Consider the following 115,343-nt stretch of genomic DNA (forward strand, 5'->3'; position numbering starts at 1 on the left):
CCCGTTTACAACCTGGTGTCACCCCGACCACCACTCAGGCACAACCAAACCATAACTAGTTGAAGATTAATGAAATTATAATTTTCCCTTTGACTAACCAACGGACAACTGCGGACAATTGCAGACAGCTGCGGACAATTATGGACATTTTTTACGCATCAGGATAATCTTTAAAGCGAATAGCCTACATTGGTGGAAAGGCATTGATTTATTATGGGAGGTTTAACGGGTAAATTTTCAAAGGGAATCCTGGGCGGTTTCATTTTTAAAGCAGCAGTTTGGAGTACAGGTTGTTTCAAAAGTTCTGTACTGGGCATAATGAAACAAGCAATGGAAACCGAAAAAGGCATCAGAGAACTTTCGTAAAAGTAGCAAGCCCGGAAAAATCAGGGAGTAATTAGCTTATTAAAGAATCGTAACCAGCTGCTTTGAACTAAGAAAATATCAAACCCAAAATTTGAAATTTAATCCCTAATCCACAAGTTTATGAATTGATCCTGCATCTGATTGAATAAGAAAATAAACATTTTTGCTTATATTTGAATATGGAATCAATGCTTGAAAAATATAAAGGCATCCACCCGGGAATGATTCTGGAGCGGGAGCTCAAGAAAAAAAACCTAAAGAAAGTGGCATTTGCCCATGCTTTAAATGAATATCCTCAGACTCTTAACCAAATAACAAAGGGAAAACGGGGACTTACACCTGCGCTTTCTCTTAAAATAGACAAGGCCCTTGGATTTGAAGAAGGGACAATGCTTGTTTTACAGGCTTATTTTGAAATTAAAAAAGAAAAGAAAAAGAGCAATAATCAGCTACGTCCTAACATTTCTAATTTTAGGAAAATACTTTTCTGGGATACAGACATAACCAAAATTGACTGGGAAAAGCAATATAGAAGTATTATCAGGCGGATATTCGAACGTGGAAATAGTCAGGAAAAAGAAGAGATTATAAATTTCTACGGCAAGGATAAAATAAAATCAGTAACTGGAAATATCTCAGTTACAAGTGGCGTTATCACGCTATTACACAATAGAAAAACACACTGATATGCTAAAATGGAATACCGTAAGCGATATATTAAGAGATAGTTTACTCACATTAATGCAGGCAAAAGAACTTCAGGACTTCAGATTGGTTGGAGGAACAGCATTAAGCCTGTATTTAGGACATAGAATGTCAGTTGATATTGATCTCTTTACAGATGCACCCTATGGCTCAGTAGATTTTGATATTATAGAAATATACTTAAGAAATACTTTTAAATACGTTGAAGGAGACTTTGGTATGATCCCTGGTATGGGAAAATCTTACTTGATCGGAACCGATAAAGAAAGTGTAATTAAACTAGATGTTTATTATTCTATGGATCCATTCTTCCAACCATTCATTGAAGCAGAGAACATACGAATGGCCTCAATAGAAGAAATCATAGTAATGAAAGTCGATGTTATTCAAAGAGGTGGTAGAAAAAAGGACTTTTGGGATTTACATGAATTACTTGGAAAATTTAGTGTTGAAAGTATGATTGATTTGCATAAACAGCGTTTTGAATGGACACACGAACCTGATCTCATACTTGCAAATTTCACAAACTTTGAATCGGCGGATAATGATTTTGATCCCGTATGTCGTAAAAATAAAGAATGGATATTTATAAAAGAAGACCTGATAGAAGCCATAGGATAGAGAATACTGCTCTTAAAAAACAACATGTCAATTGCTAAAAATTAACCGGTGTAGCCTGTCTTGCTACTAGTTTCCAATCGTTATCTTTTTTTACCCAGATGTTAGTAAATCGTCTTTTAAGCTGCTTGGCTGATTTTTCGCCATCTGCCTTTTGAGACTCAGTTTCAGCCCCCATCACAACAGCAATATCACCATTAAATGTAATCCGTTCAATATTTCTGCCCACCTTCGAAAATACATGCCCACCTTTGAGAATATTGAGAATTTGCTTTCTGGTCGATATTTTTCCATTCGCATTATTTACAACATATTCTTCCGTCCAGATATTTTTGAGTGCAGCAGTATCATTTTTATCTAAAAATGCTGTCCAGGTTTTTCCAGCTCACGAATTCTTAGATCATCATCTGATGCATGTTGCTGAGCCTGCGCGAAATTTATGGTACTGATAAACAATATGGTTAGTAAAAACGGAAGGACGTTTTTTTTCATAATTACTCAAATCTAAAAATATAATTATCCGATTTTTATGATCTGGATCATATTAACTTCCAGAGCCGATTAATCCGGGCAGTATTTCATTTTTCAAACTAACTTTCCATTCAGGACAGGTAATCAATCTTAATATTAACCTGTGTCTTATACTGAAAAATCTTTAAGTTATTCCACCACCCATTCATGAATTCCAGAAGAGTTATCTTTAGGAAGACGGGCTTCCAGTCTCAATGCTTTAGTTTTTACAGGTTTAAACCGAAGCACATTAAACTTATCCTTTTCAATAAGGTATTCAGTAACGGCTTCAACAGGAATCCACTTTCCTTCACTTAAATAAAGAAGCTGATAACGCTCAGGAACCCGGCATCCGCCCCATGGGCTATCATCAAACCAATAAACCTTTGAGACAGAAACTTCATATTCCCGGTCAAAATCGTATTGCAGAAACTCATTTGATCCCTTTTTGGGCCACCAATGCAAATAAGGGTAGTTGGTATCTTTAGCATCTGCCGGTTCATATTGATCTTTTACAGCAGCCAGCAATTGTTTATTAGTTAATGAGCCTGACACTATACTCCTGGAGGCAATAGTTGCAGCAGGTCTGGGTCTTGAAACAGACTCTTCATAGGGTACCCAAACGGTCATCTCACTAGCTCCCCTGTTTGCCCAGGCATAGTAAGGTATTGCAGTAACTTTCTGATCAACTTTAATCAGCTCGTTACTATTGAGCTTTCTGTGCGTACCTGAGCCTTGTACAGTTAATACTTCTATTCCATTCAGCAAATCGGGATTAAAGTGTGAAGCTGCAACTGCATTTTTAGCTATAATAATATCCTGAACTACACTGTCTTTATTATCCGGACCTTCCAGACAATAAACAACCGGGCCCCGCTGAAAAGCAAAGCGGCCTTTATCATCCTTTACTTTTTCATTTGCAAAAACTTTTCTGGTTTCCATAGGAACAGAAAACACCAACTGATCACCTTTCTTCCAGGTACGGTTAATAACTGCATAACCTTTAACTACCGTATATTTAAATGGCTTACCATTTAAAGTAAGTATAACCTTTGAAGGCTTTGTCTCCATAAAACTGTACAATGTACCTGGAACAGGCTCATTATGCGCCCATCCGGGAATACGGATATGCAAAGTGAACGCTGCGTTTTTTTCCGGATCTACTTTTATCCCGACTTTTCCATCCCATGGATAAGCGGTAACCTGTGCAATTTTCACTTGAGCAACAGGAAGTTTAATCTCACTCGTATTCCCCATAAAGAGGTTTACATATAAGTTATTTTCATTTTGGGCGTACACATAACCTGGTACGGAAGGCAGAAACCTGGTCATATTAGAAATGCAGCAAGCACATCTGAACCACCCACTACGCTCATGCTGATGCATAGAGGATAAAGGGTTAGGATAAAAGAAACGATCTCCTGAAAGAGAAACTCCCGATAGTAAACCATTATATAAGGTGCGTTCCAAAACATCTATATATTTCGAATCTCCGTGTAATTGAAACATACGGCTGTTCCAGTAAATATTGGCAATTGCTGCACAGGTCTCTGCATAAGCTGACATATTGGGTAAATGATAAGCCTCACCAAATGCCTCGCCCTCACCCACTGCGCCAATTCCTCCGGTGATGTAAAGTTTTTTATTCACTACATCTTCCCAGATATCATCAATGGCTTTCAAGTACCTTTTATCCCCTGTAATTGCGGCGACGTCAGCCATACCAGTATACATATAGGCGGCCCTTACGGCATGTCCAACTGCTTCGTGCTGGTCAATGACCTTTGCCTGAGCCTGGTTATAAGCATTGCCTTTAGGCCCACGTACATCCAGAAAAAATTTGGCCAGGTTAAGGTACTGCTCATTCCCAGTGATCCTGTATAATTTAACCAGCCCGATTTCTACGACCTGATGCCCCGGATACCGTTCTGTTTTACCGTAACCAAAATCTCTGACCAGCAGGTCTGCATTCTTCAAGGCTATATTTAATAAAGTTTTCTTTCCTGTAGCCTGATAATGGGCAGCAGCAGATTCAAATAAATGCCCGGAGTTATATAATTCATGACTAAGTTCTTCTTCTTTCTCCCAGCGTTTGCTGCCAATCCATTTATTAGGTTCAGCTGCATTGACCGTACGAAAAGTATAGAGATAACCATCTTTTTCCTGAGCAGCACCGATAATACTGATCAGTGTATCCACATATTTCTCCATAACCGGATCGGCCTTCATTTGTATCGCATAAGATGCACCTTCTATCACTTTATAGATATCCGTATCATCAAATGGAAAGACAGTTAATTTGTCTCCGGGAATAGTTTTGGAGGCTCTTAAAAAATTAGCTATTCTTCCATCCATTTTACATTGCTGCAAGGTATGTGGAATAGTAACTTTGGCATTAATTTCCATTTTTGGGGCCCAGAACTGATCATTTACATGAACGTGAGTGAATGCCACGGGCTGAATCGGATAATCTTTTTTCTGCGCATAAACAGCGCCAGAGAAAAGGCATAATAGCGTTAGGATATTGTTTAATTTCATCATTTTACAACTACAAGCGGCCATTCATTCAGCCAGTTCAATTTTTCAATTCTGAGTTTTGGCACTCCTTTATCTTTCGCATCATAGCCATGAAAGATGAGATAATCTATCCCATCAAAAGTGCAGACTGCGTTATGGCCAACCCCATACCAGCCAGCGTCTCCTTCCAGTACCAATGTCCCTCCCCCTTTAGTCATTGCGATACCATTCTGATCCAGATAAGGGCCTTTAATTGACCTGGAACGTCCAACAATCATTTTATAAGTGCTTTTTTCACCTTTGCAGCAATAGTCTATGGAAGCAAATAAATAATAATACCCGCTTTTTTTGAAAAGGAAAGGTGCCTCAATAGCATTGCCGCCAGCATCAACAGGGTTTCCTTCTACAGTAGGAGGATTCGGTGCTCCAGGAACTTTTTTTCTGCTGGCAATGGTAGGCAGCTCATCAGTTTGCGCTGAAATATGCAGCAGGTCTTTACTGAGCTGGGCTAGTTTAATCCCGTCCCAAAATGAGCCAAATACCATCCATGGAATTCCCTTCTCATCACTGATTACATTAGGGTCAATTGCATTCCAATTTGTTTTCCCCGGAAAAGACTGAATTACTTTCCCATGGTCTGTCCACTTAAAATCAGGAGAATCCGGGTCAAGTGTCGCATTAGTTGCCACTCCTATAGCCGACGTGTTTTTACCAAAAGCAGATACAGAGTAATACAGATAATACTTTCCTTTGTCAAAGTAAATATCCGGTGCCCAGATATGGCCTTTAAAGTCCGGTATAGCTTTAACTGCCCACTCAGGTGCTTTACTAAAAACAGGTTGTTCTTTTTTCCAGCTTTTCATATCAGCTGAACTCCAGACATGAATGCCCCAGCCAGTACTGAACAGATAATAGCGGTTATTCTGCCTGATCATTACAGGGTCGTGAACGGATATAGCTGTTTGATATTCCTGAGCATTTAAGCGGAATACCACTGAAAAAAATAAGATTAAAATCAAATACTTTTTCATTCCGGCTTATTGAAAAGGAACCCTTAAAATATTAAACGAGTAAGGTTGCAGATCCAATTTGGCCTGGTTATTCTTAATCGTTATTTCTTTTTCTTTTGGGCTCACATTTACAGCATTGGCGAAAGTATTTACAGCGCTTAAGTTTTCATTCTGCAACTGGATAAGTTTCCCGCCGGAAGCCGTTTTTTTACTTCCATTGATTACAATATTTCTCGATTTTGCCGATGAAGAAGCATTAATTACCTTAATAACTACCTCATTTGTTTTTTGATCTAATACGGCAGAAGCATAAATCCCATCCTCACCTGCTATTACTTTCTGGTCACTCAGAATATCGATGACATCCGTTCCCTTGTTTAAGGAATATAACTTTTGTACATAGTAATTTGGGGTACCATATATAGCCAGATTATCCACCCAAATCATATCAGGAGTCCATTGCCAGCCATCGGCATGGGCAAATAAAGGCGCGTAAGAAGCCATGTGTACCACTGCTGCGTTTCTTTCCAAACCGGTCATAAAAGCGGCTTCGGCAATAGCACATTCCCAGTTGTTTTTGTTGGTTGGTTTAGCAATTCCATCACTTTGCGCAGCATACTCACCGGCAAATACTTTTGATCCATTTCTATCGTAATTGTCATACCGCTTTGCATTCGCTAAAAACCATTGTGGGGAGCGGTAATAATGTTCATCAATGATGTCTGCTTTCATTTTTCTTAAGGAAGTATTGAGCAGATCGAAACGTGCTCCGTCGGGATCAGTTCCAGAACTATTGATCAGCTTAATTTCCGGGTATTTACTTTTAACGGCTTTAGTGAACAAGTCTAAGCGCTCTAAATACTGTGGGCCCCAGTTTTCATTACCAATGCCGAGCATTTTTAAGTGAAAAGGTGCTGGATGCCCCATTTCTGCCCTCACTTTGCCCCATGGAGTATTCACATCTCCGTTAGCAAATTCAATCAGGTCTAATGCATCCTGAATATAAGGGTCAAGTTCATCTAATGGTACCAGTTCGGCTGTATTAAACTGGCACGACATTCCACAGTTCAGAATAGGAAGGGGCTCTGCACCAATATCTTCAGAAAGCTGGAAATATTCATAAAACCCAAGTCCGAAGGTCTGGTAATAATCAGGCGCAGGCCGATGTGAAAATTCCGAATTCCAGCGGTTGACAATCAGCTTCCTGTTTTCAACAGGGCCTATTGTTTTTTTCCACTGATAGCGGGTGGACAGATCATGTCCTTCGACTATGCATCCGCCGGGAAAACGGATAAAACCAGGTTTCATATCTGCCAGGATTTGCACCATATCTCCACGCAAACCACCTTTTCTGTTCTTCCAGGTATCACCAGGAAATAAGGAGATCTGATCCAGGTCTATCTGGCCAGCCCCTTCAAACCAAAGGTTGAATTTTGCTTTATTGACGGTCTGGTTTGCAGTAAAGGTCACGGATTGTTTTTTCCATTGACTATCACTTGTTTCTGGAACAAGAACAGCGCTTCCCAGTACTTTCCCTGTACTGTCAATCAGTTCAGCATGTAGTTTTACTGCTGGAGAAGATTGCCTGTAAAAGACCGAAAAATCATAAGAAAGCCCTTTTTTAACCCCTATTCCTTTGAATCCTTCATTCGTAATATTTAGATCAGCCTTAGCTGTTCCTCTGGAAATAACCCTGAGATAACGTGGATTATCAGCCTCTTTTTCACCTTTATTCAACACCAGCAGGTCACCTTCCTGAATTTTACTTCCCTGAATAGTCCAGCCCATTAATGGTTTGTAAAATTCAAAAGAACGGTTTTTGATTAACTCTGCATAAATACCCCCGTCTGCGCCCATATTGATATCTTCAAAAAACACACCCCACATTTCGGGATGTACTTTAGCAGTGATCTTATCTGGGTTAACAGCAATCGTTGTATTTTTCTGTGCCATCACATTCAGTAAGCTGAACATGGCAATTGCGGTAAAAAAGTATTTTTTCAGCATCTTATTTTTCTCCTTTTAATCCTTCTGTAGTCATTTGTATCCGTTTTATTGTACCATCACCATTGTAATAAAGACGGTCTATACAAACCGACCTTCTATAGCTTCCTCCTGCTGAAGGGATAGTCCCATTGTGATAAATAAAATAGGATTTCCCTTTAAAATCAATGATGGACTGGTGATTGGTGTTAGAATTTCCCGCCACTTCATTTAAAATCCCCTTGAAAACCCACGGGCCGGTTATTTTCCTGCTCATGGCATAAGCAATCTTTTCGGGAAACTGATAAGCGTAAGATAAGTAATACCAGCCTTTATGTTTGTGAATCCATGGTGCCTCAGTAAAATTGGGGAGGTCTACTTTATGGATAGGTCCCTCCTGCTCAGTCATATTTGCCTTCAGTTTGATATAATAACATTTTGTATTTCCCCAAAACAAATAGGCTTGTCCGTCTTCATCAATAAATACAGTTGGATCAATATCATCCCAGCTTATCTTTGTATCAGTAGTCATATCATTTGTAATCAAGGCTGATCCGCGGGCATCTTTAAATGGACCAAGCGGATTATCGGCTACAGCTACACCAATTGCTTTTCCTTTAACAGTACCATGTTCCACAGCTGCATACCAGTAGAATTTGCCATTTCTCTCTACCACCTGTGATGCCCAGGCATCCCCACTGGCCCAGGCAAAATCTCTGGCCTTCAGCGGAACAGGATGTGAAGTCCAATCTTTCATGTTTGTTGAAGAATAAACCAGCCATTCATTCATTACATAACGTTCCTGCCCGGCCGGGGCTTCATCATGACCAGCGTAGAGATAAACTTTTTGCTGATAAACCATAGCAGCAGGATCAGCGGTATACCGATCAGTGATAATCGGATTCCCCTGAACTACTGACTTTGTTTGTGCAGGGCTTACCAAAGTATTTGTCAGGGTCAGCGTCATCGCGATACCAACACAGTAAAATATTTGTCTTATTTTTTTCATCAGCTTGTTATTCTAATTCCAGTACGACAATGGAGAATGGTGGAACTTTTACTATTAATTTACCAGCTTTCAGATTTGCACCTTTAAATTCAGCTGGTTTTACAAAATCTGGTCTTTCAAAAGTATTATGATCGTCTGCTTTGGCTGAAGTTAAAATTCTGCCGCGGACAGATTTATACTGTGCACCACTCAAAATAATCGCTATGGTTTCACTTTTATTTTTGTCGATGTTGACTGCCGAGATATGTGTCAAGCCCTTCGCATCTTTAGAAGCAGATACCGATACAGCTGGTAGCTTTTCATTGCCGACTATATAATCATCGCTTTTCACTACGACAGGAAGTAAAGTCGCATCCTGATGAACTTTATACATTTCCATCACGTGGTAAGTTGGAGAGAGGAGCATTTTTTCTTTATTGGTCAAAATAACAGCCTGAAGTACATTGACGCATTGTGCAAGATTCGCAATCTTAACCCGGTCATTGTGGTTGTTAAAAATATTAAGGGTAGTCCCTGCAATCATCGCATCGCGCATCGTATTCTGCTGATATAAAAATCCGGGATTTGTGCCGGTTTCTACGTCAAACCATCCACCCCATTCATCTACTACCAAAGCTATTTTTTTCTTCGGATCATACTTATCCATAATAGCAGCATGTTTGGTAATAAGTTCGTCCATACGCAATGCTGTTTTCATTGTTTCGAAATATTGCTGTTCCGTAAAACCAACAGCAGGACCTTTTTTATCCCAGCTTGGAAAAGAGTAATGGTGTAAAGCAATACCATCCATCATGTGCAGCGGAATCCCTTTCATTAAAGTTTCTGTCCAGTGGTAGTCGTCCACGTTAGCTCCGGATGCAATTTTAAAAAGGTTTCTACCCTCCATAAATGTAGCATATCTGCGGTATTCACCAACATAATATTCTGGGGTCATATTTCCTCCGCATCCCCATGCTTCATTTCCTACGCCCCAGAATTTCACATTCCATGGTTTTTCCTGGCCGTTTTTCACCCTGAGGTCGGACATTGGACTTTTGCCTTCAAAATTAACATACTGTACCCAATCTGAAAGCTCTTGTACTGAACCACTACCAGTATTTCCGGCCAGGTAAGGTTCTGTACCCAGTAGTTTACACATGTTCAGGAAGTCATGGGTACCAAAACTATTGTCTTCGGTCACCCCACCCCACATCGTATTTACAATGGACGGCCGCTGATCTTTCGGCCCTACTCCATCCTTCCAATGGTACCGGTCTGCAAAGCAACCGCCCGGCCATCTTAAGTTTGGAATATTCAGGTTTTTTAAGGCTGCAATAATATCATTTCTTACGCCTTCAGTATTGGGTATAGCAGAGTTTTCCCCTACATAAAATCCATCGTAAATACAGCGTCCCAAATGTTCTGCAAAGTGCCCGTAAATATGCTTACTAATCTGTCCTGAGGGTTTATCTGCGCTTAAAGTTACCGTAGTTTGTTGTGCGGTCAGCAACTGGCTATTGCCCAGTATAAACAGGGATAAGCCTAGTGCTTTAATTATATTTTTTTTGAATATCATAAGATTTATGGTTGGAATTTAATTTGCGGGATTACGTTTCAAATTAGGATTAACATTTAATTCTGAAAGTGGAATTGGCAAATATTCTTTGCCTGGAGTCCAGGTATTAAAATCTGCATCATGCGCTTTCAACTCTGCCAGTTTAGCGGGATCATACAACCAGCCCCACCTGATAATATCATTGATCCTGATCGATTCAATCGAAAATTCCAGCGCACGCTCATGTGCCAGCTGCGTTCTCATCTGCACTTGGTTCATACCAGGGCTGGTGGTACCCAGATCCGGCAGATTTGCTCTGTTTCTTACCTGCTGGATATAAGTATAAGCATCTGCGGTATTTCCCATCTCATTTAAGGCCTCCGCATACATGAGCAGTATGTCTGCATATCTGAGTATCCTGTTATTGATTCCTGAGTTTTCCTGATCGTCATTTCCTGGCCAGTTTAAGCCATCATGTGTATATTTTCTCGGATAGATTGCGGTTAAAGCAAAAGGCCATTTATTTCCATAAACTGTAATGGAATTATCAGCGGGTTCATAAGAAGCAATAGTGGCCAGTAACCTTGGATCATTTTTACCATCTTTAGTTTTTTCTATTTTGAATTCATTGTACATCCATCTGGTTGGCAGGAAATCTGAATAGCCATAACCATCCATTGCATAAGTTCTTCCTACAGAGCTCACCTGTTTCCAGTTGGCGTTGGGTTCACCTCCATAGTTCATCACCGTACCACCTACGGCATCTGGCTGACCAAATTGTACTTCAAACAATGATTCCACATTGTTTTCATTCACCTCTTTAAAATTATCTCTGTAATTAGCCATCAAAGCGTATTTTCCCTTCTGGACCCCATTGATCAGCTCATTAAATTCGGCAGCAGCTTCAACCCATTTCTTTTTATACAAATAGGCTTTACCGAGCATTCCTGTAGCCGCCCCTTTAGTCGCACGGCCAGTTTGCCCCGCATCAGGTCCGTTTAAGCCAGCATAAGTAACAGGAAGCACTTCTTTAGCAGCTTTGAAATCAGCAAAAATCTGTGCCCATAAAACTTCATCTGTTGCGGTAGGTGTGCGGTACTTTGATTTATCAACCGGTAATTCCAATGGAACAGGAATATCCCGATAGGTATTCGCCAGATTAAATAAAGCCAGGCCCCGCAGAAAATGCGCCTGCCCGATAATCCGCTTTTTCAATTCTTCATCCATAGCAATTGCCGGCACATTGATAATCACCTGGTTTGCCCGCCAGATCAATTGGTAATGTGTTGCCCAGATCCATTGAACAGGTCCCGAATTTGAAGGAATACTAAAATTCCCGACCTGTACCAGATCGCCCCAGGGGCTGTCTCCTGTAAAATCATCCCCTCTTACATCGGTAAGGGCTGGAAACATCCGCATATAAGTACCGTCCTGGATCAGGCTATTATAGATCGCATTCACACCTGTTTGTGCGTCATCTGCTGTTTTCCAGTAAAGATCTATGGTCTTGGCATTGGGATTTTGCAGATCGAGCTGTTTTTTACAACCTGTGGTTAACAGGCCTAAAAGTATATAGCATAATATTTTTTTCATCAGTATCTATTTGCTTGTTAATGGTAATGAAGCTATCCTATCTCTATTTTCTTAAATCTAAAACCTGGCTTGTAAACCCATCATCAGTGTTCTGGGTGTTGGAAAAGATCCTGGATCGTAGCCAGGCTCAAAGGGACGGGTCTGCGCAAAATCAGGATTGTATCCTTTATAATACTGGAAGGTGTATACGTTTTGCGCAGTTGCATAAACTCTGATAGATTGCAACCACTTCACTTTAAGCTTAGGGATCGTATAGCCAAGGGAAATCGTATTGATTCTCAGGTAATCCCCTTTTTGCAGCCAATCTTTCCGATCAGAATCTATTCCGTTCTGATTCGGATCATTTGCGGCCAGTCTTGGATATTCATTATTTGGATTTGCTGGTGTCCATCGGTTTAAAGCATCTTCATGATAATTGAGATAGTCAGTAGTATGCATCAGTGAACGATACAAAGATCCATTGATCAGGTTACCCGCAGCACCAGACAGGAATAATGTAAAATCAAAACCTTTATAGCCGGCAGTAAAATTCAATCCATAATATACTTTAGGTAAAGAGCTGCCCAGATCAGCACGGTCAAGGTCATTGATTACCCCATCAGGTTTACCATCAGGGCCACTGATATCCTTAAATTTCAAATCGCCAGGCGCAGTAAAGGCATTTTGAAATGCATGATTTTTAATCTCATCTGTGTTTTGGAAAACTCCTTCAACTACACGCCCGTAATGGCGGCCAATTTCATGCCCGACAGTATTGACAAATCCACCAATAATTCTGGAGGTTTCCCCGCTGCTTAATGCCAGTAAAGTGTTTTTAACCGTACTCAGATTACCTGAAACATTATAAGTGAAAGCTCCTTTATTGTTATGATAGCCAATATTAATTTCAATACCCGTATTTCTGATACTCGCTGCATTGGTTAACGGGGCGGTATCATTAGAACCCACAGATGCCGGAATGGGTTCACCAATCAGCGCATCGGTAGCTTTATTATTATAGTATTCAGCAGTCAGATCAATTGCCCCATCAAAAAAAGTGGCGTCAATTCCAATATTAGATGTCGTCTTTGTTTCCCAATGGATATTTGGATCAATCACATTTGTTTGCGCTCCACCAGTCACTTTGGTCCCATTGAAGTTGTAGACAATATTAGGGTTAAGCAGTGCCAGATATCTGAAATCACCAATATTAGCATTTCCCAACTGCCCGTACCCACCTCTTAATTTCAATTCTGTAATCCATTTTGGCAGGTGGATAAATGCTTCTTTACTGATTCTCCAGCCTGCTGATATACCAGGGAAATTTCCATACTTATACCCATAACCAAATCTGGATGAACCATCACGCCTGAAGTTCGCTGTCAGTAAATATTTGTCATCATAACTATAGTTTAGTCTTCCAAAGAGCCCAAAAAAAGAATAAGGAGTAAGACTTCCATCTACCGTTTTATTTGTTCCGTTTCCTAAAACAAGATAGTTGGGATCTAGTTGTTCGGCATGTCCGGACCTGACCAGAGCTGTATTTTTATTGTAACTCACTCCCAGAACAGCATTCAAAGTATGTTTATCAAATTTCTTATCATAAGTAAGTGTATTATCAACCAGGGCATTTGTATATATTCTTGAATTATCGTCCAGACGGTTTACGGTTTGCTTGAAGAAAAATCCAAGATCGAATGTTGGCTGAAATGCAAAATCACGTGCTACAGTTTTATCATAACCTGCGTTGACTTTATATTTCAGGCTGTGACCGTTTAGATTCAATAACTGCGCTTCTGCCCATGCCACACCAAAAATCCGATCAACTTCTGTAAAGTTTGTGAACATTGAATTCACAGCTGGCACGTTTAAAGAAATCGCTCTTTCCCTGTCAGATTGTGTACCTCCATAACCATTAGGCATTGTTGGATCATAAACCAATTGTGTTGGAATGGCAATGACCAGATCGTTGATCAGCGGAGGCCTGCCGCCCGTAAGTACATCTCCCCGAAAGGTCAATGAGTTTTCTTTGGAATGTGTGTAGCTTAGTGATTGCCCGAATTTGAAAATCCCTTTGGACTGGGTGGTATTGATCCGTCCGGTATAACGGTTATAATCCGGTCCATTCCCCACAAAAGTACCTCCTTGTTTAAAATAATCCAGAGATACATTAAATGTAGAGTTTTCACCACCGCCAGAGAAATTCAGGTTATGGTTCATCCGGTATCCGGTCTTTAATCCTTCCTTTTGCCAGTCGGTGTCAATATTCCCTATATACTTTGGATTGGTCGGATCGTTTGCGGGTGCACCGGTCTGCCCTCCATTTAACTGAGATTCATTATTCAATAACTGATATCCGGCACGATTGGCTACGGGTATTTTCTGCCAGATTTTATCTGCTCCAAAATAGGTATTGTATTCAATACTCAGCGGGCTGTTTTTCTTTCCTTGCCTGGTCGTAATAATTATCACCCCATTCGCCGCTGCTGCACCATAAATTGCTGCCGCAGTTCCGTCTTTTAAAACTTGCATGGATTCAATATCATTCGGGCTAAAATCACGAGGAGTATTGGCCAGCATAATTCCATCCACTACATAAAGTGGCTGCTGATTATTGAAGGAAGCCAGTCCTCTGATACGGATCGTAGGTGAAGCGCCCGGTTGTCCATCGTTTGTCACTGCAATTCCGGCGGTTCTTCCTTGTAATAATTGTCCTATATCACTTGCAGAGGTCTTTTTCAGTTCTTTAGTATTGACAATGGAAACAGAACCTGTCAAGTCTTTTTTTAGCTGGGTTCCATAACCCACTACCACCACCTCGCCTAATTCTTTTATGCTTGGCTTCAGTTGAATTGCAAGCTGGGGCCGCCCGTTTACAGGCACCTCCTGCGCAGTAAAACCGATAAGATTAACAACGAGCACGTCATTTGAAACTGCCTGTATCGCAAAATTACCATTGGCATCTGAAGCTGTTGCACCAGCTTTTCCTTTAATTCTGATCGTAGCGCCTGGTAAACCTGCACCGCTTTCATCAGCAATTTTCCCTTTAACAGGCGAAGTTTGTGCCATCACCACTGTAGATAAAAACAGTCCGATGAGCAGCAGGCCAAGCCGGCCATAGCGAAGACTATTACTAGGTATATAAATATTCATGAAATCATTATTTAATTGGTGATTGATTAGCTGTTGAAGGCGTTTTTTTTAACCAGATGGCCGTTCCACTTCCATTAAATCCAGTCATTACAATCGTAGATTCAACTTTATTCTCCCAGTCCCTTTCCCGCGATACATGCAGTTTATCGATAAAAGTACCGCCGCCCCATCTTAATTCAAGCCACGGTGCTGTGTAAGACCAGGTATTATTTGCATCGCCATTAATTCTTCCATCAGCAGATAAAATAGTCATTGCTGCCTCTGCATATTGTGGATCAGCTTGTTCAGCTTCATAACCCGGTACCTTTACATAGCCCAAAACAAGCTGTTCATAATTACCGGCGATCTGTGCTTTAGTGACTTCATTTTGAGGTACATTAGCATAACGCTCAGGAGAGACCAGAGGCCATCCTTCAGGTGTCCAGAACAGTTTTCGCACATGCAGAACCATGAATGCCCGGTCTACCCCCGGCCTGCCCTGAGTAGCGATATAGAATTGCCCGTTATCCTGAAATACTGAAGGATGTGAAACTCCCGCCCAGCCGCCATGCTTCATAAAGCGATAAGGAGCGAGTAACATGGGGCCGCGATCTTCCTGCAAATCGGCACTACGACCATTCCAGTCCAAAAAAGGTCCGGCTGGATTTGCTGAACGAAATACTCTCACATTATATTTTGTTGAAAGCCAGTCATAGGCTACAAAAAGATAGTACATTTTTGTACTCGGATTATAAACGACTTCAGGACCTTCCAGATTACCGTTATAAGTATTTCCTGTTTTACCTCTTCTTACGATACGCACGCCAGGATCATTTGCAGTATTTGACAGCCCTGTAGCGGGATTTAGTTTTAACTCAAATAACCCGTCCCAGGCAGAGCCATAAATCATATACTGCTCACCTGCGGGTGTCACTGCTACTGTTGGGTCAATTGCATTGGTACCAGGCCCGGCAGTCACTGAACTCACAGCAATCCCCTTTTCTGTCCACGGCCCTTCCGGAGATGAAGCAGTGGCCAAACCAATACAGCTTACCCTGAATCCCGTTGATGCCAGTGAATAATACAATCTGTATTCCTGACCAGCTTTTAAAATATAAGGTGCCCAAAGACCACTGTTGGATTTAGCTCCATTTTTTTTAATGTAAGCATCTCCCATAGCAGGTATTCCATTAAATACCCAACCCACAAACTTCCAGTTGACGAGGTCTTTTGATTTTCTGATTTGTATACCCGGCCGGACAGCAATTCCATAGCCCACATCTGTACTGTAACAGTAAAACCAATCTCCATCTTTAAAAATAGACGGATCATGCACATTGTATGGCCCCCACATCGAACTGTACTGGGCAGAAAAAAGCTCAGGATAAGTATCTTTAAGCTGATTAATATCAAAATCTGCTGCCTGATTTGCGGTCACTTCCTGCCCCAGCTGATCAAAGGGATTTCCTTTTTTACAGGATGCGCATAAAACAATCAACATTGCAAACCAGCAATACCTCCTGCAATTATTGAGTCCGTGATTTTTCATAATTATTTATTAATATTTGGTTGCAGAATATTGAATGACCGGCCGGTGAGTTGCTGTTTTTGGATAAGCGCATCATGAAGACAAAAAGTCTTGTAAAATCCAAAAACGGAAGGGTTGCTAAAACAGGTTTAGTCCTTTTAGAATTGCTCATAACAGATTAATTATTTGCATACATCGAGATTAATCACACTCCTTTCCAGATCTGGTGATTTCATCTATTCTTGCAAAATTTATATTTGGCCTAATCAATTTGATTGATTAATAATCGAATGTATAAAATAATTATTAATCGTCAAATAGACGTTTATAAAATAAATGTTAATACTACGTTTATAATTATTTAAAAAGGCATATAAACCCACAAAAAAGATATGTAAATACCTTTTTTGTGGTTATGAAAAAAAAATAAAAATTAGCAGTATAAATTAAATAAGATTTGTAAAGACTAAAATTAAAATCAATTATAGCCTGAAAAATCAGGAGCAGGTGCTCATTTTCCCATATTAAAATACTTGGGAGAGAGGTTATTTCAGTGCCAAAAATTTATATACTGTAATGGTTTGATATACTTTTCCAGGTCTCAATACGGTAGCAGGAAAGGAAGGCTGGTTGGGTGCGTCAGGATAATGCTGCGTCTCCAGACAAAAAGCAGAACGGTGACCATAGCTCACTTTACCTTTACCATCCTGATCTTTACCTGTCAGAAAATTACCACTATAAAACTGAATCCCTGGTTCCGTTGTAAGAACTTCCATTTCAATGCCAGTTTTCGGACTCATCACTGTTGCAACTTTACGTAAACCAGCTCCTGGTCTTAATACAAAATTATGATCATATCCTTTTCCGTATTCCAGCTGTTCATTTTTATCATTAATTCGTTCGCCAATAAGGGTAGGTTTTGTAAAATCAAATGGTGTACCGCTTACTTTCTCAATTTTGCCGGTTGGAATTAAAGTTTTGTCAACCGGGGTATAGGCATCGGCTTCAATCGTTAATAAATGGTCAGTGATCGTCTTATTTCCAGCTCCATTCAAATTAAAATAAGCATGATTGGTTAGATTAACTATAGTCGACTTATCTGTTACTGCGCTATAGCTGATCATAAGCGCATTGTCATCGGTTAACTTATAACTCACTTTCACCTTTAAATTGCCTGGATACCCGCCCTCGTTATCTTTAGAAAAATAACTAAGCTCTAAAGTTTGTCCATCTGATTTTTTAGCCGTCCAAACCTTTGAATAAAATCCGTCAGCGCCACCGTGCAATGTATTAACTCCATCATTTAATTGTAATTGATAAGATTTTCCGTCAAGAATAAATTTACCTTTTGCAATACGGTTACCGTATCTGCCAATGATTGCACCAAAATAAGGTTCTCCTTTTTTCTGGTAGGATTTCAAACTATCATAGCCTAATATCACATCAGTCAATTTCTGATTTCTGTCCGGGACCACTAATGAAACCAGCCGGCCACCATAATTTGTGATTGCTGCTTCTGCTCCGTTCTTATTCTTCAGCGTATACAATGTGATAGCTTTGCCAGCTATATTTCCTTCGAAACCACCTGCCGCTGGAATTGTATAGTTTGAGCTGGAAGCCGAGTCTGTATTTACAGATTTGGAGTTTGGGCTGGAATTGTTTTCACAACTGGTTAGGATGAGTAATAAAATAATGCTCAGATAAATTAAATTACAGTTCTTGTTCATATTAAATTTTTAAGATTCAGGAATACTAATGTATAAAAAGAATATTAAACGTCAAACTAACGATTAATATCAGTATTATAATAACTTTGCATTCAAATCAAGACATCATTTTTTTTATTAATTTAACACAATGACAAAGTATACAAACCAGGACCGGTTCTTAATAGCTGTTGATTGCATTATATTTGGATTTGATGGAGAACACCTAAAATTACTCCTGATTAAAAGAGGTTTTGAACCTGAAAAAGATAAATGGAGTTTAATGGGTGGTTTTGTCGGTCCGCAGGAAAGTCTGGATAACGCCGCCAATAGAGTACTTACCCAGTTAACTGGTTTGGAAGGGGTTTATTTGGAACAGATTCAAGCTTATGGCGATCCTTTGAGGGACCCTATTGAACGTACATTTTCTGTTACCTACTTTGCACTAATAGATATCAATAAGTATAAAATGCAGATTACGGATCAATATCATGCCGAATGGTTTTTGTTAAAGGATGCACCAAAACTAATCTTTGACCATGGCGCAATGGTAGAAAATGCGAAGAAAAAGATCAGGTACAAAGCAGCGCTTCATCCTATACTTTTTGAACTCCTGCCAAAAAAATTCACCATACCCCAATTGCAGAATTTATATGAGGATGTATACAATACCAGTATTGATAATAGAAATTTCATTAGAAAATTAACCTCTACAGGTTTACTGATTAAACTTCCTGAAAAAGATAAATCAGCGTCAAAAAAAGGTGCCTTTTATTTTAAACTTGACAAGAAAAAATACGTCGCAAACTTCCAGGCATTTTTAAACTTCATCCCTAATCCGGATAAATTAATCTCCGGATAAAGTGCTCAGCATTTTAACAAAAGAAGAATTTAATATTCATTTACAGAAAGCCTCCAGGCAAAAAACTAAGGGGTGCCTTCCAGATTGGCATCCTCCCCTTGTACTGCAATTACCTCAGGTTACCTGACACCCCATTTTTTTATCGATACTTTTCGCTTCTTGCCTCGTGCTTGTTCTTGGTTAGGTTTGGTAAGAAAGCAGCGAGGCTTTCAACTCAGCCCATGCTCATGTTTAAACCCCAAATTAAACGTCAAATGAACGATTATTATTTATTTTGAAATCTCATAATCAATCCAAAAGCATCTGATAAGCCTGTAAAGAATGAAATATGAAAGAAATTTCATATTAATTTTCATTTCTCAAAAAAATAAACGTTAATTAGACGTTTATTATAATTACCATGAATCTAACCAAATATGTCATCGGTATAGATTACGGATCGGATTCTGTTCGCTCTGTAATTGTAAATACCGAAAATGGAGCAGAGCTCTCTTCCTCAGTTTATTATTATAAAAGGTGGCAAAAAAAACTTTACTGTGATCCTGCATTAAATCAGTTCAGACAGCATCCTCTTGACTACATTGAGGGGCTAGAGTATACCATTAAAGATTGTATCGCAAAAGCCGGCGGTGCGGCAGTAGCTGCTGCGATCAAGGGGATAGCTGTAGATACCACTGGTTCTACTCCTGTGGCAGTTGACATCACCGGAACCCCACTTGCCCTCACCCCTGGTTTCGAAGAAAATCCAAATGCCATGTTTGTATTATGGAAAGATCATACAGGAATCAAAGAGGCAGCACAAATCAACGATCACGCCACTAAATTCAACACAAACTATCTTAAATATGTAGGTGGAATTTACTCTTCGGAGTGGTTCTGGGCCAAACTTCTTCATGTACTGAAGCAAGATCCCGCAATTCGTAATGCCATTTTTTCATGGGTAGAGCATTGCGATTGGATTCCTTTTCTGTTAACGGGAGGAAATGATGTTAGAAAAATGAAAAGAAGCCGCTGTGCAGCAGGACATAAAGCGCTTTGGGCAGAAGAGTTTGACGGGCTTCCTCCAGAGGAATTTTTCAGCAAATTAGACCCGCTATTGTCAGGGTTCAGAGAAAAACTCTTTCAGGATACTTATACTTCGGATGAGCCTGCCGGCAGGTTAAGTGAAGAATGGGCAAGCCGGCTTGGACTATCAGCAGCTGTGGTAGTTGGCGTAGGCGCATTTGATGCACATATGGGGGCTGTTGGCGGGCAGATATCTCCTTACTACCTTTGTAAAATCATGGGCACCAGTACCTGCGACATCCTTGTAGCACCACTAGCTGAACTGGATGGGAAACTGGTCAAAGGCATTTGCGGACAGGTCAATGGCTCTGTTATTCCTGGAACAATGGGTCTGGAAGCCGGCCAGTCTGCCTTTGGTGATGTTTATGCCTGGTTTAAAAATCTAATTAGCTGGCCATTAGATCATCTCCTCACTCAATCAGCTTTAATTGATCAGGCAACTGCGTCTGCCTTAAAAGATGAACTGGAAGCTAAGATTATTTCCAGTCTAAGTGAACAGGCCGAACTATTAGGTGATAACGATTATGCTGAGCTGGCCATTGACTGGTTAAATGGAAGGCGGACTCCTGACGCAAACCAGGAATTAAAAGGTGCGATCTCCGGTTTAAGCCTGGGTACTGATGCACCAAGGTTTTTCCGTGCTTTAGCTGCTGCAACCTGTTTTGGCGCAAAAAGTATTGTTGACAGGTTCAAAGAACAAGGGGTTCCGGTAAAAGGAATAATCGGCATTGGAGGAGTGGCAAAAAAATCACCTTATGTCATGCAGATGATGGCTGACGTATTAGAAATGCCAATCAAAATTCATCGTTTTGAGCATACCTGTGCACTTGGAGCGGCCATGTTTGCTGCTGTAGCTGCTGGAATACATCCAGATATTGAAACTGCAATGGAAACTATGGGGACAGGTTTCGAAGCAGAATATCAGCCAGATCAGAAAAAGAAAAAGCTGTATAACCAGCATTATCAGGAATATCTGGCATTAGGCAGATATGTAGAGAAATACAGCAAAAAGGAAATCAAACCTTATGTATCATGACCGACTATAAAATAATACGCGAAACAGCCTATGAGGCTAATATGGAACTGCCAAGATTAGGCCTTGTGCTCTTTACTTTTGGAAACGTAAGCGCAGCAGACAGGGATAAAGGTGTATTTGCTATCAAACCAAGCGGAGTGCCATACAAAGACCTGACACCAGAAAAAATGGTCATTGTTGATTTTGACGGCAATGTTGTAGAAGGAACACTCAGGCCATCTTCTGATACTAAAACCCATGCTGTACTTTACAAACATTGGGACGGAATCAATGGTATAGTACATACCCATTCTACCTATGCTACTTCCTGGGCACAGGCACAAGCAGATATTCCGATTTTTGGTACTACGCATGCCGACCACCTTACGGTAGATATACCCTGTGCTCCTGCAATGAGTGACGAGATGATCAATGGAGATTACGAGTACGAAACTGGCTTTCAGATCATCAATCATTTTAATAAACTCGGTTATGATCATCATGAAGTTGAAATGATCCTGGTTGGAAATCATGCACCGTTTACCTGGGCTAAGACAGCTGAAAAAGCAGTTTTTAACAGTGCTGTACTGGAAACAGTGGCCCATATGGCCCTGCTAACGCAACAAATTAACAGGCAGTCCCCAAAATTAAAAGCCGCATTAATAAAAAAGCATTTTGAACGCAAACATGGTCCGGACAGCTATTACGGACAGTAAATAATAAAGACCACATAAAAAATATGATAAACTTAAAAGAATTAGAAGTCTGGTTCATCACAGGCAGCCAGCATTTGTATGGAGAAGAAACATTGAAGCAAGTGGCTGATCATGCACAGCAAGTAGCCGCATCACTGAATTCAGATCCGCAGATTCCCGTTAGCGTAGTTTACAAACCTATAGTAAAAACACCTGACGAAATATTTGAAACCCTGCAACAGGCTAACATCACAGCAAATTGTATCGGCGTGATTACCTGGATGCATACTTTTTCTCCCGCCAAAATGTGGATAAGAGGATTGAATATCCTTCAAAAACCATTACTACATCTGCACACCCAATTTAACCGTGATATTCCATGGAGCACTATTGATATGGATTTCATGAACCTTAACCAGAGTGCACATGGCGATCGTGAGTTTGGGTTTATGGTCACACGAATGCGTAAAGACAGAAAAGTAGTAGTAGGGCACTGGCAGGACCTGGAAGTATTGAAAGAAATCGATACCTGGACACGCGCTGCGGCTGGCTGGCATGATTGGCAAGGTGCTAAATTTGCGCGCTTTGGCGATAATATGCGTTATGTAGCGGTTACCGATGGCGATAAAGTAGAAGCAGAACTTAAATTTGGTTTTCAAGTCAATACTTATGGTATAGGCGACCTGGTCGCAGTGATTAACAATATTCCTGAGGAATCCATTCAGGAACTGCTGACGCTTTATGAAGCAACTTACCAGATGACCACTGACCTGCTCCGTGGCGGAGACAGGCATACTTCTGTTTATGAAGCCGCAAAAATAGAGCTTGGTCTTAAAAAGTTCCTTGAAGATGGTAATTTTAAAGGCTTCAGTGATACCTTCGAAGATTTACATGGCATGATTCAACTGCCAGGCATTGCTGCACAGCGATTAATGGCGGCAGGATACGGATTTGCCGGAGAAGGTGACTGGAAAACAGCAGCTTTGGTACGCGCCTGCAAAGTAATGGGAGCAGGATTACCTGGAGCCAATGCCTTTATGGAGGATTATACCTACCACTTCGATCCTGCAAACGCTATGGTACTGGGCTCACACATGCTGGAAGTCGATGCATCTCTGGCCAATGAAAAACCAAGACTGGAAGTCCATCCACTTGGTATTGGCGGTAAAGCTGATCCTGCCCGGCTGATCTTTAGCGTAGCAGGCGGAAACGCACTCAACGCTTCTATTATAGATATGGGCAATCGCTTCCGCTTACTTGTAAATGAAGTGGAGGCCGTGGAACCAAAGCACGAATTGCCAAAGTTACCTGTAGCAAAAGTTTTGTGGAAACCTCTTCCTGATATGAAAACAGCTTGTGCATCCTGGATCTATGCAGGAGGTGCACACCATACTGCTTACAGCCAGAATCTGACTACTGCGCACTTACTGGACTTTGCCAACATTGCGGGCATAGAATATATAAACATTGGGGCTGATACGAAAATTAACCAGTTCAGAAATGAGCTTCAATGGAATGAAATCTTTTATAAATAAACCAGCAACCTGTTCAAACTAACCAAATAGCCTGCTATGAACAATAACTTAGTAACTACAGATTATGTAGTTTTCATCATCTACTTTTTAGTCGTTTCTGGCTATGGGTATTACATTTACCGGAAGCGCGAAAAAAATGAGCATGACGCCAAAGCATTTTTTCTGGCTGAAGGAACACTGACCTGGTGGGCGATCGGTGCTTCTCTGATTGCCTCGAACATTTCTGCCGAACAATTTATTGGCATGAGTGGCGAAGGTTTCTTCCTCGGAATAGCTGTTGCGGCTTACGAATGGATTGCAGCCATCGCACTGATTATAGTTGCCGTCTGGTTCATTCCAGTCTACCTGAAGAACAAGATCTATACCATGCCCCAGTTTCTGAAGACCAGGTATAATGAGTCTGTTGCCCTGATCATGGCGGTCTTCTGGTTATTCTTATACGTATTCGTAAATCTGACTTCTATACTTTACCTGGGCGCAGTAGCCATCAACGGACTCACAGGTGGAGATTATCTGCATGTGATTATGATTGGGCTTGCCGTATTTGCACTAATCATTTCTTTGGGGGGTATGAAAGTAGTTGCCTATACTGATGTTATCCAGGTGGCTGTATTGATTTTTGGAGGATTGGTGACAACTTACATTGCCTTAACTGTTGTTGGTGAGAAATTCGGTGTTGGCCCTAATGCGATTGCTGGTTTTAATGTTTTGATGGATCAGGCTCCTGAGCATTTCAAAATGATTATCCCGAAACCTACTGCTGCATCGACACAAAATGAGATTAGTAAGTACTTAACTTTCCCCGGGTTAGCTTCTTATGTTGCGGGTATCTGGATCATTAACCTGAACTACTGGGGATGTAACCAGTATATTACCCAGCGTGCATTGGGCGCAGATATTAAAACGGCAAGAACGGGTATTCTTTTTGCCGGTATTTTGAAGCTGATGATGCCGCTAATCGTGATGTTGCCAGGTATCGCAGCCTATGTTTTGTATAAAAGCGGACATTTGCCTCAATTAATAGGCGGTAAAGACGGGGCTTATTCAGCAATACTTACTTTTTTACCTACCGGTCTTAAAGGGCTATCTGTTGCTGCACTTACCGCAGCTATTGTTGCTTCTCTTGCCGGGAAAGTAAATAGTATCTCTACGATATTCACGCTGGATATCTATGCAAAGTATTTTAAGAAAGGTACAGAAGAGAAGAATTTGGTTTTTGTGGGCAGAGCAACGGTATTCGTTGGAATGATTCTCGCTGTACTCTTTACCTGGAACGATCTTTTAGGTATAGGGGGCGCAGGTGGTTTTACATTTATCCAGAAATATACAGGCTTTATCAGCCCGGGTGTGTTTGCGATGTTTATCCTGGGCATGTTCTGGAAAAGAACAACCGGCAGTGCAGCTATTGTTGGTGTGCTGGCAGGATTTCTCTTATCTGTTTTCTTCAACGAAATGGCACCAAACCTTTTGGGCAATGACACATTGCTCTATACGGCATATCCAAATGGCAAAGGCAATTTTGAGATCCCCTTCCATATCTGTATGGGACTTTCCTTTTTCTTTACCATGGCCATTATGATTTTGATTAGCTTAACCGGGCCTAAAATAAATCCCAAAGCTTTCGAACTGGACAAATCCATGTTCAAAGTTGAGCCTCCTACCATGGCATTGATCGTAGTTACCCTACTGCTTATTGCTGCGTTGTACGTTAAATTCTGGTAATGTTTCATCTGATATTCAGGCATTGTATAAATTATACAATGCCTGAATATAGTTTTTATAAATGGGGGAATATTTTTAAAAGATTTAATTTATCCAGTTTCTCCTTTAGCAGATCCGGAGGAAATGGCTTAAGTACACAATCATCAATATACTTATAACCAGGATGACTTTCAATTGCCCCACCTATAGAAGCTGTTACGGCTATGATATGAACTAATGATTTTTTATCGTCCTGTAATTGTCTGATTTTCCTTGCGGCCTCAAATCCATCCATAACCGGCATATTTATATCCATTAAGATTACATCATAATCTGTTAGCAAAACGGCTTCTAAAGCTTCCTTTCCATTCCCAACAATTTTTGGGAAGATATTCCATTTATTCAACATTTTATTGATCACCATAATATTTACAGCATTATCCTCAGCAACCAAAACTCTTAGCGTAGTCAAATCTGAAAGATATTTCCCCTGGCTATCATCAGAGACTGAACTTGTATCATTCAGTACTTCAAAATTCAATTCAAAACTCAAAGTTGTGCCTTTCCCTTCAGTGCTGAGCAGTTCTAAATTGCTATCATGAAGATGCAGCAATTTATTAGCTATCGTCAATCCTAAACCTGTGCCGTAATGCTGCCGGTCTGTTGAGCTGTTCTTTTGCAGATAAGGATTAAAAATATCTTTTTGCTGTATGGAAGAAATACCTATACCTGTATCTTCAATTGTAAACAGGACCTTCAGCTGTCTTGTTGTCAGCGCCAACAACCAGATTCAAACCCTGATCAAAAAAAATAATGGTTGACCATATTAAAAAGCTGATACTTAATAAAAAGAATGTGCAATCGCTTTCCAGTATCCAAAAATAAACAAGAAGGCAAACCCTGCTACTAAAACTCCCAGAAATAGAACGGTACGCAAGACAAATTGCTCAGGAACTTCACGAAAAAGGAAAAGCAGTAAACATAAGCGCTGAAAGATAAAAGTAAGCAGTAATATAGTTAAAAGCCTGATCCTTGCTTTATTTAAAATTTTAGGTTCTGTAGCTAAAAGCCCACGATAATTACGAATCACCTGTTTAATCATAAAGAAAAATGTTAATATTTTTTCACCTAATTAGTACTGGTTATTAAAAAAAATAACAATTTGATGTGCAGAATAACATTTATTCTTATTTTATTATATTCCTAACTTACGATTTTTTAAAATAGATTGGTTTTAATAATATTTAGCGCCAGGATCTTTTGAAAGAATAAATTCCATGCTGAATTCTCTATAAGTATATTTATATATTTGGTTTATGGAGGGGGAAGAAAGCGCTGCACTCAGCATCATTGAATTTGAAGGACTCTTTCGTAAGAATCATAAATTCTTGTGTATGGTGGCTATGAACTACGTTCATGATCCATATATTGCTGAAGATGTAGTGCAGGATTTTTTCATCAGCTACTGGCAAAGACGCGATATTGTGCAACTCAATACCAGCTTTGAGGCCTATGCGCGCAGGGCAGTAAAATATAAAAGTATCGACTATCTTCGAAAAACTGCCATTACTGAAAAGCTCAATATAAAGCTGACGATAATCGAAGAACAAGCAGTGCTGCACCAACAGGAAGATCAGGAACTTCAGCACCAGCGTTATATAAAAATCATGGAGATGATTCAGTCACTGCCACAGGATCGCAGAAATATTTTTATACTCCATGCGATGGAAAAACTCAGCTATATGCAGATTGCTGAAAAACAAAACATTTCCATCAACACTGTAAAAACACAATTGCAGAGAGCTTATACCGCACTAAGAAGCAAAACTCTTGGTCTGCTGATGGGAATACTCTAGATTTTCAATATTTAAACAACTCATAGTCATACACTTGTTTATTATTGACATCTTTTTTCAGTTTAGTGTCACCCATTTCCTACTTTCTTACGACACTTTATTGATATGGATAATAAACTCACCCCATTTAATCCTGATTGGGATAAAATTCTGGAAAAACTGGAGAAAAATCAGGATGCCGGTCTGGAGCTTAGTGCTGAAGAAAAAAAATTGCTTAAAGAACTTCAGGAGATCAGAGCGGATGCTGCTGAAGCTTTAAAAATATACCAGGCATTCGATACCAATAGCAAGTGGGCTGAATTCAGGGAACAGGTAAAATCTGAAGCACCTTTAAAAAATCCTGTCCATGAAGTCCCTCGTCAGCCCATCAATTTATGGCTGAAGATTTCAGCAGTTGCAGCAGCAATATTTGTAATGACTGCCATTGGTCTGGTGTTTCAGAAAGGTAGTCAGCAGCAATCGGTAAATATTTTCCGCAATGACATTCCAGCGGGTAAAAACTCGGCAACACTAACCCTCGACAACGGTAAGAAAGTCCTGCTTTCGGAAGCCGGCAGTGGACAATTTGCAGCTGAAGCAGGAGTCGTTATCAGCAAGTCAGCAGACGGCCAGTTGATCTATAGTGAAAATGGCCGGCATATTGATGCTGCAAGTAAAATGCAGGTGCTATCTACCGTAAATGGGGAGAGCTACAGATTACAACTGCCCGATCACAGTGAAGTCTGGCTGAATGCCGCTTCTTCGATCCGGTTCCCGGCATCTTTTGCCGGTCTGAAAGACCGCAAGGTAGAACTGAAAGGAGAAGCTTATTTCGAAATTGCAAAAGACCGGAAACATCCTTTTATTGTAAAAACAGATCAGCAGGAAGTACAGGTTCTGGGAACGCATTTCAATATCAACAGTTATCAGGATAAACAGCAGACCAGCACTACCCTATTGGAAGGCAGTCTGCGGATTACCAATAAGCATAAAAAAGAACAGCTGATCAGGCCAGGGGAAACTTCGGTCGTAAACAACGGTACTGAGATCCTGATTTCCCCGGCTGATCTTAAGTCTGCAATGGCCTGGAAAAACGGGTACTTCCGGTTTAACGGAGAACAGATTGATGAAGTTATGCTGAAACTCAGCCGATGGTATGATATGGACATTGCCTATCAGGGAACTATATCCAAAGAAAAATTCAGCGGGAAAATCTCCCGGTATAAAAATATCAGCGAGGTGTTAAATATGCTAAGCTATTCTAATGCAGTCAGATTTAAAGTGGAAGGAAGGAGGGTGACCGTAATGCAATAAAAACTACCTGAACTTTTAACTGCCAGAAGAACCAATAAAATACCAGCCCGACGCCAATCGAACTGGTATATAAAATAAGCTGGCTATTAACAAAATTGTCAACTAAACGCTTAAGGCCACGATCTCAAAATACAAAGCCAAAAGCCAGAACCAACCTAAACAAATGTACAAAAATTGCACCCATCTGCTGTGCCTCCCGCGCACGCAGTATAAACTATGGAGAATCATGAAGCTAACCACTTTTCTCTTATTTGCATTGATCATGCAAGTCAGTGCAGGAACCTATGCACAGAAGATCACGTTGTCCGCAAAAAATGCAGAACTGTTCAGGATTTTTGATCGTATCAGCGACCAGAGCGGATATGATTTTATAGTTACCTATTCACTGCTGAAAGATGCACACAAAGTAAATATCAATGTGAAGGACGCTGAGCTGAAAGATGTTCTGGATGAAATTTTCAAAAATCAGCCGCTTGAATTCAGCATCGGCAACAAGACAGTACTGATCAGAAAAAAGGAACTTAGTTTCGTTGATAAACTGATCAGCCGGTATCAGGAGATTGAGGTGAAAGGGAAAATTCTTGATGAGCATAACCTTCCTCTTCCAGGAGCAACAGTAAAAGTTAAAGGGACAAAGAAACATACGCTTACGAATTCAAATGGTGAATTTAATCTAAGTAATGTTGATGATCAGGCTGTTGTGGTCATATCTTTTCTGGGCTATCAAAGTAAGGAAATTCCTGCTCAGGAAAATATGGGGATCATTAAGCTGACCGAACAAACGGGTCAGCTGGAAGAAGTTACTGTCTCTACCGGATACCAGACACTCCCAAAAGAGCGTGTTACAGGGGCATTCTCCACCATCCCGGTAAAAAAACTCGAACAGCAGCGCCTGAGCAGTCTGAATTCATTATTGGAAGGCAGAGTTGCAGGATATAACAACGGCCTGATCAGAGGAACGACCTCGATGAGAGGCGTCACTAATCCTTTATATGTCATTGATGGCTTTCCGGTAGAAAACACAAAATACGATACTAATGGTACAATTACAGAGAACCTGCCGGGATTAAATCTGGAAGATATTGAAAGTATTACTGTATTAAAGGATGCAGCAGCGGCTTCTATCTACGGGGCAAGAGCAGCAAACGGAGTCGTTGTTATTGTCACAAAAAAGCCTAAAAAAGGTAAAGTTCAAATCTCTGCCTCGAGTACACTGACAATTTCCTCAGATGCAATATACACCGGTAACCTGACCAGTTCGGCGGATATTATCGATATGGAAAAAGAATGGGAAATCAGAAATCCAAAATTAAAGGCTGCAAACTCTGGTGCTTACGCAGCTAATGTATTAACCAATGCAGGTTATCAGAGCCAGGGAATTAAAGCAATCCTGGCAAAATATGCAGGAACATTAACTCAGGCGCAGCTGGATGGGAAGTTAAATCAACTGGCATCAGCAGGCTATCAATACTATGACGATGTCAAAAAATACAGCAAGCGTAACCCATTTTATCAGCAATATAATGTGAGTGCCGGCACGGCCTCTGAAAGCAACTCTTTTTATTCTTCACTCACCTATCGCAACAATAAGTCTGAAAATAAATATACAAAAGACGAAACCCTCGGCTTAAATATAAACAATACGACAAAGATCAATAAATGGCTGATACTGGAACTCAGCAATTACTTATCTTATAATAATGCGGCACAGCAAAGTTATAATACTTCATCTCCGGGTTATACCTATCTGCCCTATGACAGGCTGACCAATGACGATGGAACTAACTTTACCTCTACTGCTGCTTCCCGTCTGAGTGGAAATACCATGTCGCTGATCAGTACCAATGGCCTTTACAACATGGACATTACGCCATTGGATGAGCAGGGCCGTAACCTTGGCAGGTTGAAAAGTTTTAGCAACAGGTCGTTCGTTAAATTAAATGCAAATATCACTAAATGGTTGTCTTACCGGTCTACTTTTCAATATGAGTTTGGTTCAGACCGCTTCAACAGGCTGTATGAAAAAAACTCTTATTACGTGAGAGACATGATCAACGGCTACGCTGGAAAGGTTGGACAGGGGCCGGTAACTTTTAACATGCCTTATGGAAACATCAATTACGATCAGAATAACTTTACTTCCGCTTCTAATTTCCGTCAGCAACTCAATATCGACAAAACATTTGGAGATAAACATAACCTGACTGCCATTGTGGGTACTGAAATAAAAAACACAAAGCTGGAATTTAAAGATCAGTCCCTGTATAACTACGACCCGAATGTATTGACGTTCGATCTGATCAATGCCAAAGCATTGGCCGCGATACAGGGCGCAATTCTGGGGGGAAAATATTTTTCGAATGGGGATATCGCTACTCAGCGTGAAAATGTAAACAGATTTGTGTCTGTATATGCGAATGCAGCTTATGCCTATGACAGTAAATACTTGGTAACGGGTAGTTTGCGCTGGGACCGTTCCAACTTATGGGGTACTAATTCTAAATATCAGAATAAACCCCTGTGGTCTGTTGGTGGTGGATGGAATATTTATAAAGAATCTTTCTTCAATGCCGGATGGGTAGATCTGCTGAAACTACGGATGTCGCATGGTATCGGTGGAAATATCGCTAAAGATGCAGCACCATACCTGACGGCTTATTACAATAGCAACAATAATGTAGGTGGTCAGTCTGGCGTGGTAGGTTCCCGCCCAAATCCCTTATTGTCATGGGAAAAAACGACGACCAACAACATCGGTACTGATTTTGCCCTGTTCAAAAACCGCATCAGCGGATCTGTTGACTACTACCATAAACAAGGTAAAGATCTGCTGGCAAGCACCATGGGTGTACCAACAGAAGGATTTGGCTATTCTACTTATGCGATCAATAATGGAGAAATGACAAACAAAGGAATTGAGATTTCTATCTCTGCAGATGTGATCCGGAGCAAAGAATTGACATGGAATACCAGTATTTTATATGCGCATAACAAAAATAAGGTGACTTATGTTAACATCGAAGCACCAGTTTACTATTTGCAACTGGATCAGCCACAGGCATATCCACAGATTGGGAACCCTTACAATGCTATTTATAGTTACCGTTGGGCAGGATTAAGTGCAGATGGCCTTCCACAGGTCTACAATGAGAAAGGGGAAAAAGTATTAAGTTCACCAACCACGTTAGAATCTATTGTTTACAGTGGCTCTACAGTTCCTGTTTATAGTGGTTCATGGAATAACCTGCTGGAATATAAAAACTTCTCTTTTTCATTTTTGCTGACATTTGAAGGTGGACATAAGATGAGAAATACATTTTTACCAGTGTTGGGAAGTTCCTATAATAGCGCCCTGGGGGGGTATGTAACTGAAATTACTGCGGTAAATAAAGAAATTACCAACAGATGGAAAACTCCTGGTGATGAGAACAGAACTGATATTCCCAGATTGGTATTTGCAGAAGATCCGGCCTATAACAGCCAAAGCGCTGATATCTATCAGAAATCAGATATCAATGTGATTGATGTGTCAAACATCCGCCTTAGAAACGTCTCCATTGCCTACCACTTACCGAAAGCGTTTATCAAAAAGGCAAACCTGGAGAATTTAAGGTTTCAGTTTAATGTAGAGAATGCATTCACGATAGCGAAAAGCAAAGACGCTAAATATTTACTGAATGGATATCGCCCGGCAAATTATGTATGGGGTGTTTATGTTAATTTTTAAAGCAAGAAGAGATGAAAAAGATATTATCAAATACACTGAAAATCTCAGCACTGATACTATTAGTTAGTTTGAGCAGTTGCAAGAAATTTCTGGATATTGTTCCCAAAGGAGTAAAAGTTCCAACTACGCTGGCCGACTATGAGGCAATGATTCGTGATGAATATGGAAACCAGCGTACAACCATTACACAGGCGGTACTTTTAATGAATGATAAGTTCGAAACTACAGCAAACCTCAACTATTATCCATTATACTCAGCAAATTATTTCTGGAATGAGAATGCGGACAGGATTGCACTGAATAACGGTGACGAGACAACCTATTATAATGCCTATACTGCAATATCGACAAGTAACCTCCTGATTGAGCATGTTCCTGCTGCAACAGAAAGTTCAGAAGCCGATAAAGCACAGCTGGTTGCCCAGGCAAAAGTTTTAAGAGCACTCAATTATTATGTACTGGCCAACTATTATGCTGATACCTACGAGGAAGCTAATGCTGCCAGTAAATTATCAGTGCCGCTGATCTTAAGTGCCGACATCAATGCGCCGCATACGCAGGTCAGCATTAAAGAATTGTATACCTTCATGCTGAAAGATATTGAGGAGGCAATTCCAAATCTTCACGCCATCAGTGCAACAGTTTTGCATCCAAATTTAGGTGCAGCCTATGCGCTCAAAGCTCGTTTATTGCTCACCATGAGCCGGTATGCAGAAGCATTGGCTGCAGCAAATGAGGCATTGAAGTATAACGATAAATTATATGACTGGACACAGTTTTACACGACTTATAAAACACAGATCGAACAACCGGATGTGTATACCAATGCCCAGTCACCAATGGGTTTTGATTTTGTAGAGAACTATTATTTCCGACATGGCACGAACTATAACGCAGCACGTGAAGCTGCATTGAGAACTGATCGCGCACCCAAATTTGAAACCGGTGATGCCAGGTTCGCTTCGCGCTGGAAGTTAAGAACTGTCGCTGCTGACACTTACTATACCAGCATCACCACTGGTTTTTATAATTATGGCGGCCTTACCACAACTGAGGTTTATCTGATTAAAGCTGAATGTCAGGCACGTCTGAATGATATTCCAGGAGCGATGGCCACATTGAATGCCGTTCGTGTGAAAAGGATCTTTGCACAAAACTATGTGCCGCTTACGGCATCGAATACGATAGCAGCAGTGAAACTGATCCAACGTACCAAAGCCAATGAGCTGATCAACAGCATTACCACTTTCGCTGATGCACGCCGTTTAAATAAAGACCCGAACTATGCGACTACCCTGACAAAAACGGAAAATGGACAGAATTATTCCCTGTCCCCATCTTCTCATTTGTGGACGATGCCTTTCCCTCAGGGCGCATTTAAAAACCCGGGCAACGGGACCATTAAACAAAATGTAGACAAATAAGTTATTGCCGAAAATCTGAGCCTTGAAGAAATGCTCGCTAAAATGAAATTATAAAGACCCCTAACATTTAACAACACAAAGATGAAAAATTTTAAAAAAGCATTCGCAATATTGCCCTTCGCAGCAGTAATGATCTGCTCTGGCGCACAAAGCTTTGCTCAAAATGGAAAATACCTTTTGAAGGGAAATATTCCCGTTGCATCTGGTAAGATTTACCTGGAGCATGAGCTGAATGGCAACCTGGTTAAGGTCGATTCTGCTCAGGTAGTTAATGGTGAATTCGTATTCAAAGGGTCGGTAAAATCCCCGGGCTTTTACAGTTTAAATACTAAAGGACTGAAATACCCTATTCAATTTATCCTGGAAAATTCGGCTATTACTGTAACGAAACCGGCAGACAGTCTTGCCAGCGCTGAAATCAAAGGATCTTCAGCTCAGGAGGTATACCAAAGTTTTTACAAAGGCCCATGGAAAGAAATTACCGCAATAGCAGGTGATATCTATAGCAGGCTCGATAAAGCGGAAAAAGCCGCCAAAGCTGCCGGAACTAAAGTAGATTCTTTAACACGTGCCGGATTTGACAAGGAATTTGCAGACCTGGATAAAAAAAATCAAATGGCAGTAAAGGCATATGTCAATCAGCATGCTTCCTCTGCCGGAACTGCAGCAATTATTTACGAACGTTTTATCAGCTACCCTAATTTTCCTGTCGCCAGGGAACTGTTTGCAGGTTTAACGAAAGAAGCCCAGCAATCTGCTATCGGTGAGTTGATCACCAAAGCACTGACAACAGATGCAAAAACGGCCAAAGGTAAGGCTGCTCCGGCAATCAGTATGACTAACAAGGATGGTAAGATCGTTCATTTGTCTGATTTTAAAGGCAAGTATGTGCTGATTGACTTCTGGGCAAGCTGGTGTGGTCCTTGCAGAAAAGAGAATCCTAACGTGGTTGCTGCTTACAAAAAATACCATGATAAAGGCTTTGAAATTCTGGGCATCTCTCTGGATTCAAAAAAAGATGCGTGGCTGAAAGCCATTGAAACTGATGGTTTAACCTGGACACAGGTGTCTGAATTAAAAGGATGGCAAAATTCCGCCGCCAAAGAATATGGCGTTAATGCGGTACCAGCCAGTTTTCTTATTGATCCCAATGGTAATGTTGTAGGAAAAGACTTGAGAGGAGAAGAATTAAACCAGACTTTAGCTCAATTGTTTAAATAAAAACTGTAATGCTTTAAGTAAGTATGGCCAGTTATTAAAAGAGCCTGCTCTACACTGCCCAAAAAAGTTAGAAACTATTTGGGGCAGTGTAGAGCAGGCTCTTTTGCTGATTGAGTTGTATTTTTACTGCCGGAAGCAGAGATCTTACCTATTTAAAAGAAGGTATTGCTGAGATAACAACGTTATTTATTTTTTGATTTCCATTTCCGGATAACTTAATTCCGTTGATTAAGCTTTTAGGGAAAAATATATCAGTCATCACTGTTAAACCATCATCCGCAAAAAGTTCTGCTGAAGCCACATCCAGTATCAGGCTGATTCTGGCATTTATTGAGGTAGCTATTCTTGGCGCACTGTGCTTCTTTGCGAACCCTTTTTCAAAGTCAGCAGCTCCAGAATGAGTTCTGTCAATATAGTATGTTTTTGTTTGATGATCATAACCAACCAGCAGCTTTTGTCCTTCTTTATTACTCAGCACAACCTGAATACTTTTAGTCGTATTAAAGGTAAAGTCCAGCTTTAACCTTCCATGGAGATCTTTAGCATAAGCAGACAGCTCAATTTCCTTATGGAGCGTTAAAGCTTGTTTTTTATAAACTGGTCTGAGCTGTGCATTCATTTCTTTTACCGGGACAGACCGCAAGTAAAAATCACCTGCTTTCTCCTCCAGAGACAGATCTCTGGCAATTGTTGTCGCACCTCTCCAGTTCTTTGTGGGTACCACATTTGCATATTGCCAGTTGTTCATCCAGCCAATAAAGATTTTTCGTTTCCCAGTATTTGACCAGGTTACGCCAGCATAGTTGTCTGTTCCATAATCTATCCATTTCTCTGCTTTGGAACCTGGTACAAACTTATTGCCGTCAAAATCACCTGTGAAATATTGTGTCGCTGACCCTCCATTTGGCCCTCCGGGATTGATACTGACTAAAAGTACCCAAACGGTTTTGCCATTATGTTCCAGTGGAAAAAGGTCCGGGCATTCCCATACTCCTCCATGTGCACCAAGATTTGCACCAAAATCACTTTCTCTTTTCCAGTCCTTTAAATTTGCTGAGGAATAGAAAGTTATCCTGTCTTTTGTAGCCAGGGTCATGATCCATTTTTTGCCGGCCTCATACCACATTACTTTTGGATCTCTGAAATCGCTTATCCCGGGATTTGGAAGCACAGGATTTCCTTTATATTTTGTCCAGGTTTTTCCTTCATCATTACTATATGCAATACTTTGATACTGGTGCAGTCCTGTTTTAGCCTCCTCTATCTTTTGATTGTGATGCGTAAATATGGCAATGAAAGCATTTTCTCCAAAACCTGCTGTATTGTGCTGATCAACAACGATACTACCAGAAAATATCATCCCTAAGCTATCCGGATAAAGTGCAATAGGTTTCTCCTCCCACTTCAAAAAATTGTGGGTGGTGGCGTGCCCCCAATGCATTGGCCCCCATGTGGTACCATCAGGATAATATTGAAAGAAAAGATGATAAGTCCCATTGTAATAAACCATTCCGTTTGGATCATTCATCCAATGGGCTTTTGGAGAGAAATGGAACTGCGGTCTGTATTCTTCTTGCTGAACAGATTGAGCTATAGATTGAGTTGAAATCGTAGCAAAGGATAAAAGTAGCAAGGGTAATATATGGCTGATTTTCATATGATAAAGATTGCTTAATGTAAATTAATTTAAATGTTCGGCGTAATACTTCTGAACATTGAGCTGACTACCAGCCATTATTTTGTTTGTATACACCGCCGCTAAAGTTAATCTGATTTAAAGGAATAGGAAAGTATTCATCTCTGCCGGCTGTAAATCTGGCATCACCAAGGTGTGCAACCCTAGATTTTTCAATATTGAAATAAGCATTCATCGTCTGGGAAGCCATTCCCCATCTCACCAAATCAAAGAAATGATAACCCTCTGTAGCAAATTCCAGTCTTCTTTCAAACCTCAGGGCCTGCCGTGCATATTCAGGTGTCCAGTTACAATTCACCCCTGGTTGGTAAAGCTGTATATTATAATTGGAAGTTGCATTTCCACTGGCATTTTTTAGCAGGGTTTTACTTGCATTAGCCCTGCTTCTAACCTGATTGATCAGTGGTACAGCTTCAAAAGGCCTGTTTAACTCGATGAGTGCTTCAGCTTTCCACAGTAATACATCTGCGTAACGGATAACCGCCCAGTTTTTAGAGCTGCCAATAAACGGCGGAACTTTTTGAAAAGATGGATCATCAGGCAGCACAGCTTCTTTCATACTGGCAAAGGCATCATAAATTGCAGGAGCACGTGCCCAGGAACGCTGAAAAACAAAAGCAGGCTTATATTTAAATGGTGCACCTGGTTTGGCTACCGTATGATCTAAACGCGGATCAAATGAGCTGGTTTGAAAATCCAAAGCTGCTGCTGCATCAGTATTATTATAGCTAGTAAACAACGGCAATCCATTGGGATCTGTTTTAAAAGCATTAATCAAATCATGACTCGGAATATTAAAACCACAACATCCGTATTCCTGGTTCATTGGATAGTTCAAAGCATGCCCATAATCTAACCTGCCTTTTGGTGTACCATCATCTTTTGAGTATTGAATAGCAAATACAGATTCCGGTTTATTGTCGCCTGCTGACAGAAAGTTGCTGGCATAATCAGTATTCAAGCTGAATTTACCAGAAGCAATTACCTCATCACACAGTGTATTCACTTCATTTAATTTAGCAGCATCAATTCCGCTCACGCTATTATTCTCTCCCTGTACATAAGCCTGATACAGCAGAACTTTCGCCAAATAGGCCTTTGCTGCATTTTTGCTTACTCTTCCCTGATCTCCCTGATCTACAGGCAGGTCTTTTGCCGCAGCTCTAAAATCATCAGCAATTTTGGTCCAGAGGGCATCATTGCTCAATGCTTTATTCGAGATGGTTGCATAGTCAGCTTTTTTTGTATTCTGGTCAATATAAGGCACGTATTTAAAAAGAATCTTTAGCAGGAAATAAAAATGTCCCCTTAAAAATCGCAGTTCTGCCTGGCGTTGTACTTTATTCGGATAAGCACTTTCGGCCACGGCATCCATTTTTATCAGGGCATCATTCGCTCTTCCAACGCCGATATACAACCTGAACCATAATTGGTCAAGAAGTGCATTATCCGGTCTGTTCAATGAAAAGGTTTCGAACAAATGGAACTCGGAAAGATCTCCGGGGCCATCACCACCTTTGTAAGTATCACCACCGCGTACACTTCCATAAGGCCACATACTAGAATAGGGTGAGGTATAATGGTCATTGCCAAGAGCGGAATAGGCCGCTATCACCATTTTATCAATATTTTCCGGAGTACTGAGATCATCTCCTGAAACCACGCCTTGCGCTGGTTCGTCCAGTGCTTTTTCACATGAAGAAAGGATCATGCAGGAAAAAACAAGTAGGTAGAATATTTTCTTCATCTTCTTTATAGCTAAGATTTTATAAGGTGATATTTAAGCCAATAGTTCCAACAATGGGTACTGGAAATCCGTAATTTGGAATTTCCGGGTCCGTTCCTGTAAATGACTTGCTTTTAATAGTGAATAAATTACTGCCCTGAATATATACCCTGAGATTCTGTATTTTCATATTCAATGCCTTTTTAAGGTTAAAACCAATCTGCAGATTTCTCAACTTCAGGTAGGAACCGTTTTCAATGAAGTAAGTTGAAGATCTGCCTTCATTGTTACGGTCTACCAGCGTTAAAGCAGGTATAGTAGAATTTGGATTAGCTGGCGTCCAGGCATCAAGCGTTCTGCTTCCCCAGTTGGTTCCGGTCCATAACGAAGAAAAATCAGTATAGGTCTTAAACTCGTTCATCACATCTACGTTTACTGCCTGAAGGAAAAAACTCATGTCAAAGTTTTTATAGGTAAGTGATACGTTTAAGCCGTAAGTGAATTTAGGACTGTTACTGCCAATAAAATCCCGGTCCAGATCATTAATTACGCCATCGCCATTCAGATCCTTGTATTTAATCCGACCCAACCCTTTTCCTGGCTGACTGGCATAGGCATCCACTTCTGCCTGAGAGGTAAACAACCCATCTGCGACATAACCAAAGTAAGAATTGATGGGCCTTCCAAGTACATTTTTATCTGTGCCATTTCCCTTATAGGAAGCTAAAACATCCTTAGGTAAATAAGTTACCTTATTTCTATAGAGAGAAAAATTACCAGTCAGATTGAAACCAAAGTCACTTCCAATTTTATCTTCATAGCTAATGATCGCATCAAGACCCTTATTTTGCATTGAAGCACCGTTGCTATAGCTGTTACCACCATCACCAAGTACAGCCAGGTAAGCTGGACTGATCAGGATATCTGATGTCTTTTTGATAAAATAATCAATTGATCCGGTAACCTTATTGTTCCAAAGTCCAAAGTCAACACCAAAATTAGACTCTTTCAATGATTCCCATTTCAGCTTGTCATTCCCTTGCTGGATTGAAGTAAAGCCCGAAGGAAGCTGACCAGTACCTGCCCCTTTAATATCATATGCCGTACCACCGTCAAAATCCCATGTTGGATCGGTACCATAAATAGCTGAATACAGGGAAAGCGTTGCATTGTTTGGAATTTCCTGATTTCCTGAACGGCCCCAGCCGTATCTAAGTTTCAGATCAGAGAACAGATCAAGATCCTTTATAAATTTCTCCTCACTCAATCTCCAGCCCAGCGAGAATGCAGGAAATATTCCATAACGGTTTTCTTTACCGAAACGTGAAGACCCATCTCTTCTTAAGGTAACAGACGCGATGTATCTATCGTTATAACTGTAATTGGCTTTTCCGAAATAAGATAATAATGTGTTTCCTGCACCACTCCCACCATTCAGCGTATTCGTTGTGCCTGCATTAAGATAGGCATAATCAATATTTTCCAATGCAAGGCCTTGTCTGCTTGCAGAGAATTCCTGGTTAATGTTTTTAATGTATTCCTGGCCAAGCAAGACTTCAAAATTATGTTTTTCACGGGTAACCTTATAATTTAAAGTATTCTGCCAGATCACATTACCCTGGTAGGCTTGAGAATTGCTCACCTGGTTAGCCGGATCAGATAAAAAGCCAGAAGTATAGGATTTTTTAAGTAACCTCTGGTAAGTACCATTATAATCTACTCCAAAATTGGTTCTGAAGTTTAAGCCTGGAATAAGCTGGTAATCTGCATATACATTTCCGAAAAGCCTGAAGAAATTAGCGCTATTCTGTGTATTGTCCTCAATTAGCCTTACAGGATTCTGTCTGTCGGTCATCCCTGCAGCAGGACCTCCCCAACCACCTGTTACCGTATGTACAGGAACAACAGGCTGTTGAACAAGCGAGGCGAAAAGAATATCGCTCGATGGAATAAGTGCATTTTTAATGTAGCTCACCGAAAAATTCTCACCAACTTTCAGTTTGTTATTTAAGTAATTATAATCAGAATTAAACCTGGCGGTATATTTCTGGCTTCTTGATTTCCTGACAATCCCTTTGTTATCATAATAACCAATTGAAAAAAGGCTGTTTCCCTTTTCTCCGCCATTGGAAACTGTGGCATCATAAGACTGAATGATTGAATTTTGAGAAATTTCATCAAACCAGTGCGTATCTGCAGACTTCATAGTTTTAGCAGCATCAATGTATTCTGGAAAAATTACGCTGTTTAATACCGGGTTGTTAAAATTATTATTCCAGTCATATTGATAGATCTGGTTGTTATTAGGATTGACCTTATCATTGACAGAGGCTTGCCAGTAAGCTCTTCCTCTTTCTTCTGCATTCAGGGTTTTTAATTTCGTCGCATAATTCTGGATGGAAGCAGATGCATTAAAATCTACCTTGGAATAGCCCTTCTTTGCCTTCTTTGTCGTAATAATAATGACTCCATTTGCAGCTCTTGAGCCATATATGGTGGCTGACGATGCATCTTTAAGTACTTGAATAGATTCTATATCGCTTTGATTGAGCTGCTCCATACCATTTTTGGTTGGAATGCCATCTATAACATATAAGGGATCGTTGTTACCTAAAGTACCAATTCCACGAATTCTGACAACTGCCTGCCCAGTTGGTGAACCATCTGTCGTAATCAGTACGCCAGGTACCCGGCCTTGAAGTGACTTCATTGCATTTCCAGATGGAATATCCTTAATTTTAGCAACATCAACAACATTTACTGCGCCGGTTATATCTTTCTTGCGTTCTTTTTGATAACCTGTTACCACAACCTCGTTGAGCTTGTTGATCGAAATACCTAATTTGATCTTTAAATTGGCAGATTCTGCATTTATCGGATAGGTTAATGGATCGGCACCGATATAAATAAACCGTAAAGACTGCCCTGCAGTTACTTCGATTCTAAATGCACCATTAGCATCGGTCCTTGTAATTTTCTGTGTACCGACTATAACAACAGTAACTGCTTCCAGGGGAACGGACTCGCTATCGGTAACGACTCCGCTGACAGATTTGGTCTGGCCCAATGCCAAGCCAATCGCCACCAGGACAAAAAGCCAGGTGAGGTAAAATTTTCTCATAAGATTTATAATTTGGTTAGTGATTGCTCGTTTGTTAAAATATCTCTGTAATAAAATTTTGGTAATCTTCTATTTTATATTTAGGGCACCCCCCTTTTTTTGTTGCTATAAAAGCCCCCATTGCAATTGCATTTTTTATAATAGTTTTCGGGGCTATCCCTCTTTGGTGATTAGCAATAAAAGCGGCAAGAAAGGAATCTCCGCTACCAATAGTATCATTCACCTCAATCACCGGGCCCCAGCCGTGGTATGAATCTTCACTTTTATGATAAGAAGCGCCAAACTCCCCTTTGGTGACAATAACCTCTGGAATTTTGAAACGTTCCTGTATAAACTTTACCTGCTCTGCTTCATTTTTAAAACTTCCTCCAAAAAGAATTTGTGCCATATGCAATTCAGATTCATTAAACTTGATAATGTCTGCCCGCTCCATCAATTCTTCCAGAAGTTTCTTATTGAAAAAAGGAGGTCGAAGATTAATATCAAGTACCTTAATTGAATCGCTATCGAGGAACTTGAACAAGGTCTTCCTGGAAAGTTCATTTCTTGATGCAAGGCTCCCATAGACAAAATACGTGGAGGCAGTTAATGCATTACTTATTTCTGTGTGATGATCGATAAAATCCCAGGCTACCGGAAAAACGATTTCATAAGAAACTTCATTGCTGGCTCCCATACGTGCAATAACCTCACTTGTAGGATATGAAGCATCGCGCTGCAGAAGTTTTTTATTCATCCCCCAGTTGTCAAGCAAGTTTACCAGCTTCTCTCCGTTTTCATCATTGCCAATCTTGCTGATGATGCTCGTTGAAACGCCAAGTTTATTGAGATGGTATGCCACATTAAGTGGAGCACCTCCCGGCTGAGGACCATCTGGTAGCACATCCCATAAAATTTCGCCAAAACAAATTGCCGATGTAATCATATTTTTTATTGTTTAATTTGTTAATGCATTACAATTCCAGTTTCTATCTGCTCCAAAGACTGACCTTTTGTTTCAGGCATCATTCTCCAGACAAATATTAACTGTAACACCATCATCGCACAGAAGAAGAAAAAGATATTAGCCCCGCCAAAGGATTCTGCCAGATAAGGAAAACAGAATGCAATCAATGCTGCCATGACCCAATGGGTAGAACTTCCCAGAGTCTGCCCCTTTGCACGTACCTGGTTTGGGAAGATCTCCGAAATGAAGACCCAGATTACTGCACCTTGCGAAAAAGCAAAAAAAGCAATAAAAAGCATCACATATATTGGAATTTGAAACCCACTGGATTTTTCGCCTAAAAAAGTAAATGCAATTAGTGCCAATGAAACAATCAATCCAATAGATCCGATTAACATGAGTGTTCTTCTGCCTACTTTATCAATAATATTGATGGCCAGCAATGTAAATATGAAATTGACCATACCAATACCCACCGTAGAAAGCAGTGAAGAATGTGCACCCAGACCGGCCATTTCAAATATTCTTGGCGCATAGTAAATAATCGCATTAATGCCCGAAACCTGGTTGAAAAAGGCAAATAAAACAGCGAGTATGACTGGTTTGTTATACTTACCAGAAAAAAGCCCATCTGCTGATTTATTATGCTCAATGTCTAAACCGGATTTTTGGATTGAAGCAAGCTCTTCATTACAGTTTAGCGGATTGATGATTCTGAGGATTTCCAGCGCCTTTTCTGTAGCTCCTCTTTTAAGGATTAACCAGCGGGGACTTTCCGGAATAAAATAAATCAGTACCAAAAATATAATTGAAGGGAACGCCTGCACACCTAGCATCCATCTCCAGGATGCTTCTCCTCCCTGGCTTAAAAGATAGTTTGAAAGATAAGAGATCAGGATTCCAAGAACAACATTGAACTGAAACAAGCCTACCAATCTGCCTCTGCGATGTGCGGGGGAAACTTCTGATATATATATGGGTGCAGTAACTGAAGAAATCCCTACGCCCAATCCTCCCAGAAATCTAAATGCTAAAAATACATGCCAGTTATCTGCTAAGGCAGTTCCCAGCGAAGAGAGCAGATAAGCTGCCGCAACAAAGTATAAAGTATTTTTTCTTCCAAAATGATCTGAGGGTTTTGAACCAATAAGAGAACCAATAACAGTTCCTATAAGTGCAATAGAGATAGTAAGGCCGTGAGCAAAAGCAGAAAGATTCCAGAATTGCTGAATTGATTTCTCTGCACCAGAAATCACAGCAGTATCAAATCCGAACAGGAAGCCGCCAAGGGCTACGACCATGGACCAAGCCAGGACGGAATGTTTTTTCATAAAGAGTTTATATAATGGTTATGGAGTGTAAGGTGCCTAAAACCACAGGTCATTAACATCAAATTTGTTTCAAAAACATACAAATTATCAACAATAAACAAAACTCTGATATTCAAATACTTAAACACAAGACAGCGTTAAATAAAATTCAGACTTATGTTTTTGAAACATTCATGTTATACTTTTGATACATCATCTTCAAAGTCTTCTCTCGTGTCACAGCTACTTATCTTCTACAGCACTTCTATTTTTTCTATCTTTAATAGAAATTCTTAAAAGCAGGATCTAACCAAATAAATTTTGCGCTGGGAAATCCAGTTCATATCAACTGATAACTATGCTTCAAAAACATCTCTTGCTTACCAGAATATTTATTTTAGTCTTGCTGAGTACCCTCCTTTTATCATGCGGAAAAAAGAAAAAGAAAGATGCGCAATATGTCATTGCATTTTCTCAATGTGTAGGCTCTGATCTATGGCGAAGAACCATGCTGGAAGAAATGAAAATGGAACTTTCACTTCATCCCGACGCTAAATTAATTTACAGGGATGCTAACAACAGCAGCGAAAGGCAGGTTTCACAGGTTAAAGAAATGCTTGACAAAGGAATAGACATCCTCATTATCTCTCCGAATGAGGCCAACCCTCTTACGCCTATCGTAGAACAGGCCTATAATAAAGGTATTCCTGTGATTATCATTGATCGTAAAATATCTTCATCCTCTTATACCGCCTATGTTGGCGCGGATAATTATCAGATCGGTAAGATGGCTGGTGAATATGTAGGCTCTTTACTTGCCGGAAAGGGAAATATTATTGAAATTATGGGGCTGCCGGGATCTTCTCCTGCAATTGAGCGGCAAAAAGGATTTTCAAAAGGGCTGGAAAGATTCAAAGGGATCAGGATCTCTGCACAAATTTATGGAGACTGGCTAAAGCCCAACTCAGAAAAACAGCTCTTGAAATTTAAAGAAGCACTTCCTTATACAGACCTTATTTTTGCGCATAATGACCAAATGGCCTCAGGAGCAAAAGAGGTACTCCATCAGCTTGGCTTAACAAAAAGAATTAAAATTATTGGTATAGATGCACTGCCCGGAGCTGGTGGTGGACTCCAGATGATTGACAGTAAAGTAATTAATGCGAGCATGTTATACCCTACCGGCGGTAAAGAGGCTATTTCAACTGCTTTCAAAATACTGAACAAAACATCTTTTGATAAAGAAAACATACTGCCTTCATTGGTTATTGATTCATCAAATGTTCAACTGATGAAAATGCAGTGGAATAAATTCAGCAGCCAACAGCAGGATATTGAACGCCAACAGACATTATTAGAAGAGCAAAGGTCACTTTTTGATAACCAGCAGTTTATTTTAAATATTATAGTGATTGCGCTGGTACTTTCTTTTGTATTTGGTGGTTTAGCTTTCTTTTCCCTTCAGGAAAACAGGAAGATCAATAAAAAACTGGAGGCCAATAACGTGGAGATTTTAAATCAGCGTAACCAGCTGATAGAAATGTCAGAAAAAGCAAAAACAGCTACTGAAGCCAAACTCAATTTCTTTACGAATATTTCGCATGAATTCCGTACCCCATTAACATTGATACTTTCGCCCCTGGAAGATCTGATTAAAAATGAAAAAATAAATGCACTTGCCGGGCAAAACCTAAAATTGATTCATAAAAATGTATTCAGATTGCTCAGGCTCATTAATCAGCTGATCGAATATCGAAAAATAGAACTTGATAAAATGAGAATAAAGGCATCAGCAAACAATCTGGTCGACTTTATCAATGAAATTCTGGAAAGTTTTCAGCACAGCGCAAAAAAAAGAAATATAGACCTCAGGCTGATCTCAACGGAAAAAGACATCGTTATATGGTTTGATGCAAATATGTTAGACAAGGTCATCTTTAATCTGTTATCCAATGCCCTTAAATTTACCACTGCAAATGGAACAATACATTTAACGATCAAGCGTCAGGACCGTTTTATAACCATAGAAGTTAAAGATAATGGAACCGGAATGGAGCCTGAAGAGGTTAATCATATATTTGAACATTTTTATCAGGCCGAGTCAAATTCTGCAAGAGGCTCCGGATTAGGCCTCTCCTTATCCAAAGAACTGATGAAACTTCAACACGGAGATTTGGTAGTAGAAAGTAAAAAATGGTATGGTACTACCTTTACTATAAAATTATTAATGGGTGAAGATCATTTCAGCGCAAAAGAAAAATCCGTTCAACCGTTACTCAAAGAGGAACTTCACGAAAATGCAAGAATTTATACAACAGATTTAGAGGAGCGCAAAGAACAAAAAAACAGTGACGCGCTCAGACAACTAAAAGAACAGTCTATATTAATTATTGAGGACAATTCCGACCTGCTATATTATCTGGGAGAGAAATTTGACGATGAGTATGAAATATTCATCGCTAACACAGGAGAAAGCGGTATTACTTCGGCATATGAGCAAGTACCAGATCTGATTATCTGTGATGTTGTCCTTCCCGATCTTTCAGGAAGACAAATTTCAGAAAAACTTAAATCCGATGTCCGTACCTCACATATCCCAATCATTCTGTTAACGGCCCAAGATAGCCTGGAACAGCAGATAAATGGTATTGAAAGCATGGCAGACGCCTATATTATAAAACCATTTAACTACAATTATCTCCTGGCTAATGTCAGAAACCTGCTAAAAAATCGATTGTTGTTAAAGTCGCACTATACAAGCGACATTAGTTCAATTGCTAAACAGCCTATTTCCAAAAGTCTGGATAAGAAATTTATCAATGATTTTTCTGGTCTTGTAGAACAGAACCTGGGAAATGAAAACTTCAGTGTTGAGCAGATCAGTAAAACTTTAGGTGTTTCCAGAGTTCAGTTATATAGAAAGATAAAAGCTTTACTAGATTGCAGTGTCAATGATTACATACTAAATAGAAGGTTGAAAAAGGCAAGATACTTATTGACCAATGAAAGATATAGTATAGCAGAAATCACCTATATGGTTGGCTTTTCTTCCCCAAATTATTTTTCTACAGTCTTTAAATCAAAGTATGGAATAAAGCCAAGCGAATTCAAAAGAAATCAAACGACAAACACATAAAATTTAGCCAGGGCTTTGCAGCCATATTTTCATCATTCTGATCACTAACGGAATTTTAGTTTTCGATTAATCTCCTGCAAAAGAATTCCTTTTTCATCGTTACTATATTCCCAGAACATCACCCCTGCTAGTCTATGATCCTTAACATATTTGCATTTATGCCTGATCGACCATTCGTCCTCGAAAGTAACAAACTGTTGATTTTGGGGACTGAATAAGTATGCAGCTTTGGCAGTTCTGTCTTTATGGTATTGGAATTTTCCTGAATTGATTAGACTGTCTTGTATATCAGTAAATCCTTTGGTTCCAGCAGCAGATTTAAGCTCCGCTCCGACAACGCTGCGTGCACCAGATTTGAGTTGATAAAGGTGACCATAAAAAGGTATTCCCAAGACTATTTTTCCGGGAAGTATACCTTCTTTTAAATATTCCTGCACCGATTTTAAAACAGAATTATTGTTATTTAAAGTTTTGGAGGGAAATAGCGGTGCCTGATGACAGGTTTTTCCGGGAAGTTCGTTTAGAAAATCATAAGCCATTAAGTCAATATAATCCAGGTATGCCTGTGCCTTATACATTTCTGTATGCTCCAGAAAGTCTTTGGAACAATCAGCCGCAATAGTTAATACAAGTTTTTTCTTAATTCGCTTCTCCGCATCATTTAATTCTTCTTTAAAAGCTTTTAGCAATAAGGTGAAATTTTGTTTGTCTTCAGGTCTGTGGATGTTACCTGCACCGGGCAGCCCCGGAAACTCCCAGTCAATGTCAACTCCATCAAGTTTATATTTCTCTACAAATGCAACAGCACTCCTGGCAAATGCCTTTCTGGAAGTATCTGCAAGTGCCATATCTGAAAAATTATTACTAAAGGTCCATCCCCCAATTGATATAAGGATCTTCAAATCAGGATTTTTAATTTTTAATGTACCAAGCTTTTTTAAGTTGACGGTATCTGTAGCTGCATTTTTCAAATTGATTCTATTGTTCTTAATATTAGCAAACGCATAATTAAGGTGCGTCAATTTTTCTGATTTAATCATATTCATATCGATTAAACCATCATATCCCGCAATATATCCAATCACAACATGCGGAGGTTTATTTAGACAATTCGCTTTAAAAGTATTTGTACCCAAAAATAAAACAGATAATATAGCCACCCTGAAAGTATTTCTGATTAAAAGTTTTTTATTATTGACATCTTGAAAGATAGTCCCTGATAAAGTCTTCATAGTAAGTTCTGGATTATAAAGATCAAATACAACTATGTTGCTTTAATCAACCAAACTTACATTAAAAAAGCATGATAGAGATTACCTGCAATGTTAAATAAACATTAATAAATACAGTACGTTGCAGTGTTTACCTCGTGCTATTGAAGAAGATAGCTGGGCAAGACAAATCACTTAGGTGTGATAGAATAAGTCATCACACATATAGTCGTTGTTCATCGGTATAGTAAGTCTTTGCTCCGGACACTATCAGCAAACAGCTCATTTAAGTAATTAAAAGTCATCCCCTTACTTAATACATCAAGAACAGCTATATCAATAGGATTCAAACGAAAAGTACTTAATTTCCGGAGATCTTTAATAGAAGTGACAGCATTAAAGGATTTCATGGTTTTTGTATGTATTTAATCCTGATCTTTATCTTGGTACATATCATTGGTATACTGCTGGCAGAACGGAAAGAAAGCAAAGGGATTGTATCAGACATGATTAACGGAGGAAAAACATAATATGGAACTTGAAGAACATTACACCAATAGAAGCGGTTGGTTAAGAGCAGCCGTTTTAGGCGCAAATGACGGTATTCTTTCTACAACCAGTCTGGCCATTGGCATTGCAGCAGCGAGTACCACACGGGAACCAATTGTATTGGCTGCCTTAGCAGGGCTGGTTGCCGGAGCGTTGTCTATGGCTGCCGGAGAATACGTTTCTGTGAGTTCACAATCGGATATTGAAACAGCCGATTTGAAAAGGGAAAAAATGGAATTGGAAAAGATGCCCGAAATTGAACTGAAGGAATTAGCCAAACTTTACCAGCAGAGGGGTCTGGAAGAAAATCTGGCCTTACAGGTTGCTACACAGCTCACTGCGCATGACGCTTTAGGTGCACATGCGAGAGATGAACTCGGCATCAATGAGATTACCCAGGCAAAACCAATGCAAGCTGCTTTAGCTTCGGCAGGCTCATTTATCACGGGCGGAATGCTCCCGATGCTGGTGTCCATTTTCGCACCACTTCACCTGATGGTCATTTGTCAATATAGTTTTTCGATTGTATTTTTAGCTATTTCTGCAATTGTTGCAGCGAAAGCAGGCGGATCCTCTATTAGCAAAGCTGTTATCCGGATTTGTTTTTGGGGAACAGCAGCGATGTTAATGACCGCTGCTGTAGGCTATCTTTTCGGTGTTAAAACAACTTAGTGTTCGCTGAATTAGTTTTCAATAATTACCTTATCCTTCCATTTCCAATTCTTTATTTCGGGCATATCATCCAGGTAAGTACAGATATAGTTTTTATGTTCTTTTAGTTTACCTTCACAATAAGCAATAAACGAATCTGCCTGCTGATGGAAATGAGGAACTCTTTTTACAGCTTCCATTGCCAGATGATAACGGCTCATTTGATTCAGCACGACCATATCGAATGGCGTAGTTGTCGTTCCTTCTTCCATATACCCTCTAACATGAAACCTTGCAGGATCTGGCCGTCCATGTACCAGATCGTGAATAATACGTACATAACCATGAAAAGCGAAAATTACCGGGGTAGTATTAGAAAATAGTGATTCGAAAACTTCTTCACTCATGCCATGAGGATGATAAGCCACCGGCGATAAAGACATCAGATCAACTACATTAATCAAACGTACTTTTAATTCTGGCAAATGTTCATGCAAAAGACTTGCCGCAGCAACTGTTTCAAGCGTAGGAACATCTCCTGCACAACCTAATATTACATCAGGAGCTTCTTTTCCTGCATTACCCGCCCATTTCCATTCAGATGCCCCTGCTTTACAATGTTCAACCGCTTCTTCTATTGTTAACCACTGCAATTCAGGTTGTTTGCCAGCTATAATTACATTCACAAAATCTTTACTGCGAAAACAATGATCCATTACAGATAAAAGTGTATTTGCATCAGGTGGCAAATAGATACGGATCACTGTATTCTTTTTATTTGCCACAGTATCAATAAATCCCGGCCCCTGATGACTGTATCCATTGTTATCTTGTCTCCATACATGTGATGTTAACAGGTAATTCAATGAAGCCACTGGTTTGCGCCAGGATAATTCCTTTGAAGTTTTAATCCACTTGGCATATTGACTGAACATAGAATCCACAATAGTCACAAATGCTTCATAACAAGGAAAAACACCATGTCTGCCTGTTAACAGATACCCTTCCAGCCAGCCTTCACAAAGATGTTCGCTTAGCACCTCCATCACCCGGCCATCCCGGGAGAGATTTTCATCTTTATCAATAATTTGCTCCATGAAACATCGCTTAGTAACCTGAAATACTGCTTCTAACCGATTAGAAGTAGTTTCATCCGGACAGAATAGTCTGAAGTTTTTTCTTTCCTCATTCAGTTTAAAAATGTCTCTTATAAAACGGCCTAAATTCCGGGTACTTTCTGCCTCTATCTTTCCAGGTGCTGAAATTGGGAGTGCATAGTCCTTAAAATCCGGTAAAATTAATTCTTTCAGTAAAAGGCCACCATTACTATAGGCAGACGCACTCATCCTTTTATTGCCTGATGGAGCCAAAGCAGCAAGTTCGGGGATAAGCCGGCCATCCTGATTAAATAACTTTTCCGGTTGATAACTCAGCATCCATTCTTCCAGCAATTTTAATTTCCCAGGATCTTCTTTAACACCAGCTAAAGGAACCTGATGTGAGCGGAAGGTATCCTCTATAGGGACATGATTCCATTCTTTAGGGCCTGTCCAGCCTTTTGGAGTTCTCAAAACAATCATTGGCCAATAGATATCGTTAAATGTCCCCCTGATCCTTGCATTTTGCTGGATGAGTCTAATTTTGCGATATACCTCATCAAGTACTTCTGCAAACTGGCGATGCACAGTCAGAGGATCATTTCCCTCCACAAAAAACACTTCATATCCGTGCCCTTTGAATAACTGAGTTAAGGCTTCATTATTTTTACGGGCCAATACTGTCGGGCCAGATATCTTATATCCGTTTAAATGGAGGATTGGCAATACCGCTCCATCTCTCATCGGGTTTAAAAATGACGCTCCACTCCAGCTGCCTGCCAGGGGACCTGTTTCCGCCTCCCCATCGCCCACCACACAAGCTACAATCAATTCTGGATTGTCAAAAGCAGCACCAAATGCATGTGAAAGTGCATACCCCAGCTCCCCACCCTCATGAATTGACCCCGGTGTGTGTGCACTTACGTGACTTGGAATCCCCCCTGGAGTAGAAAATTGCCTGAATAATTGCTTCATTCCGGTTTTGTCCTGTGTAATTGCTGGATAAACTTCTGTATATGTACCTTCCAGATAAGTATTTGCCACTATCGCAGGAGCTCCGTGTCCGGGGCCACAGACATACAAGATGTCAGCATCTGTTTCTTTAATCAACCTGTTGAGATGAACGTAAATGAGGTTTAGCCCCGGAGAAGTTCCCCAGTGACCGAGTAAACGAGGTTTAATATCTTCTGATTTTAATGGGCTTGTTAATAAAGGATTATCCTGAAGGTAGATTTGTCCGGCAGCAAGAAAATTGGCTGCCTGCCAGTAGGCATGCATTTTTTCAATGGTTTGATCAGAAATTATATTCATGATGATTAATTATTTAGTTTGACCATATTTTGAGTATGCCTGGCAATGACCAGTTCTTCATTTGTTTTAATTACATGAACCAGAACCCGGCTTTTTTCTGAGGAAATAACTTCACGGCTACAAAGATTTAACCTGCTGTCTAATTCTATTCCGAAAAAACCAAGCTCTTTACAAATCCGGCTACGGATAATAGCCGAATTCTCTCCTATTCCTCCTGTAAATACGAGAATATCCAAGCCACCCATAGCAGCTGTTAATGCTCCTATTTGTTTTCTTATGGTATAGCAAAACAGGGTCAATGCGTTGGCAGCGGCACTATTAAAATGTTCAGTTTCCAATAATTCCTTTATATCACCTGTCCCGGCAATTGCCTTCAATCCAGATTGCTTACTTAACAGCTCCTCTAATTCATCTATAGAAAGTTTATTTTTTTTGATTAAGAACAAAAGGGCTCCAGGATCAAGGTCTCCACTCCTGGTACTCATCACAAGTCCTCCCATTGGGCTCACCCCCATTGTAGTATCTATAGAAATTCCGTTTTTCACAGCAGCCAGGCTCGCTCCATTCCCTAAATGAGCAATGATAATCTTTTTGCTTTTTACTGGTAAATGCTTTTCACTAAGCCACAGCATAATATATTCATAGGACAGACCGTGAAATCCATATCGGATCAGGTCTTTACTGGTATACTTTGGTGGTAAAGCATAGTGATGGCCACAAAAGGGCATATTACGGTGAAAAAAAGTATCAAAACAAATAACCTGTGGCAGATTTCTAAACTTTTCCAGAAATGTATGAATTATCGCAAGCTCCTCTGGTAAGTGGTTAGGCGCAAGGAATATGAACTGCTTTAAGGTTACCAATAGTTGTTCAGTCAGCATTTCGGGTGCCCTGTGAGCTGGTCCTCCTTGCACCACTCTATGACCTATGGCAGTAAATGGATATTTACTTTGATTTTCATCCAGCCATTCAGTTAACGATTCAACTGCTGTAGGTACATCCTTAAACAACCCAATTTCATTTTTCAGTGAAGTGCCACGACTGTCACTGACTTTAAATAATCCATTTACAGTTCCTATAGCACTCATTACCCCAGTGATTTCCATTTGCCTGGAAACAGGATCATAAAGACTAAACTTTAAACTCGAAGAGCCTGAATTCAAACATAAAATATAGGTGGACAGCTTACTTTTCATAATCATGTTAACTGCTTACTAAGCTCGCTCTGCTTCGAATAAAAAAAAGTGACGACACTCATTTTTATCACTGATAATCATCATGTTACAACATTAAATAATCTTATAATTTTATATCCGTTAACATATTTTAAATTAAATACAATGGACAACCTGGCATTAATTAGCATACTTAATAATGCAATAGATGGCATTATTACTGTAGATTTTATTGGAAAGATTGAATCTGTAAATCCAGCGGCCTGCAAGATTTTCGGTTATACACCGGAAGAAGCAATTGGAAAAAACATTTCGGCATTTATGCCCTGTACAAATAAATTGGATTGTCTGAGTTACAGGCAACGCTATTTACCCAGAATAATCCCCGATATTACAGGTATTACATTTCAAGTAAATGGTTTAAGAAAAGACGGCACAATTTTCCCCTTTCAATTAGCAACAAGTAAGTTTGAAAACAGAGGAAGGAAAGTTTTCACCTGCTTTATTCATGAACTAGGTACTCAGAAATCAGAAAATAAAATACTGGCTGATTATCAAAATAACAACTGCAATTTTACCAGTTAATATGAAAAAGATAAACAAGAAAAGTATTTTAGTTTTAACTGATTTTTCCAAATACGCTAAAAATGCGGCAGAATCCGCATTGAATCTGGCCATCAAGATGAAGATGGATATTGTATTGTGCAATATTTATCCTACGCCTACAATACTATCTTCAACAGAAACCCCTTTTCCAATTGAATATGACGATAGCGCAAAACAGCAAAGTATCGATAGCCTTAAAATTGAAAAAATAAGACTCGAGTCTATTTTAAAAAGGGACACTGATATCTCAGTAATACCAGATATAACAATTATGGATGAAGATCACTCTTTCTCCTCCTTAGCAACTTTAATCAAAAAGGAGAAAAATATAATGATGGTGATTATGGGGGGCCGTCATCACCAAGGTAACGAATTCCTATTCGGTGGCTGCATCAATACTATTGTCAACAAAAGTAATTGCCCTGTGCTGTTGATCTCTGAAAAAGCACTAACTGAAGCTGTAAAAACTACAATCTTTGCAACTGACCTTACAATTGAAGATATGAAACAATTAAAGCTTTTAACAGAAAAAGCAGATTTGTTTAAATCTCATATTCACGTCTGTCATATCTCGCCCCCAACTCCAATCGTAATTGATTTTAATGAAGAATACCATCTATCTGAATTCATTCAGGAAATGGGCAAGCTGACCTTCAAAAAAATATCTTTTAAAAACATACAGGGAAAGAATATTGTTCAGGATCTGATAGAATTTGAAGAAGAAACCCATGCCGATCTCCTTGTAATAGTCCATAAAACACATTCTTTTTTATGGAAGCTATTTCATGAAAGCAGCGCTAAGAGATTAATCAGAAACCAAAAATCTCCATTATTAATTTTACCTGGTTAAAATTCCCGATCCAGCTCTTCTTTAAGAAGTTTTTTTCAGATATGGCTTTTACCTTTTTCATATTTCAGAATAAATCCCATCACTTAGTAATTATTAAAATTGGATTAATAGCATATAAGGCCTTTTCCAGGGAGTTGTCAAGATTATATAAGTCCGGATAATTAATTATGACTCCATCTTTTACCTCGCTGGTAATATAAGTGGCCTTTATAAGTATTGTTTTTTTAGCTTGAAAGTCTTAGTTTCCCCATTTTTAATAGCTTTATACATCAAGGCAATTGTAGAAATATCATCTTCATTTTTCAAAAATAACACGGCGGGTTTTTCCGCGTTTTCAACGAGTATATTTCCATTACTAAAGGCCTGCATCTGTTCCTGAAGAGCATGACCAGCATTAAAACCGCCCCCTCTATCAATTTTTACCGCCGGATAATCTGGATTTAGTTTTCCATAATGCCACTGATTTATAAAAGCAATCATGGCATCTGTTAATAGCGGATCGACCTTTGCCTTATCCGTATAACTGATAGTATCATAATGATCAATCAACTATGCAACTTGTCAAATAGTATTTTTTCCGGATGAAAATCTGCATGATTTAATCCAAATTGCAAAACACAGTCCAGCATCAACATAGCCCATGTATGATTTTTCACAGTATCTGGCAGTACCCATAAAAGTCTATAATTAGCCTGTGTATAAACCCTTTTTACAGTTTCAGGATAATACAGGCCCTTCCTATTATTCCTGAGCTGCCCAACATTATATCACGCATCTTTTTTCTGCCCATCTTTGACGAATTAATTAACTTTTAACTCGTCGTCGGTCAGAATTCGATCCAGCAACACAAAAATGCTTTTTTTTATTTCCCGGTATTCATTTACCAAATCTCTTATCAAATATTCTAAATGAGCCTGTTTACCTGCAATAGCTTCTTTACTTTCAATAAACAAATCTTCGGCTAAAAGCTCCAGGTCTTTAAGTTGATGATCCAGTAATTCTTTGACCTGATGTTTCTCATTAACTAGCTCAGCCAGTTTACCTATCAGGTGAATAATTACAACATTTCTTTTGGAATTCGTCAGATGTATAAAATTTTCTTTAAGTAATTTATTCAGAAAATCAATTTCATCCTTATAAAATTCAAGGTCAGTATTCCATCTTTTAGCGTTAATGTAATATTCAAGCGAACGCGCGGATAACTTAATTAGTGTTTCCATCTATTTTTGAATTAGTGTTTTTAATTTTCTTCATCTGGCGGAAATACCAAAAGCGGTATTTCAGTATGCCTCGAAAGTCTTTGGGTATGACTTCCGCTAAATATCCTTTCCAGAATATGATGCCGATGGTGAACTATAGCTACCATATCTATTTCCTGCTGATCAATAATCCAATTCAATCCACTATCAAAATCCGTGTTCCAAACTTTTTCATACTTAACTTTAGGATGATCTATTTTCGCAACAACATCATTCATATACGCCTCCGTTTTATACTGCTGCTTGCTATCTATCTCAATTTCTTTATAGGTGATATGAGTAATGGTGATTTCAGCATCCAGTAATGTGGCCAGATTAATCAATGATTTCAAAGGGCCTAATTCATGTATATCCAAATTTGTCGCAAATACAATTTTTCTTATTTTCTTAAAACCAGCTACATAAGGAACGAGTAAAATAGGAAAATCTGCCTTTTCAATCATTTCCTTGCTGTTACTGCCTAGTAGAAATTGAATTACCCCACCAGCGCCAGCCATTCCCATCACCACCAAATCTATTTCTCGTTCTTTGACCAAAGTACTTACTACCTCATGAACAGTCCCTTTGGCACTTTCATAAGCTATCCGTGGGCATACACTTTGATTATTATCCAAATTAGTCGAAGCACATAATTTTTGAACTAATACATCCAGATCACTTGTAACTTCTTCCTTTAAAGTAGGGTAATCCATTAAAGGCCATGCTACCTGAGCCACAATAGGTGTGTCAGCCGGTGCTTTAATTGCATTACACAGTAAAATATCAGCATTTAACACTTTTGCCAATTGCACAGCATATCGTGCTGCATTTTCGGCCGGCACAGAAAAATCAGTTGGTACCAGGATCTTTTTCATGATATATATTATTTAGTTTCTATGAACCACCTAACAAATTTTAGAAAAAAAAACAATAAGAAACATGACAGTGGTCACATAAACAAATGATAGTCAATATTTTAATTCAGTCAGGACAATACGACTTAAGCAGGCCTTTAATTGTTCATTTCTTTCTACTTCAATAAAAAATCAGTAACTTCTTCTTTATCTTTTTCCAGCCTCTTTATTTTGTGAATCAAATAATTTGTTCTTTTCAAAATTTCGCATCAAGTTCGTAAATATTATCAGATCTGAACTTCACATTCCTAAAATATAAAACATGATTCTAAAAAAAGTAATTTTGTTGATTGAGGATAATGAAGATATAAGAGAAAGTATTGCAAAAATACTTGAACTTGAAGGTTATCATGTATTGGCTGCGTCGTGCGGTGGTATGGGTGTCAGTTTAGCTAACCTTCATATACCAGATTTGGTCATTTGTGACATCGTGATGTGTGATATGGACGGCTATACCGTTTATGATTCTCTCAGAATACAACAAAAAACAAAAGATATTCCATTTATATTTTCTACAGCAAAATCAGAAAATTCTGAAATACTAAAAGCCAATTCCATGGGTGTTATGAATTATCTGATTAAGCCATTTACCGACCATGATCTAATGAGATGTGTTGATAATTGTTTAAAAGAAAGATAGAATTATCACCCATAATATGACTTCTTAAGAATACACTATTTCATGACTATATAAAATAAGATGCATCGGCTAGTTAATTATTGGATTTTTTCATTAATGTACCTAACTCTTCTTATAAATGAATAGGCACCTAACCAAAAAGTGCCTGTTCATTTAAAACGGTATACTATGCTTATGTAAATGCAATTACTGATTTAATCGTTTTTCCTGATCTTGAATTCAGTCCTTCTATTTGCCTGATGCTCTTTTAAACTACAACTCACCCCGTTCGCACAACGGTTCACTAACCTTGTTTCCCCATATCCCTTTGCGGTAAGCCTTGATTTAGCGATACCATTTGCGGCGAGATAGGCGACTGCAGATTCTGCACGTTTCTGTGATAACCAAAGGTTGTATACATCAACACCCCTGCTGTCTGTATGAGAACCTAGTATAATGTCAATGTCCGGATTTTCATCCATTATGGCCACTAACCTATCCAGTTCTTTGGCCGCTTCAGGTCTGATATTGTATTTATCGAAATTATAATAGATTGGCTTAAGTACGATTTCATCTTCACCGATCCCTTCTACTGGTATTTTCGGTTCAGGATCAGCAACAATAACTGGTGTAATGATAACTTCAGGTTTCTTCTGCGCTATCTTCATACTATAGATGTCGTCTGCTCCGCGTCCGCCGTCACGGTTTGAAGAGAAATATTGAACATCATTCCCTGCCGAAAAAGCAAAATCATCTTTTGATGAGTTGATGGGATATTTGAGGTTTTTCACAACGCTGTTTGCTTTGCCAAAGTTGATACATTTGAAGATGTCAAGCCCCCCCATTCCAACCCTGCCATCACTCGCAAAATAAAAATTACCTGAATGATCAAAGACAGGACTCCTTTCATTGCCCGCCGTGTTCAGTTCAGTCAAATTCTGTGGCGCACCCCATTCACCAGAATTATTTTTTACAGCCCTGTAAAGATCTGTACCTCCAAGACCACCAGGCATATTAGAAGAAAAATATAATGTATCCCCCTTCTTTGTGATAAACGGATCGCCCACGGAATAATCAGCAACCTTATTGAACGGAACAGGAATAGGTTTTGACCATTTCTCTGCACTATTCTTCTGGCTGGAATAGATCTCTACGTTGATTGTAGTGATTTTTTCATACTTTTTAATCGTTGATGGTATCCGCGTTAAGGTGAAGAAAACCTCATCACCTGCAGCGGTAAAACTCGATGTACCAACATGGTAATTCGTACCAGGATCAAGCGGGAACAAGATCAAACTATCACTCTCTCCCTTAAAATAAAGGTGATTATAGTTTCTGCCCGTCCAAAGATAAATTTGATCACCAGGCACTATCATTCTCCCATCAAACTTCAGAAATGGCCGATGCTTTTTGCCGATAACACGATCTGCTGTGAACTCCCTGTCTGATGTAAAAACAACGCCGTTCTGATAACTTACAGGAGCCCAGTCTGAGGCAGCAGAGTTCAAAGAAGACTCGCTGTTAATTTTCACGTCTGCCGGGTTCTGCATCCACAATTTCGCTGAATCACAAGATGCGATCCAATTTTGCAAGAGCCTGGGGTCAGTCGTATTCGATGTAGCCATATACTGTTTAAACTGCTCTTTTGCCGCATCATACTTTTCGTTATTCTGAAGCACCTTTGCATATTGCAACCGGTTTTCAGGTACTGCATCCGGCATGGCAACCACGATGGCATACCATTTTTCGGCCTCCGTATAATTAAAATACTTTCTATAACTTTCCGCCAGACGGGAAGCGCTATATGCCGTCTGTTTCTTTTCATAAGCCGCAGCATAAAGTTTAACGGCTTTACTATAGTTATAAAGATCAAATTGCTTGTCTGCCTCTTTCAGTATATATTGTGATTGTGCCTTGAATGCGAACAGCAACAGTGCGGCAATGATATATTTTTTCATGTTTGTGCTCTATTTGGTTAATACTTAAAATACCCTTGGTGTAGTCATTCTCATATCTCCTCTGCGGAACATAAATGCAATTGATATTTCATGGGTTCCACCGCTGTAAGATTGCAAAGGCCCCACACTAAAATCGTAAGCGTAACCTATTCTCAATGAACTGGTCGGAAAAACCTCAATCGCCCCCACCACAGAATTCAACCTGCTCAGGTCTTTTTGCAGGTTTTTCTTATCCCACAATTTAACCCCTGTCCGGTAAGAACCGCCTATCCAGAGTTTTTCACCAAATAACATAAAGGCATTCAGATCAAGACTGGTTGGCCCGTTAAAGTCCTCTTTAAAAAGGAAGGAAGGCTTCAATTGGATGCCTGTACTTAAGGGGATAAGCATTCCCGCAGTAAAGTAGCTGTGGATGCTTGGCTTAGGAATATCCCTGAATTTTGAATCACTATACCTGGAGGAAATAAGATTATCCGCAGAAAGCCCCGCAAAAAATTGATTGTTGGAAAAGTAGATACCTACCCTGGCATCGGGAAGTATAATATTATTGTTGCCATTTCCTACACTGTACTCAGGATCATTAGGATGCAATTTACCAGCGTCCAAACCTAACTGTGTAATTCCCCCGCTTAGTCCGAAGGCCAGCCTGGAACTACCATCTGTATTCATGCGCAAACGGTAAGAATAACTAGCATAGGTAGAGGTATTAGTTTGTGCCCCTAATTTGTCACTGACGATCTGCAATGCCAGCCCCACATTTCCATCATTGGCAATCGCATCTACTGCCAGCGACAACGTTTTAGGAGAACCTTCAATACCTGTCCACTGGTTCCTGTAGAAACTGTGCATGTTCAGCACCTCTTTGTATCCTGCGTATGCGGGGTTAATGTAAATCCCATTGAAGATATACTGGCTGTATTGCGCATCTTGTTGGGCTTTGGCAGCATGGCCTATGAGTACCACAGCCGCCAAAATGATGAATATGCTCTTTTTCATATGAATCTTATTATACATCGTCCTTATTTATTTCTCATTAGTGTAATGAAACCTTTCAATACCTTCCAGCTACTATTTGTATCCTTTTTAAGCTTTAAAAGGTAATAGTAAGTGCCTTCACTTAAACCGTCTCCTGCCCATGTATTCTTGTAGCCTGAGGTCTTATAAACCTCATTCCCCCAGCGATTAACAATGATAAGCTCATTCTTTTCGTACCTGTCCAGCCCACGGATTTCGAATGTATCGTTCCGTCCGTCACCGTCTGGGGTGAAAAGGTTTGGAACTGTGATATCAGGGAATGGCAAGGCAATTACAGTTGGCGTATCATTACTTTCGGCAGTTCCGGAGATATCACTTATATCCTTTCCATCAGGGCTTTTCGCATGTACGCTGGCCGTGTTGGTTACTGTACCCAGATTAATATCGGCCGGTGTAAGTGTGTAAGTTTTGCTTAAGCTAGTGCTTGCACCTGGTGCAAGTCCGCCCGCAATTGTTATCGCCTCGCTGGCGATGCCTAATTTGACATCAGTCAGGGTAAAAGTATTCAGGGTAACATTCCCTGTATTCTTAATTACAAACTGATAAACCAGCTGAGTTTCATTCGTTGACAAGGTGGCTGTTTTAACAATGGAGACGCCTGGTATTGCCTTCAATTTAATTAGTGTAGGCGTATCATTATTTTCTTCAGTTCCAGAAATATCAGTTACATCTGCTCCAGAAGGGGTTTTAGCATTTACACTGGCGGTATTGGTTACTGTACCCAAATCCTGATCAGCCTGCGTAAGCGTGTATGTTCTGCTTATCGTGGCAGTGGCCCCTGGTGCTAATCCACCATCGATAGTGATCGCCTCATTGGCAATACCTAATTTGGCATCGTTCAGTGTAAAAGTATTCAGGGTAACGTTACCTGTATTCTTAATCAGGAACTGGTAAACCATCTGTGTACCATTTGCCGATTGTACTCCTGTTTTGACTAACGTAAGGCCAGGAATTTGCTGAATAGTTACCACAGTAGGATCGCCAATTACAGGTGTCGAAGGATCATCAGATTTTGATGAAATAGGGTTCCCATCTTCATCTTTACCCGTTCCACCAGCCTGGTTACTATAGCTGCCGCTGTTTACCTCCGCCTGTGTTAAAGTATGCTTAGCTGTTACTGTAGCTGAACCTCCTATTGCCAGTGTGGCGATGTTCGCCGGAGTAATTGATCCGGCATCTGCGCCACTGTCTGTTATAGCGATATTGCTCAAAGCAGACTGCCCGGTATTGGTTAGTGTTAAGTTATAATTAATCACATCACCCGCAATGGATACTGGAGCCGTGCCCGCCACTTTTTGCAAGCTGAAACTTGCATTGTATATAGTGACCACTACGGTTATCGGATCGGAAAGTGTGCCTTCCGGAGTTTCCAACCTGTAGGTAAAGCTATCGGTTCCAGTAAAGCCCACTGCTGGTATATAAGTTATCGTTCCGTCTGCATTCACTGTTATTGTTCCGTTTGCCGGACCGCCATCTTTAACCACAGTATAAGTGTCTGAATTCGCGTCGTTCGTTTTAACTGGAATGTTTACAGGGGTATCTGTAAGCGTTCGCGCTGCATCTGGCTGACCGGCAGGTTTAACGGCTGTATTTACTTCTGTTGAAGTTTTGACATCTTTTCCTCCCGATTCAGAAGGTGTAACAGTCGCGCTGTTCACGATATAACCTGTGGCTGTAGTGGCGAGTGTGCCTGTAATATCAACAGTAAGCAGGTTTGCTGCTCCGGCTGGAATATCAGCATTGACAGTTACATCACCTGTGCCATCGGAAGCCCCGTTTATTTTGGCCGATCCCTGAACAGTTGCTATCCATTTTACATTTTCTACTCCCGCTGGTATATGATCCAGAATAACCGCTTGCAAGGCGTCACTTTCGCTCGTGTTTTTGACAATAAGCTGATAGGTTATGGCACTGCCTGGGGTTACACTTGCTGAACCAGTTTTTGTGATGCTGAGTACTGGCCTGCGGGTAATGTTGGTCGTTACCGTAGCGGTTTGTGTTAAGCCATAAACTGCTGCCGTGGCCTGGTTAACAAGGTCACCAGAAAAAGCGGCATTCACTTTTCCGGTAATAGTCACCGTCATTCCATCAGCTGCACCTGCTGGTATATTCACATTGAGGGTTACATTTCCTTTCCCGGTGCTGGCTCCGTTAATTGTCGCCAGTCCTTGTGCATTTGCAGTCCAGTTTACATTTTCAATACCATTTGGAACAACATCCGAAATATCAACACCAGATGCGTTACCTGGCCCATTATTTTTAACATGAATGTTGTAAGTAATGTCCTGCCCTGCTGTTAACTGTGCCGGAGCAGATTTTGTAATCACCAGATCTGACTGGGCAGCTACAGTTGTTGTACTTGTAGAAGGAATAGGTGTGCCTGTTCCATTGTCTGGTGTAACGGTCGCAGTATTAGTTAAGTTACCAGTATAATCCGGATCTATGGTCCCTTCAATTCTGATCTCTACCTTCCCACCTACTGGCACATTTACATCGCTGCTCACGTTTGCACTTCCATTACCGCTGTCTCCACTGTTTATGGTTGCGCCATTGGTAGCAATCGCTATCCAGGATATGGTTGCTGGTAATATTTGATTTGGAACAACATCGGCAATGATACTGTTTGTTGCATCAGAAGGCCCTGTATTTTCCAGGGTTAAGGTGTAGACTATTTTTTGTCCGGAAGAAATTGTTGCTGGTGCTCCTTTAGAGAAAACCAATTTAGATTCCTTAGTTACAATTGTAGTTACAGGAGTTGAAGTAACGGGCGGTACACCACTGGTTGTTGGAGGTGTAATTGTTGCGAAATTCTCTAACGTCCCGGTATAACTGCTCGGCACAATACCAGTAACGGTAATCAATACACCGCTATTTGCAGGTAAATCTGCGTTTAAGCTGAGTGTATTACCTGTACCAGTGGCACCAGTATTGATTTTAGCACCACCATTTGCGGTGGCACTCCAGGTCACATTGGTTATTGCAGCTGGTACATCATCCGTAATTACGTTAGCAGACAAGTTGCTCGGCCCGGTATTGTTAACCTGAATAGTATAGGTTATTGCCTCACCTGCTGCAATTTGAGCTGGTGCATTTTTAACAATCGTTAGTCCGGCTTTCAGACCTACAACAGTAGTTACAGGATTGGACGGAACTGGTGTCCCATCTGCTGTTTCTGCATAGGCTGTATTACTGATATTACCACGGTATGAGGCGTTTATTGTGCCGGTAATATTTACAACAATTGCATTTCCGCTTCCCGCAGGAATATCGCCGGTTATGTTCACATCATTTCCGGTTCCTGTAGCCCCCGTAGTAATCGTTGCTGCTCCTTCCATACTGGTCGTCCATCCGCTAACGTTTACTTGTGCTGGTACCAAATCTGATAATTTAACACCTGTTGCGTCACTTAAACCACTATTTGTTAACCGGATCGTATAAAATATTGCACCTCCAGCATCAGCATTTGCAGGCCCTGTTTTTTCAACATTTAATATTGGATCGCTGGTAATTGTCGTATTTACTGTAGCAGCATTATTTGCTAAATTATAATCTGTGATGCCACCAGCAGCATTTAAATCAATGTTTGCAGTGTTTACCAATTGACCGTTTGAAGTATTAGAAGGGACTTTTCCAGTAATAGTGACGGTCACAAAATTTGACGTTCCTGCTGGAATATTTAAAGGAAGATCGACGTCTCCATTTCCAGTCAGTGTACCTCCGGCTGCTAAACTTGAATTTCCACTTAATACTACACTCCAGGTTACATTTTGCAGTGCGGCTGGCATCACATCTTTGACAACCAGGTTTGATACATCTGCCGGGCCGTTATTTGCGGCTACCAGCGTATAAGTGATATTGTCGCCTGAGACTACATTTGCCGGCCCGCTTTTCGAAATAGAAACGTCTGCCGATTTAATGACCGCTGTAGTTTTAGAAGATTCTACTGGCAGATCCGGAGAAACTTGTACAGTTGCTACATTGACGATAGACATATCGGCCGCAGGGGTTACCAAGCCTGTTACGACAATGGTAATTTTACCATTATTTGCAGGAAGATTACCTGTGATGTCAATATTGCCTGATCCATTCGCTACTGATGGAACAGCTCCATTAGCGCCTGTGGCTGTCCAGGTTGTATTGATTATTGATCCCGGTAAATCATCTTTGATAATTGCTCCTGTTATATTGCTGACACCTGTATTTTCAACCAGGATGGTATAAGTAATGGTCTCGCCAACTTTTACAGTGCTGGGCCCTGCTTTAGAAATTCTATAGTTAGCGTTCGCTCTGATCAGGGTACCCACAGTGGTGGTATTATCAGCGGGGTTTGAATCCGTAATCGAAGGGTCAACAGTAGCAGAAGCAGTATTTGGAATATTATCTCCAACTGAAGCGCCCGCAGCGATAGTTCCGTTAATGGTAATATCTACAAATCCTCCAAAAGGTATATCAGCAGCTAAGTCAATACTACCTGACCCTGAGTTTACCGTGGTAGTGGCACCAGCAGAAATACTGGTCACATTCCAGGTAGCGGATTCAATCCGTGGATCTAAATTGTCAACAACATGCGTATTGACTGCTGTTGTTAAACCTGAATTTGTGATATGTAATACATAGGTAATTGACTCTCCGGCACCAGCATTAGCAGGTGCAGATTTACTCATGGTAACATCAGCAACTCTGGTTATTGTACTGGTTACAGTAGAAGTAGCCGGAGACGGATCAGTTACCCCGGCAGGAGGAGTTGCGGTTGCTGTATTCGAAATTGTAGTTCCTGTAAAGGTTGGGTCTACTTTTCCGTGAATAGTAATGGTAATACTTTCAGTGGTATTGGCAGGCAGATTGCCCGTTAAACTAACGTTATTTCCACTGCCATTTGTTGCGCTTACTGAAGCCCCGGCACTGGCAGTTGCAACCCACGTGGTATTGATAATTCCTGCGGGTACAACATCTGTAATAACCGCTCCTGTAACATTGGATGGGCCAGCATTACTCACTGTCAATGTATAGGTCACATTTTCACCCGAAATCAATTTTTGCGGGCCTGTTTTAGTGATTTTTAAATCTGCAGTCTGCGAGATTGTACTGGTTACCGGATTCGAAGAAATTGGCGAACCTCCGCTTGGCGTTACTGTTGCTGTATTGGTAATGGATGAAGCAGCAATTGCCACATCTACTTTTCCATTAATAGTGATCAGAATAGAGTTTCCATTTCCTGCAGGTATATCACCTGTTAAAGTCAGCAAATTCGCAGTCACATTTACTGCCGTTGTTACACTGGCAGCTCCACTGGTCTTACTGGTAGCTGTAATACCTGAAATACCGGCAGGAAGCTGATCCTGAACTAAAGCGCCGACAGCATTACTCGGCCCGTTATTTCCTACCAATAAGGTATAGGTAATATGACCACCGGCATCAACTGTAGCCGGGCCGGATTTAACAACAGACAATCCGCTTTTAACAATAATAGCTGTATTGACGGTATTTGAATTGACTGGAGGAATACCAGGCTCGCCTGGAGTGGCAGTGGCAGTATTCGAGATATTAGCTGCAACCTGTCCTGGTGCTATATCTCCGGTAATCACAATACTTAATTTATTAGTGTTTCCTGTTTTAAGATCCGCATTGATATTCAGGGTGTTTCCTGTTCCTGTAGCACTGCCATTAATAATTGATGTTCCGGCAGCAGTAGCAGTCCATTTTACATTGGTTAGTTCATTTGGGATAATATCGGCTATGGCCAGATTACTTGCGTTTGATGGTCCATTATTAATAGCATCAATCTGATAAGTGATTTGCTGACCAGCAGCAATTGTTGCAGGCCCGGTTTTATTCAGGCTGATATTAGGTGCTAGTGTTACCTGCGTATTGACTGCGGTTGAAGTTGCAGGGGTACTTCCCGGTTCGGCCGGAGTAGCTATAGCGGTGTTAACCAAGGTAGCAGTCTGTGATGGATCTACTATACCAGTTACCGTAATCACTATAGCGTTACTTGCTCCTGCCGGGATATTTCCGGTTACACTTAAATTACTGGAATTTCCAGAGGCACCTGCTGTAATGGTTGCTGCACCATTCACCGTACTTGTCCAGGCTGGATTTAAGATCCCTGTCGGAATAGCATCAGTAATTACACTACCTATTGCATTGGCTGTACTTGAATTGTTTACAGTAATCGTATAGGTGATAGGCTGACCTGCTTTTATGTTTGCCGGGCCATTTTTCTGAATGGCCAGTTTTGGCGTACGTTGTACAGTGGTATTGGTTGAAGAGATGACTTCTGTAGTTCCTGCTTCTGCTGGCGAAATTTTCGCACTGTTAAAGACATTCCCGCTGAAGCCAGCACCAATTGTACCATTGATAGTAATTTCTATAATTGCGGCAGGATTAGTATTTGCAGTTACAGCCACACTATTCCCGGTTCCGGTAGTACCATTTGTAATGGTTGCTGTTCCGGATTTCACAGCAGCTGTCCAGGTTACATTACTTATGGATGCAGGTACTATATCACTAATGACACTAGCGGTACTGTTAGACAGACTTGTATTCTTAGTAGTCAGGATATACTGAATCTGACTACCTGCCAGTGTACTGGAAGGCCCTGTTTTACTAAAATCAAAGGTTGGTAATGCTGTTACATTTGTAGTGGCAGTTGCCGTTACCGCAGGCCCTCCCTGTGGGGTAGCTGATGCTGTATTAGTTAATGTGCCTGTGTAAGATGAAGCTATATTTCCAGTAATATTTACGATCACTTTGTTTGTTGATCCTGCTGGAATATTAGCAACAATGGCTAGTGTATTTGTATTGCCCGATGATCCAGAGATAATGGCGGCACCTCCAGCTATCTGGGTAGTCCAGCTTACATTACTGATTTGCGCTGATATAGCATCATTAATATTTACTGCAACAGCATCACTTGGCCCATTGTTACCAATTTCCAATTGATAGTTGATTGCTCCTCCCGATGTGGCCTTTGCCGGCGCCGTTTTGGCAATCGTAATTCCTGTGGTATTGTTAATCGTACTGGTAAATGCAGAACTACCACCTGTACCGTTTGGTTGCTGCGGACCTGGTGTGGCCGTTGCGGTATTTACCAGAGAGCCTGTAGCGCCCGGGCTCAACGTTCCGGTAACCGTAAGGGTAATGAAATTGGCAGCTCCGGTTGGGATATTCCCTGTTAAGGAAACGTTATTTCCTGTTCCGACAGCCCCGGTAGTTACTGTTGCATTACCTGCAACGGTACTTGTCCAGCTTACGCCAGTCAAAGTAGCTGGAACCTGATCACTAATGATCGCCCCTACTGCATTACTTGGCCCTGTATTGCTCACTTTAATTTTGTACTGAGCAATATTGCCTGCGGTTATACTGGCCGGGCCGGTTTTTTCCACAACTAATACCGGTTTTTCGCTTATTGGTGTAACATCGGTTCCCGTATTATTATCCGGTGTAGGGTCTGTTATATTTGGAGGTAAAGTTAAAGTTGCCGAGTTATTCAGCGTTCCTGTAGCTGATGGGGAAACATTACCTGCAACTGTGATGGTTGCAGACTGCCCGGTGGCTAAAGTTAAACCTGTCCAATTCCCATTTATACTGGTATAAGTACCAGCACTCGCATGATAACTTGTTGCAGTAAATCCAGCTGGCAAATTATCTGTTAAGGTTAAGGCATCACTGTTCACTAAACTACCTGATCCATTATTGGTTAAAGTTATGGTATAGGTTAAGGCTTGCCCTGCTACAGCCGGTTTAGGACTCGCGGTTTTAGTAACCGCTAAATCTGACGTTGGCCTTACTACATTTAAAGTATAAGTTGCCGGAGTCGCATCTATAAAACCATCGTTATCTGTTGAGGTATAAGTGAAAGTTGCCGGACCAGTATAACCTGGTGTCGCTGTAAATTTCAAACCTGATGCCTGTGCTGGTGTTAAAACCTGCCCGGCGGTCACCAATGTCCCGTCAACTAATGTTAACGTACCCTGCGCTGGAGCAGGTAAGGTACTGATGGTATAACTGGAGATCGTCCCTCCATCTTTAGCATCACTACTTTCTAAAGGTGCAATGGTTGTCCCTGTTGCCTGATTGGATATTGGTGTTGGATTGGTTACATCTTTCGTTTCCGGAGGTGATCCAACGTTCAGCGTATAAGTTGCTGGTGTAAGATCGGCTAATCCGTCATTATCTGTTACGGTAAAATTGAAAGTAACCGTACCGATGTAACTGCTGTTAGGTACAAATTTTAAGTTAGCAGCTTGTGCTGGTGTTAAAATAGTACTTGTTGTTACCGGTGTCCCGTCATTTAATGTCAAAATTCCCTGAGCTGAAGGTGGAAGAGTTGTCACCGTATAGCTTGCGATTGTACCATCGGCATCCGTACCTGCTAAGGGTGAAATTACTGTCCCTGCAGATTCATTGGAAATCTTGGTACCGCTGGTAACGTCCGTTGCCTGCGGAGTAGCTTTTACGAGAAAAGAATTACTCGTTGAACAGCCGTTGGCATCTTTTATATTGACAGTGTAAGTTCCATAAGCTAATCCTGAAACATCTTCAGTAACAGCACCATTACTCCAAAGATAGGTATAAGGTGCTGTGCCCCCGGTCACAGAAAGATCTATAGCCCCGTCATTGACAGCAGGCGCACTAGTATTGGTAATTATGCCACTGGAAGCCAATGCAGCTAAAGGTTGAGTAATGTCTGCAGATGCGGTACTGACTTCACCTGAAACAGCATCAGTTACCGTTAAAACATAAGTACCTGGCGGTAAATTAATAGCAGTCGCGGTTGTTTGTACTGGTGTAGTATTCCAGGAGTAAGTATAAGTGCCTGTACCGCCTGTTATGGTAGGTGTTGCTTTCCCATTATTGCTTCCAAAGCAGCTGACGTTCGTTGGCGTTATGGTTATCGCAATTGGCGGAGTATCAGTAATCGTATAATTGAAATTTCCTGCTGTACTAGAAGTTGTACAAGCTCCTGCATCCCCGATGACCACTAAACCGACAGCATCCTGCAAGACACCTATAATGGTTTCATCAGGTTCCGGACTTATTTTATCTGTTAGGATTTTAATATATGGAGCTAAGCTGAGTGCTGTTGCGTCGGTGCCGTCATAATTTCCAATAGGTATTGGAATAGTAATCAAACCGGTGTTACTCGGAGCAGCATCGGTTGCGTTTAATTTTGTGGTATAATCTAAACCTCTTGTGGCAGTTCCACCGGTAATATTAAGTTTAATAGAAGAATTAGCTTGAGTTACATTTCCCTGAAGCCTGATTTTAGGAAGATTTGCAGTCGCCTGGCTTTCTGGTCCAAAAGCCGTTGAGGTATTGAAAGAGGCTAAAGCAGAAAGTGAACTCAGGCCAACATCGTCGATAAAATTACCAGCGCCCAATTGTCCCCCAGCTGAAGATACCGCTCTAAATCCGAATGAAACTTTTTTACTGGTGCCACTGGTATTCACCCAGGTTCCTGTCCAGAGTGTCCAGCCCCTTGCATCTGCATTACCCGCAATAGTTCCTGCAGTAGCTTGTGTATTCCCACCAACCTTAATCGTAGTTGTACCTACACCAGTAGCTAATAAAGTTCCGTTGTGGGTACCCGACTGGTCATTGTTATCAGAAAATTGAGCTACATCTTTATCATCAATCCTTAAAGCCATCACATCTACTCCAAGCCTGCCGCGATGTGCAAAACTCCAGGTAAATGTTTCGCCCTGCAAAACACAGACAGGCTCCTGATCTAACTCAGCACTCACAAAGGCATTAAGTTCTGCAAAATAATTTCCGGTACGTGATCGAACAACTCCTGCTCCACCATTGACTGTATTGTCACGCCAGATTTCTATAAATCCACCGTTTATGGGTTGTTCTCCATCAACAACAGCACCTACAACTTCTGTTGAACTCCAGCCAGCAACCGTTCCTTCAGGTGTTTGTGTTACCCCCGGACTGGCTTGTGATTCAAATCCACCATTGGTAAACGTTCTTACTGAACCCTTTGTACTCTGAAACACCTGTAATTCACTAATATCAAATGCAGCTCTTTGCAAATTAAGCAGCAATACATATCTGGCTTTATGAGTTCCAAAGTTAAAAGCGAACTTATTGTTTGTAAATGCAACACCTAAATTTTGTCCTGCTGGTTTGACATCAAAATTAGATACCGGGCTTGAGCTATTAGCGCTTCCAAGTTGATAAGATAACCGGTTATAAAGAGAAGTACTTCCTCCCCCGGCTGCGCCACCGGTCAGATAATTAGGCGGTACAATACCGAGCCCTGCTGGCCCTGCTACTCCGCTCGACCAGGAAACGATCATAAATCGTCTTGCTCCCGCCGGATTTGCCGGATTTGCACCGATTGTTACATTTTCAATATAGTAGTCATCCCCTAAATCGACTAAATACCATTCGGCATTTGCTCCCGTTTGCGTATTGTTGGTGGATGCAACAGTAGAAAAGCTACCATCTACCAGGTTATTATTTGATGACCCCGCAGCAGTGCTTGAGGAGGTTACCGTTTTACCGAGTGCTAAATTAATCTGGGCAGATGCCTTCTGATTAAGAAACAAACCTATTGAAATAAAAAACAAGCAGCACAAATTCCGGGCGAATCTGTTGTTTTTCAGCCGGAAAGAACGTAATGATGTGGCCATGGCAGTTATAATTTAATTTTTGAAATATTGTATTTGAAAAAGTTGAGGCAAAGGAATCCCTTACCCACAATTGATTGGTTTAATTCATCAGGTCCAGGAAAAAAGAGAATTTGGATATAGCGCCAGGCGCTAAGTTTTCACCTAAGGTTCAGTAAGCCGGAATTTTGTAATTGAAAGCTTATCAAGAAAGTTGTTATTTTTAACCATCCCGTCTTTAACCCACTGCCGGGCAGTAAGGTCTAAGACAAAGAAGATGGGTTTCGAGGTCAGAAGTAGATGTTTTTTCATAGTTAGATTTATTTTATTGATACTATAAGTTTTTCGAGGTTATTCACCCTGAGAATTTATCATCATATAATAAAATTCTTACACATACAATTTACCACTATTCACCTCATGACTTCCAGTGGTTTCGACACATGATATAAGTATGATGGCAGAAACATAAAACCAGCTGATACAATACTATTAAATGAGAATATCACCCCATGAAAACTATTGCGATTATTTTCAACCAGACTCCTTTAACAAAACCGCTTCAAGGGAATAGCACAAAATAAACAAACACCTTAAAAACAAGCACATACACTTACAGATTGATTATAATTCAATTTGAAACAGGTTAGTTTTATTGTTGGTATAACAGGCTCAAACAATGTACGATTTGATGGATTAAGCCGCCTAACTTCAATTTTCAACCGATGAATGGCTTATTTAAACTGATCATTGTCTTTTCTGAAAATTCAAGGGTTGAAAAGAGTGTTAAAGGATTAAAACCAACGATCCGTAAATTTTTTAAAACTCTCCTTATATTGACTGCTCACCGGTATCATGGCTCTGTTTATTTTTATCGTCGTAGCAGTGAAGGAATCTATCTTATCCAGTGATACAATAAATGAGCGATGAATACGGATAAAAGAATTAATTGATAGCTTTTCCTCCATCTTTTTCATCGTGGTCAATGCTTTGATATAACCATCTGCGTTTGTGGTATATATCTTAACATAATCTTTAAAACCTTCAATATAAAGTATGTTTTTAAGATATACTTTGACCAGTTCGTATTCAACTCTTAAAAAAATAAACTCATTATCATTATAACCTGCTGTACTGGCTATTTTATGATTAGAGGTCTGTTCAATTATATTTTTGGCCTGATAAGCTGCATTGATAAAGTCTTTATATTCCACAGGCTTTAATAAGTAATCGATAGCGTTAACTTTGTATCCGTCAAGTGCAAAACGCTCATAACCGGAGGTCAGGATTATCCGGGGGGTAATCTCCTCACCTCTGGTGTTAATTATCTTTGCCAATTCAATACCACTAATTCCGGGCATGTTAACATCCAGAAAAACAAGCTGCAGGTCGTTATTTTCCAAAGCATTCAATGCAGCAACCGGGTGGTTATGACGAGAAACAAGGTTTAAAAAAGGGGTTTGATTTATAAGATCACATAAATGGGATAACGCCATTTCATCATCGTCAACAACTAAACAGTTTATAGGCATGTGGTGGTTAATTAAATATATGGGGTCAGTTATTCGAATGTGTTTGTTTAGATTGGCCTATATGGAGATTTGCTATGGTGAGCATAATAATTTCTTATTCGTAAGGAATATAAAAGCTAAATGTGCTCCCCTTGCCAATCACGCTATTGGTCATATTAATTTTCCCTTCCTGCATTTCTACCAATAACTTACATATGTATAGTCCAAGTCCGGTTCCGATTTTCCCAAGTGCTGAATTTGTTTGATGGTATTTTGAGAACAGGTTAACCTGTTGTTCACAGCTTATGCCTTCACCTGTATCTGTGATGTCAACATATAAAATATAGTTCCCCTTAATTGATAATAGGTTAGCGTTTATTTTTACACCTCCAACCTTTGTATACTTAACAGCATTACTTAATAAATTGTATAAGACTTGTTTTAGTCTTAATGCATCTCCAAGCACAATAGCATGTTCATCTCCTTTAAAGTGATAATCCATTTTGAGGTCCTTTTTAACAGCACCGTAGCCTAAACCTTCTACGACCTCGCTAAATAAATTATTGGGATTAAAAGGCGCATTATTAATCCTGATTTCTGAGCTTTCTAATTTCGCGGCATCCAGTGTATCACTCAAAGTATGCAGGAGCATATCCGATGAAAACCTGATAGATTCCAGCATTTCTATTTGCGCTGGTGACAAACCGGCTTTAGCGAATAAATGCAGAAAGCTCCTGATTGCAGTAAGCGGATGGCGTACTTCATGACTCATATAAAGCAACAGATCCATTTTTTGTTTAGCCATTACCATTGACTGTTCATTTTTCATCAGCAAAATTTCTTCAGACCGGTGTAGCTTGATTAGAAACTCAATTAGCAAAACAGCAAATATTAATATCATCAGTATAGCTGCAATGAAAAATTTATTGATCAGCAGAGTAGTTTCTTTAAGACTTTTAAAAGCAGAGTAGTTAAATTCACGTTGCATTTTATAACTGATTTCTTTGGAATCATTAATAATACTTTCCAGTTTATCATTGATTTCAGTATGAATGACTATCAATTTTTTATGACTGCCTATAACATTTACACTGACCAGCTGCAGCTGTTTTAATTTTTTCTCATATACATATTTATCATTTACAATGATTTTACGCGTAACTGAATCAACAACTTCGGATATACGCTTATTATTCAATGTTGAGGCACGATCACTATCACTACTTTTATTGACAATAGCATCTTTTATTCTGCCAAAAAGAGTTTTATTTTTATTTGACTTAACTTTCTTCAGGATACCTGTATAATTTTCAGGGTTTCTTTCAGGCATATGAATGTTTAAGCCGGCATTAGAGAGTGCTCTGTTTTTTAAATTGGCTTCAAGATTGGCAATCAGAAGATTATCGAATAAGTTTTTGAGTAGATATAATCTGGTTGACAATCCCCCCTTTTTACTATACCAGTTCCACATTTTAGTAACTTGCTCTGCTGAAAGTCCCTCTGTTTCCGGCTTTTTTCTGATCACTGAATCTATTGCATCAAAAACTTGCAAAAGCTGTGTATGATAGACTTTTATCTTATAGTCAGTTTTACTATCATAGTGATCTAAAAATGATTTCTGAAAAAAAACTTCTGTCTGATGAAGCCTTAACATAGCCTGGTCTGAAGCAACCTGGTCAAGCATAACGCTTTCTGATATTTTTGATATATGTTTTAGCTTTCTGCGCATAGAATCATCCAGATAAAAAACCGATATAGCAATGATGGTGAAAAATGCTAAAAACGTGATAAATATCTTTTTAGATAATACTGGATTAATTATTCTCATTAAATAAATACGTTAATAAATTCCTTAAGTAATTTAAATTATTCCGTAAAAAATGAGACGAAGAAGTCCCATACCGCTATTTAAAGTAGTTTCATTTGTTAGTTTTAAAGAAAAATAAAGTTCTATATTCCTGACTGATACGCCCGCCTATGGATGAAATCTTAGCTGAAATTTTATTCTGTGATCAGAATTGAATCTCACTTATATGGCTGATTGCAGGAATTAAGGTATGTTTTTATGATTTTTTTTGTCTCAGGTGAATTACGGTTTTAATAAATCTAACATATTTTAGCTTACAAATCCGGGAAACAATTTACTGAGTTTAAAAAAAACAAAATGAACAAGTACATATACACTTTTTTTTTCATCTGAAAGTTTACACAAAGAAATAAACACTGTTTAAATACATAAAAGCACCTTTTATCTTAAAGAAAATTGTTTTATATAAATTATGTAAATTAATTTGAACACACAATATTATTAAAATATCACCTTATTGGTTTTCCAACAAACTAGTCTCAGTTCACCAAAGTGACTATCAGCACAATCCCTTTTCCACATCTTTTTTGGCCTGTAGCAAAAACCGTTTTACTTCTTTTAGCTCCTTAATTTTAAGATCAACTTCTTTAATCTTTTTTTTAGCTATTTCAATCTTTTCAAATAATGTCAGATTTCCATTAAACCAATCTTGTATTAAGATATTGATTTCAGCTAAGGTGAACCCGGCTTTTTTTGACGCTATTATCCAATTTATAGTTTCTATAAGTGATTCATCGTATTGTTTGTATTTGTTTGATTTTACTTCCTCATCTGTTTTACCTTTTATCAAACCAAGGTTCTCATAAAATCGCAATGTATGTATGGTTACTCCTGTTCGTTTTGATAACTCGTTGATTAGCATGTGCCTGATTTTTGTTGATAACTTTATTAAATGTATAGACTATACTCTATAGTTGTGCGCTACAAAACTACTGTCTAACTTTATCAAAACAAAAATTAATAGTTTAAGACAATTGGAATGAAACATATAGCAGTAATTGGAAGCACAGGTTCCACCGGCAAAGAAGTAGTGCGATTGGCTCTTGAATCTAACTATATAGTTACAGTTATAGAGAGATCTCCCAAGTCTGCGCAACCACAAAGAAATTTAAAAGTTATAAAAGGAGATGTAACTGATTTAGAAAGCCTTGTAGCAGCACTTGAAAATATTGATTTTGTGATTAGCTGCTTTGGGCCTTCCAACCACAAAAAGGTCGGTAATTTAATGTCTTTAGGAACGACTAACATTGTCAAAGCCTGTGAAAAAACCGGAGTAAAGCGTTTAGTTTTTATGAGTGGATTTGTACAGTCAGATGGTGAAGAATTTTCTTTTTTAACAAGATTAGCAATTAAACTCCTCCGTCTTTATTACAGTGATTCTTACAAAGATAAAGTAATCGCTGAAGCAGCCATTCAAAAAAGCACATTGGACTGGGTTATTGTCAGGGCTCCGGGTTTAGCGCACTCCAAGCCTACGGGACAATATACAGCAGGAATCAAGACCAAAATGTCTTTCAAATTGTTACCATACGCCGATTGTGCGAAATGTTTGCTTGATGCCGTTAAAGAAGATCATTGGACAAGGCAAATTATTAACTTAGGTAAAAGTTAAAAAATCAGGCAACGTTGTTCCAAACGTTGCCTTTCATCTTTAAAAAAATGGAGTCAGTGCCGGATATTTTTTAAGAAAGGCTGGATTTTCTGCTTCCTCTAATAAAAAAGCAGCCACATCTGCCCTTGATATTTTCCCGATTTTGATGCCTTTATAAAGATTTGGCAGTACTTTATACTTTTTGGTTAAAGGGCCATTGCTGAGCATCCCCGGACGAACAATCTCCCAGTTAAGCTCACTATTTGCAACGATTTCTTCCATCAGTGTTTTGTTGATATACTGATGTTTCAGGAAAAACAGGATCACTGTTTTCATAAAAAAGCCTAAAAACCGGCTGCTATCGCCTGCACCAAATCCGGTAATGATTAATACCGGTGCTTTGAAATTTAATTCCACACCAGCTTTAACCAGCGCAAGAGCAGTGTCAGAGAACAAAGTATTCGGCTTTTTATTCTTGGTACCGATAGTTATAATTACCACATCGGCACCAACCATAACGCTCTTCAAATCGCTGCCAGAAGTCGCACTGCCATTAACTTTAGTTAAATGCACATGGAGAGGTATACTAGCTGTATTAGTAGACAAGGCTGTCACCTTGTGCCCTTGTGCTAATGCCTGCTCTACTGTCGCAAGTCCTATACCCGAAGATGCCCCTATAATAGTAATATTCATGATGCTGAATTTGATTAAGAACCTGTTTTATTGTTGAACTTACCAGCAATGCCCGGTACAGAAACGGCCAGACTTTCATCACCCCATGTCCAGCTATCACCATCAGCATTTAATATATCCACACCAGCTTCACTGGCAATTAAAATACCAGCCAGCCAATTGAAGGTATCCAGCCCTAATTGATGAAATACATCAATCCTGCCAGCACCAACATAAGCCAGTTGCAAACCATGTGGACCATAATTCCGGACTACACCAAATTTATTTAACAGTGCTGTCACCACAGTGCCGTGCTTTTCGTTAAAGCCAGGTACAACTGGTTTCTGATGTCCGTATTCAAAAACAGCCAGCATCATACCCGGATCAGTCTTAGCTGAGGGCTGAATAGGTTTACCATTCATAAACGCACCTGCCCCCTGCTGCGCCCAGAACATTTCATTTGATAACGGATCATAAATCACCGAAAAATGCAACTCCCCGTTTCTGATGAGCACCAGGTTAATAGTCCATCCAGGAATATGCTGCAAGTATTGTATTGCTCCATCCATTGCATCGCATAACCAATATTCAGATAATGGTAACGGATGTTTTTGTCCGTTGTTATCAAATTCATCAATTGTATTCCAGGGAATATCAGGAAATTCTGGTGTTAGTCCTGCCTTTAACACAGCCATACAGCGTTCGTCAATTGCTTCCAATTGTTTAAAGAACTGCTCCCTGCTGTTTGGTATACTATTTTGCTTGTATTCTTTAAGAAACAAGTCTCCTGCTTCTCTCACCGTATCTAAAACGGTCTGAACATTTATCTGCTTATTCATTCTTACTTATTTTATACAGCAAAGAAAGTGTATAAAAGCAGCGAGAAATATAGCAAAACCTTGGAATGACAGTCCTAATCGTGGTATTGCTGCCGGAATTGTAAAGGGGTTAAACCTGTTACCTTTTTAAAAAGCTTTCCAAAATAAACAGGTTCTTCATAGCCTACCTGATAACCAATTTCCTTTACTGTAAACTTGGTAAAACAAAGTAACCGCTTCGCTTCAAGCATACAATATTGCTGAATATAAACCGATACAGAATCACCAGTCATATTTTTAATCGTATCATATAAATGGGCAACAGAAATATTAAGTTCAGCTGCATAACGGGCCGGCTGTTTCCAATTCTTATAATGTAGTTTAAGCAAATGTATAAAAGCCTGTTCAATTACAGCTGCCCGGTTAGCTTTTGTTTTGACATGTGTATGGATTGTTCCAATTTCCCCCACAATTAAGCCAAGCATGGCATCGAGTATGGAGTGAATAGCACGCACGGTATAAAGATTATCCGCAGTTATCTGTAATTTCTCCATTTGGCCAGTTAAAATAACCACATGCTCATAAAAACCAGATTTACTATCTACTGATACAGGTAAGCGAAAACCTTTTTCCAGGACAAGCTGAAATTCTTTGTCTATTAATGCAGGGTCTATACTAAGCACCCAGCCTACCGGTTTCCGGGCAGAAATAATATGATGAACCTGGCCGGGAAAGATGAGCAGCATAGCCGGCGCTGTTATTGTATTATTCTCAAAGTCGATATTAATCACGAATTGGCCACCTGTAGCTATCATCAGCAGACAATGATCATCACGATGAGGCCTGGAGTGATCATGTTCAGCATCATTAGTATTATCCGTCATATTTTTAATCAGGATACCAGCCTTAGCCAGAGGCGATATAGGAAACTTGATAATATCAATTTGCTGACCTTTCACGTATTAACTTTTATAATCAATTCTACACAATTATTTGTAATAATAACTCATATATCCATATTTGTGCAAAGATTTGAAAACGTTAGGCTCAGCCAGTTTGCTTTTGTTCGTTTTAAAGAGGTTCGAACTCAGTTAAACTAATTTCGAACCGCAAATTTCAATCCACACTTATTTTTAAAACCTAAAGTCCGGAAACCTTTAGACCATCGCGCAAATTATTTGTTTTCAAGTATCTCAGGAGTGCTTCCGGATGATCGGTTTGCACACCCTGAACCCCTTTTTCCATTGTCGCTTTCCATTTTACCGAATCTTCATCAGCCATTTGCACATCTAAAAAGACAGACAATCCACTTTCCTTCAATGCGGCAATAAGCACCGGATCTGAAATATTATCAGTCGCTTCCAATGGCATTTTATCAAGAAAAGTGATCAGGTCTTCTTTTTTGATCTGCCTGGGCAAGCCAGACATCAGCGGCATTTGCGGAGCCAATGCTCTCCATGCCGTATATTGCTCAGCCTTGTTGATATAAACCAGCACTTGCTTTTCCATACCCGCAGCCTTAATTTCTTCATAAGCCTGAGCTACATCAGCCTGCTTAAAATCAAGGTAAATATTAATCCGGTTCTTGCAGGCTTTTAAAGCTTCCATAAAAGAAGGTAAGCTATATAAATGACCATCTTTAGCATTCAAAGCCAACTTTGCAACCTCGTCCAGGTTCAAATCCTGAATTCTGCCGTTTCCACTAGTCGTATGGTCTACGGTTTCATTGTGAATTAAAACCAAATGACCATCACGGGTTGTACGCAGGTCTATTTCCACATAATCAGCACCAAGCTCAATAGCTTCCTCAATTGCAGCTATACTATTTTCAGGTTTGACCAGATGACTTCCGCGATGTGCAATCACGATAAAGCCATTTTTACATTTGGGAAGCGGCGCTACTGTCCGCTGCCCAAATGTGATCAAAGCAAAACAGCTGAGTACAAGTACCAGTAAGTTTGTTTTACAATTCATCATTTAATAATTATTGCTTTGCAGCAGGGTTCATATCTATAAATTCCGCAGCATGATCCCTACTCGATTTTTTCAGAGAAAAAGCATCAAATAACTCTCCGGAGGTTTTATAAGCTTCAAACTTCAGATTTCCTCCATCCACATGAACCACCTGGAACAACTGTGTATTTTCCAGTGAAACATTCATCCATTTTGCCCCGTCCACCTTATACATTTTAGGGCCTGCAACAGAAACCAGGTATACTGGCCCGCTCGCTTCCCTGCCCGATAATCCGCGTGGCAAATTCTGTCCGCGGCTATACGTATGGTCATGTCCCTGCAAAACCAGGTCTATATGATACTTGTCAAATAAAGGTTTAAACCGCTCTCTGAAGTCTTTATTGTCCCTGCTTTTGGCAGTGGAAAAGATAGGATGGTGAAAAGTAATGACCGTCCATAATTTCGTATTTTCCTTTAAGACCTTCTCCAGCCATTCATACTCAGCCTTTGCAGAAGCCTCATCCAGAATTATCATTTGAGAATCCAATGAAATTAAACGTACATTTTGATAGTCGATATAATAAACAGATTCCTCTAAACCTTTCGGGCCATTTCCAGGCAAAGTATATTGTAAACCCCAATGTGGGTCTAAAATCAGCTTTCTTTTATCATCACGAACATACTCATGGTTTCCCGGTGAAGGCATACTCGGAACCATTCCGTTAATAAAACCACCACCATAGTGCCATTCACCCCACTCCTGATCATTGTTTGACCTGTTAATCAAATCACCCGTATGGATAATAAAACGTGCGTCCGGTTCATGGGCAAAAGCTTTACGGATTACACGTGACCATTTAGAACGAATGTCATTCTGTGCATCCCCCAGATAAATGAAAGAAAAAGGTTTATTCTGATCAGCAGATGCCGTGGTAAACTGAAACCATTCACTCCAATACTCACCTGCACCTACGCGGTAAGCATATACCGTTCCGGGCTTCAGATTGTTAAAAGTAACACTGTGATACTTCGCTGTCGCATAGTTCTGACCACCAGGTAATACACGGGAATCTGCATCATAAGCTGTAATAGCCTCTTCTAATGCAGGACTGGAATCTTCTGCTTTAATTTGTGCTTTAGCACCCGCAATTGTAGTATCAGTACGCCAGGTTACCGTCTGGGTAACGGCAGTATTACCTTTCCAGGTTAAAATTACGCGGTCTGGAAAAGGTTTCGGGTTAAAATCCTGTGCTTGAATATTTGTAAAGGCCGCAATAACAAGCAGTGCAGCAGTATATATAGATTTGTTCATTTGATAAGTTTTAAATTATTTCAGGTACCACATTAATGTAGATTCTTTATCCGGGCCAAAAGCAGAAATAGCTTTCTGATAATTAACCTTGTTTTTCGCACTTTCAGAATCTGGAAAAACATAGCGTTTTGGAATTCCCCTGCCAGCAGCCAAAGGGCCGGTAACAAAAGCGGGATAACCAGTTCGGCGCTGATCAAACCAGCCTTCCGATCCTTTAAACAGCATCGCTATCCATTTCTGAGTGATCAACTGCTCCAATGTACCATCATATTTAACCAGGGCCTGGTCAAAGTAATTTGCGGGAGCTGTAAGTCCGTAACTTTTCATAGACTCTTTGATTCCTTTATAGTACATCGATTCTGCAGTTTCACCCGGCACAGTAATTTTGCCTTTCTGGATAGCCTCTGCCAGAATAAAGCATTGCTCGGTATAAGTGATCAGACTGGCATTCAATAAAGGGTTAGCGGAACCACCATTTTTTCTGAAAAAAGAAGAAGAGAAAACAGATACATGATCCTCTCCCCCATTATATGAAGCAGGTGCGTCAATAGCATTAGGTACGCCAACATATTTATTAAAATCTACAGTTGAACCAGTTGTACTTTTAACTGGTTCTACCCAAAGGCCAATGCGCGGATCATTTCTTTGAACAAGCCGGTCAACCAGCTCCTTACTTACTTTTGTTTTTAGATAATCAAAATCAATCATCGCCAGCGGACCTCCAGGCCAGCTATAGGCAGCTAAATTCCCCAGATAAGCAACTGCTGCATTGTCGGCACTACTTTCAAAAACAGGATAAGTGGTCTTGTCATTAACAATGGTCTGCATGTCAGTAAATGCAGCGCCATAAACCTTTGAAATACGCAACAGCATCCTTAAACGCAAGGTATTGGCAAACTTACGCCATTGCAGCGCCTTGCCATTAAACAGCGCATCACCTTTAGCATTAATCTCTCCTGTACTTCCTTTTAAAAGATCGTTGGCCTCCTGCAATTCTCTCAATAAATCAGGATAAATAACCTGCTGCTGATCATATTCAGGATAAATGAGGTTACTTTCTTTCGATTTCAATGCCTGGGAATAAGGAATATCTCCATACAAATCAGTCAGGTAAGCAAAATTAAAAGCCTTCATAATTTTACTGATTGCGATATATTGGTTTTCAGAACGGCTTTGCGCAGTTTCCAACAAGGTCTTATTCACCGATAAACGTGCATATATATCGTCCCAGTCTACCGGCCCCCAATCAAACAGGTCATAACCAGTATTACGAACCAGTGTAAGATACCTTGCAGCAGAAGCAGGTCTTCTGCCTGCTGCATTTTCCTGGTAAGCATAAGCTGTAGACAAGATCACTTCGGACATCAGGAACTCTGTATTGGTAGTTTCCGGAGAATTAGGATTGGTATTAATTTTATCAAAATCCTTGGTACAGGCACTCAGTATGGCCATGAACAATACCAGGATAGTTTTATATCTGAATTTCATTTGAGTAAGGATTAAAAATTACAACTTAATTTACAGCCAAAAGAGCGTGTCCCAGGTAAGGTCCAATGGCCAACACCCAGTTTAAATCCTTCAGTAACACTCATAGTGGTTTCCGGATCATAGCCCAAACCGTTAGCAGTCCAGGTATACAAATTCCTGCCGATCAGTGAAATAGAAAGATTGCTGATTGGAAGTTTACGCAACACGTTTTTACTAAACACATAGGTTATAGAAGCTTCCCTGAGCTTCAGGAAAGAAGCAGAATAAGTTAAACGCTCGTAATACTTATTATAAGTGTTATTGTAAAAATCAGATGCTGCAATAATGACCTTATTTTCATTATAAGTACCGTCTGCACTGGCTATATAACCTGGAATTATCATCCCGTCATTCCGCTTATTTCCTTGTGAATCAACCCATGGCAAGCCCCCGGTTTGTGCGTCTCTGCCGGCAATTGTATTATCTGTTAAACCTGCATTGATCAAACTTTTAACCACATAAGAGTAGAAGTTACCCCCTTTACGCCAGTCTAAAAGGAAATTAAGCGTCAGGTTTTTATAGCTGAAAGTATTGTTAAAACCAATCGTAAAATCAGGATTATAGTTTCCAACTTTTATATATTCGGCGTTATTACGGATATAGTGCCCGGTTTTATCCAGTAAGGCTGCTCCGGCATACTGTCCACCTGGAACCTTTGTATAACTTGGCGTATAAAAATCTCCAATTTTAGTTCCTTCTTTGATTAAATAGCGGATATTATCACCATCGGCACTACCCATAGAATATTCCGGCAAACCTTCCATTAAAGAGATCACCTTATTTTCATTCTTGGTAAAATTTGCGTTGATTTCCCATTTAAATGCACCCTGAACAGGAACTGCGGTTAAACCGATTTCCCAACCGCTGTTCTGAATATTTCCGGCATTGATTAAACGGTTCGATGCACCCGAAGTAATGGTTGTTGGAATATTAATAATCTGGTTTCTTTTATTGGTCTTATACCAGGTCACGTCCAGACCAAACCTGTTATTAAAAAAGCGCAGATCTCCGCCAAACTCATAAGAAGTTGCGATTTCAGGCTTCAAGAAGTTGTTTTTCAGGTTAAACTCAATCGTCGCTCTTTTTACGTCACCCCAATCCTGATTAAAAGGAATCGTATTGTATAACTGGTAAGGATCAGTATCACTTCCAACCTGTGCCCAGTTCGCCCTGATTTTAGCAAATGATAATACCTCAGACTTCACTTTGAACACATCCGTTAAAACTGTACTTAATGAAACTGAAGGATAGAAATAAGAATTATTTTGAGCAGGTAATGTACTTGACCAGTCATTTCTACCGGTCACATCAAGAAATATCATGTTCTTAAATGAGGCCTGTCCAATTCCATATAAACTGTTGATTCGTTTACGGGAATTATACTGTGCATTGGTGATGGTTCCTGCACGCGCATTAGTAATATTATAAATTCCTGGAATACTTAAACTTTCGGTACGCTGAGCAGTACTTCTGTTGGTCTGATCCATTTGGTTCCCCCCAACCGATAAGCCGAAAGACCAGTTCTGATTCAAGGTTTTCTTGTAACTGAGCAGGAAATCTGTATTCTGCTCCTTAAAAAAAGAATTATCTACGCCATAACCTCCGAACTTAAATCGCTTCGCACTAAAAGGGCGTTTGGTTTCATGCTCCTCATTGTATAAATCAAGCCCGGTACGCACCATTAAGCTCAAATCATTTGTAATATCAAATACTGCTTGTACGTTTCCGGTTATCCGATTTCTGTTGTAACCATTGGTGTGTTCATAAGCCACAAAATATGGATTATCAGAATCATCCGGTGAAAATTGTTCTAAGTTTTCCCGGCCTGGTTTCCAGTAATTCTTCAAATCATTAATATTCATATTAGAAGGCATGGAGTAAACCATTTGCGTCACACTTTCCCTGTAAGCCGAAGGCCGGTTATCACTTTTATTATTTACATAACCAATATTGGTACTGATCTTTACCTTAGGATGCAATACATAGGTTGCTGCCAGGTTCAAGGTATTCCTGCTCAGATCTGTATGCGGCACAATCCCCTTATTGAACATATTGGTATAAGATAACCTGTAATTACCATCTGCATTTTTACCAGTGATGGCAATGTTATTCGTATATGTGGAACCTGTGTTGTAAAAATCTTTAGCATTATTTGGGTGTGATACCCAGTCTGTAGGTACAGGTTTTCCACTTTGGCCATCAAGCGGGCTGTTCCATTGTAAATGTTTGGTTCCTGCATCCAGACGCGGGCCCCAGGCCGAGGTGGTGCTCACTGCCGGATCATCTGTATATTCTCCTGCGCCAAACTGATTCTGGAAATGAGGGAACATCCATGCCTGGTCAAACATCGCATTGGAGTTAAAGCTTATGCCTAAGCCTTTTTTAGCTGATGAACCACTTTTTGTGGTAATCAGTACGACTCCACTTCCTGCCCTGCTGCCATATAAAGCCGCAGCGCTCGCTCCCTTTAAGATGGTAATGCTTTCAATATCGTCTGGACTAATATCGGAAACCGGGCTCCCATAATCTACCGAAGAACGGCCGACTTCGGATGTTGCCCGCAGCGAATGTGCTACAGGAACACCATCTACTACAAAAAGCGGCTGGTTATCGGTCGCAATCGATGATTGTCCGCGAATAGTAATCATGGTGGTAGATCCCGGATCGGAACCCGTACTTACTACATTTACACCCGCTACCTTTCCGGCAATAGAATTCACCACATTGACTTCTTTTACCGTATTCACATCGCTACTTTTTAGCGTAGCAATAGAATAACCGAGTGCTTTTTCATTCCGCTTAATACCCAAAGCAGTAATCACTACTTCAGACAAACCGGTTTCATCCGGAATAAGGCTGATATTGACCGCCGTTTCTCCTCTAAGAACAAATTCTTTAGTTTGATAGCCCATCATTCTAAACAAAATAGTAGATGAAGACTCCCTTACATTTAAGCTATAATCACCGTTCAGATTGGTCGTGGTGACATTATTACTCCCCTTTTCCAACACACTTACCCCCGGTACAGGCAAACCTTTCTCATCAGTAACCTTACCTTTAATCCGGACAGCTTTTTTGATAATAATCTGGTTGTTTTGGATGATGTAAGTTAATTGCCTCGGGATCAATATGCGGCTAAGCAGACTGCTTACCATTTCGTTTTCTGCTTTAATAGCCTCAACCCGCTGGTTCAATACTGCATCTGTATTCGTGTAAACAAAAGACAGCCTGGTTTTCTTCTCTATGCTTTTCAGCAACTCTGTTAAAGTGCCGTTTTTAAAATTGAAACTTATCCTGTTATTCAGCTCCTGTGCCTTTAATGGCGATGCTTGTGAGGCAAAGAACAGGACAGTAAGCATAAAATAAATGAGGGTAAGAAAACGCATTACTTTAAAAATTAATTGATTAGTCACTGCGGACTTTTTCATAACTTTGTATGTTTTAATCATTGAATGGGTTAAAATAAAATTGAAAATCATTAGCCGGAGCATGCGTCAACATGCTTCGGTTTTTTCTTTTATAGTTGTCTAATTACATTTACCTCCTTTTATATAAATGGTCTGTTTATTGATTGTATAATGAATATCCAGGCTTAGTTGAATGGTTTGCAACACTTCATTTAAGCTGACATTATTAAATTTCGCTGTGAGTTTACAATCTTTAAAAGATTGATCTGCAATAACTTTCACTGCATACTTTCGCTCTAAAGCCTCAAAAACTTCTTTTACAGGTAACTGATCGAACACCATCTTGCCTTCAGTCCAGCTAGTAGCAGTCCGGCCATCTTCCACGTTTTCCAATTGTAGTTTAGCGGGATTGGCTATTGCCTTTTGATTTGGCAGCAAGTGAATAGCGGCTGATTGTATTCCCGCTGAATCTCTGGAAACGGCCACTTTACCCGTTAATACTGTTACTTCGGTTTGATGCCCTTGCCATGCACGAATATTAAAACTTGTGCCAAGCACGCGCGTCTGAATATTTAAACTGTATACCACAAATGGATGCGCCGGATCACGCTTTACTTTAAAGAATGCTTCTCCTTTGAGCCTGACAGTTCTTAAATCAGCATGTCGCAGGTTCTCTGGATAACTGATACTGCTGCCGGAGTTTAACCAGATCTGTGTGCTGTCGGGCAATATTACGTTGATAATCTTTCCCGAACTTGCTGACTTTGTAATCCATGCGATACTGGTCTGCTGTAAAACTGGCTGCTGCACTTTATAGAATAAGCTGAACAGTGTTATTGCGGCTATAGCGGCAACAGCAGCCAGCCAGAACTTAAACTTAATGGTTTTCTGCGGTACCTCCTGTATTAAAGAAGCCTGGATAGTACTGAAGCTTTCCCTCCATTGCTCATTCTCCGGCAATACCGAAGTATTTTCCCATAGCCATAAAGCCTGCTCCAGTTCTTGTTGGTGCCCAGGATCTTTACTCAACCATTCCTGTATCTTTTTCTCCTGTCGTTCAATTTCCTGAACGTCGCCGCTGTTATTCTCCTTTGCAGCTAAGTAAGCTATTACAAATTTCCAGTTCTCCTGATCCATTCCTATACTTTTATAGAAACAAGACAAGAAACAGGGCATGCACTACGGGCCGCAAAACATTAACAATGCGTTAAGAAATAGTTAAGAATATTTTTACCGGAATTCTGACTCGTTTTTCAGTATTTTCTCCTGCAAGAATAGAAAGCCCCTGGCCAAATGGTCTTCCACTGTTCTGACTGAAATATCCAGTAAAGCGGCAATTTCTTTATAACTAAAACCGTCTATACGATATAGATAGAAAACCAAACGTCTGCGTTCTGGCATCTGATCAATTAACTTGTATAATATCCGGTTTCTATCCTTATTCAGGTAAAGCTGAGCAGGATCTGCTGTTTCATCCCGAATGCCGGGCAGTTCTTCCTCCTCTATGTGCAGAAAACTTATCCTGGAAACCTTATGGTAATTTGTTGAAGCATTTTTTACTGCCCGGAACAAGTATGCTTTTTCATTTGAAATCCGGGTCTCATTTTTCCAGATCGCGATAAATACATCATTCAGAATAAGTTGAGCCTCTTCTACATCCTTTACCAGGTAAATCGCATATTTCTTAAGCGTAGGATACATACGACGATAAAGATCTTCGAATGCTTTTCCATCGAAATTATTTACAAGATCTCCGTTAAATCCGACAGTATTGTTTTCGCCCATAAAATATGGAGCAAAATTAGAGCTGCCAGATGATTGACACATTAACAAAATGTTAAATGAAGCAGGCAGGCATTAAAAAACAGCTGCGTATTAATTACGTGACCAGGATTGTCTGGTTAAATGAAATAATTAGCTTTAATGATTTAGCAATCTAAATATGAAATTTAAAAGACCTCAAACCAGAACCAACCCATTATGAAAAGACCTGACCAGTTTTTATTCACCATCCTGCTACTCATTTTTGTCCCTGCATACGCATGGGCCCAAAATAAATCCTTCCCCAAAGGAAAAGAGCTTGCCACCTTACAACAAGACTTTGTTGACCTGCGTTTTGGCATGTTTATCCATTATAATATTCCTACTTACGTGGATGCAGACTGGCCAGACCCGGATGCTTCACCTGCAATCTTTAATCCTAAAAAACTGGATTGTGAGCAGTGGGCAAAAGCAGCAAAATCCGCGAACATGACTTATGGCTGTTTAACCACTAAACATCATAGTGGTTTTGCTATCTGGGATACAAAAACTACAGATTACAATGTAATGAACAGTCCGCTGAAAAGAGATGTAGTTAAAGAATATGCCAATGCTTTCAGGAAAAACGGACTAAAAGTGATGCTGTATTATTCCATTTTAGATACACATCATAAATTAAGGCCTAACCTGATTACCCCCGAACATATCAAAATGGTAAAAGCACAATTGACAGAACTGCTAACCAATTATGGCGAAATCAATGCCTTGATTATTGACGGATGGGATGCACCATGGTCAAGAATATCCTATGATGACATTCCGTTTGAAGAACTTTATACTTTGATAAAATCTATCCAGCCTAACTGTTTGGTTATGGATCTGAATGCTGCTAAATACCCTTCTGAAGCATTATATTATACTGACATCAAATCATATGAACAGGGAGCAGGTCAGCATATCTCCAAAGAGACCAATAAACTGCCCGCTCTTTCCTGTTTGCCATTACAGACAAGCTGGTTCTGGAAAACATCTTTCCCGGCAACTCCTGTAAAAGATCCGCTTCAAATGGTGAATGAAAATCTTATTCCCTTCAATAATGCTTACTGCAATTTCATCCTGAATGTAGCACCAAATCGTGATGGATTGATCGACGATAACGCGTTAGCAGCATTAAAAGAGATCGGGAAAGTCTGGAAAAATGAAGGAGCCACACAGAGACTGCCCGCAGCAGATGCACCTATAATTTCTTCTAATCTGGCTAAAAACCAACCTTCAGATGGGAGCTGGAGTGATGATATGAACATTATGGATTTCGCCAATGATGACAACTTCAATACTACCTGGAAAGCTAACCCAAGAGTTGAAAAGCCATGGTATGAGGTTGAATTCAGAAAAGAGAAAGCCTTTAATACAGTGGTGATTGCAGATAAAACTCCGGTAACAATCAGGAAATATAAACTAGAATATCGTTTGGACGGTATCTGGAAGACACTTTTCTCCGGAGAGAATGCGCATAAAATTAAGATTCATCGTTTTGATACCGTTTATGGCGATAAAGTGAGGATTCAGATAGAAAATACTGGATCAACAGCTGAAATAGCCGAGTTTGCAGTGTTTAACGAAAGAAGATAAATCGGTTATATCGTGCTCAATTCTGAACTGATTTGAGCACGATTAAGCGGCCAATCCAACCAATAGTCTTTTAACCCTTTTATATTCCGTATCTTTGCCAATTAAATGGATATTTGATATGAAAGACTATAGTGATATGATTAACAGCGACAAGAATTCTGGTAAGATTAAAGATCTTGAAGATGCCTTGAATGGAGTTGAAGTAACTTACTCTCGTTGGCTGGTTAATCGTGAAAATATTCATACGGGTGAGAAACCAGATAGATTAGGAAATTACTTCCGTTATTTCTACGATGAAAACGGTATTCAATTTTATGTAAAAGACGCACTTCCTATTGACATCAAGAACGCGTGCTGGTCTGCTTTCAGAGGTATCTTCGTGAATAAACAATAATAAAAAGGTATTTAACATCGTAATAGCTAAAATGGCAAAGGAGAAGATTTATCGTCTCCGCCATTAGTTAAAAATCAAACCTGTTTAATCTTGTTTGAATGCCTTTAATGTTCCATCAGTATTGAACCGGATCGCATACCGCTCACGACTTCCTTCAATATTCATTGGATACCAATCTATCGCATTATTTACAACAGTGATATAGATATTTGTTAATGGCTTTGCCCCTTCAATCCGCGAAGCTTTCTCCCTATAAATTTTATTAACCTGAGCTACACTTGCAAAGCTGACTTTATTCAGCGAAATCAGACTATGCTGAATATCATCATTTACTGATAATTGCTTAGGCACGGGCACAGACCATTGCCCGTTTCTATAATCATAAACATCAACATACTCAGGGTTTTCAGGATGCTGCAACATGACGTTAATAGTCCCATTATCATAAAAGCCAAGAAACAGGTAGATAAAGATTTCTTTTCCTGCATATTCAGGAAGCCTTTTTAATGCTGCTTCTGCACTGAGTAATCTATCAGTATCATTTAAAAACCCGTTTTTCTCCTCTTCAGTGTGCTGTGCTGTAGTTGTGACCGTATGTTCTTTTCTATGATCCTTATGTTGAACTAAAGTACCCTGAACATTTAGGGTATCTTCAATGCTTTTTGATACTGGCTTGCAGCTTAAAAACAAACTGCCGCAAATAAATAAGATGTATATTTTTTTCATGATGTTAACCTTTTTTCATTAATATCACTGGCAAAAGCAATAACCTCCGGATTCTCTCTGAGATAAAAAATGTCAATACTTTCGTCTTTTGTACTATCCAGCTCAAGCAAATTCACAACTTTTTCCAAACTTTTAAAGTATTTATGCTGGTGGTCATCAGTATATTCAAGTTCAAAATGGATTACTGGTTGTGCATTCATAAATCTGCCGGTTTGCCGGGCACTAGCAATTTTCGCGGCTGCCCTTCTCCCTTTAAACCTGATCTGGTTCAGCTTATCCGGTTTTTTCTCTGCTATTCTAAAAACAACTTTTCCTAAAATATGATATAACAGCAATATCGTTGAGCAAACTATTAGTGGATGCACAAAACTCATAAAACGCCAGCCCATACCAAAGCTTTCAGACTGATAAGCATAACTATAATAACCAATGATTAAGGCAAGCATGATTAACCAACTCAAAACACCAAGAAGGATAGCTTTTGTATTTACAGTCACCTCGGTACTGGCAAAAACAAAACAGGGTATATGTTTCAATTCCTGATCAATAAGCAAATCAACTCTTTTACCAGTTTCAAAACGACGTTCATGAGCCTGACTATCTATGACCTTTGCTTTATGCAGGATAATCTCAGTATCAACCAGGTTCTTTACAGATAAGTCCAGTTCATAAGAATCATATTTATCACCCGTCTTTGAAATCTTGCTTACACTTAGAATTTTTGCTTCTCTGCGTATTCCATTAATAAGTAGCTTTTCCAGGCGATACTTTTTTATAAAAACGCTTAATACCCATTTTTGAAAGAATCCTGCCAAAAGAATAGCCCAGAATATAACTGAAATAGCTAAAACACTCAATGCTAACCATGGATCTTTGTCTTTAAGATCAGTTATATCATATTCACTATTGATCGTATAATACAAAATCATAGGAAATGGGATTGCAAAAAACAGCATGTAAAGCATCCAGAATATAATAGGGGCTCGTTTCATTTTTCTAAAAATTAACAGCGATTAATTAAAGCTAATAAATAATGAAGTCTATCTGATTTTTTTTGCAGGAAAACACCTCTGATAGAAGTTGCCAAAAATCAATTGATCATGACCAGCTTTTATTTCTTATCCAGTAAAAAACAGATCCCAGGGCAATCAATATCAGCAAAGCAGGGAGCCATGCACTTAATTTTAAGGTTTTCTTTTCCTTAACAGTTTGTTCAGCTTCAGTCTTGTTCGTGTTTAAACTAAGCTCATTTTTCTTTGATAGTATCGTTAAGTTCTTTTGTATCACTGTCTCTTTATTAATTTTCAACGGGATCACCTGCTCCCTGATCAAAGCTCTGGCTGAAAGTTTCTTTGTGACAGGATTAAAACTTAAACTGACTTCTGCAAGCGGGTTTTTAATAGCCATTACCCCATTAACCAGATCATCATAATCAATATAGGTGTCTGTGGTAATTACTTGTCCGGGAATAACCAGTATAGTATCTGCCTTTTCTCTGATAGTCGTTAAGGAGTGGTCAAGCGTCAAACTCATTGTGTCTTTTTCAAACTGCTGAGCAGTTTCCTGTTTCATCTTTTCCGTTGCTTTAAATACATGACGGGAAGATACGCAGCCCGATAAGATCAGTATTAACGCGGTGAAGAACAGGTGAATTATTTTAGGTTGTATATTTTTCATAAGGATGTTTATTAATTTGACAGCTTATATTATAAGCTGATAGTCAAACCGGTACAGGTTATCAAATTATAAAGCTACCGGGGTAATTCCCTCTGCGCAGTAAATTCAATATCCCTGACCGGATGAACTAATTTTTAACAGGTATTATTTGATAGTTTATTGTGCACCAGCTCCTGGTACCAGCGAGAGAAAAGTAACCGTATCAGCAACCGCCTGCTGTTGTGAAGGGAAATAATGATTGTTCTCATTGCGGACCATATCCGGTCCGCCCATATTGATCATATCTCCTACCGGAAGGGATACATCCTGCCTGTACATTTCAAAACCAAGGTTATTGTAATATTCCAGTGTACCACCTGTTTGATACAAATCAATCATTACCCCATCCCAGTCATGAGATCTGTTTAAAAGACCTGCAGTATTGTTATATACCTGTGCATTCGTAGGTTTAACTCTGGAAGGATAAGCTGCGAAATAATCCTGAATTTCCGGAGTAGCCTGAAGCTCAAAGGCCGAATATTTCCAGCTATTCCAAACGATGTTATTATAAATCGAAATATCCTCAACTTCAGCACCGTAAGAGACCCCCCATGCACGAATTGCATTTCCCTGGTGGTTCGTGATTTTATTGTCATGGAACGATCCATTACCAACCAGATGGAAAATACCATTATGATAGCCATTTGGAGCATTAGGATCATCATATCTTGTATTGATATGATCAACGATATTTCCGGCAATTTCATAACCATCAGCCTGTCCCACATAAACTACATTTCCAATAGCCGGGCAGTTCTTAACGACACAATTCAGGAATTTAAAGTTTCGCATCAGATTTACAATTCCTTCCGCTGCAAACGCACCATCACAATGAAACCCTGTACTCGTGTTTTCAAAACTAAGCCTCTCCAGTTTCCAGTCTTTAGAGGCAGATGCGTCCGTACCATCATATACCCCTTTGTAGTGATAAGAAATAGTATAGTCACCTACGTTTTTAAAGCTGATGTCGTGCATGTATATGCCATTGCTATGATCTTGAATAGAAATAGCGCGATAAGACTGGTCAATAACCGACGCTCCCCACAACTCGAAGTTATCTGCCTGGCCAATATCGATAGATCCGCCTTTAAGTATTACCCCTGTTGCATCCATTCTGACGTTAGTCGCTTTTTCGACATAGATGTAATCATAATTACCCGGAACAATCTTCACATTTGTATTTGCAAGAGGCTCCAGTATCAGCTGACCTGAACCTGTACCAATGCTCACGAAATCAGGATCTACCGGAGGATCTACTGGTGGAATTACCGGAGGGGTTACCGGCGGTACAATTGCCGTTGCATAAGCCTTTCCAAAGTCTGTGCTTGAAATAGAAGAAGCTGCAATTTTACCATCCGAATAAATGATTACATTTCCCTTCACCACGTAAGTAATTACCTGGCCGTTTACGCGGATAGAACCTGTTTGATCTGCAGCTGCTGCCGCTTGCTGTACTGTTAACTGACTCATAATTTAGTTGTTTTATAGGGTTTAAAATTTTGTTTTTACCTTGTTTTCATTGAAGTATTTCCGGACCGATTCTACCGTTCCGTTTAAATGGATTAAAGAAGTATCCAGCTTCCTGTTATTGCTATCCTGTTTTTCCTTATAAGGAGCGAGCTGCTTAGGTAGTTCCTGCTCTACCCCTTTCTCCACAGCCAGGTTAATCTTCTCATTTAAGGTGGTAATATCTGCTATCCGAAGGCGGTTCATTTCATTCAGGACACTATATTGCCAAAAGTTCATCGCCACAGAAAGCAGGAGCATCGTAGCGAAAGGATTCTGCTGAACCGCAGTAAATAAACGGTCAAACATTCTTTCAATCCATGCGGCTTTTCTGTCTATCATGTCTTGTGTTTCTGTTGTTGGATTTTGTAATTCTTCCATGATCATTAAGTTTTATAGGGTTTAATCCTGCTTAACCAACTTTTCAGGAACCTGGCCTGTGTCCCTTTTGCGATTGAACTGTAAAAAGCCTGTCTTTTACTGTTATATATTGAAGTAAGTTTAGCGGCGTTGCTTGTATTGACTGCCTGGATAGTTAAAGAGCCTATGATGCCATCCGCGACCAGGTTTAGCGCAGAAACCTGGTTCACTGAATCCTGCAAATATTTAGCTGCCCTGGCAGTTCCCGAGTTCACGCCGAAATCATAAACTGTATTGGCCAGCTGCTGGTCATGAATCAGACCCAGCTGGTTTATATCCCAGAAATTCTGTTTATAAAAGGACCAGATCAGTTCAACCAGCTGCACATTGGCTTTTGCCTTGCGGTTAATCAGTGCAGCAGAAATACCTTCCGTGTCTTTTAGCCCGTCAATGATCAGCCAGCCTCTCCATCCCGACCAGTTATTTCTGGATATACCTGCATAAGTTTCTCCTCCTTTATCATTCGGGTCATTTACATATCCACCTTCGTTTATTGCTGTCAACTGCTCTGCTATTCTAAACTCACTCATGCTTTCTGCTTTTTTTATACTGATCACTGCCTTATAAGTTCATCTTCAGGCTTACAGCAAAAAACTTCTGTGGCCCCGGATACTGTGTGGATTAATTATCTATTTCCTGTATAATCCTATTTTTTGTACATTTACTTCGTTGTACGATACAAATATAATATAGAATATTCTATATTTGCAATAAATAAATAGAACATTCTTTAAAAGATCATGGAAAATACTGAGAATCAGCGCCTTAAAATATTCAGAAAATCACTTAACAAGACTCAGATGGAGTTTGGAGTGGTGACCGGATTAAAGCAGGGAAGCTTTGCAGATGTCGAAAGGGGCAAAGTAAAGGTTTCCGGAGATATTAAAAACGCACTTAATAAAGAATTTTCTTTAAATATAGAATGGCTGGAGACAGGCCAGGGGGAAATGACTGCGAACAGCGTAAAACCAAATGCCAGATCAATCGGCGAAATACAATACCCATTAGAATTTACGGACTCCCCTTTTATAGACCTTGGAGACGGACAGTATTTAATGGTGGTACCTTTAGTGAATGAATATGCTTATGCCGGTTATTTATCCGGCTACAAAGACCCCGAATATTTAGAAGTATTACCAAAGCATACAATAATAGTGGACAAATATCATAAAGGCAGCTACAGAGCATTTGAAATAGTTGGTGACAGTATGGATGACAACACCAAAGAAAGTATCAGCGATGGAAGTGTTGCCACCGGAAGGGAAATTCAGCAGCACCTCTGGACTTCTAAATTCCATACCCACAGATTTAAAGATTATGTCATTGTACACCGCAGAATGGGAATTATCGCGAAACGGATCTCCAATCACGACACAGAAACCGGTGTCATTACCTGTCATTCTTTAAATCCTGATAAAGTTGCTTATCCTGATTTTGATATTCACCTGGATGATGTGAAGCAGATGTTTAATATTGTGAACGTTTTGCAAAAAAGATAAAGCCAGCTTTACAGATTAAATACAAGGTTATAATCTAATTATTATTTTAATATTTTACCTTTGCACGCGCTAAAACAGCCTATATCAACCTGAATAGGCTGTAAGATCTTCACTCCTATCATTTTATCAATGACCGGAAGAAGATTGTCTGCATAAGAATTAAGTATAAAACAATATTTCCCCTTTTGAGATGAGTAAGTTTCTATATGGAATTGATTTTGGAACAACCAATTCTGCACTATCTATTTATGACGAAGAAAAAAACGAAATCATAAGTACTATAACAGTTCCTTCCCTCTTGTATTTTCAGCAAGAACAAAGTGCAACCCAGCCCTTAAATTATGTGGTAGGTGAAAATGCGATCGATGCTTATCTTAGTGATGGCATGAAGGGAAGATTTATCAAATCTATCAAGCAAATCTTATCAAGAAGCAGTTTTATTGAAACCAGGATTCATAATAAAAGGTACAATGCTTCCGATCTGGTTGCTTTAATTCTGAAGGACCTGAAAACTAAAGCCGATGAGATTATCGGATTTGACTGTCAGAAAGCTGTGATTGGCAGGCCTGTATTTTTTGATGACGATAGTACAGCCAAAGATACCCTGGCACAAACAAGATTAAGTAAAGCAGCTGAAAATGCAGGTTTCACTGAAGTACGTTTTCAGTTTGAACCAATCGGTGCAGCTTTTGCCTATGAGAAAACCATCACTAAAAAAGAAAAAGTACTCGTAGCCGATTTAGGTGGGGGAACAACAGATTTTACATACCTGATGCTTGATCCCGCTCATTCCGGCAACAAAGACAGAAGAAATGATATGATTGCCTCTGGTGGTATTTATATTGGTGGTGACAGCTTTGATTCTGCCTTTATGTGGGATAAAGGAACACCTTATTTCGGAAAGAATACTTTGTACGAAGCTACCCCCGGAAAAATACTGACCGTCCCAATGTCTCTGTTTGCGAATATCTGTACCTGGGATAAAATGAACTTTTTTAATGGCCTGAGGATACAGAAAGACTTACAGGACTATTACCACTATTCAAAAAAAGACAGGAAGTTCAAGAACCTGATTACACTGATTGAGAATAACCAAGGTTATTCTGTATTCCGTTCCATTGAAAAAACAAAGATTACTTTGTCTGATGAGCAGGTTTCTCAATTTACGTATTCAAATATGGAGATTGAAATCGATGAAGAAGTTTCTAAAGAACAATACGCTGCAGTAATTGAAAAAGATATTAAAAAGATAAGTACTTATCTGGATGAGTTCATGATAAAAAACAATATCAAAGCAGAAGAAATTGATAGTTTATTCCTTACTGGCGGAAGTTCACTGGTTGGAGGCGTACAAAATCTATTCAGGAATAAATTCCCTCATATCCCGGTAAATTCGGGAGACAATTTTACAAGTGTGGCCAAAGGTCTTGCTTATAGCGGCTACTTATTTGATGCAGATTAAATCTTACACTGCCCTTTTTTATTAATTGCGATAGCAAAACATTTAAAGAGTCTCTGGAATATGTCCAGAGGCTCTTTTTTTTGACCTGATAAGCCGGTGATGATAACACATTATTCAACCTCTGAAAACCTGTAATCAGCTTGATATTGACTACACACAGTCATTTTGCATGTCTTTGAAAATGAACAGAAAATGAATATGAACAAGCGTTTTTAATTTTATGGGTTTGCTTAAATTCATAAAACAATATAAACTTATGAAACCATCATGATTTTCGAATCACACAACGAAATGAACATAAAATCATGATAACTTCCTAACCAAAAAAACCAATATAAAACTTATGAAAACTAACCTTAGCGAAAAGTCACTTCCCTTCCGTGTTGGCAAGTGGCTTCCCTCCGATCAGACTATCCTTGAAAAATGGCTAGGTGACCTTATTACAGAAGTAGAAAAGGATAAACAACCTTTGTTACCTGTAATTGAAGAATTAAAAGAACTGATAGAAGATGATCCGGAGATATTTATGTGGTTTCACGTGATGTTCTCAGAAGTACCGCGCAAACCACCTTATAATAAAAACCCTGAAGGTGGGCCTCAGGTTAGAGACTACCATTTGATGTTAAGGCTGATCAATAGAATAATGACCAAAGCACCTGAGTTTAATGAAACCGGATTGGTTGGTTTCCCAATTAATGCGATTCTGGACTGGTCTATGGGCACTACTGCCGGATATGCCGCTTTCTTAAATGAAAAGGTGAACTGGCAATTCAAAAGAATCTTGAATGAGTGGGGTATTTTCCTATGTTCAGCAGATTCAAAATATGTATTAAGCAAAGACCCCAGGAGTGGATGGTTTGGAGCGGATGCAAAAAAAGCAATGCCAGATTTTGATCAGGAATTTATATGTGCCCCTGCGCAACCACATCATGGGTTTAAATCATGGGATGATTTCTTTACCAGGGAATTCAGAGAAGGACAGCGTCCGGTGGCCAGTCCACAGGATGACAACATTATTGCAAACGCCTGCGAATCTGCCCCTTACAGGATTGCAGAAAAAGTTAAAAAACATGATAAATTCTGGATTAAAGCACAGCCTTATTCCCTGGAACACATGATGGCTAATGACCCGCTGCTGGATAAATTTGTTGGAGGAACGATATACCAGGCCTTTTTAAGTGCTTTAAGTTATCACCGCTGGCATAGTCCGGTAAGCGGAAAAATAGTAAAAGCATATGTAGTAGACGGCACCTATTATGCCGAAGCACAATCAGAAGGTTATGACCCATCAGGTCCGAATGAATCTCAGGGTTATATCACAGAACTTGCCACCAGGGCATTGATCTTTATTCAGGCAGATAATCCGGATATAGGCCTGATGTGTATTATGCCAGTTGGGATGGCAGAAGTCTCTTCTTGTCAGATTACGGTTTATGAAGGTCAGCATGTTAAAAAAGGTGAGCAGCTCGGAATGTTCCATTTTGGAGGATCTACACATTGTTTATTCTTTGGGCCGCAGGTAAAAATTGCATTTGATATGCACGGCCAGACACCGGGGCTGAACTCCAGCAATATTCCATTAAAATCGAAGATTGCGACGATTTCAAAATAAAATCAATCCGGGAGCCGCTAACCTCCTGAAAAAATAAATCAGTTATCTATCCACACATCAATTGATAGCTGGGGCTAATAGTATTAGCTCCAGCTTTATGAGCATTCAATAATAATGTTATTGTCAACATCTGATTTCAATAGTCATAATTTCAGATTTAGGGTTATATTGAGCATAAAGACCCTATTTAATAAAACAGGGCAATCATTAATTTTATTAAAACCCTTTTTATGAAGTTTGAAGCGATTGAATTATTGAGCAATAATATTATAGAAACCGAGCAGTTTTACAACAACATACTTGACATTAAAACTAACTCCAAAAATGAGAATGAAGTATCTTTTCTGATTGGGACGACAAAAGTATCCTTCCAAAAATCAGCTATTGAAAATCCTAATTATCACCTGGCATTTGACATCCCGAACAATAAGCTGGAAGAAGCTTTTAAATGGCTTGAGCAAAGGACAACAATATTACCAGTAACGGATGACAGCCAGTTTTCCTCTTTTGAGGCCTGGAACGCGAAATCATTCTATTTTTATGATAACAATGGAAATCTGCTTGAATTGATCTGCCGTTTTGATGCTGATAATCAATCTGATGCTGCATTTGATAGTAGTTCAATATTATTTGTCAGCGAAATTGGTATTGTGACCAGCGATGTGCTCACAACAGCAACCGGATTAATTAGTCAATATGGACTTGAATACTATGCAAAACAACCTAAAACAGAAAATTTCGCAGTTATTGGTGATGAAACCGGATTGCTGATTTTAGTTACACCAGACAGGAACTGGTTCCCGACAGCTAAAAAAGCACAAGCATTCGAAGCCAGAGTTCAATTGAGCACAGCAGATCGCGCACAGCAGGAATTACATATCAAAAACCAGCTGGATAAATAGTACTAAGCCAGCCAGAAAAGAATGGCATTACCTTTAAAACCAATGCCATTCTTTTTTAAGAACTAATACCATTACTTTCAATATATAATGCCGTTTTTTTAAATACTTAATACCATTGTTTACATAAAACTATATTCTCTCCCCACCCTCCAATTTAAGTTTGACAACAAACTTCTTCCCCAGGTTCTTCGTAAAATCAAAATAGTTTAATATAATTAACTAATAAATTTAATTATCTAAAAACCTATCGCATTTTTAACTACATTCACTTAAAGTTTATTTAGTTAACCAATAAATCTATTCAAACAGAAATCTATTCTGAAATCATATTAATATTAAACATATTACCTCATGAGAAAAACAAGAATTACTGTAATTACACTAGCCTTAGGGACTGCTTTTTTACTGACGAATTGTAAAAAACAAGCAGAGGGTACTAACGTGAATCAAGACTTGAACAATTCCACAGCGCAAGTCAGTACTGTTAATCCGCTGGCTGTATTATTTAATGGCGATGCAGTCAATGGCAGCAGCAAGGTATGGAAAGAGATTAATGTAGAACAAGATGGCTCGGTAACCACAGTTAATGACGAAACCGGAACACTGGCCTGGAACTTTTTAAAACCTATAGGCAGCCATCGCGCTGAAGGTCATGGAGCAAAAAACTATCAGGCTGCAGAAGGTTCTGACATTTATATCGGCTGGACCAGCAAAATATATATGCCGGTTTCTTTAAAAACAGAAGCCATATTTCAATGGAAAGCTTATCCTACGAAAACTGCAAAAGCGAATCACCCTTTAATGCTCCGTACGCTTAATGGCAGATTGGAATTACAGCATTTTGATAAAAATCATACTGCAACAGTTCCCTGGTCTGTAGCACTGACTACAGGAACCTGGCAGCAATTTGTGATCCGTATAAAAGTATCCGAAGATGCGGCTGTTGGTTTTATAGAATTCTGGTACAACGGTGTTCAGCAGACTTTTTCAAACGGAAATAAAAGATTAGCATGCAGAACGCTGGATAGTGATTTCTGCGATCCGAAATGGGGAGTATATGGCGGCGATACTGCAAAGGTTACCCATATAGTGAAGAAAATACGTATTGCTTCTACCTATTCAGATGCAGCCCAATAACAGTTTCTATTTTAATAATAGCCAATTCTCTAATTCAATACTAACCAACCCACTATTAAAGAAATTCAATACCAACTAATCCACTGTTACCAAAGAAATTCACAACCACCAATTTAACCGGGCCTGCTATCATTTTAGCAGGCTTTTTTGAACCATCTTAATAATTATTATCCAGTATCTTTTGAAGAACCGATTGTGACTGACTCAGCTTTTTACCCTTAATTGCCTTAAACAACTGCTCATGCAAATGATGATTCATCGCAAAACGACTGATCCCCTGCTTCTCTCTTGCTGCAAAGAAATTACGCATGATCAGTGTAAAACTATAATATAAATCAGACAATACAGGATTTAAAGAAGCCTGGGCAATGGCTGTATGAAAAGCAATATCTGCATCCGCACAACTTTGAGGATCTTCAGCTTCAATAGCCGACTTCCGGTTTCCCAAAGCCAGTTCAATCTCTTGAAGCTGCTCTTCAGTACGGTTCTGTGTTGCCAGTTTTACAATTTCTTTTTCCAGCAGCCCCCTTACCGCATTTACATCTTCAAAATCAGCGCGTCTTAACCGCTGCTCGATACTGACTTCCTGAAAACTTGTATTCACAAAAGTACCCGATCCCTGCTGTACCTTCAGAATTCCTGAAATTGCCAGCGTCTTAATCGCTTCCCTGACACTGGAACGGCCTACGCCATATAATTTCATTAGCTCAGGTTCAGCAGGTATTTTTTCACCCGCTTTATATTTCCCCTGAGAAATATCCTCTTTGATCAGGTTAATTACTTTCTCGTAAAGTTTGATGGAGTTGCTCAAAATGATTGCTTTGTCACAAACATACGATGTTTCTTTCAAACATCACACACTTCGCTCCTATTTTCACCCCGAATTAGGCTATAAAATTAGCATTGCACCGCAAATCAGCGTTTACCATGGTCATCAAAGCTTTCGTCACAAACATATGATGTTAAATCAAACATATGATGTTTTATTTTAAATTACCATTTATGGATTATATATTTGCTTCATATTAATCTAAAAATTATGGCAACTACAAGACGCGGATTCATTTCCGCAGCATCTTTATCCACCTTTGGTTTGGTAACAGCTGCAACAAGCCTGAATTTATTAATCCCTCAAAAGGCTGATGCAGCAGTAAAATCACCGGTAAAAAAAGGACCAGAAGGTCCGCAGGCAGAATTGGAAGATTTTGTTTATGACATTGAAAATGGAAGTACAGGCTGGACAGGCACTGGTGGAACTGCCAAAGAAGCCACTGTCGAAGAATTTCCAGTTTCACAAAGTATAGCAGCTGTAATTATGCGGCTAAATCCGGGTAGCTTCCGTGAATTGCACTGGCACTCCATTGCAGCAGAATGGGCCTATATTTTAGAAGGGAAAGTACGTACAACAGTAGTCTCCCCTGACGGGACAACATCAACCGATGACTTTGAAAAAGGTGACATCTGGTATTTCCCTAAAGGCCATGGACACTGTTTACAATGTTTAGGAGACGAGCATTGCTTATTCTTACTGGGTTTTGACAATGGTCATTTCTCTGAATCCGGAACCTTTAGCTCCACAGATTGGATCAGTCATATTTCCCCGGAAATCATGGCCCATAACTCAGGACTGTCAGCAAGTACATTTGCGGCTTTCCCTCACAAAGAACTTTACATCGGTACCGGAAAAATAGCTACAGCACCAAGACCACAAAACTTAGATCCGAACATCCCAACCAGCAGCTCTGCCCATAAGTTCCGCATGGAAAAGGATGGCGTATTTCAACAGTTTGCAGGCGGTTTTACCAGGAAAGTTTCTTCCAGAGAATTCCCTATTCAAACCACATTAACTGCATTACGCATGGATATTGAACCAGGAGCGATCCGCGAACTTCACTGGCACCCAAATGCTGATGAATGGCAATATGTAATGAGCGGAAAAGGAAACCTGAGTATTTTCGGTTCACATGGGCGCGTAAAAACAATGGCCTATAAAAAAGGGATGGTATCCTTCATTAAACAAGGTTACGGCCATTATATAGAAAATACAGGTACAGAGACGCTTAAATTGATTATACTTTTTAATGCGCCAGAATACCAGGAAATTTCACTGAATGATTGGTTAAGTGCAAATCCGGCACAGCTTGTGCAAGATCATTTTGGTATCACACCAGCACAAACCGCTACATTAGCGCATCATAAAAAAGGAATTTTTTAATCAAAAGCCCCTGATTTTTCACGAATCAGGGGCTCCCTTTACACCAGGTAATGACTAAAATGCTCCCGCTTCAGACAAAGCAGCAAAAGCCTCTCCATCATAAGACGATTTCGCTATAATTTTAAAATAGCGGAAAGTCTGTTTAGCAGGCAAATTAATATATTGTGCCCCATTTACATTGGCCAGCACATAAGATCCCGCCGGAACAAAACTTGAACCATCCGTGCTATACTGAATTTCAAACCCCTTAATAGCTCTTTGCAGGCCATTTCTTTGTGTAAGACTAATCCCGGTTACTTGTTTAGCAACAGCCATATCTATGGTAAACGAATGCGGATAAGCAGCAGTCGTACCTGAATATTGTGAATGCCAATAAGTATTGATCACACCATCAATCAGATTCGCAGCTTTACCATCTTCTTCAGCAGTCTCTTGTGAACTTACATTCAATACGTTCCAGCCAGTTTTGCTAAACTCATCCCTGCTACTGAAGTTCAGTACCGGAATACCATTTACAAACTCATAATTATAAATTGTTTCCGTGACATTCCCATTCTCGTGAACTAGTTTAACTTTCAACTCATAAGGGTTACCATCTTTGTATTTAAGCTCCGAAATTGGCATTTCCACGTAAAAACTATCTACCCCTATCGCTTTAGATTCCCAGGTAGTAGCGTTATAGTCCTTATTTACGCCAATCCCTTCATTGTTTACATTCGGATCATTATAATAAACCACACTGTTTACCTTTACATCTGAAGTAAACCGGCCGGAAACCACAATTGCCGATTTCGAAGGATCATAATTCGCATGAATTTTACTAATTGAAGCCTTAACAGCCCCGTAAGAAGCCTTATCACCTTTATTAAAAACTTGATTTACATTTAATATTGCGGCATCTGCAGCAGTTAAAAACGTTGGGGAAATCCCTAACGTACCATTACCGGCCCACATTAATGCCATTCCAAGGGTTGCATTTTCTGATACTTTCTGACAGTTATGCGGTAAATTCAAACCATGTCCTAATTCGTGCATCATTCCACCAAACCAAACACTGAAACGTTTACCATCTGCATCCGTTTTACCCAGATTTTTAATATCCATACCTTCATAATCAAGTGCATAACACCACTTTCCAGTCCCATAAAATGGTCCGCCGCTTGGTGTCCCATCTGCTTTGAATTCATAACGCGGTATAATGACCAAAGTATGTGCACTGGTATTTTCTGCCGGATGCGCGGTGAAATAAGCATTAATCTCTTGTGCAACAGCGCCATTTCCACCAGAATAAGGATAGCTGCTTTTTGGTTTGATTCCCCTGATCACCGTAATTTTCACTCCTTTGGCCGGGCTAGTGAACAAGCCAAAAGTTTTATCTGCATACCCGTTACGGGCCATTTCATCTTTATAGAATTTCTGTCCCCAAAGCATCAGGTCACTTAAACGTTTCTGGTATCCTGGCAGGGTATCTAAATCATTCGGTATAAAATAGACCAGGTTAAGGTTGTGGATATGATCACTGCTATAACCATCAACAGTAGTGACCACATCTACCGGCGCAGTACCACCACCTGAAGGGTCTAATACTTTTTTACAAGCCATGAAGCTGATCAGTACCGGAATTAATAATAATAGTTTTCTTTTCATAGTGTTTTTCGGTTAGGTTAAGATATTGTATTCAAGCACAATGCTTTATACAATTGTAATCTATATATATCCGAAAAAAACAAGCCTATTAAATGATACGCAAACGTTTGATCTGCTGCCAGTATAATTATCAAATAATAAGTTCATTTTCACAGTTCACATTGCAAATACCTTTTAGAATAGCTATAAGTAACAATTTACAATATAAAAAGCCGTCATCAATCGTCTTAAAACTGAGCACAATTAAACACATGGACATGTCAAAAACATAGAACATTATCTTACAGGAGCTTATCAAACGTTTGCGCGAAAATTATTCCCAGAATTTCATATCCTAAACTAAAAGCATAATTGCCCATAGCGAAACTGAAGAAATAGCTATCCATAAGATAACCCCCTGGAGAAAAGGCTTGATTCCGACCGTTTTAATTACCTTAAATGATAAGCCGCTTCCTATCAAAAATAAGGTTAACGTTAAAGCTGTTTTAGCTGCGTTTACAAAATATGGGACAAGTGGTTTAATAAAGGGTAAATAAGTGTTTGCTAACATCGCCAGCACGAACAATCCTATGAAATAGGGTATTTTAACTTTCTTTTGATCACTTTTAAAGATAAAGGCAGTACCAAACGCTACCGGAATAATCCACAAAGCCCTCGCCAGTTTTACAGTGGTTGCAATTTGTAAAGCTTGCTCTCCATATTTACTGGCTGCCCCAACTACAGAGCTCGTATCATGGATGGCTATGGCACACCAGATCCCAAACTGACTTTGCGATAAGTTTAAAGCATGCCCTATCCCCGGAAATATAAATAAGGCGACAGAATTCAGAATAAATACGATTCCCAGTGCTGCAGAAATTTCTTTCTCACCAGCTTTCATCACTGGAGATAAGGCTGCAATTGCACTTCCTCCGCAAATAGCTGTACCAGCAGAGATTAAAAAAGAGGTTTTACGTTCGGTCTTAAAAGCTTTACCCAGGATAAATCCTAATGCGAGTACGCCGAAAATTGAAACGACTGTAAACAAAAAACCTTCCCGGCCAGCACTCAGTGCAAAGGATAGGTTCATGCCAAATCCCAGTCCGATTACCGCTAGTTTTAAAAGCCAGTTAGTTGCAACCGCATTAAACCCGGCAAAGGGATGATCCATCAGCTGAGCAACGAACAGTCCAAGCAAAAGGGCCAAAGGGGGTGACATTAAAGGTAACAGACAAAATAGTGCGGCAACAATAAATATAATTTTACGGGTATTTAAACTCAATTGCATAATCTTTGTTATTTATAGCACAAAGATGCCACTAATGGCCCCGCAGGTCAAATTGCGAAAATTAATCTGCCATTACTTCAGGTTATGAGTTAACCGTGCATGGCGCAAAAAAACTTCCGATAAACCATCCAGTTTACCTTGAAGATGGATAAAATAGAAATGACGTTCTATCAGGAGCCCTGCCACATCAATTACCCTTAAAGTTCCACGCTGCAGTTCATTGGTCAGCGCATGTATAGATATAAAAGCTAAGCAATTAGAGTGCATTAAATATGATTTGATACTTTCGGTACTTCCCAGATGGATTTCAACTTTAAGATCTGCGACCCGCATTCCTATATCTTTTAAAGCGTAGTCTATAACTTCAAGTGTCCCTGATCCCTGTTCCCGCATCACAAAAGAATTTTCCAGCAATAGTTCTTTGCTGATTTCAGACTTTTTAGCCAAAGGATGATCCTGACCACAAACCAGAACAATTTCATCCATGATAAACTCGGTATAACTGATTTCCTGATGTTTAGACCTTCCTTCTATAATTCCAAGCTGAATTTCTTTATCCAGCAAAGCTTTCTCCATCTGTTCTGTATTCCCATTAATCAGGTTGATCTCTATCGCGCTGAATTTACTCCTAAACCCCGCAAGGATGGGCGCAATTACATATTGAGAAACGGTAGTACTGGCCCCAAGCGCTAAAATCCCTTCTTTTTTATGAACCAGTGCATTCATATCAAAATCAATATTCCGATAAATATCAAATAATGATTCCGTATGACTGAGTAATAGTTCTCCTGCCGGGGTCAGCTGAATTTTATTCCCTTTACGTTCAAAAAGCTTGTTGTCATATTGCTGTTCCAATTCAAAAATATGCTTGGTTACAGCAGGCTGTGTAATGAATAAAGCAGCGGCAGCTTTAGTAAAACTAAGCCTTTTGGCTACGGTATAAAAAACTTCTAAACGAAAGTCTGACATAGCTGGCCAAGGTCTTAATAAAATAGCAATAAATGAAATACAGTACTGTCCAAATCAGATTGCTTCTGGCCTGAATATATTTCTAACAAAATTTTCAACTACATTTACAACCTTAAATGAGCCATTTCTGCAAATTGTTATGGTTTATAAGTTAACCTGAAACCTCTTGTAAGATTTTTTATTACGCACTGGTAATGCCTTTTTAAGTATAAAAATACAAGATATAAGACTGAAAAAATACAAAATGATGAATAAGCGGATCTCCTTTATAGTAATTCTGGTAACTATTGTCTTATTTATCGGGCTGCTGCTAAGAACATCTTTCAATCAATATACTGAGCAAAAGACACTTCAGGCTACAAGTTTGCAAAGGGATGCCAATAACGAGCAGATCTACAAACTGGATACCATCAATATGGGGTTGCAGGAAGCGGAAAATAACTTCAGATTGTATACTTCTTTGTGGGAGAAAAAATATTTCATCCAGTATAGTCAGGGTATCCGGCATGTCTCTTCTTTATTGGAAAGTTTCTCGAAGGAAGACCTGAATAATGTTTCTACTGATATTTCAAATGATTTAGCAAAAAGGGACAAGCAGATTTTGCTGTATGCAAAAATTAAAAAGATGACAGATTCGCTGATGTCTGTCAACCTGAAAGTTGATACAGGAAAAAGTTTACCTCCAGCCATGTCTTTTAAGAAATCACCGCGTCCTGTCGTGAAAAAGATTATCAAAACTGAAGTCACTAAACCAGTTCCAGAAGCAAAGAAGACCAAATTCTTTCAGCGGATAAAGAGTGCAATTCTCAATAAAGAAGATAAAAAAGATACTGCCCGGACCAGTAAAACAGAAACAGTTATCCTGGAAACCACAGAAAATGATAACCACTATACCAGGAAAAATCTGGAAGATGTAGAAAAGTTCTATAAAAATCTTTTTGAAAGTCAGCGGGGAAATCACAAGCTCCTGAACGAAAATGAAAGAGCGATTTTGAAAACCAACGGACAGATTCTGGACAATATCAAAGTCATGTTCCGGGAGTTCAGTACCCGGGAACATCAGCTTCAGCTGGCCAGAAAGATGTCTTTAAGAGATAAGACCTTACATTCCTTAGAAGTTATCGGAACCTCCGGAAAGATCAATTTCATGATTAACCTAATCTCATTAATTGTCATTATTTCTTTACTGATTACCCTATACCGTGCCTATAATAAAATTGTAAAAGCGAATAAACTAGCCTCTGAACAAGTGATCGTTAAATCGAGGTTTTTCACCAGTATAAGCCATGAAATGCGCACACCACTAAATGCAATTTTAGGCGCAACTGAACAGCTTAAAACGACCCCATTGAATACTGAACAGGAAACAATGGCAAATTTACTGGAAACTTCTTCTTCGATGCTGCTGTCCGCTGTTAATGAAATCCTTGACTTTTCAAGAATGGAAACGGGAAAACTGTCTCTTTCAAAAACTCCTTTTCATTATAAAAATATCTTGCATGAGATCGTTGCAGCAACTGCTGTACTCGCTAATCAAAAGGGACTTCAATTGATATTAAACCAAAAGGAAGCGCCCGATTTATTAATTACAGGTGATCCTTACCGGTTAAAACAAATCCTGGTTAACCTGATTGCCAATGCCATCAAATTCACTGATCAGGGAGAAGTTCGTGTGAAGGCTGATATTAAGAAAACAGAAACCGGGCATGTACTATTGCTGATCGAAGTCAGTGATACTGGTATAGGAATCTCAGAAAAAGAGCTGCCTTTTATCTTTGATGAATTTTCACAGGTCATCAATAACAAACGCATGGACTGGCAAAAAGGATCAGGTTTAGGCTTACCCATCTGTAAGAAACTGGTTGATCTCCATCATGGAAAAATAACAGTAAACAGTATTCTGGGTAAAGGCACAAATTTCCATTTGGAACTACCTTATGCAGTTGCGGAGCATGCACAGGAAGTTTTAACGGATAAAGAAACGCAGGTTTCCAGAGCAGATTCCTTTAAAAATATTCATTTACTGGTAGTAGATGATGCGAATATGAATTTGCTGGTTATCAAAATGATCTTTAACAAGCATCACATTAGCTTTGATACGGCTACAAATGGAGAGGAAGCTTTAAAAGCATTTGATACGCATCATTATGATATGGTATTAACCGATATTGAAATGCCTGGTATGGATGGTGTTGAGCTGACTAAAAAAATCAGGGCTCATCAGGATATTAAAAAATGCAGAACGCCAATTATCGCGATAACTGGCCAGATTTCTCCTGAATCACATCAGAACTATATTTCTTCAGGCTTGAATGATTACATCGTTAAACCTTACAAGGAGAGCGAGCTACTGGAAAAAATACTGGACTACCTCCATTAATTTCATTGATTAATTAATGACTGCTATTTCATCAATTGATTAAAAATCAGTGGATGAGCGGAGCTATAGCTATGATTTTCCGCTTCCTAAAGGATAAACTTTGGGCGCTGTTTAAATAAAGTTTCCGGTAATATTCAATAGTATTTCTGGCTATATTCTCTAGGGTTTAAGTTACAGTTTGAAGCTGGTTTGATACGGCGTTGAAACGCCTTGCCCCGTATCAAACCCGTTTGAATACCGTATCAAACTGCAACTAAAGCCCTAAAAAACACCCTTTTCTAAATTATTTTCACCACAATGTCTCACATCTGAGAATTTATTCCTACAATTGTGTCTGCAATTACTGAGCGGCAAAAAAGAATACACATGAAAGACACCAAACAAAAAATTATTGACACTGCCATTGAAATCTTTAATGATGACTATTCCAGCGCGCTTGAAAAAGTAGCTGAACGGGCAGAAGTGACCAGAAGAACACTTCACCGTTATTTTACCGATCGCAATGATTTACTAAAAGCCTGTCATTTAGAAATGCAGCTTAAATGCAAAACCAACATTACCCATGCGATTGAGAGCTCAGAAGATCCGCTTATCCAGCTAGAACGGGTTTTATATGCCAGTATAGATTGCGGTTCTAAATATGCTTTCTTTCAAAAACTACATCAGTATCAGGGGCATCAGCACCAGAAGGAAGATGAAGATTGCGCGACCTATGACCAGACTTTTTCTCCGACCACAGCTGTTATCAAAGAATTACAAAAACGGGAAATTATCAGTCCAAACCTGACCCTTGCCTGGATCAATTTGTTTATGAGCGGAATTATTACAGCAACTATTCAATCTTCCACTAGTGGAGCTGTAGCAAAAAATGATATTAATAGCTTCGCCTGGTTTTCATTCAGTAACGGAATCGGAATTAATAAACTATAAAAAATGGAAAAAAATGAATTTGAAGTTATCATTATTGGTGGTAGCTATAGCGGATTATCTGCAGCCATGACTTTAGGCAGGGCGATCAGAAGCACACTAATCATTGATAGCAAACAGCCTTGTAACAGTCAAACGCCGCATGCTCATAATTTTATAACCCAAGATGGTTTTAGTCCGGCACAAATCGCAAAAGCAGCTAAGGATCAGGTTGCTGTTTATCCAACAATCCAGTTTATGGAAGATATGGTGGTCAGCGCTATTGGTGAAGACTTTAATTTTACGGTGACAACTGCCAAAGGATTACAAATCAGCGCAAAAAAGCTCCTGTTTGCCACCGGAATAGAAGATCAGCTTCCGGATATACCAGGGCTTTCAGCTTGCTGGGGAATTTCAGTTATTCACTGCCCGTATTGCCATGGTTATGAATATAAAGATCAGCCAATGGGAATTTTATCAAATGACGAAAACACGCTGGATTTCAGCAAATTAATTTCAAACTGGAATAAAGATCTGCGGGTGTTCACGAATGGAGCGCCAAAATTCAGTGCAGCTCAACAGCAGGAAATTAAAGATTTAAAGGTGAAGCTGATCGAAAAACCAATCGCAAGTATAGAACACGTTGCCGGAAAGCTGACAGGTATCCGGTTTTCAGATGGAACGATAGAAGAAATTGACGCACTTTATACCAGGGCACCATTTATTCAACACTGCCCTGTTCCTGAAGAAATGGGCTGTGAAATAGATAAAAGAGGCTATATTCTGACTGATGATTTCAAAAAAACAACTATTCCGGGAATTTATGCTGCAGGTGATAATATAAGCCCGATGAGATCTATTGCGAATGCAGTAGCTGCAGGTAGTATTGCAGGTGCTAGGATTAACCACGAACTGATTACGGCTTAAATTTTAAGCCGTAAACATTTAACCTTCAAATATTTGCATTTTAAATATATTTTATCCTTAACTTAATATAACCAAATGAGTTTATCTTAAAAAGGAGGTTTTATGAATATGGTTCAAAAAATAGAGCATTGGGGTGATATACATCATACCAAATCGCTCGACATCGTCCGCATCGGACTTGGCTTACTGATTTTAAGCAAAGGTATTGCGTTTGTAAGTGATACCGGAGTGCAGCAAGAGTGGATTATACAGCACAACACCTTAGGGTTTTCGGGGTTAATGGCTGTTGCAGTATTGCATACCGTTGCTTTTGCACACCTGGTTGGCGGTTTACTGATCCTGATCGGGCTGGTTACACGGTTTGCTGCGGTCATACAGATCCCAATTCTTTTAGGGGCTATTTTCTTTGTCAATATTTCTAAAGGGTTCTCTTTTCTCAATTCAGAATTATGGCTGTCAATCATTGTATTGCTCCTGTTAGTGCTGTTCTGGGTAGTAGGCTCGGGCCCGTACTCTGTAGATAACTGGATGAAAACCCATCGTCCAAAACCATAAATGTAGCGTAAGTTAAACTTACGCTACATGAATTATTTGATATTAATTTGTACTTCCCGGATAAGTTACCCCCGGGAAGGTTAGTTTTGCTTGCTGTAATTGAACCGTCCAGTCATTGCCCTGCTCATCTTTATTCCCGAAAGCAGTAAGTGCAAGTGGTTTTAAATCAGCACCCGCAGCACCACTCCAGAAATGAACAAATTCCCCAAAATTCAATTTCCTGCTGTATTCATTGATATTGGTCACGCCATTGGAGACTACGTGTTTCGGAAAATTTGCAGCCAGCAAAGTGAAGTATTTATTTAAAACTGCTGTTTTTCCGTATTGTGTATAAAGCGGGTACCACCAGTCTTTAAACCAATGTGATTGCGCGCGGGGATAACTATCCGAACCTGGTGAAACCAGGTTATACCAGCGCTGTGCATCTGCAGTTCTTCCCAGTCCAAGATATACATCATAAATATAAATTTCCATCCACTTGCTATCATGCCAAATATCAAATGCTGGTGAGCCATGCACTCCTTTAGCTGCACCTTCCGCGATATGGCCAACTTCATGTGTAGTCAGATCCAGATCATTACCTGTTCCGGATTTCCAGGCCTGTGTACTTGAAGAGCCACAATCAATCACATTTCTGTAATCATGGCTAGCGTCCATATAAGTACTTGGATGGCCGCCGCTGTATTTTCCGGTATGTAAAATCACATAAAGTGGCGATTCATTTCCGAAAGCGCCATACGTTCTTTTCGTATAACTCCATACTTGTGCCAGAAAGGTATTAGGCCACGTGATACTTCTGTCTACCTCATTGTCGTAATATACAGCCACATTTGCATCGTTGAAAACGCGGTTCAGCAATTGATTATGCTCAAACCAGTGTTCCTTCCAGGTAGCTGGAGGATCAGCCAGGACCGCATTGGCCTGGGTTAGGGAATTGCCGGAAGAAAGTCCGTCTTTACTGGCCGGATCTTGTTTGGTACAGGCAATCCCGGTGCTCAAAACGAGCAGGCTAAAGATCATTGATTTTGATTTCATAGGTTTAGATATATTGGTTAAAGGTTAAATAATCGTATTTTAGGCATTATTAAAACGTTTTAACAAAATGAAAAAGGCGGTAGACTATTGCACTATTACTAAATAAGATGTTTTAAGATTAATTAATTATCAGACGATAAATAAATATATTCATTAATTTTAATTTAGAGATAAAATTTAATAAAAAAATCAATCCAACTATTTTAATACAAATGACTTAACAAAAATATTTTCACCCTATAATTTTAAACGACTGCTAAAACAAAATAAATAATCTAAGTTTAGCCTTATTTTTACGGGCTTGGTGATACCGAATTGGTTGATCAGATTAAACAACATAATAAAAACGCTTGACGAGCTTTATATAAGATTTGCAAAAACACTTACAAATTGATGGACAGGCAATAGACGGATTGAGAAAAAAACATATCCTTATTTTATTTTTACTTTGGATACATGGGGTAATTAATACTTAAAAAGCCTCTTATAAATTATAATCGATAAAAATGTCATATCAGGAATATACAACAGCTGATTTTGTAAATGATGAGAGCTTTACGAATTACGTAAAAGCAACTGATCAGCAGGCTACGCTTTTTTGGGAAAAGTGGATTCATGACCATCCGTTGTCTCTGGAAAAAGTTAATGAAGCCACAGAAATCATCGGACTGCTTTCTTTAGGAAAAGATCCGCTGAAAGAACAATTTTACGAAAGCCTTAAAAACCGGATTGACAATACCATTAGCGCACAGGGAACAGATTATCAGCCTGTTGCCATAAAAATATTCCCTTTTTTCAAAATAGCAGCTATACTGACCGGCCTGGTGATTGGCGCAGGACTGTTGTTTTATATGCGAAACAAAGCTGATAGTATTACTTTATTAACTGTTTCAGCCCCATATGGACACACTAAAACCATTGTGCTGCCTGATAGTTCGACGGTCATCCTTAACGCAAACAGCTCAGTGAAGTATCCGGAAAACTGGGATAAAAAAAACAGACAAATCTGGTTAAATGGGGAAGCTTATTTCCATATTAAACATATCGGACAGAAAAATCAGCCAGCAGTGGCTTTCACTGTACATGCAAACCTGACCGAGGTTAGTGTTTTGGGAACTGTATTTAATGTAAATACGCAGGCAGATAGTACGCTGGTTACTTTGGTAAGCGGTAAAGTGGGCTTAAAACATAAAAACCAGTCTCTTATCCTGGCTCCTGGTGAATATGCGACTTGTAAAAAGGGGGAAATTGCCTTCAGAAGAAAAGCAGGCGATATAGAAGAGTTTACCTGTTGGATTGATGGCAAATATATTTTCAAGAATGCAACTGTAACTGATGTTTGTAATAAATTATCAGCTTATTATGGCAAAAAGTATCTGATTAAAGATCAATCAATTCGTACCAGAGAATTTTCAGGTACACTGGAACTTAAAAATGAGCCTGTTTTAATCCAGACTTTGGCAGCCTTGCTGAATACAACAGTAAAAGAGAATGGCAAAGAGGTTTATATCGGGATTTAAGTTATATGCAGCAGGCATTTTTCTGTTTGCATTATTTACTGTTTTCTGTGAAACATCACTTGCACAAGCTCCGCAAAACAAAGTTAATCAGTCTCTTAGAAATGAATTAGATTTCCTTTCTGCGCAATATAAAGTCAGCTTTGTTTATGAGGCACAATTGATTGCCGCAGTCAGACTGAGCAATTATAAACGTCCGGATCAGCTGAATCTGGATGTAATCTTATATCAATTATTAAATCCGTTAAAGCTATCTTTTAAAAAGATTTCTGATAGTCAGTATATTATCAAAGCTGCCTTACCTGTAGAAAAAGCAATTGTAAAACTGGTTACGTTAAATTTGGAGGAGGTTGCTATTTTAGGCTCCCACGCCAGAATGGCCCGCACCAAACTCCAGACGACTTTACACGTTGACGTTTTTAACCAGGCCGCATTGATGCAAACCGGCCAGGTAGAACTGGCGCAAATGCTGCATTATACTTCTTCTTCTTTCAATTCCTCCAAATACGGAATCAATAATGTAGCCTCTTATGCAGAGCAGTCAACCCTGCGCGGACTTGGCCCGGATCAGTTGCTGGTTTTAATCAATGGCAAGAGAAGACATAATATTTCTGCCTTAAACCTGAACAATACAGTTGGAAAAGGGACGGCAGGAACAGATTTGAGTGCAATTCCCGCAGCAATGATTGAAAAAATAGAAGTTCTAAGGGATGGTGCTGTTGCACAATACGGTTCTGATGCGATTGCTGGTATTATTAATATCGTCCTGAAAAAACAGACCGGGGGTATCTTCAGTACACAGTTTGGTCAAACCAGTCAAGGTGACGGGAACTATACACAAAATAATTTAAGTTATGGTTTGCCACTGGCTTCGGGCAAAGGGTTCCTGAATTTCACGTTAAACTATCAGTATCAGCAGTCTACGAACCGCGCCAGAGCTTATACCGGGTTAGTTTACCGCCAGGTTAGTGATACTTCAAAACTCAGCAGTATCAATTTCCCTGCCCCTGGTGATAAACTTGCAGAGAATAAACGCAGGGATGATTTACTAGTCAAAGAAAAGGGATTTCAGCGCAACCAGGGGCAATATGGCGACGCGGAAATTAAAAATATAGCTTTATGGTTCAATATGGAAACACCAGTTCATCAGGATTGGAAGTTTTATTCCTTTGGTGGTTTTTCACAAAAAAGAGCGGTAACATTCGGTTTTTACCGCTTTCCAAACTTCTATCCTGCAACAACTCCACTCTTTCCAGATGGGTATTTACCAGAATTCCCGGCTGTATTATCCAACGGTTCTTTGGCAGCGGGAATAAAAAAAACAAGGACAGATAGCTGGAATATGGACTTTAGTGCTGTTTATGGCTATAATAAGCTCAATACTGAAGCCGTAAATACAGTCAATGCTTCTATGGGGAACAATTCTCCTTTAGCTTTTAATGCAGGTGGCACTATTTTGCAGCAGGGAATTCTGAACCTGGATTTTTCAAAGACCCTTGCACCTGGAATTACATTTGCTGCGGGCGCAGAATCAAGGCTGGAAAATTACCAGATCATTACCGGGGATAAGGCTTCTTACCTGGATGCCAACTTACCGGGTACATCCCCTGCCCTTTTAAAACTTCCGGGCACTAATGGAAGACCGGGGTTTAAGCCTGACGAACAGCTGAATAAATACCGGGCAAATATTGGGGTTTATGCAGAAGTAAATATGGAGCTCTCCAAAAGAACTTTACTCTCTGCTGCTGCGCGCTACGAACGCTACAGTGATTTTGGAGGAAACGTATCAGGTAAACTAGCGATCCGGCATAAAATAACGGACGCTTTTGTATTCAGGACCTCACTGAGCCGTAATTTCAGAGCCCCTTCTTTACAACAGGTTTATTACGATCAGCTTCAATTCCAGTTCTTTCAAAAAAACGGGCAGTCGGATGTTTACCTCGTACAGCATTTCCGCAACGACAGCCCCGTTTTACAACAGCTGGGCGTGCCAAAACTCCGGCCAGAAACCTCTATAAATCTGGGCGCAGGATTTACCGGGACAGTTAATTCTTCCTTATCATTTTCTGCAGATTTTTACTATATCCCTATTCGCAACCGGATCGTTGTTTCCGGAAGACTGGATAGTTCGGTAATTGCACTGCGGCC

The 115,343-nt window shown here is 39.7% G+C and carries 83 protein-coding genes and 1 pseudogene (1 of these 84 running past the window's edge); 33 read left to right on the forward strand and 51 right to left on the reverse strand.

Going from position 1 to position 115,343, the window contains the following annotated elements:
* Window positions 1–213: 213 nt before the first annotated feature.
* From LY11_RS26645 to LY11_RS04670, 3 genes are all read left to right on the forward strand, one after another.
* On the forward strand, window positions 214–366 hold the full coding sequence (locus LY11_RS26645) for a hypothetical protein (protein WP_170132626.1): 153 nt from the start codon (window positions 214–216) through the stop codon (window positions 364–366).
* Window positions 367–545: 179 nt separating this feature from the next.
* A complete protein-coding gene (locus LY11_RS04665; RefSeq protein ID WP_111632550.1) occupies window positions 546–1,052 on the forward strand; it encodes a helix-turn-helix transcriptional regulator in 507 nt (168 codons plus the stop codon).
* Between the two features lies 1 nt (window position 1,053).
* On the forward strand, window positions 1,054–1,692 hold the full coding sequence (locus LY11_RS04670; protein ID WP_111632551.1) for a nucleotidyl transferase AbiEii/AbiGii toxin family protein: 639 nt from the start codon (window positions 1,054–1,056) through the stop codon (window positions 1,690–1,692).
* A gap of 34 nt (window positions 1,693–1,726) precedes the next feature.
* Here LY11_RS04670 and LY11_RS04675 read toward each other — a convergent pair.
* The 10 genes and pseudogenes from LY11_RS04675 to LY11_RS04720 all read right to left on the reverse strand — a co-directional run.
* Window positions 1,727–2,050 (reverse strand): annotated as a pseudogene (locus LY11_RS04675) (nuclear transport factor 2 family protein); the annotation flags it as partial.
* A gap of 299 nt (window positions 2,051–2,349) precedes the next feature.
* The gene (locus LY11_RS04680; protein WP_211321488.1) at window positions 2,350–4,740 is read right to left on the reverse strand and encodes a glycoside hydrolase family 127 protein; all 2,391 of its coding nucleotides are present in this window, start codon (window positions 4,738–4,740) and stop codon (window positions 2,350–2,352) included.
* Window positions 4,737–5,747: an arabinan endo-1,5-alpha-L-arabinosidase gene (locus LY11_RS04685; protein ID WP_111632553.1), complete on the reverse strand. Its 1,011-nt coding sequence runs from the start codon at window positions 5,745–5,747 to the stop codon at window positions 4,737–4,739. The genes LY11_RS04680 and LY11_RS04685 overlap by 4 nt, the downstream gene beginning before the upstream one ends.
* 6 nt (window positions 5,748–5,753) lie before the next feature.
* Window positions 5,754–7,733, reverse strand: coding sequence for an alpha-L-arabinofuranosidase C-terminal domain-containing protein (locus LY11_RS04690; RefSeq protein WP_245952605.1), 1,980 nt, complete (start codon window positions 7,731–7,733; stop codon window positions 5,754–5,756).
* A gap of 1 nt (window position 7,734) precedes the next feature.
* The gene (locus LY11_RS04695; RefSeq protein ID WP_111632554.1) at window positions 7,735–8,718 is read right to left on the reverse strand and encodes a glycoside hydrolase family 43 protein; all 984 of its coding nucleotides are present in this window, start codon (window positions 8,716–8,718) and stop codon (window positions 7,735–7,737) included.
* Between the two features lie 7 nt (window positions 8,719–8,725).
* Window positions 8,726–10,273 (reverse strand): alpha-N-arabinofuranosidase, encoded by a 1,548-nt coding sequence (locus tag LY11_RS04700; RefSeq protein ID WP_111632555.1) that lies wholly within the window; start codon window positions 10,271–10,273, stop codon window positions 8,726–8,728.
* An 18-nt stretch (window positions 10,274–10,291) separates the two neighbouring features.
* Window positions 10,292–11,845, reverse strand: coding sequence for a RagB/SusD family nutrient uptake outer membrane protein (locus LY11_RS04705; protein WP_111632556.1), 1,554 nt, complete (start codon window positions 11,843–11,845; stop codon window positions 10,292–10,294).
* Between the two features lie 57 nt (window positions 11,846–11,902).
* Window positions 11,903–14,977 carry a SusC/RagA family TonB-linked outer membrane protein gene (locus tag LY11_RS04710; RefSeq protein WP_111632557.1) on the reverse strand — a complete coding sequence of 1,025 codons (3,075 nt, stop codon included), beginning with the start codon at window positions 14,975–14,977 and terminating at the stop codon, window positions 11,903–11,905.
* A 7-nt stretch (window positions 14,978–14,984) separates the two neighbouring features.
* Window positions 14,985–16,505: an arabinan endo-1,5-alpha-L-arabinosidase gene (locus tag LY11_RS04715; protein ID WP_111632558.1), complete on the reverse strand. Its 1,521-nt coding sequence runs from the start codon at window positions 16,503–16,505 to the stop codon at window positions 14,985–14,987.
* A 524-nt stretch (window positions 16,506–17,029) separates the two neighbouring features.
* A complete protein-coding gene (locus tag LY11_RS04720; protein ID WP_111632559.1) occupies window positions 17,030–18,211 on the reverse strand; it encodes an aldose epimerase family protein in 1,182 nt (393 codons plus the stop codon).
* 130 nt (window positions 18,212–18,341) lie between these two features.
* Between LY11_RS04720 and LY11_RS04725 the strand changes: the two genes are divergently transcribed.
* The 5 genes from LY11_RS04725 (at window position 18,342) to LY11_RS04745 (ending at window position 25,084) form a co-directional block, all read left to right on the forward strand.
* Window positions 18,342–19,052 carry an NUDIX hydrolase gene (locus LY11_RS04725; protein ID WP_111632560.1) on the forward strand — a complete coding sequence of 237 codons (711 nt, stop codon included), beginning with the start codon at window positions 18,342–18,344 and terminating at the stop codon, window positions 19,050–19,052.
* Between the two features lie 400 nt (window positions 19,053–19,452).
* Entirely contained in the window at window positions 19,453–21,153 is a 1,701-nt protein-coding gene (locus tag LY11_RS04730; RefSeq protein ID WP_111632561.1) for a ribulokinase, read from the forward strand.
* Window positions 21,150–21,848 (forward strand): L-ribulose-5-phosphate 4-epimerase, encoded by a 699-nt coding sequence (locus LY11_RS04735; protein WP_111632562.1) that lies wholly within the window; start codon window positions 21,150–21,152, stop codon window positions 21,846–21,848. Before LY11_RS04730 ends, LY11_RS04735 begins: the two co-directional genes overlap by 4 nt.
* Window positions 21,849–21,871: 23 nt before the next feature.
* Window positions 21,872–23,362 carry an L-arabinose isomerase gene (gene araA / locus LY11_RS04740; RefSeq protein ID WP_111632563.1) on the forward strand — a complete coding sequence of 497 codons (1,491 nt, stop codon included), beginning with the start codon at window positions 21,872–21,874 and terminating at the stop codon, window positions 23,360–23,362.
* Window positions 23,363–23,398: 36 nt separating this feature from the next.
* Window positions 23,399–25,084 (forward strand): sodium/sugar symporter, encoded by a 1,686-nt coding sequence (locus LY11_RS04745; RefSeq protein WP_111632564.1) that lies wholly within the window; start codon window positions 23,399–23,401, stop codon window positions 25,082–25,084.
* Window positions 25,085–25,139: 55 nt separating this feature from the next.
* Here the strand turns inward: LY11_RS04745 and LY11_RS04750 are convergent, their stop codons facing one another.
* Window positions 25,140–25,844 (reverse strand): response regulator, encoded by a 705-nt coding sequence (locus tag LY11_RS04750; protein ID WP_146610798.1) that lies wholly within the window; start codon window positions 25,842–25,844, stop codon window positions 25,140–25,142.
* Window positions 25,845–25,904: 60 nt separating this feature from the next.
* Window positions 25,905–26,165, reverse strand: a complete 261-nt coding sequence (locus tag LY11_RS04755) for a hypothetical protein (RefSeq protein ID WP_111632566.1) — start codon at window positions 26,163–26,165, stop codon at window positions 25,905–25,907.
* A gap of 214 nt (window positions 26,166–26,379) precedes the next feature.
* On the opposite strand from LY11_RS04755, the gene LY11_RS04760 reads away from it, so the two are divergent.
* The 5 genes from LY11_RS04760 (at window position 26,380) to LY11_RS04780 (ending at window position 34,584) form a co-directional block, all read left to right on the forward strand.
* Window positions 26,380–26,919: an RNA polymerase sigma-70 factor gene (locus LY11_RS04760; RefSeq protein ID WP_111632567.1), complete on the forward strand. Its 540-nt coding sequence runs from the start codon at window positions 26,380–26,382 to the stop codon at window positions 26,917–26,919.
* Window positions 26,920–27,024: 105 nt separating this feature from the next.
* Window positions 27,025–28,212 carry a FecR family protein gene (locus LY11_RS04765; protein WP_111632568.1) on the forward strand — a complete coding sequence of 396 codons (1,188 nt, stop codon included), beginning with the start codon at window positions 27,025–27,027 and terminating at the stop codon, window positions 28,210–28,212.
* Between the two features lie 226 nt (window positions 28,213–28,438).
* Window positions 28,439–31,939, forward strand: coding sequence for a SusC/RagA family TonB-linked outer membrane protein (locus tag LY11_RS04770; RefSeq protein ID WP_111632569.1), 3,501 nt, complete (start codon window positions 28,439–28,441; stop codon window positions 31,937–31,939).
* An 11-nt stretch (window positions 31,940–31,950) separates the two neighbouring features.
* Entirely contained in the window at window positions 31,951–33,363 is a 1,413-nt protein-coding gene (locus LY11_RS04775) for a RagB/SusD family nutrient uptake outer membrane protein (protein WP_111632570.1), read from the forward strand.
* Between the two features lie 81 nt (window positions 33,364–33,444).
* On the forward strand, window positions 33,445–34,584 hold the full coding sequence (locus LY11_RS04780) for a TlpA disulfide reductase family protein (RefSeq protein ID WP_111632571.1): 1,140 nt from the start codon (window positions 33,445–33,447) through the stop codon (window positions 34,582–34,584).
* A gap of 148 nt (window positions 34,585–34,732) precedes the next feature.
* Here LY11_RS04780 and LY11_RS04785 read toward each other — a convergent pair whose 3' ends face one another.
* From LY11_RS04785 to LY11_RS04805, 5 genes are all read right to left on the reverse strand, one after another.
* Window positions 34,733–36,241, reverse strand: coding sequence for a glycoside hydrolase family 32 protein (locus LY11_RS04785; protein ID WP_111632572.1), 1,509 nt, complete (start codon window positions 36,239–36,241; stop codon window positions 34,733–34,735).
* Window positions 36,242–36,308: 67 nt separating this feature from the next.
* The gene (locus LY11_RS04790; protein ID WP_111632573.1) at window positions 36,309–38,027 is read right to left on the reverse strand and encodes a RagB/SusD family nutrient uptake outer membrane protein; all 1,719 of its coding nucleotides are present in this window, start codon (window positions 38,025–38,027) and stop codon (window positions 36,309–36,311) included.
* A gap of 19 nt (window positions 38,028–38,046) precedes the next feature.
* Complete coding sequence (locus LY11_RS04795) at window positions 38,047–41,127, reverse strand: SusC/RagA family TonB-linked outer membrane protein (RefSeq protein ID WP_111632574.1); 3,081 nt, start codon at window positions 41,125–41,127, stop codon at window positions 38,047–38,049.
* A 34-nt stretch (window positions 41,128–41,161) separates the two neighbouring features.
* A complete protein-coding gene (locus LY11_RS04800; RefSeq protein WP_111632575.1) occupies window positions 41,162–42,052 on the reverse strand; it encodes a carbohydrate kinase family protein in 891 nt (296 codons plus the stop codon).
* Window positions 42,053–42,072: 20 nt separating this feature from the next.
* Window positions 42,073–43,404, reverse strand: coding sequence for a sugar porter family MFS transporter (locus LY11_RS04805; protein WP_111632576.1), 1,332 nt, complete (start codon window positions 43,402–43,404; stop codon window positions 42,073–42,075).
* Between the two features lie 337 nt (window positions 43,405–43,741).
* Between LY11_RS04805 and LY11_RS04810 the strand changes: the two genes are divergently transcribed.
* Entirely contained in the window at window positions 43,742–46,519 is a 2,778-nt protein-coding gene (locus tag LY11_RS04810; RefSeq protein ID WP_111632577.1) for a hybrid sensor histidine kinase/response regulator transcription factor, read from the forward strand.
* Between the two features lie 44 nt (window positions 46,520–46,563).
* Here the strand turns inward: LY11_RS04810 and LY11_RS04815 are convergent, their stop codons facing one another.
* Together LY11_RS04815 and LY11_RS26650 are read right to left on the reverse strand one after the other, a co-directional pair.
* Window positions 46,564–47,751 (reverse strand): glycoside hydrolase family 18 protein, encoded by a 1,188-nt coding sequence (locus LY11_RS04815; RefSeq protein ID WP_111632578.1) that lies wholly within the window; start codon window positions 47,749–47,751, stop codon window positions 46,564–46,566.
* Window positions 47,752–47,966: 215 nt separating this feature from the next.
* On the reverse strand, window positions 47,967–48,140 hold the full coding sequence (locus LY11_RS26650; protein ID WP_170132627.1) for a hypothetical protein: 174 nt from the start codon (window positions 48,138–48,140) through the stop codon (window positions 47,967–47,969).
* Window positions 48,141–48,261: 121 nt separating this feature from the next.
* Here LY11_RS26650 and LY11_RS04825 point away from each other — a divergent pair, with 121 nt between their 5' ends.
* On the forward strand, window positions 48,262–48,951 hold the full coding sequence (locus LY11_RS04825; protein ID WP_111632580.1) for a VIT1/CCC1 transporter family protein: 690 nt from the start codon (window positions 48,262–48,264) through the stop codon (window positions 48,949–48,951).
* 11 nt (window positions 48,952–48,962) lie between these two features.
* Here LY11_RS04825 and LY11_RS04830 read toward each other — a convergent pair whose 3' ends face one another.
* Both LY11_RS04830 and LY11_RS04835 read right to left on the reverse strand, forming a co-directional pair.
* A complete protein-coding gene (locus LY11_RS04830) occupies window positions 48,963–51,338 on the reverse strand; it encodes a phosphoketolase family protein (protein ID WP_111632581.1) in 2,376 nt (791 codons plus the stop codon).
* A 5-nt stretch (window positions 51,339–51,343) separates the two neighbouring features.
* Entirely contained in the window at window positions 51,344–52,534 is a 1,191-nt protein-coding gene (locus tag LY11_RS04835; RefSeq protein ID WP_111632664.1) for an acetate/propionate family kinase, read from the reverse strand.
* A 144-nt stretch (window positions 52,535–52,678) separates the two neighbouring features.
* Here LY11_RS04835 and LY11_RS04840 point away from each other — a divergent pair, with 144 nt between their 5' ends.
* A complete protein-coding gene (locus LY11_RS04840; RefSeq protein WP_111632582.1) occupies window positions 52,679–53,098 on the forward strand; it encodes a PAS domain S-box protein in 420 nt (139 codons plus the stop codon).
* A gap of 1 nt (window position 53,099) precedes the next feature.
* Window positions 53,100–53,969 (forward strand): universal stress protein, encoded by an 870-nt coding sequence (locus LY11_RS04845; RefSeq protein WP_111632583.1) that lies wholly within the window; start codon window positions 53,100–53,102, stop codon window positions 53,967–53,969.
* A 207-nt stretch (window positions 53,970–54,176) separates the two neighbouring features.
* On the opposite strand, the gene LY11_RS04850 is transcribed toward LY11_RS04845, so the two are convergent.
* The 3 genes from LY11_RS04850 to LY11_RS04860 all read right to left on the reverse strand — a co-directional run bounded on the left by LY11_RS04850 (window position 54,177) and on the right by LY11_RS04860 (window position 56,082).
* Window positions 54,177–54,518, reverse strand: a complete 342-nt coding sequence (locus LY11_RS04850) for a hypothetical protein (protein ID WP_111632584.1) — start codon at window positions 54,516–54,518, stop codon at window positions 54,177–54,179.
* Window positions 54,519–54,769: 251 nt separating this feature from the next.
* Entirely contained in the window at window positions 54,770–55,189 is a 420-nt protein-coding gene (locus LY11_RS04855) for a hypothetical protein (protein WP_111632585.1), read from the reverse strand.
* Between the two features lie 20 nt (window positions 55,190–55,209).
* Entirely contained in the window at window positions 55,210–56,082 is an 873-nt protein-coding gene (locus tag LY11_RS04860) for a universal stress protein (RefSeq protein ID WP_111632586.1), read from the reverse strand.
* A 301-nt stretch (window positions 56,083–56,383) separates the two neighbouring features.
* On the opposite strand from LY11_RS04860, the gene LY11_RS04865 reads away from it, so the two are divergent.
* Window positions 56,384–56,761, forward strand: a complete 378-nt coding sequence (locus LY11_RS04865) for a response regulator (RefSeq protein ID WP_111632587.1) — start codon at window positions 56,384–56,386, stop codon at window positions 56,759–56,761.
* Window positions 56,762–56,955: 194 nt separating this feature from the next.
* Here LY11_RS04865 and LY11_RS04870 read toward each other — a convergent pair whose 3' ends face one another.
* From LY11_RS04870 to LY11_RS04895, 7 genes are all read right to left on the reverse strand, one after another.
* Window positions 56,956–58,698, reverse strand: coding sequence for an OmpA family protein (locus LY11_RS04870; RefSeq protein ID WP_111632588.1), 1,743 nt, complete (start codon window positions 58,696–58,698; stop codon window positions 56,956–56,958).
* A 24-nt stretch (window positions 58,699–58,722) separates the two neighbouring features.
* Window positions 58,723–59,694, reverse strand: a complete 972-nt coding sequence (locus tag LY11_RS04875; protein ID WP_111632665.1) for a PorP/SprF family type IX secretion system membrane protein — start codon at window positions 59,692–59,694, stop codon at window positions 58,723–58,725.
* A 23-nt stretch (window positions 59,695–59,717) separates the two neighbouring features.
* Window positions 59,718–70,376 (reverse strand): beta strand repeat-containing protein, encoded by a 10,659-nt coding sequence (locus tag LY11_RS04880; protein WP_111632589.1) that lies wholly within the window; start codon window positions 70,374–70,376, stop codon window positions 59,718–59,720.
* Window positions 70,377–70,517: 141 nt separating this feature from the next.
* Window positions 70,518–70,664, reverse strand: coding sequence for a hypothetical protein (locus LY11_RS26655; protein ID WP_170132628.1), 147 nt, complete (start codon window positions 70,662–70,664; stop codon window positions 70,518–70,520).
* Window positions 70,665–71,146: 482 nt separating this feature from the next.
* Window positions 71,147–71,884 (reverse strand): LytR/AlgR family response regulator transcription factor, encoded by a 738-nt coding sequence (locus tag LY11_RS04885; RefSeq protein ID WP_111632590.1) that lies wholly within the window; start codon window positions 71,882–71,884, stop codon window positions 71,147–71,149.
* Between the two features lie 94 nt (window positions 71,885–71,978).
* Window positions 71,979–73,691, reverse strand: coding sequence for a sensor histidine kinase (locus tag LY11_RS04890; protein ID WP_111632591.1), 1,713 nt, complete (start codon window positions 73,689–73,691; stop codon window positions 71,979–71,981).
* A gap of 538 nt (window positions 73,692–74,229) precedes the next feature.
* Window positions 74,230–74,592 (reverse strand): MerR family transcriptional regulator, encoded by a 363-nt coding sequence (locus LY11_RS04895; RefSeq protein WP_111632592.1) that lies wholly within the window; start codon window positions 74,590–74,592, stop codon window positions 74,230–74,232.
* Between the two features lie 117 nt (window positions 74,593–74,709).
* Between LY11_RS04895 and LY11_RS04900 the strand changes: the two genes are divergently transcribed.
* Window positions 74,710–75,342 carry an NAD(P)-dependent oxidoreductase gene (locus tag LY11_RS04900; protein WP_111632593.1) on the forward strand — a complete coding sequence of 211 codons (633 nt, stop codon included), beginning with the start codon at window positions 74,710–74,712 and terminating at the stop codon, window positions 75,340–75,342.
* A 39-nt stretch (window positions 75,343–75,381) separates the two neighbouring features.
* On the opposite strand, the gene LY11_RS04905 is transcribed toward LY11_RS04900, so the two are convergent.
* From LY11_RS04905 to LY11_RS04945, 9 genes are all read right to left on the reverse strand, one after another.
* Entirely contained in the window at window positions 75,382–76,014 is a 633-nt protein-coding gene (locus LY11_RS04905) for an NAD(P)-dependent oxidoreductase (RefSeq protein ID WP_111632594.1), read from the reverse strand.
* Between the two features lie 14 nt (window positions 76,015–76,028).
* Window positions 76,029–76,832: an inositol monophosphatase family protein gene (locus tag LY11_RS04910; protein WP_111632595.1), complete on the reverse strand. Its 804-nt coding sequence runs from the start codon at window positions 76,830–76,832 to the stop codon at window positions 76,029–76,031.
* A gap of 74 nt (window positions 76,833–76,906) precedes the next feature.
* Window positions 76,907–77,770, reverse strand: a complete 864-nt coding sequence (locus tag LY11_RS04915; protein ID WP_111632596.1) for a helix-turn-helix domain-containing protein — start codon at window positions 77,768–77,770, stop codon at window positions 76,907–76,909.
* 181 nt (window positions 77,771–77,951) lie between these two features.
* Window positions 77,952–78,788: a glycerophosphodiester phosphodiesterase family protein gene (locus LY11_RS04920; protein WP_211321489.1), complete on the reverse strand. Its 837-nt coding sequence runs from the start codon at window positions 78,786–78,788 to the stop codon at window positions 77,952–77,954.
* Between the two features lie 7 nt (window positions 78,789–78,795).
* A complete protein-coding gene (locus tag LY11_RS04925; protein ID WP_111632597.1) occupies window positions 78,796–80,076 on the reverse strand; it encodes a purple acid phosphatase family protein in 1,281 nt (426 codons plus the stop codon).
* A gap of 15 nt (window positions 80,077–80,091) precedes the next feature.
* Window positions 80,092–81,564, reverse strand: coding sequence for a SusD/RagB family nutrient-binding outer membrane lipoprotein (locus LY11_RS04930; protein ID WP_111632598.1), 1,473 nt, complete (start codon window positions 81,562–81,564; stop codon window positions 80,092–80,094).
* A gap of 11 nt (window positions 81,565–81,575) precedes the next feature.
* The gene (locus LY11_RS04935; RefSeq protein ID WP_170132629.1) at window positions 81,576–85,031 is read right to left on the reverse strand and encodes a SusC/RagA family TonB-linked outer membrane protein; all 3,456 of its coding nucleotides are present in this window, start codon (window positions 85,029–85,031) and stop codon (window positions 81,576–81,578) included.
* A gap of 99 nt (window positions 85,032–85,130) precedes the next feature.
* A complete protein-coding gene (locus LY11_RS04940; RefSeq protein WP_170132630.1) occupies window positions 85,131–86,147 on the reverse strand; it encodes a FecR family protein in 1,017 nt (338 codons plus the stop codon).
* A 93-nt stretch (window positions 86,148–86,240) separates the two neighbouring features.
* Window positions 86,241–86,837, reverse strand: a complete 597-nt coding sequence (locus LY11_RS04945; RefSeq protein WP_111632601.1) for an RNA polymerase sigma-70 factor — start codon at window positions 86,835–86,837, stop codon at window positions 86,241–86,243.
* A gap of 153 nt (window positions 86,838–86,990) precedes the next feature.
* Here LY11_RS04945 and LY11_RS04950 point away from each other — a divergent pair, with 153 nt between their 5' ends.
* Both LY11_RS04950 and LY11_RS04955 read left to right on the forward strand, forming a co-directional pair.
* Window positions 86,991–88,403 carry an alpha-L-fucosidase gene (locus tag LY11_RS04950; RefSeq protein ID WP_111632602.1) on the forward strand — a complete coding sequence of 471 codons (1,413 nt, stop codon included), beginning with the start codon at window positions 86,991–86,993 and terminating at the stop codon, window positions 88,401–88,403.
* A 118-nt stretch (window positions 88,404–88,521) separates the two neighbouring features.
* Window positions 88,522–88,797: a hypothetical protein gene (locus LY11_RS04955; protein ID WP_068396121.1), complete on the forward strand. Its 276-nt coding sequence runs from the start codon at window positions 88,522–88,524 to the stop codon at window positions 88,795–88,797.
* A gap of 84 nt (window positions 88,798–88,881) precedes the next feature.
* Here LY11_RS04955 and LY11_RS04960 read toward each other — a convergent pair whose 3' ends face one another.
* The 6 genes from LY11_RS04960 to LY11_RS04985 all read right to left on the reverse strand — a co-directional run bounded on the left by LY11_RS04960 (window position 88,882) and on the right by LY11_RS04985 (window position 93,695).
* Window positions 88,882–89,523 carry a hypothetical protein gene (locus LY11_RS04960; protein WP_111632603.1) on the reverse strand — a complete coding sequence of 214 codons (642 nt, stop codon included), beginning with the start codon at window positions 89,521–89,523 and terminating at the stop codon, window positions 88,882–88,884.
* Complete coding sequence (locus tag LY11_RS04965) at window positions 89,520–90,515, reverse strand: hypothetical protein (RefSeq protein ID WP_111632604.1); 996 nt, start codon at window positions 90,513–90,515, stop codon at window positions 89,520–89,522. The genes LY11_RS04960 and LY11_RS04965 overlap by 4 nt, the downstream gene beginning before the upstream one ends.
* A 106-nt stretch (window positions 90,516–90,621) precedes the next feature.
* A complete protein-coding gene (locus LY11_RS04970; protein ID WP_111632605.1) occupies window positions 90,622–91,200 on the reverse strand; it encodes a hypothetical protein in 579 nt (192 codons plus the stop codon).
* A gap of 156 nt (window positions 91,201–91,356) precedes the next feature.
* The gene (locus LY11_RS04975) at window positions 91,357–92,709 is read right to left on the reverse strand and encodes a hypothetical protein (RefSeq protein WP_111632606.1); all 1,353 of its coding nucleotides are present in this window, start codon (window positions 92,707–92,709) and stop codon (window positions 91,357–91,359) included.
* A gap of 21 nt (window positions 92,710–92,730) precedes the next feature.
* The gene (locus LY11_RS04980) at window positions 92,731–93,126 is read right to left on the reverse strand and encodes a hypothetical protein (protein ID WP_146610799.1); all 396 of its coding nucleotides are present in this window, start codon (window positions 93,124–93,126) and stop codon (window positions 92,731–92,733) included.
* Between the two features lie 5 nt (window positions 93,127–93,131).
* Window positions 93,132–93,695, reverse strand: coding sequence for a glycoside hydrolase family 108 protein (locus LY11_RS04985; RefSeq protein WP_146610800.1), 564 nt, complete (start codon window positions 93,693–93,695; stop codon window positions 93,132–93,134).
* Window positions 93,696–93,905: 210 nt separating this feature from the next.
* On the opposite strand from LY11_RS04985, the gene LY11_RS04990 reads away from it, so the two are divergent.
* From LY11_RS04990 to LY11_RS05010, 5 genes are all read left to right on the forward strand, one after another.
* Complete coding sequence (locus LY11_RS04990) at window positions 93,906–94,664, forward strand: XRE family transcriptional regulator (RefSeq protein ID WP_111632609.1); 759 nt, start codon at window positions 93,906–93,908, stop codon at window positions 94,662–94,664.
* 190 nt (window positions 94,665–94,854) lie between these two features.
* Window positions 94,855–96,126, forward strand: coding sequence for an Hsp70 family protein (locus LY11_RS04995; protein WP_111632610.1), 1,272 nt, complete (start codon window positions 94,855–94,857; stop codon window positions 96,124–96,126).
* Window positions 96,127–96,469: 343 nt separating this feature from the next.
* The gene (locus tag LY11_RS05000; protein WP_111632611.1) at window positions 96,470–97,738 is read left to right on the forward strand and encodes a phosphatidylserine decarboxylase family protein; all 1,269 of its coding nucleotides are present in this window, start codon (window positions 96,470–96,472) and stop codon (window positions 97,736–97,738) included.
* Between the two features lie 230 nt (window positions 97,739–97,968).
* Window positions 97,969–98,640, forward strand: a complete 672-nt coding sequence (locus LY11_RS05005) for a VOC family protein (protein WP_111632612.1) — start codon at window positions 97,969–97,971, stop codon at window positions 98,638–98,640.
* A 351-nt stretch (window positions 98,641–98,991) separates the two neighbouring features.
* Entirely contained in the window at window positions 98,992–99,777 is a 786-nt protein-coding gene (locus tag LY11_RS05010; protein WP_111632613.1) for a heparin lyase I family protein, read from the forward strand.
* A gap of 157 nt (window positions 99,778–99,934) precedes the next feature.
* Here LY11_RS05010 and LY11_RS05015 read toward each other — a convergent pair whose 3' ends face one another.
* Entirely contained in the window at window positions 99,935–100,588 is a 654-nt protein-coding gene (locus LY11_RS05015; RefSeq protein WP_111632614.1) for a FadR/GntR family transcriptional regulator, read from the reverse strand.
* A 228-nt stretch (window positions 100,589–100,816) separates the two neighbouring features.
* On the opposite strand from LY11_RS05015, the gene LY11_RS05020 reads away from it, so the two are divergent.
* Window positions 100,817–101,992: a cupin domain-containing protein gene (locus LY11_RS05020; RefSeq protein WP_111632615.1), complete on the forward strand. Its 1,176-nt coding sequence runs from the start codon at window positions 100,817–100,819 to the stop codon at window positions 101,990–101,992.
* Window positions 101,993–102,046: 54 nt separating this feature from the next.
* Here the strand turns inward: LY11_RS05020 and LY11_RS05025 are convergent, their stop codons facing one another.
* The 3 genes from LY11_RS05025 to LY11_RS05035 all read right to left on the reverse strand — a co-directional run bounded on the left by LY11_RS05025 (window position 102,047) and on the right by LY11_RS05035 (window position 105,875).
* Window positions 102,047–103,639: a discoidin domain-containing protein gene (locus LY11_RS05025; protein WP_111632616.1), complete on the reverse strand. Its 1,593-nt coding sequence runs from the start codon at window positions 103,637–103,639 to the stop codon at window positions 102,047–102,049.
* 334 nt (window positions 103,640–103,973) lie between these two features.
* Complete coding sequence (locus LY11_RS05030; protein WP_111632617.1) at window positions 103,974–104,906, reverse strand: YeiH family protein; 933 nt, start codon at window positions 104,904–104,906, stop codon at window positions 103,974–103,976.
* A 72-nt stretch (window positions 104,907–104,978) separates the two neighbouring features.
* A complete protein-coding gene (locus LY11_RS05035; protein ID WP_111632618.1) occupies window positions 104,979–105,875 on the reverse strand; it encodes a LysR family transcriptional regulator in 897 nt (298 codons plus the stop codon).
* Between the two features lie 244 nt (window positions 105,876–106,119).
* Between LY11_RS05035 and LY11_RS05040 the strand changes: the two genes are divergently transcribed.
* The 4 genes from LY11_RS05040 to LY11_RS05055 all read left to right on the forward strand — a co-directional run bounded on the left by LY11_RS05040 (window position 106,120) and on the right by LY11_RS05055 (window position 110,643).
* Window positions 106,120–108,255: an ATP-binding protein gene (locus tag LY11_RS05040; RefSeq protein WP_111632619.1), complete on the forward strand. Its 2,136-nt coding sequence runs from the start codon at window positions 106,120–106,122 to the stop codon at window positions 108,253–108,255.
* A 366-nt stretch (window positions 108,256–108,621) separates the two neighbouring features.
* Window positions 108,622–109,185 carry a TetR/AcrR family transcriptional regulator gene (locus LY11_RS05045; protein ID WP_111632620.1) on the forward strand — a complete coding sequence of 188 codons (564 nt, stop codon included), beginning with the start codon at window positions 108,622–108,624 and terminating at the stop codon, window positions 109,183–109,185.
* 3 nt (window positions 109,186–109,188) lie between these two features.
* Complete coding sequence (locus LY11_RS05050; RefSeq protein WP_111632621.1) at window positions 109,189–110,088, forward strand: NAD(P)/FAD-dependent oxidoreductase; 900 nt, start codon at window positions 109,189–109,191, stop codon at window positions 110,086–110,088.
* 102 nt (window positions 110,089–110,190) lie between these two features.
* Window positions 110,191–110,643 carry a DoxX family protein gene (locus LY11_RS05055; protein WP_111632622.1) on the forward strand — a complete coding sequence of 151 codons (453 nt, stop codon included), beginning with the start codon at window positions 110,191–110,193 and terminating at the stop codon, window positions 110,641–110,643.
* Between the two features lie 42 nt (window positions 110,644–110,685).
* On the opposite strand, the gene LY11_RS05060 is transcribed toward LY11_RS05055, so the two are convergent.
* The gene (locus tag LY11_RS05060) at window positions 110,686–111,678 is read right to left on the reverse strand and encodes a hypothetical protein (RefSeq protein WP_111632623.1); all 993 of its coding nucleotides are present in this window, start codon (window positions 111,676–111,678) and stop codon (window positions 110,686–110,688) included.
* A 506-nt stretch (window positions 111,679–112,184) separates the two neighbouring features.
* On the opposite strand from LY11_RS05060, the gene LY11_RS05065 reads away from it, so the two are divergent.
* Both LY11_RS05065 and LY11_RS05070 read left to right on the forward strand, forming a co-directional pair.
* Complete coding sequence (locus LY11_RS05065) at window positions 112,185–113,198, forward strand: FecR family protein (protein WP_111632624.1); 1,014 nt, start codon at window positions 112,185–112,187, stop codon at window positions 113,196–113,198.
* On the forward strand, window positions 113,170–115,343 hold the 5' portion of the coding sequence (locus tag LY11_RS05070) for a TonB-dependent receptor plug domain-containing protein (RefSeq protein ID WP_111632625.1). The gene runs 610 nt beyond the window's last position; only the first 2,174 of its 2,784 coding nucleotides appear in the window; the start codon lies at window positions 113,170–113,172; the stop codon falls past the right edge of the window. The genes LY11_RS05065 and LY11_RS05070 overlap by 29 nt, the downstream gene beginning before the upstream one ends.

Source organism: Pedobacter cryoconitis (assembly GCF_003259615.1).
Lineage (GTDB): Bacteria > Bacteroidota > Bacteroidia > Sphingobacteriales > Sphingobacteriaceae > Pedobacter > Pedobacter cryoconitis.

Bases quoted from the DNA above. Each gene is read 5' to 3' on its own strand.
- LY11_RS26645 (WP_170132626.1), top strand. From the start codon at position 214: ATGGGAGGTTTAACGGGTAAATTTTCAAAGGGAATCCTGGGCGGTTTC.
- LY11_RS04665 (WP_111632550.1), top strand. From the start codon at position 546: ATGGAATCAATGCTTGAAAAATATAAAGGCATCCACCCGGGAATGATT.
- LY11_RS04670 (WP_111632551.1), top strand. From the start codon at position 1,054: ATGCTAAAATGGAATACCGTAAGCGATATATTAAGAGATAGTTTACTC.
- LY11_RS04680 (WP_211321488.1), bottom strand. From the start codon at position 4,740: ATGATGAAATTAAACAATATCCTAACGCTATTATGCCTTTTCTCTGGC.
- LY11_RS04685 (WP_111632553.1), bottom strand. From the start codon at position 5,747: ATGAAAAAGTATTTGATTTTAATCTTATTTTTTTCAGTGGTATTCCGC.
- LY11_RS04690 (WP_245952605.1), bottom strand. From the start codon at position 7,733: ATGCTGAAAAAATACTTTTTTACCGCAATTGCCATGTTCAGCTTACTG.
- LY11_RS04695 (WP_111632554.1), bottom strand. From the start codon at position 8,718: ATGAAAAAAATAAGACAAATATTTTACTGTGTTGGTATCGCGATGACG.
- LY11_RS04700 (WP_111632555.1), bottom strand. From the start codon at position 10,273: ATGATATTCAAAAAAAATATAATTAAAGCACTAGGCTTATCCCTGTTT.
- LY11_RS04705 (WP_111632556.1), bottom strand. From the start codon at position 11,845: ATGAAAAAAATATTATGCTATATACTTTTAGGCCTGTTAACCACAGGT.
- LY11_RS04710 (WP_111632557.1), bottom strand. From the start codon at position 14,977: ATGAATATTTATATACCTAGTAATAGTCTTCGCTATGGCCGGCTTGGC.
- LY11_RS04715 (WP_111632558.1), bottom strand. From the start codon at position 16,505: ATGAAAAATCACGGACTCAATAATTGCAGGAGGTATTGCTGGTTTGCA.
- LY11_RS04720 (WP_111632559.1), bottom strand. From the start codon at position 18,211: ATGAACAAGAACTGTAATTTAATTTATCTGAGCATTATTTTATTACTC.
- LY11_RS04725 (WP_111632560.1), top strand. From the start codon at position 18,342: ATGACAAAGTATACAAACCAGGACCGGTTCTTAATAGCTGTTGATTGC.
- LY11_RS04730 (WP_111632561.1), top strand. From the start codon at position 19,453: ATGAATCTAACCAAATATGTCATCGGTATAGATTACGGATCGGATTCT.
- LY11_RS04735 (WP_111632562.1), top strand. From the start codon at position 21,150: ATGACCGACTATAAAATAATACGCGAAACAGCCTATGAGGCTAATATG.
- araA (WP_111632563.1), top strand. From the start codon at position 21,872: ATGATAAACTTAAAAGAATTAGAAGTCTGGTTCATCACAGGCAGCCAG.
- LY11_RS04745 (WP_111632564.1), top strand. From the start codon at position 23,399: ATGAACAATAACTTAGTAACTACAGATTATGTAGTTTTCATCATCTAC.
- LY11_RS04755 (WP_111632566.1), bottom strand. From the start codon at position 26,165: ATGATTAAACAGGTGATTCGTAATTATCGTGGGCTTTTAGCTACAGAA.
- LY11_RS04760 (WP_111632567.1), top strand. From the start codon at position 26,380: ATGGAGGGGGAAGAAAGCGCTGCACTCAGCATCATTGAATTTGAAGGA.
- LY11_RS04765 (WP_111632568.1), top strand. From the start codon at position 27,025: ATGGATAATAAACTCACCCCATTTAATCCTGATTGGGATAAAATTCTG.
- LY11_RS04770 (WP_111632569.1), top strand. From the start codon at position 28,439: ATGAAGCTAACCACTTTTCTCTTATTTGCATTGATCATGCAAGTCAGT.
- LY11_RS04775 (WP_111632570.1), top strand. From the start codon at position 31,951: ATGAAAAAGATATTATCAAATACACTGAAAATCTCAGCACTGATACTA.
- LY11_RS04780 (WP_111632571.1), top strand. From the start codon at position 33,445: ATGAAAAATTTTAAAAAAGCATTCGCAATATTGCCCTTCGCAGCAGTA.
- LY11_RS04785 (WP_111632572.1), bottom strand. From the start codon at position 36,241: ATGAAAATCAGCCATATATTACCCTTGCTACTTTTATCCTTTGCTACG.
- LY11_RS04790 (WP_111632573.1), bottom strand. From the start codon at position 38,027: ATGAAGAAAATATTCTACCTACTTGTTTTTTCCTGCATGATCCTTTCT.
- LY11_RS04795 (WP_111632574.1), bottom strand. From the start codon at position 41,127: ATGAGAAAATTTTACCTCACCTGGCTTTTTGTCCTGGTGGCGATTGGC.
- LY11_RS04800 (WP_111632575.1), bottom strand. From the start codon at position 42,052: ATGATTACATCGGCAATTTGTTTTGGCGAAATTTTATGGGATGTGCTA.
- LY11_RS04805 (WP_111632576.1), bottom strand. From the start codon at position 43,404: ATGAAAAAACATTCCGTCCTGGCTTGGTCCATGGTCGTAGCCCTTGGC.
- LY11_RS04810 (WP_111632577.1), top strand. From the start codon at position 43,742: ATGCTTCAAAAACATCTCTTGCTTACCAGAATATTTATTTTAGTCTTG.
- LY11_RS04815 (WP_111632578.1), bottom strand. From the start codon at position 47,751: ATGAAGACTTTATCAGGGACTATCTTTCAAGATGTCAATAATAAAAAA.
- LY11_RS26650 (WP_170132627.1), bottom strand. From the start codon at position 48,140: ATGAAATCCTTTAATGCTGTCACTTCTATTAAAGATCTCCGGAAATTA.
- LY11_RS04825 (WP_111632580.1), top strand. From the start codon at position 48,262: ATGGAACTTGAAGAACATTACACCAATAGAAGCGGTTGGTTAAGAGCA.
- LY11_RS04830 (WP_111632581.1), bottom strand. From the start codon at position 51,338: ATGAATATAATTTCTGATCAAACCATTGAAAAAATGCATGCCTACTGG.
- LY11_RS04835 (WP_111632664.1), bottom strand. From the start codon at position 52,534: ATGAAAAGTAAGCTGTCCACCTATATTTTATGTTTGAATTCAGGCTCT.
- LY11_RS04840 (WP_111632582.1), top strand. From the start codon at position 52,679: ATGGACAACCTGGCATTAATTAGCATACTTAATAATGCAATAGATGGC.
- LY11_RS04845 (WP_111632583.1), top strand. From the start codon at position 53,100: ATGAAAAAGATAAACAAGAAAAGTATTTTAGTTTTAACTGATTTTTCC.
- LY11_RS04855 (WP_111632585.1), bottom strand. From the start codon at position 55,189: ATGGAAACACTAATTAAGTTATCCGCGCGTTCGCTTGAATATTACATT.
- LY11_RS04860 (WP_111632586.1), bottom strand. From the start codon at position 56,082: ATGAAAAAGATCCTGGTACCAACTGATTTTTCTGTGCCGGCCGAAAAT.
- LY11_RS04865 (WP_111632587.1), top strand. From the start codon at position 56,384: ATGATTCTAAAAAAAGTAATTTTGTTGATTGAGGATAATGAAGATATA.
- LY11_RS04870 (WP_111632588.1), bottom strand. From the start codon at position 58,698: ATGAAAAAATATATCATTGCCGCACTGTTGCTGTTCGCATTCAAGGCA.
- LY11_RS04875 (WP_111632665.1), bottom strand. From the start codon at position 59,694: ATGAAAAAGAGCATATTCATCATTTTGGCGGCTGTGGTACTCATAGGC.
- LY11_RS04880 (WP_111632589.1), bottom strand. From the start codon at position 70,376: ATGGCCACATCATTACGTTCTTTCCGGCTGAAAAACAACAGATTCGCC.
- LY11_RS26655 (WP_170132628.1), bottom strand. From the start codon at position 70,664: ATGAAAAAACATCTACTTCTGACCTCGAAACCCATCTTCTTTGTCTTA.
- LY11_RS04885 (WP_111632590.1), bottom strand. From the start codon at position 71,884: ATGCCTATAAACTGTTTAGTTGTTGACGATGATGAAATGGCGTTATCC.
- LY11_RS04890 (WP_111632591.1), bottom strand. From the start codon at position 73,691: ATGAGAATAATTAATCCAGTATTATCTAAAAAGATATTTATCACGTTT.
- LY11_RS04895 (WP_111632592.1), bottom strand. From the start codon at position 74,592: ATGCTAATCAACGAGTTATCAAAACGAACAGGAGTAACCATACATACA.
- LY11_RS04900 (WP_111632593.1), top strand. From the start codon at position 74,710: ATGAAACATATAGCAGTAATTGGAAGCACAGGTTCCACCGGCAAAGAA.
- LY11_RS04905 (WP_111632594.1), bottom strand. From the start codon at position 76,014: ATGAATATTACTATTATAGGGGCATCTTCGGGTATAGGACTTGCGACA.
- LY11_RS04910 (WP_111632595.1), bottom strand. From the start codon at position 76,832: ATGAATAAGCAGATAAATGTTCAGACCGTTTTAGATACGGTGAGAGAA.
- LY11_RS04920 (WP_211321489.1), bottom strand. From the start codon at position 78,788: ATGATGAATTGTAAAACAAACTTACTGGTACTTGTACTCAGCTGTTTT.
- LY11_RS04925 (WP_111632597.1), bottom strand. From the start codon at position 80,076: ATGAACAAATCTATATATACTGCTGCACTGCTTGTTATTGCGGCCTTT.
- LY11_RS04930 (WP_111632598.1), bottom strand. From the start codon at position 81,564: ATGAAATTCAGATATAAAACTATCCTGGTATTGTTCATGGCCATACTG.
- LY11_RS04935 (WP_170132629.1), bottom strand. From the start codon at position 85,031: ATGAAAAAGTCCGCAGTGACTAATCAATTAATTTTTAAAGTAATGCGT.
- LY11_RS04940 (WP_170132630.1), bottom strand. From the start codon at position 86,147: ATGGATCAGGAGAACTGGAAATTTGTAATAGCTTACTTAGCTGCAAAG.
- LY11_RS04945 (WP_111632601.1), bottom strand. From the start codon at position 86,837: ATGTGTCAATCATCTGGCAGCTCTAATTTTGCTCCATATTTTATGGGC.
- LY11_RS04950 (WP_111632602.1), top strand. From the start codon at position 86,991: ATGAAAAGACCTGACCAGTTTTTATTCACCATCCTGCTACTCATTTTT.
- LY11_RS04955 (WP_068396121.1), top strand. From the start codon at position 88,522: ATGAAAGACTATAGTGATATGATTAACAGCGACAAGAATTCTGGTAAG.
- LY11_RS04960 (WP_111632603.1), bottom strand. From the start codon at position 89,523: ATGAAAAAAATATACATCTTATTTATTTGCGGCAGTTTGTTTTTAAGC.
- LY11_RS04965 (WP_111632604.1), bottom strand. From the start codon at position 90,515: ATGAAACGAGCCCCTATTATATTCTGGATGCTTTACATGCTGTTTTTT.
- LY11_RS04970 (WP_111632605.1), bottom strand. From the start codon at position 91,200: ATGAAAAATATACAACCTAAAATAATTCACCTGTTCTTCACCGCGTTA.
- LY11_RS04975 (WP_111632606.1), bottom strand. From the start codon at position 92,709: ATGAGTCAGTTAACAGTACAGCAAGCGGCAGCAGCTGCAGATCAAACA.
- LY11_RS04980 (WP_146610799.1), bottom strand. From the start codon at position 93,126: ATGGAAGAATTACAAAATCCAACAACAGAAACACAAGACATGATAGAC.
- LY11_RS04985 (WP_146610800.1), bottom strand. From the start codon at position 93,695: ATGAGTGAGTTTAGAATAGCAGAGCAGTTGACAGCAATAAACGAAGGT.
- LY11_RS04990 (WP_111632609.1), top strand. From the start codon at position 93,906: ATGGAAAATACTGAGAATCAGCGCCTTAAAATATTCAGAAAATCACTT.
- LY11_RS04995 (WP_111632610.1), top strand. From the start codon at position 94,855: ATGAGTAAGTTTCTATATGGAATTGATTTTGGAACAACCAATTCTGCA.
- LY11_RS05000 (WP_111632611.1), top strand. From the start codon at position 96,470: ATGAAAACTAACCTTAGCGAAAAGTCACTTCCCTTCCGTGTTGGCAAG.
- LY11_RS05005 (WP_111632612.1), top strand. From the start codon at position 97,969: ATGAAGTTTGAAGCGATTGAATTATTGAGCAATAATATTATAGAAACC.
- LY11_RS05010 (WP_111632613.1), top strand. From the start codon at position 98,992: ATGAGAAAAACAAGAATTACTGTAATTACACTAGCCTTAGGGACTGCT.
- LY11_RS05020 (WP_111632615.1), top strand. From the start codon at position 100,817: ATGGCAACTACAAGACGCGGATTCATTTCCGCAGCATCTTTATCCACC.
- LY11_RS05025 (WP_111632616.1), bottom strand. From the start codon at position 103,639: ATGAAAAGAAAACTATTATTATTAATTCCGGTACTGATCAGCTTCATG.
- LY11_RS05030 (WP_111632617.1), bottom strand. From the start codon at position 104,906: ATGCAATTGAGTTTAAATACCCGTAAAATTATATTTATTGTTGCCGCA.
- LY11_RS05035 (WP_111632618.1), bottom strand. From the start codon at position 105,875: ATGTCAGACTTTCGTTTAGAAGTTTTTTATACCGTAGCCAAAAGGCTT.
- LY11_RS05040 (WP_111632619.1), top strand. From the start codon at position 106,120: ATGATGAATAAGCGGATCTCCTTTATAGTAATTCTGGTAACTATTGTC.
- LY11_RS05045 (WP_111632620.1), top strand. From the start codon at position 108,622: ATGAAAGACACCAAACAAAAAATTATTGACACTGCCATTGAAATCTTT.
- LY11_RS05050 (WP_111632621.1), top strand. From the start codon at position 109,189: ATGGAAAAAAATGAATTTGAAGTTATCATTATTGGTGGTAGCTATAGC.
- LY11_RS05055 (WP_111632622.1), top strand. From the start codon at position 110,191: ATGAATATGGTTCAAAAAATAGAGCATTGGGGTGATATACATCATACC.
- LY11_RS05060 (WP_111632623.1), bottom strand. From the start codon at position 111,678: ATGAAATCAAAATCAATGATCTTTAGCCTGCTCGTTTTGAGCACCGGG.
- LY11_RS05065 (WP_111632624.1), top strand. From the start codon at position 112,185: ATGTCATATCAGGAATATACAACAGCTGATTTTGTAAATGATGAGAGC.